The 115,343-nt window shown below is 70.7% G+C and carries 91 protein-coding genes, 1 tRNA gene, 1 pseudogene and 1 riboswitch (1 of these 94 running past the window's edge); of the genes and pseudogenes, 39 read left to right on the top strand and 54 right to left on the bottom strand.

All coding sequences use genetic code 11. From position 1 onward, the window contains the following. The 6 genes from AC1DWC_RS08985 to AC1DWC_RS08960 form a co-directional block, all read right to left on the bottom strand. Positions 1-370, bottom strand: partial view of a lipase family protein gene (locus AC1DWC_RS08985; protein ID WP_477907310.1) — the start only. The gene continues 851 nt to the left of window position 1, outside the view; 370 of the gene's 1,221 nt are visible here — the first part of the coding sequence; its start codon is at positions 368-370; its stop codon lies beyond the left edge, outside the window. A gap of 86 nt (positions 371-456) precedes the next feature. Beyond that, positions 457-2,187 carry a thiol reductant ABC exporter subunit CydC gene (gene cydC, locus AC1DWC_RS08980; RefSeq protein WP_477907308.1) on the bottom strand — a complete coding sequence of 577 codons (1,731 nt, stop codon included), beginning with the start codon at positions 2,185-2,187 and terminating at the stop codon, positions 457-459. Continuing rightward, positions 2,184-3,902 (bottom strand): thiol reductant ABC exporter subunit CydD, encoded by a 1,719-nt coding sequence (gene cydD / locus AC1DWC_RS08975; protein ID WP_477907306.1) that lies wholly within the window; start codon positions 3,900-3,902, stop codon positions 2,184-2,186. The genes cydC and cydD overlap by 4 nt, the downstream gene beginning before the upstream one ends. Then, the gene (gene cydB, locus AC1DWC_RS08970) at positions 3,903-4,925 is read right to left on the bottom strand and encodes a cytochrome d ubiquinol oxidase subunit II (protein WP_477907304.1); all 1,023 of its coding nucleotides are present in this window, start codon (positions 4,923-4,925) and stop codon (positions 3,903-3,905) included. A 14-nt stretch (positions 4,926-4,939) separates the two neighbouring features. After that, positions 4,940-6,436, bottom strand: coding sequence for a cytochrome ubiquinol oxidase subunit I (locus AC1DWC_RS08965; protein ID WP_477907303.1), 1,497 nt, complete (start codon positions 6,434-6,436; stop codon positions 4,940-4,942). A gap of 160 nt (positions 6,437-6,596) precedes the next feature. Next, complete coding sequence (locus tag AC1DWC_RS08960; RefSeq protein ID WP_477907300.1) at positions 6,597-7,469, bottom strand: aminodeoxychorismate lyase; 873 nt, start codon at positions 7,467-7,469, stop codon at positions 6,597-6,599. Between the two features lie 66 nt (positions 7,470-7,535). On the opposite strand from AC1DWC_RS08960, the gene ygfZ reads away from it, so the two are divergent. From ygfZ to AC1DWC_RS08940, 4 genes are all read left to right on the top strand, one after another. Beyond that, positions 7,536-8,666: a CAF17-like 4Fe-4S cluster assembly/insertion protein YgfZ gene (gene ygfZ / locus AC1DWC_RS08955; RefSeq protein ID WP_477907298.1), complete on the top strand. Its 1,131-nt coding sequence runs from the start codon at positions 7,536-7,538 to the stop codon at positions 8,664-8,666. Then, positions 8,663-9,343 carry an MOSC domain-containing protein gene (locus AC1DWC_RS08950; RefSeq protein WP_477907296.1) on the top strand — a complete coding sequence of 227 codons (681 nt, stop codon included), beginning with the start codon at positions 8,663-8,665 and terminating at the stop codon, positions 9,341-9,343. Before ygfZ ends, AC1DWC_RS08950 begins: the two co-directional genes overlap by 4 nt. Next, entirely contained in the window at positions 9,340-10,296 is a 957-nt protein-coding gene (locus AC1DWC_RS08945; RefSeq protein ID WP_072843040.1) for an asparaginase, read from the top strand. The genes AC1DWC_RS08950 and AC1DWC_RS08945 overlap by 4 nt, the downstream gene beginning before the upstream one ends. 137 nt (positions 10,297-10,433) lie before the next feature. Beyond that, a complete protein-coding gene (locus tag AC1DWC_RS08940) occupies positions 10,434-10,643 on the top strand; it encodes a DUF3073 domain-containing protein (protein WP_477907294.1) in 210 nt (69 codons plus the stop codon). 153 nt (positions 10,644-10,796) lie between these two features. Here the strand turns inward: AC1DWC_RS08940 and purM are convergent, their stop codons facing one another. From purM to AC1DWC_RS08895, 9 genes are all read right to left on the bottom strand, one after another. Beyond that, positions 10,797-11,885: a phosphoribosylformylglycinamidine cyclo-ligase gene (gene purM / locus AC1DWC_RS08935; RefSeq protein ID WP_072843042.1), complete on the bottom strand. Its 1,089-nt coding sequence runs from the start codon at positions 11,883-11,885 to the stop codon at positions 10,797-10,799. Positions 11,886-12,009: 124 nt separating this feature from the next. After that, positions 12,010-13,614 carry an amidophosphoribosyltransferase gene (gene purF, locus AC1DWC_RS08930; protein WP_072843043.1) on the bottom strand — a complete coding sequence of 535 codons (1,605 nt, stop codon included), beginning with the start codon at positions 13,612-13,614 and terminating at the stop codon, positions 12,010-12,012. A gap of 123 nt (positions 13,615-13,737) precedes the next feature. Beyond that, entirely contained in the window at positions 13,738-14,142 is a 405-nt protein-coding gene (locus AC1DWC_RS08925; protein ID WP_477907292.1) for a sterol carrier family protein, read from the bottom strand. Beyond that, positions 14,139-14,792: a CPBP family glutamic-type intramembrane protease gene (locus AC1DWC_RS08920; RefSeq protein WP_477907290.1), complete on the bottom strand. Its 654-nt coding sequence runs from the start codon at positions 14,790-14,792 to the stop codon at positions 14,139-14,141. Before AC1DWC_RS08920 ends, AC1DWC_RS08925 begins: the two co-directional genes overlap by 4 nt. Positions 14,793-14,822: 30 nt before the next feature. After that, the gene (locus AC1DWC_RS08915) at positions 14,823-16,556 is read right to left on the bottom strand and encodes an alpha/beta hydrolase (protein ID WP_477907288.1); all 1,734 of its coding nucleotides are present in this window, start codon (positions 16,554-16,556) and stop codon (positions 14,823-14,825) included. Between the two features lie 54 nt (positions 16,557-16,610). Continuing rightward, positions 16,611-18,890, bottom strand: a complete 2,280-nt coding sequence (gene purL / locus AC1DWC_RS08910) for a phosphoribosylformylglycinamidine synthase subunit PurL (RefSeq protein WP_072843047.1) — start codon at positions 18,888-18,890, stop codon at positions 16,611-16,613. A gap of 162 nt (positions 18,891-19,052) precedes the next feature. Next, positions 19,053-20,390 (bottom strand): DUF4185 domain-containing protein, encoded by a 1,338-nt coding sequence (locus AC1DWC_RS08905; RefSeq protein WP_477907286.1) that lies wholly within the window; start codon positions 20,388-20,390, stop codon positions 19,053-19,055. A gap of 190 nt (positions 20,391-20,580) precedes the next feature. Beyond that, positions 20,581-21,867: a M18 family aminopeptidase gene (locus AC1DWC_RS08900; RefSeq protein WP_477907284.1), complete on the bottom strand. Its 1,287-nt coding sequence runs from the start codon at positions 21,865-21,867 to the stop codon at positions 20,581-20,583. A 54-nt stretch (positions 21,868-21,921) separates the two neighbouring features. Next, positions 21,922-22,275 carry a VOC family protein gene (locus AC1DWC_RS08895; RefSeq protein WP_477907282.1) on the bottom strand — a complete coding sequence of 118 codons (354 nt, stop codon included), beginning with the start codon at positions 22,273-22,275 and terminating at the stop codon, positions 21,922-21,924. A gap of 132 nt (positions 22,276-22,407) precedes the next feature. Here AC1DWC_RS08895 and AC1DWC_RS08890 point away from each other — a divergent pair, with 132 nt between their 5' ends. Next, complete coding sequence (locus AC1DWC_RS08890) at positions 22,408-23,343, top strand: Dyp-type peroxidase (RefSeq protein WP_477907280.1); 936 nt, start codon at positions 22,408-22,410, stop codon at positions 23,341-23,343. A 23-nt stretch (positions 23,344-23,366) separates the two neighbouring features. Here the strand turns inward: AC1DWC_RS08890 and AC1DWC_RS08885 are convergent, their stop codons facing one another. From AC1DWC_RS08885 to purS, 4 genes are all read right to left on the bottom strand, one after another. Further along, the gene (locus AC1DWC_RS08885) at positions 23,367-23,846 is read right to left on the bottom strand and encodes a carboxymuconolactone decarboxylase family protein (protein WP_072843052.1); all 480 of its coding nucleotides are present in this window, start codon (positions 23,844-23,846) and stop codon (positions 23,367-23,369) included. Further along, entirely contained in the window at positions 23,843-24,937 is a 1,095-nt protein-coding gene (locus AC1DWC_RS08880; RefSeq protein ID WP_477907278.1) for an NAD(P)H-dependent amine dehydrogenase family protein, read from the bottom strand. The genes AC1DWC_RS08885 and AC1DWC_RS08880 overlap by 4 nt, the downstream gene beginning before the upstream one ends. A 126-nt stretch (positions 24,938-25,063) precedes the next feature. Further along, a complete protein-coding gene (gene purQ, locus AC1DWC_RS08875; protein WP_477837241.1) occupies positions 25,064-25,741 on the bottom strand; it encodes a phosphoribosylformylglycinamidine synthase subunit PurQ in 678 nt (225 codons plus the stop codon). Beyond that, the gene (purS, locus tag AC1DWC_RS08870; protein ID WP_072843055.1) at positions 25,738-25,974 is read right to left on the bottom strand and encodes a phosphoribosylformylglycinamidine synthase subunit PurS; all 237 of its coding nucleotides are present in this window, start codon (positions 25,972-25,974) and stop codon (positions 25,738-25,740) included. Before purS ends, purQ begins: the two co-directional genes overlap by 4 nt. A gap of 167 nt (positions 25,975-26,141) precedes the next feature. Between purS and AC1DWC_RS08865 the strand changes: the two genes are divergently transcribed. After that, positions 26,142-26,789 carry an MBL fold metallo-hydrolase gene (locus tag AC1DWC_RS08865; protein ID WP_477907275.1) on the top strand — a complete coding sequence of 216 codons (648 nt, stop codon included), beginning with the start codon at positions 26,142-26,144 and terminating at the stop codon, positions 26,787-26,789. Between the two features lie 2 nt (positions 26,790-26,791). Here AC1DWC_RS08865 and AC1DWC_RS08860 read toward each other — a convergent pair whose 3' ends face one another. From AC1DWC_RS08860 to AC1DWC_RS08850, 3 genes are all read right to left on the bottom strand, one after another. Then, positions 26,792-27,493, bottom strand: coding sequence for a DUF2334 domain-containing protein (locus AC1DWC_RS08860; protein ID WP_477907273.1), 702 nt, complete (start codon positions 27,491-27,493; stop codon positions 26,792-26,794). Between the two features lie 122 nt (positions 27,494-27,615). Then, on the bottom strand, positions 27,616-28,110 hold the full coding sequence (locus AC1DWC_RS08855; protein ID WP_477907271.1) for a glutathione peroxidase: 495 nt from the start codon (positions 28,108-28,110) through the stop codon (positions 27,616-27,618). Positions 28,111-28,159: 49 nt separating this feature from the next. Then, complete coding sequence (locus AC1DWC_RS08850; protein ID WP_477907269.1) at positions 28,160-29,563, bottom strand: cation:dicarboxylate symporter family transporter; 1,404 nt, start codon at positions 29,561-29,563, stop codon at positions 28,160-28,162. 147 nt (positions 29,564-29,710) lie between these two features. On the opposite strand from AC1DWC_RS08850, the gene AC1DWC_RS08845 reads away from it, so the two are divergent. After that, positions 29,711-31,264 carry a sensor histidine kinase gene (locus tag AC1DWC_RS08845; RefSeq protein WP_477907591.1) on the top strand — a complete coding sequence of 518 codons (1,554 nt, stop codon included), beginning with the start codon at positions 29,711-29,713 and terminating at the stop codon, positions 31,262-31,264. Further along, positions 31,261-31,950, top strand: a complete 690-nt coding sequence (locus AC1DWC_RS08840; RefSeq protein ID WP_477907267.1) for a response regulator — start codon at positions 31,261-31,263, stop codon at positions 31,948-31,950. The genes AC1DWC_RS08845 and AC1DWC_RS08840 overlap by 4 nt, the downstream gene beginning before the upstream one ends. 11 nt (positions 31,951-31,961) lie before the next feature. Here AC1DWC_RS08840 and AC1DWC_RS08835 read toward each other — a convergent pair whose 3' ends face one another. Beyond that, entirely contained in the window at positions 31,962-33,029 is a 1,068-nt protein-coding gene (locus tag AC1DWC_RS08835; protein ID WP_477907265.1) for an NAD(P)H-dependent amine dehydrogenase family protein, read from the bottom strand. 47 nt (positions 33,030-33,076) lie between these two features. Continuing rightward, a complete protein-coding gene (locus AC1DWC_RS08830) occupies positions 33,077-33,859 on the bottom strand; it encodes an SDR family oxidoreductase (protein WP_072843063.1) in 783 nt (260 codons plus the stop codon). A gap of 87 nt (positions 33,860-33,946) precedes the next feature. On the opposite strand from AC1DWC_RS08830, the gene AC1DWC_RS08825 reads away from it, so the two are divergent. Beyond that, positions 33,947-34,630 carry a TetR/AcrR family transcriptional regulator gene (locus AC1DWC_RS08825; protein WP_477907263.1) on the top strand — a complete coding sequence of 228 codons (684 nt, stop codon included), beginning with the start codon at positions 33,947-33,949 and terminating at the stop codon, positions 34,628-34,630. 28 nt (positions 34,631-34,658) lie between these two features. On the opposite strand, the gene AC1DWC_RS08820 is transcribed toward AC1DWC_RS08825, so the two are convergent. Beyond that, positions 34,659-36,827 (bottom strand): S9 family peptidase, encoded by a 2,169-nt coding sequence (locus tag AC1DWC_RS08820; RefSeq protein WP_477907261.1) that lies wholly within the window; start codon positions 36,825-36,827, stop codon positions 34,659-34,661. A 36-nt stretch (positions 36,828-36,863) separates the two neighbouring features. Beyond that, positions 36,864-37,745, bottom strand: coding sequence for a phosphoribosylaminoimidazolesuccinocarboxamide synthase (locus tag AC1DWC_RS08815; RefSeq protein WP_477907259.1), 882 nt, complete (start codon positions 37,743-37,745; stop codon positions 36,864-36,866). A gap of 170 nt (positions 37,746-37,915) precedes the next feature. Between AC1DWC_RS08815 and AC1DWC_RS08810 the strand changes: the two genes are divergently transcribed. From AC1DWC_RS08810 to AC1DWC_RS08790, 5 genes are all read left to right on the top strand, one after another. After that, positions 37,916-39,337 (top strand): MDR family MFS transporter, encoded by a 1,422-nt coding sequence (locus AC1DWC_RS08810; protein WP_477907257.1) that lies wholly within the window; start codon positions 37,916-37,918, stop codon positions 39,335-39,337. Between the two features lie 49 nt (positions 39,338-39,386). Beyond that, positions 39,387-39,668 carry an Rdx family protein gene (locus AC1DWC_RS08805; protein WP_072843067.1) on the top strand — a complete coding sequence of 94 codons (282 nt, stop codon included), beginning with the start codon at positions 39,387-39,389 and terminating at the stop codon, positions 39,666-39,668. A gap of 183 nt (positions 39,669-39,851) precedes the next feature. Continuing rightward, complete coding sequence (locus AC1DWC_RS08800) at positions 39,852-41,261, top strand: aldehyde dehydrogenase family protein (protein ID WP_477907255.1); 1,410 nt, start codon at positions 39,852-39,854, stop codon at positions 41,259-41,261. A gap of 273 nt (positions 41,262-41,534) precedes the next feature. Further along, entirely contained in the window at positions 41,535-42,950 is a 1,416-nt protein-coding gene (locus AC1DWC_RS08795; protein ID WP_477907253.1) for an aldehyde dehydrogenase family protein, read from the top strand. A 31-nt stretch (positions 42,951-42,981) separates the two neighbouring features. Continuing rightward, positions 42,982-44,763, top strand: coding sequence for an AMP-dependent synthetase/ligase (locus AC1DWC_RS08790; RefSeq protein ID WP_477907252.1), 1,782 nt, complete (start codon positions 42,982-42,984; stop codon positions 44,761-44,763). A 16-nt stretch (positions 44,764-44,779) separates the two neighbouring features. Here the strand turns inward: AC1DWC_RS08790 and AC1DWC_RS08785 are convergent, their stop codons facing one another. Both AC1DWC_RS08785 and AC1DWC_RS08780 read right to left on the bottom strand, forming a co-directional pair. Further along, the gene (locus tag AC1DWC_RS08785) at positions 44,780-45,790 is read right to left on the bottom strand and encodes a 1-aminocyclopropane-1-carboxylate deaminase/D-cysteine desulfhydrase (RefSeq protein ID WP_477907250.1); all 1,011 of its coding nucleotides are present in this window, start codon (positions 45,788-45,790) and stop codon (positions 44,780-44,782) included. A gap of 8 nt (positions 45,791-45,798) precedes the next feature. After that, the gene (locus AC1DWC_RS08780) at positions 45,799-46,251 is read right to left on the bottom strand and encodes an HIT family protein (protein ID WP_477907248.1); all 453 of its coding nucleotides are present in this window, start codon (positions 46,249-46,251) and stop codon (positions 45,799-45,801) included. A 109-nt stretch (positions 46,252-46,360) separates the two neighbouring features. On the opposite strand from AC1DWC_RS08780, the gene AC1DWC_RS08775 reads away from it, so the two are divergent. Further along, the gene (locus tag AC1DWC_RS08775; RefSeq protein ID WP_477907246.1) at positions 46,361-47,833 is read left to right on the top strand and encodes an FAD-dependent oxidoreductase; all 1,473 of its coding nucleotides are present in this window, start codon (positions 46,361-46,363) and stop codon (positions 47,831-47,833) included. Positions 47,834-47,844: 11 nt separating this feature from the next. Here AC1DWC_RS08775 and AC1DWC_RS08770 read toward each other — a convergent pair whose 3' ends face one another. Beyond that, on the bottom strand, positions 47,845-49,695 hold the full coding sequence (locus AC1DWC_RS08770) for an ABC transporter ATP-binding protein (RefSeq protein ID WP_477907244.1): 1,851 nt from the start codon (positions 49,693-49,695) through the stop codon (positions 47,845-47,847). An 88-nt stretch (positions 49,696-49,783) separates the two neighbouring features. On the opposite strand from AC1DWC_RS08770, the gene AC1DWC_RS08765 reads away from it, so the two are divergent. Next, positions 49,784-50,203, top strand: coding sequence for a MarR family winged helix-turn-helix transcriptional regulator (locus tag AC1DWC_RS08765; protein ID WP_477907242.1), 420 nt, complete (start codon positions 49,784-49,786; stop codon positions 50,201-50,203). 61 nt (positions 50,204-50,264) lie between these two features. Here the strand turns inward: AC1DWC_RS08765 and purB are convergent, their stop codons facing one another. The 7 genes and pseudogenes from purB to AC1DWC_RS08730 all read right to left on the bottom strand — a co-directional run bounded on the left by purB (position 50,265) and on the right by AC1DWC_RS08730 (position 60,060). Further along, the gene (gene purB, locus AC1DWC_RS08760; RefSeq protein ID WP_477907240.1) at positions 50,265-51,686 is read right to left on the bottom strand and encodes an adenylosuccinate lyase; all 1,422 of its coding nucleotides are present in this window, start codon (positions 51,684-51,686) and stop codon (positions 50,265-50,267) included. A 17-nt stretch (positions 51,687-51,703) separates the two neighbouring features. After that, the gene (locus AC1DWC_RS08755) at positions 51,704-52,315 is read right to left on the bottom strand and encodes a TetR/AcrR family transcriptional regulator (RefSeq protein WP_477907238.1); all 612 of its coding nucleotides are present in this window, start codon (positions 52,313-52,315) and stop codon (positions 51,704-51,706) included. 48 nt (positions 52,316-52,363) lie between these two features. Next, positions 52,364-53,533 (bottom strand): pyridoxal phosphate-dependent aminotransferase, encoded by a 1,170-nt coding sequence (locus AC1DWC_RS08750; protein ID WP_477907236.1) that lies wholly within the window; start codon positions 53,531-53,533, stop codon positions 52,364-52,366. Positions 53,534-53,611: 78 nt separating this feature from the next. Then, positions 53,612-55,195 carry a GMC oxidoreductase gene (locus tag AC1DWC_RS08745; RefSeq protein ID WP_477907233.1) on the bottom strand — a complete coding sequence of 528 codons (1,584 nt, stop codon included), beginning with the start codon at positions 55,193-55,195 and terminating at the stop codon, positions 53,612-53,614. Between the two features lie 340 nt (positions 55,196-55,535). After that, positions 55,536-56,789 carry a phosphoribosylamine--glycine ligase gene (gene purD, locus AC1DWC_RS08740; RefSeq protein ID WP_477907231.1) on the bottom strand — a complete coding sequence of 418 codons (1,254 nt, stop codon included), beginning with the start codon at positions 56,787-56,789 and terminating at the stop codon, positions 55,536-55,538. A 10-nt stretch (positions 56,790-56,799) separates the two neighbouring features. Beyond that, a pseudogene (locus AC1DWC_RS08735) lies at positions 56,800-58,795 on the bottom strand (glycosyltransferase family 39 protein). Between the two features lie 29 nt (positions 58,796-58,824). Beyond that, positions 58,825-60,060, bottom strand: coding sequence for a bifunctional glycosyltransferase family 2/GtrA family protein (locus AC1DWC_RS08730; protein ID WP_477907229.1), 1,236 nt, complete (start codon positions 60,058-60,060; stop codon positions 58,825-58,827). Positions 60,061-60,238: 178 nt separating this feature from the next. On the opposite strand from AC1DWC_RS08730, the gene AC1DWC_RS08725 reads away from it, so the two are divergent. From AC1DWC_RS08725 to AC1DWC_RS08715, 3 genes are read left to right on the top strand one after another with little or no spacing between them, the layout of a single operon-like run. Further along, complete coding sequence (locus tag AC1DWC_RS08725; protein ID WP_477907228.1) at positions 60,239-61,075, top strand: alpha/beta fold hydrolase; 837 nt, start codon at positions 60,239-60,241, stop codon at positions 61,073-61,075. 37 nt (positions 61,076-61,112) lie between these two features. Next, positions 61,113-61,736 (top strand): dihydrofolate reductase family protein, encoded by a 624-nt coding sequence (locus AC1DWC_RS08720; RefSeq protein WP_477907226.1) that lies wholly within the window; start codon positions 61,113-61,115, stop codon positions 61,734-61,736. Between the two features lie 7 nt (positions 61,737-61,743). Next, positions 61,744-62,169 carry an HIT family protein gene (locus AC1DWC_RS08715; protein WP_477907224.1) on the top strand — a complete coding sequence of 142 codons (426 nt, stop codon included), beginning with the start codon at positions 61,744-61,746 and terminating at the stop codon, positions 62,167-62,169. 84 nt (positions 62,170-62,253) lie between these two features. Here the strand turns inward: AC1DWC_RS08715 and AC1DWC_RS08710 are convergent, their stop codons facing one another. From AC1DWC_RS08710 to AC1DWC_RS08695, 4 genes are read right to left on the bottom strand one after another with little or no spacing between them, the layout of a single operon-like run. Beyond that, entirely contained in the window at positions 62,254-62,994 is a 741-nt protein-coding gene (locus AC1DWC_RS08710; protein WP_477837291.1) for an ABC transporter ATP-binding protein, read from the bottom strand. Then, positions 62,994-64,796 (bottom strand): branched-chain amino acid ABC transporter ATP-binding protein/permease, encoded by a 1,803-nt coding sequence (locus tag AC1DWC_RS08705; RefSeq protein ID WP_477907589.1) that lies wholly within the window; start codon positions 64,794-64,796, stop codon positions 62,994-62,996. Before AC1DWC_RS08705 ends, AC1DWC_RS08710 begins: the two co-directional genes overlap by 1 nt. A 2-nt stretch (positions 64,797-64,798) precedes the next feature. Further along, positions 64,799-65,656, bottom strand: a complete 858-nt coding sequence (locus AC1DWC_RS08700) for a branched-chain amino acid ABC transporter permease (protein WP_477837292.1) — start codon at positions 65,654-65,656, stop codon at positions 64,799-64,801. Positions 65,657-65,662: 6 nt separating this feature from the next. Continuing rightward, the gene (locus AC1DWC_RS08695) at positions 65,663-66,877 is read right to left on the bottom strand and encodes an ABC transporter substrate-binding protein (protein ID WP_477907222.1); all 1,215 of its coding nucleotides are present in this window, start codon (positions 66,875-66,877) and stop codon (positions 65,663-65,665) included. A 230-nt stretch (positions 66,878-67,107) separates the two neighbouring features. On the opposite strand from AC1DWC_RS08695, the gene AC1DWC_RS08690 reads away from it, so the two are divergent. Both AC1DWC_RS08690 and AC1DWC_RS08685 read left to right on the top strand, forming a co-directional pair. After that, positions 67,108-67,629 carry a nuclear transport factor 2 family protein gene (locus tag AC1DWC_RS08690; protein WP_477907221.1) on the top strand — a complete coding sequence of 174 codons (522 nt, stop codon included), beginning with the start codon at positions 67,108-67,110 and terminating at the stop codon, positions 67,627-67,629. Positions 67,630-67,752: 123 nt separating this feature from the next. Next, positions 67,753-68,886, top strand: a complete 1,134-nt coding sequence (locus tag AC1DWC_RS08685) for an oxidoreductase (protein WP_477907219.1) — start codon at positions 67,753-67,755, stop codon at positions 68,884-68,886. On the opposite strand, the gene AC1DWC_RS08680 is transcribed toward AC1DWC_RS08685, so the two are convergent. Further along, a complete protein-coding gene (locus AC1DWC_RS08680; protein ID WP_477907217.1) occupies positions 68,813-70,219 on the bottom strand; it encodes a sensor histidine kinase in 1,407 nt (468 codons plus the stop codon). The two genes, AC1DWC_RS08685 and AC1DWC_RS08680, sit on opposite strands and share 74 nt — an antisense overlap. A gap of 8 nt (positions 70,220-70,227) precedes the next feature. Beyond that, positions 70,228-70,944 (bottom strand): response regulator transcription factor, encoded by a 717-nt coding sequence (locus tag AC1DWC_RS08675; RefSeq protein WP_477837302.1) that lies wholly within the window; start codon positions 70,942-70,944, stop codon positions 70,228-70,230. A 118-nt stretch (positions 70,945-71,062) separates the two neighbouring features. Continuing rightward, a riboswitch (guanidine-III (ykkC-III) riboswitch) is annotated at positions 71,063-71,127 on the top strand. Between the two features lie 16 nt (positions 71,128-71,143). Here AC1DWC_RS08675 and AC1DWC_RS08670 point away from each other — a divergent pair. Both AC1DWC_RS08670 and AC1DWC_RS08665 read left to right on the top strand, forming a co-directional pair. After that, a complete protein-coding gene (locus tag AC1DWC_RS08670; RefSeq protein ID WP_477837303.1) occupies positions 71,144-71,458 on the top strand; it encodes a DMT family transporter in 315 nt (104 codons plus the stop codon). A 64-nt stretch (positions 71,459-71,522) separates the two neighbouring features. Further along, positions 71,523-72,314: an ABC transporter gene (locus AC1DWC_RS08665; RefSeq protein ID WP_477907215.1), complete on the top strand. Its 792-nt coding sequence runs from the start codon at positions 71,523-71,525 to the stop codon at positions 72,312-72,314. On the opposite strand, the gene AC1DWC_RS08660 is transcribed toward AC1DWC_RS08665, so the two are convergent. The 5 genes from AC1DWC_RS08660 to AC1DWC_RS08640 form a co-directional block, all read right to left on the bottom strand. Further along, the gene (locus AC1DWC_RS08660) at positions 72,311-73,033 is read right to left on the bottom strand and encodes a dienelactone hydrolase family protein (protein ID WP_477907213.1); all 723 of its coding nucleotides are present in this window, start codon (positions 73,031-73,033) and stop codon (positions 72,311-72,313) included. The two genes, AC1DWC_RS08665 and AC1DWC_RS08660, sit on opposite strands and share 4 nt — an antisense overlap. Before the next feature lie 79 nt (positions 73,034-73,112). Beyond that, positions 73,113-73,532 (bottom strand): tail fiber domain-containing protein, encoded by a 420-nt coding sequence (locus AC1DWC_RS08655; protein ID WP_477907211.1) that lies wholly within the window; start codon positions 73,530-73,532, stop codon positions 73,113-73,115. An 11-nt stretch (positions 73,533-73,543) separates the two neighbouring features. Continuing rightward, complete coding sequence (locus tag AC1DWC_RS08650; RefSeq protein ID WP_169888124.1) at positions 73,544-73,705, bottom strand: hypothetical protein; 162 nt, start codon at positions 73,703-73,705, stop codon at positions 73,544-73,546. A 496-nt stretch (positions 73,706-74,201) separates the two neighbouring features. Then, positions 74,202-74,276, bottom strand: a tRNA-Thr gene (locus AC1DWC_RS08645). An 83-nt stretch (positions 74,277-74,359) separates the two neighbouring features. Beyond that, positions 74,360-75,556 (bottom strand): serine hydrolase domain-containing protein, encoded by a 1,197-nt coding sequence (locus AC1DWC_RS08640; protein ID WP_477907587.1) that lies wholly within the window; start codon positions 75,554-75,556, stop codon positions 74,360-74,362. Between the two features lie 248 nt (positions 75,557-75,804). Between AC1DWC_RS08640 and AC1DWC_RS08635 the strand changes: the two genes are divergently transcribed. From AC1DWC_RS08635 to AC1DWC_RS08590, 10 genes are all read left to right on the top strand, one after another. Then, positions 75,805-76,998: a sensor histidine kinase gene (locus AC1DWC_RS08635; protein ID WP_477907208.1), complete on the top strand. Its 1,194-nt coding sequence runs from the start codon at positions 75,805-75,807 to the stop codon at positions 76,996-76,998. Continuing rightward, a complete protein-coding gene (locus AC1DWC_RS08630) occupies positions 76,995-77,660 on the top strand; it encodes a response regulator (RefSeq protein ID WP_477907206.1) in 666 nt (221 codons plus the stop codon). Before AC1DWC_RS08635 ends, AC1DWC_RS08630 begins: the two co-directional genes overlap by 4 nt. A 155-nt stretch (positions 77,661-77,815) precedes the next feature. After that, positions 77,816-78,625 carry an FAD binding domain-containing protein gene (locus AC1DWC_RS08625; protein WP_477907204.1) on the top strand — a complete coding sequence of 270 codons (810 nt, stop codon included), beginning with the start codon at positions 77,816-77,818 and terminating at the stop codon, positions 78,623-78,625. Positions 78,626-78,639: 14 nt separating this feature from the next. Beyond that, positions 78,640-81,366, top strand: a complete 2,727-nt coding sequence (locus AC1DWC_RS08620) for a molybdopterin-dependent oxidoreductase (protein WP_477907203.1) — start codon at positions 78,640-78,642, stop codon at positions 81,364-81,366. A 9-nt stretch (positions 81,367-81,375) separates the two neighbouring features. Continuing rightward, positions 81,376-82,347 carry an antibiotic biosynthesis monooxygenase gene (locus tag AC1DWC_RS08615; RefSeq protein WP_477907201.1) on the top strand — a complete coding sequence of 324 codons (972 nt, stop codon included), beginning with the start codon at positions 81,376-81,378 and terminating at the stop codon, positions 82,345-82,347. Then, positions 82,344-83,456, top strand: a complete 1,113-nt coding sequence (locus AC1DWC_RS08610; protein WP_477907199.1) for an XdhC family protein — start codon at positions 82,344-82,346, stop codon at positions 83,454-83,456. The genes AC1DWC_RS08615 and AC1DWC_RS08610 overlap by 4 nt, the downstream gene beginning before the upstream one ends. After that, positions 83,453-84,004 (top strand): nucleotidyltransferase family protein, encoded by a 552-nt coding sequence (locus AC1DWC_RS08605; RefSeq protein WP_477907197.1) that lies wholly within the window; start codon positions 83,453-83,455, stop codon positions 84,002-84,004. Before AC1DWC_RS08610 ends, AC1DWC_RS08605 begins: the two co-directional genes overlap by 4 nt. Before the next feature lie 175 nt (positions 84,005-84,179). After that, positions 84,180-84,770, top strand: coding sequence for a PepSY domain-containing protein (locus AC1DWC_RS08600; RefSeq protein ID WP_477907195.1), 591 nt, complete (start codon positions 84,180-84,182; stop codon positions 84,768-84,770). A 34-nt stretch (positions 84,771-84,804) separates the two neighbouring features. After that, positions 84,805-85,212, top strand: a complete 408-nt coding sequence (locus AC1DWC_RS08595; protein ID WP_477907193.1) for a nuclear transport factor 2 family protein — start codon at positions 84,805-84,807, stop codon at positions 85,210-85,212. 42 nt (positions 85,213-85,254) lie between these two features. Further along, the gene (locus AC1DWC_RS08590) at positions 85,255-85,791 is read left to right on the top strand and encodes a hypothetical protein (protein ID WP_477907191.1); all 537 of its coding nucleotides are present in this window, start codon (positions 85,255-85,257) and stop codon (positions 85,789-85,791) included. 19 nt (positions 85,792-85,810) lie between these two features. Here AC1DWC_RS08590 and AC1DWC_RS08585 read toward each other — a convergent pair whose 3' ends face one another. Then, positions 85,811-86,224: a VOC family protein gene (locus tag AC1DWC_RS08585; RefSeq protein WP_477907189.1), complete on the bottom strand. Its 414-nt coding sequence runs from the start codon at positions 86,222-86,224 to the stop codon at positions 85,811-85,813. Positions 86,225-86,318: 94 nt separating this feature from the next. Between AC1DWC_RS08585 and AC1DWC_RS08580 the strand changes: the two genes are divergently transcribed. After that, positions 86,319-87,269 (top strand): helix-turn-helix transcriptional regulator, encoded by a 951-nt coding sequence (locus AC1DWC_RS08580; RefSeq protein ID WP_477907188.1) that lies wholly within the window; start codon positions 86,319-86,321, stop codon positions 87,267-87,269. Positions 87,270-87,335: 66 nt separating this feature from the next. Here the strand turns inward: AC1DWC_RS08580 and AC1DWC_RS08575 are convergent, their stop codons facing one another. Next, positions 87,336-90,524, bottom strand: a complete 3,189-nt coding sequence (locus AC1DWC_RS08575; RefSeq protein WP_477907186.1) for a multicopper oxidase family protein — start codon at positions 90,522-90,524, stop codon at positions 87,336-87,338. A gap of 168 nt (positions 90,525-90,692) precedes the next feature. Between AC1DWC_RS08575 and AC1DWC_RS08570 the strand changes: the two genes are divergently transcribed. Then, positions 90,693-91,067 carry a nuclear transport factor 2 family protein gene (locus tag AC1DWC_RS08570; RefSeq protein WP_477907184.1) on the top strand — a complete coding sequence of 125 codons (375 nt, stop codon included), beginning with the start codon at positions 90,693-90,695 and terminating at the stop codon, positions 91,065-91,067. Between the two features lies 1 nt (position 91,068). After that, the gene (locus tag AC1DWC_RS08565) at positions 91,069-92,514 is read left to right on the top strand and encodes a threonine/serine exporter family protein (RefSeq protein WP_477907182.1); all 1,446 of its coding nucleotides are present in this window, start codon (positions 91,069-91,071) and stop codon (positions 92,512-92,514) included. On the opposite strand, the gene AC1DWC_RS08560 is transcribed toward AC1DWC_RS08565, so the two are convergent. The 4 genes from AC1DWC_RS08560 to AC1DWC_RS08545 form a co-directional block, all read right to left on the bottom strand. Beyond that, entirely contained in the window at positions 92,515-92,748 is a 234-nt protein-coding gene (locus tag AC1DWC_RS08560) for an MbtH family protein (protein WP_072843117.1), read from the bottom strand. Continuing rightward, positions 92,745-94,109, bottom strand: coding sequence for a lysine N(6)-hydroxylase/L-ornithine N(5)-oxygenase family protein (locus AC1DWC_RS08555; RefSeq protein WP_477907180.1), 1,365 nt, complete (start codon positions 94,107-94,109; stop codon positions 92,745-92,747). The genes AC1DWC_RS08560 and AC1DWC_RS08555 overlap by 4 nt, the downstream gene beginning before the upstream one ends. A 102-nt stretch (positions 94,110-94,211) precedes the next feature. Beyond that, the gene (locus AC1DWC_RS08550) at positions 94,212-111,059 is read right to left on the bottom strand and encodes an amino acid adenylation domain-containing protein (RefSeq protein WP_477907178.1); all 16,848 of its coding nucleotides are present in this window, start codon (positions 111,057-111,059) and stop codon (positions 94,212-94,214) included. An 87-nt stretch (positions 111,060-111,146) separates the two neighbouring features. Beyond that, positions 111,147-111,947, bottom strand: coding sequence for an alpha/beta fold hydrolase (locus tag AC1DWC_RS08545; RefSeq protein WP_477907176.1), 801 nt, complete (start codon positions 111,945-111,947; stop codon positions 111,147-111,149). 123 nt (positions 111,948-112,070) lie between these two features. Here AC1DWC_RS08545 and AC1DWC_RS08540 point away from each other — a divergent pair, with 123 nt between their 5' ends. The 3 genes from AC1DWC_RS08540 (at position 112,071) to AC1DWC_RS08530 (ending at position 115,048) form a co-directional block, all read left to right on the top strand. Beyond that, positions 112,071-113,009: a methionyl-tRNA formyltransferase gene (locus AC1DWC_RS08540; protein WP_477837335.1), complete on the top strand. Its 939-nt coding sequence runs from the start codon at positions 112,071-112,073 to the stop codon at positions 113,007-113,009. 134 nt (positions 113,010-113,143) lie between these two features. Beyond that, complete coding sequence (locus AC1DWC_RS08535) at positions 113,144-114,034, top strand: bile acid:sodium symporter family protein (RefSeq protein WP_477907174.1); 891 nt, start codon at positions 113,144-113,146, stop codon at positions 114,032-114,034. Between the two features lie 102 nt (positions 114,035-114,136). Beyond that, positions 114,137-115,048, top strand: coding sequence for a tyrosine-protein phosphatase (locus AC1DWC_RS08530; protein WP_477907172.1), 912 nt, complete (start codon positions 114,137-114,139; stop codon positions 115,046-115,048). 72 nt (positions 115,049-115,120) lie between these two features. Here AC1DWC_RS08530 and AC1DWC_RS08525 read toward each other — a convergent pair. Continuing rightward, on the bottom strand, positions 115,121-115,343 hold a 223-nt coding region (locus AC1DWC_RS08525), incomplete at its 5' end, for an HNH endonuclease signature motif containing protein (protein ID WP_477907170.1).

Genomic DNA, 115,343 nt, shown 5'->3' with positions numbered 1-115,343 from the left:
TGCACTTGTTCCCGAGCGCGTTGATGATGTGCTGGTACGACACCAGCGGACCGTCCGGGACGCGGTTCGGCGGCAGCAGGAAGGTGGTGTTCGCCGCCATCGGATGCCCCTGGGAGTCCTTCGTGCTGAAGAGCACCTCCCACACCTGGCTCCCGGGAAAGTAGAGGTTGGGCGGCATCTGCCGGAGCTTGAGCACCTCGCCGGGAGCATGCGCGGCCAGGTCCGGCGGCGCACTGAAGAAGGGATCCGGGTCGGCCACCGGGTAGACCGGGAGCGCGGCCGCACCGCCGGCCCCCGCCGTCGCCGCTACCAGGACCGACGCCAATCCGACCACGACGCCGCCTACCAGACTTCGAATCAACGCTCCCATGGACCACTCCCCAGTCGTCAGGACGTTCGATCGAGCATTCCGTCGTGACTATGCCAGGGGTCTCCGACGGCCCATCGGGTTTCGTGTCACTGCTTGGTCTCGACAGCGGGCCGTTCGGTCACGATTCGATCACTTCGACCGCTCTCCTCATCACGGTCGGCTCTCACCTCGAGCACCCGATCCACGGCACTGCGGCTCGGCAGTTGATGCGTCACCACGACCACCGTTCGGCCCGGGTCCACCAGGTTGCCGGAGCGGTCGAGGAGCGCGCGGAGCAGCGCCGCGCCCTCCTCGGCGTCGAGGTGTTCTGTCGGCTCGTCGAGCAGCAGCACCTGCGCGGGCGAGACCAGCGCCCGCGCGAGCAGGAGCCTGCGGCGCTGACCCCCGGACAGCGACCGGCCCCCCGACGCGAGAGAGGTGTGCACGCCGTCCGGCAGTCCGGCGAGCCACTCGCCCAGACCCACCGATTCCAACGTCGCCGACGCCTCGGCCTGGTCGAGGTCGCCGCGGGCCACCCGCAGGTTCTCCAGCAGTGACGTCTCGAACAGGTGCGCATCCTCGGCGAAGAACCCGACCTCGCGACGCACCTGGGCCGGGTCCAGGTCCCCGACCGCCGACCCGTTCACGGTGACGCCGCCGTCAGCCGGGCCGAGCAGACCCGCGAGGGTCATCAGCAGCGCCGTCTTGCCGGCGCCGCTCGGTCCCACCACCGCGGTCCTCGAACCGGGCGGCAGGTCCAGGTCCATCGGGTCGGTGTCGGTGCCGCCGGGCCAGCCGCACCGCAACTGTCGGGCCCGCACGTGCACCGGCTCCATCACCGGAGCGGTGCTCGGCGTGGGCGCCTCCCCCGCCCGGTCCAGCAGTTCCATGATGCGGGCGGACGCGATCCGGGCCCGGGTCAGCGCGACCGCGGCGGCCGGCAGCACGGCCGTCGCCTCGAACGAGGCGAGCGGGAGCAGCACCAGGATCGCCAGCGACATCGGGGTCATCGCGCCGGGTGTGCCCCCGTCGACGCCGTACGCCGCGATGCCGATCAGCAGGGCACCGAACACGCTCGCGCCGACGGCGAGCGGGGTCGCGGCCGCGGCGAACCCGGCGGGTACCGCCGCCCGATCCGTCGCCCGGATCTCCTGACGCTCCCAGGCCTGCGCCTGGCGGCGCATCTCGTCCAGGCGGCCGGCCACCCGCAGTTCCGCGGCATGGTCGAGGGCCAGGACCGCGGACTCGCTGAACCGCGCGGCCGCGAGCGCACCGTCCGCCTCTGCCATTCGAGCGGCCCGCGCCGAGAGCATCGGCGCGGCGATCCCCGAAACCGCCAGTGCGACGGCCAGTACCAGCGCACCGGCGGGCGAGATCAACGCCAGACCACCGACCGCGACGAGGGCGAGAACCACCGCGACCGCGATCGGGACCAGCGCCCGTACCACCACGTCGCCGAGCGCGTCGACGTCCGCCCCGGTGCGGGCCAGCAGGTCACCGCGCCGCAGGCCGGCGGGCGCGGCCGGATCGCCCTCCGACAGCCGCCGGTAGATCCGCTCCCGCGCCGACACCGTGCCCCGCAGGGCGGCGTCGTGGGTGGCCAACCGCTCGAGGTAGCGGAAGATGCCGCGGGAGATGCCCAGCGCCCGCACCGCCACCACGGCGACTGTCAGGTCGAGCACCGGCGGCATCTGCCAGGCCCGGGTGATCAGCCACGCGGACAGCGCGGCCAGCGCCAGCGCGCTGCCGAGCGTCGCCACCCCGGCGACCACCGCGTAGGCCACCCGTCGCGGGCTCAAGTCGAGCAGGCGCAGTGCACGGAGCAACGGATCGCTCATGCCGCCGCCTCCCCGGTTCCGGAGGGCACTGCCTCGGACTGCGCGGTCACCACGGTGTCGCCGGCGGCCAGCACCGACGGACGGTGTCCCACCAGCAGCACGGTCCGACCGGCCGCGGCCAGTCGGCGCAGCGAGTCGAGCACCGTCGCCTCCGTGTCGGCGTCCAGGTGTGCGGTCGGCTCGTCGAGCAACAGGACCGGCGCGGGCGAGAGCAGCACCCGGGTCAGCGCGAGGCGTTGCCGCTGCCCCACCGAGAGCCCCAGGCCCCCGACGCCGACCGTGGTGTCCCAGCGGTCCGGCAGTTCGGCGAGAACCGTATCGAAGCCGGTTGCCGCACAAGCTTTCTCGATATCCAACTCGTCGGCGTCCACCGGACCGGTGAGCTCGAGGTTCTCGCGCAGCGTGCCCGGGACCAGCACCGGATGCTGCGGCAGCCAGGCCACCTCGTGCCACCACCGAGTGGCGTCCAGCCGGTGCACCGGCGTCCCGCCTACCAGCACCTCCCCCTCGTCAGGGTTCGCGAGACCCAGGATCAGTTGCAGCGCAGTGGACTTGCCGGAGCCGTTGGCGCCGGCGAGCACGGTGACCCGTCCCGGCTCCGCGGTCACGTCCAGGCGCCGCGGCGCCCAGCCCCCGCGCGAACGCACACCGACCCCGCGCAACGTCACCGTGGCCGAGTCCGCTACCTCGCCATCCCCGAGCGGGCCGGACCCGTGACCGTCGAGAATGTCGAAGGCCTTGTCCGCGGCGGCCTTTCCGTCCTCTGCGGCATGGAACTGGGCCCCGACCATCCGCAGCGGCAGGTACACCTCCGGAGCCAGGATCAGCGCGACCACCCCGTCCCGAAGGCCCATGTTGCCGAACACCAGGCGGAGCCCGATGCTCACCGCGATAAGGGCGACGCTGAGCGTGGCCAGCAACTCGAGCACCATCGAGGACAGGAACGCCACCCGAAGCGAGGCCATGGTGGTGCGCCGGTGCGCATCACCGAGCTCGCGAACCCGGTCCGCCGGTCCGCGCTCGCGGCCGAGTGCCCGCAGCGTCGGCAGGCCGGCCAGCAGGTCCAGCAGCTGCCCGGACAGGCTGGTCATGGTGGCCAGCGAAGCCTCGGCCTTGCCCCGCGTGAGCAGCCCGATCAGGATCATGAACACCGGGATCAGGGGCAGCGTCACCACCACGATCACGGCGGACGTGACGTCGGTGAGCGCGATGACCAGCAGCGCCAGCGGGGTGACGGTGACCGCGAGCAGCAGGGCGGGCAGGTACCCGGTGAGATACGCCCGCAGGCCCTCGATCCCGCGGGTCAGGACCGTCGCCACCTCGTCGCGGCGGGGGTCGAGCTCGCGCGGCGACAGCTCGGTGGCCGCGGTGAGCAACTCGCCCCGCAGCTCGCCGATCACCCGCGACGCCGACCGGTGCGCGAAACGCGCGTGCGCCCAGGTGGACACGGTGCGCACCAGGATCGCGCCGGCCAGGACGGCCAGTTCGGTGCGCCAGGCGCCGACGCTGCGGGTCGCGGGGTCGGTGATCACCCCGGCCAGCACGGTTCCGATCATCACCGCGGAGACGATGACCGTCACCGCGGTGACCAGCGCGAGCGCCACCGTCAGGAGCAGGTAGCCGCGGGCGGACCGCGAGTAGCGCCACAGGCGCGGGTCCACCGGGCCGCGCCCGCGGGTGCGTGACTGGGGCGCGGCCTCGGTCTCGGTCGGCATCTAACGTGACTTCGCGGGAAGACCGATCGACGGCGGGATCTGAGCGGTCGAGATCCGCTGGCGGAACACCCAGTACGTCCAGGCCTGGTATCCGATGACCACCGGCGTCATGAAGACGGCCGCCCACGTCATCACCTTGAGCGTGTACGGGCTCGACGAGGCGTTGTAGATGGTGAGGTTGTACGCCTCGTCGATGGTGGACACCATCAGGTTCGGGTAGAGCGAGCCGAAGAGCAGGACCACCGTCGCGACGACCGCGACCGTGGTGAGCACGAAGGCCCAGCCCTCCCGTGCGACGGCTGTCAGCGCGACCACCCCCACCAGGGCGGCGGCGGCCACCGCGACCAGGATCCACGTCCAGCCCTTGCCGTAGGCCAGCTGCGTCCAGAGCACGAACGCCCCCGCCACCACCACCGTCGGGATCGACAGTCGGGCAGCGAGTTTCACCGCGTCCTCGCGGACCTCACCGGAGGTCTTGAGTGCGATGAACACCGCACCGTGCAGCGCGAACACGATGGCCGTCGTCGCACCGCCCAGCAGCGCGTACGGGTTGAGCAGGTCGAAGAACCCGGAGACGACCTTCTTGTTCTCGTCGATGGCCACGCCGCGCACGATGTTCGCGAAGGCGACGCCCCAGAGAACCGCGGGCACCCACGAGCCGATCATGATGCCGGCGTCGCACCGCGCGCGCCAGGCCGGATCGTCGATCTTGCCGCGCCACTCGATCGCACAGATGCGCAGGATGAGCGCGACCAGGATCAACAGCAGCGGCAGGTAGAAGCCCGAGAACAGGGTGGCGTACCAGTCCGGGAACGCCGCGAACAACGCTCCGCCCGCGGTGATCAGCCAGACCTCGTTGCCGTCCCACACCGGGCCGATGGTGTTGAGCAGCACCCGACGCCGGGTGTCGGTACGGCCGAGCGCCGGGAACAGCATGCCGACACCGAAGTCGAAGCCCTCGAGCACGAAGTACCCGACGAAGAGCACCGCGATGAGGATGAACCAGAATTCTTGAAGTCCCATGGTCTTCTCCCGCCTCAGTACGCGAACGACAGTTGTCTGGGTTCACCCGAGTCGTCGGGTGGCAATTCGTCGCCCGGCGGACGCATGTCGTGGTCCGACGGCCCGGCGATCGCATACCGGCGGATCAACATGAACCAGACGACACCGAGCGCGGCGTAGACCAGCGTGAAGGTGATCAGCGAGGCGACCACGAGGGCGGTCGGATGGTCGGACACACCCTGATCGACCAGCAGCCGGATCTGGTCCACCCCGGTCGGATTCGGATGTACCACCCAGGGCTGGCGGCCCATCTCGGTGAACACCCAGCCGGCGCTGTTGCCGAGGAACGGCGTGGGGATGGCGAGGAGGGACAGCCAGCCGAACCACTTCTGGTCCGGCACCCGGCCGCCGCGGGTCATCCACAGCCCGACCACGGCGAGGATGGCCGAGCCGGCCGCCCACCCGATCATCGCGCGGAAGGTCCAGTAGGTGACGAACAGGTTGGGCCGGTAGTTACCGGGGCCGAACTGCTCCTCGTATTGCAACTGCAGGTCCTCGACGCCCTGGAGGGTGACACCGGTGAAGCTGCCCTCGGCGAGGTAGGGCAACACGCCGGGAACCTCGAGCACGCGGGTGATGCTGTCGCAGTTGTTCTGGGTGCCGATCGTGAGAATCGAGAAGTTGGGGTCGGTCTCGGTGTGGCACAACGATTCCGCGGAGGCCATCTTCATCGGCTGCTGCTCGAACATCAGCTTGGCCTGGATGTCACCGGTGATCGCGAGGCCGACACCCGAGGCCACCATCACCCACAGGGCGAGGATCGTGACCGGGCGGAACATGGTCCTGGCCTGGTTCTCGTTGGCGGCCGCCACCACGGGGTCAGTGGCCGCCTTGGCCCGCTTCATGTTGCGCACCATCCACCAGCCGCCGATACCCGCGACGAAGGTGCCCGCGGTGAGGAACGCACCCGCCACCACGTGCGGGAAAGCCGCCAGCGCAGTGTTGTTCGTCAGCAGCTCCCAGATACTGGTGAGCTCGGCCCGACCGCGTTCCTCGTTGTACACCGCACCGACCGGGTGCTGCATGAACGAGTTTGCGGCGATGATGAAGAAGGCGGACGCGTTGACACCGATCGCGACCAGCCAAATCGTGGCCAGGTGAACGAGTTTCGGCAGCCGACCCCAGCCGAAGATCCACAGTCCGAGGAACGTCGACTCGAGGAAGAAGGCCACCAGGCCCTCGAGCGCCAGCGGTGCGCCGAACACGTCGCCGACGAAGCGGCTGTACTCGCTCCAGTTCATGCCGAACTGGAACTCCTGCACGATGCCGGTGGCGACGCCGAGCGCAAAGTTGATGAGGAAGAACTTGCCGAAGAACTTGGTGAGCCGGTACCAGTGATCCTTCTTGGTGATCACCCACATCGTCTGCATCACGGCGATCAGCGGGGCGAGCCCGATCGTCAGGGGGACGAGAATGAAGTGGTAGACGGTTGTGATTCCGAACTGCCAGCGCGAAACATCCAGTGCGTCCATTGACAACTCCCAGACAGGGCCCGTTGGACAGGCATGCCGGAACAGAGGTCGTGGGCTGACGCCTCAGTCCCGCATCAAAAGGTATCTTCCGCGGCGGTATGCCGCAGGTCTTTATCTACTACTAGTCGTAGTATCGATGTCAAGACGACCTGTCCGGGCATCAGGCCGCGTCGAGCTCGGCTCCTACCGTCTCCGCGGCCAGGCCCACCAGCGACGACACCTCGTCCGCGATCTCCGGAGCCGGCAGGCTCAGCCCGTCCAGGGTGTGCACCCGTGCGGCGAGAGTCACACTCGACAGCAGCCAGAGTCCGTCCGCCAGAATGAGATCCGCGGGCCTCAAAGCGTCGACCTCGCACCGGAACCGGTGCGCTCCGGCCACCTCGAACAAGGCCTGCTGGGTGGTCCCGGGCAGGATCCCGTGTTCGATCGGCGGGGTGATCAGGGTCCGCCCGCGCGAGATCAGCACCGTCGACCTCGGCCCCTCCAGCACCATGCCCTCGCTGCTCGTGAAGATCACGTCGTCGGCGCCGCGCGCGTGCGCGTGCCGCAGCGCCGCCATGTTGGTCGCATAGGACAGGGTCTTGGCCCCCAACAGCTGCCACGGCGCCGTCGCGGCCGTGTCGACCGAGTACCCGCGAGCGAGTGTGAGCACCGACACCCCGTCCCGGCGGGCGGCCTCGACCCGGTCCGCGACCGGGCCGACCGTGAGGTACCCGGTGGGCCCGCCGCCGGACTCACGCCCGCGGCTGAGCACCAGGCGCATGATGCCTTCGCGGTCGGCGCCCCACTCGTCGAGCGCCAGCCCGACCGCGATCCGCCAGTCGTCGAGGTCCGGCTCCGGCAGGTCCAACGCCGCCGCGGACCTCCGCAGCCGCGCCAGGTGCAGCTCGATGGTGCACGGCACCCCGTCGCGCACCAGCACCGTCTCGAAGACGCCGTCGCCGCGCACCGCACCCAGGTCGTCCGCATGCAGGAGGGGGGCGTCGGGATCGTGCACGACGCCGTCCAGGGTCACCAACACCTGATCAGCCATGCCCCAAGCCTATCGGCGCGCCGTTCGGCGCGGCACCGCCGTGCACGGCGCTCCTAGAATGGAGGTGTGTCCGAGTCACCGAGCATCACCACGAGTCCCCTGCTCACCCTCCCCGGCGCCGTGCCGGCCCCCGACGATTCCCTCGACGCGGGTGTCGCCTGGCACTACGGGGATCCGTTGCGCGAGCAACGATCGGCCGAGACCACCGCCGCGATCGTCGACCGGTCGAACCGGTACGTCCTCTCCATTGCCGGCGCCGAACGCCTCAGCTGGCTGCACACGATCTCCAGCCAGCACGTCGCGAACCTGCCCGACGGCGCGTCGGCGGAGAACCTCAGCCTCGACCTCAACGGTCGCGTCGAACACCACTTCGTGCTCACCGATCTCGACGAGGTGACGTGGATCGACACCGAACCGAAGTACGGCCCCGACCTGCTCGGGTTCCTGCAGAAGATGGTGTTCTGGGCGAAGGCCGAGCCCAAGCCGGCGCCCGACATGGCGGTGCTCACCCTGATCGGCCCCGACATCCGACGGCCCCGGATCCTCGAGGCGCTCGGCGTCGGCGAGCTGCCCGGTGTCTACGGCGCCGTCGCCGTGGCCGGCGGCGGCTTCCTCCGCACCATGCCGTGGCCCGGCGAGCACGCCTGGGACCTCGTGGTCCCCCGCGACCGGCTCGGCCACTGGTGGGCGGCCCTGACCGAGGCCGGCGCCGCTCCCGCGGGCAGCTGGGCGTTCGAGGCGCTGCGGGTGGCCGCACTGCGCCCCCGGATCGGCCTCGACACCGACGAACGCACCATCCCGCACGAGGTCCGCTGGATCGGCGGAGTCACCGAGCACGGCGCGGTCCACCTCGACAAGGGCTGCTACCGCGGCCAGGAGACGGTGGCTCGGGTGCACAACCTGGGCAAGCCGCCGCGGCACCTGGTGCTGCTCCACCTCGACGGCTCGGCGGACACCCTGCCGCAGCCGGGCGACGCCGTCACCGCGGACGGTCGCGCCGTGGGCACGGTCGGCACCGTCGTGGACCACCACGAGCTCGGCCCCATCGCGCTGGCCCTGGTCAAGCGGACCGTGCCGGCCGAGACCCCGCTCGTCGTCGGCGGCGGCACCGCCGCGGCCATCGACGCGGACTCCGTCCCCAGCTACGACGCCGTCCAGGCGGGCCGTGCCGCCGTCGACCGGCTCCGCGGACGGTGACCGGGCCCGCCCCGGCAGCCGGCCGCGTCGAAGCGGTCTGCGTGCTGTTCGCCGAGCGCGACAGCGGCACCCGGCGGGTGCCGCGCACCGCGATCGACAAGCGCCCTGTGACCGGCCCGGTGGGCGTCCACGCGGCCGGGCTCGACGGCGACCGGGTGTGCGACACCGAGCACCACGGCGGCGCCTTCAAGGCGGTCTACGCCTACCAGGAGGACGAGGCCCGGCGGTGGGCGGCGGAACTGGGCCGCGACCTGCCCGCCGGCTGGTTCGGGGAGAACCTGCGCGTGAGCGGGCTCCCCACCAGCGACGCGGTCATCGGCGAGCGCTGGCGGCTCGGCGACCGCGACGACGCGCCGGAACTCGAGGTGACGGGCCCACGAACCCCGTGCGGCACCTTCGGCGTCTGGGCCGCGGAGCCCGGCTGGGTCAAGCGGTTCGCCGAGCGCGCCGACACCGGCGCCTACCTTCGGGTGGTCCGCGGCGGACGGGTCGTGGCCGGCGACGCGATCGAACGCGTGCACGTCCCGGCGCACGGCGTCACGGTCCGCGACCTGTTCACCGGCCGCGACCCGGAACGGCTGGCGCTGTTGCTCGCGCAACAACCCGACCTGTCGCCTAGTGTCGAGGACAAGGCACGCCGACGGATCACCGGGCTGAAGGTGCAGGTGGAGTATTGAGCGTCGAACTTGTCGAGGTGGTCCGGTCCGGTCTCCGCGAGTGCGTGCACCGGGGTTCCGCAGTGCTGCTGGACCCGCACGGCGAGGTCCTGCTCGCCATCGGTGAGGTGCACACCCCGACCTACCCCCGTTCGTCCAGCAAGCCCATGCAGGCGGTCGGAATGCTGCGCAGCGGGTTCGTCCCCGCCGACAGCCGCGAACTGGCCCTGGCCACCGCCTCGCACCACGGCGAACCGGAGCACGTCGCGGTGGTCCACGGGCTGCTGCAGCGCACCGAAGTCGACGAGAACCGCTTGCAGTGCCCGCCGGACCTGCCGTCCGACGAGGTGGCCCGGGCCCGGGTGCTCGCCTCAGGCGGTCTGCGTCGACGAATCTTCATGAACTGCTCCGGCAAGCATGCGGCGATGCTCGCGGTGTGCGTGGCCCGCGGCTGGCCCCTCGACAGCTACCTCGACCCGGCCCATCCGCTGCAGCAGGCCGTACTCGACACCGTCTCCGACCTGGCCGGCGAGATCGAGTCCGACCACGGCATCGACGGCTGTGGGCTGCCGACCATCCCGCTGGCGTTGACGGCCCTCGCCCACGCCTTCTCCCGCCTCGTCACCGCGCCGCCGGGGAGCCCGGAACGGGCGGTCGCGGACGCGATCCGCGACCATCCCTGGCTGATCTCGGGCACCGGCGCGGACGATGCGCAGCTGATGGCCGCGGTGCCTGGCCTGGTCTGCAAGGCCGGGGCCGACGGTGTGCACGCGGGCGCGCTGCCCGACGGCACCGCCTTCGCCCTCAAGATCGACGACGGCCACGAGCGGGCCCGGCTGCCCCTCGCCGCGGCGCTGCTGCACCGCCTCGGCGTCGAGTGGACCGAGGACCTCGCGGGGCTGGCGTCGCCGCCAGTCCTCGGCGGAGGCGTGCGAGTCGGCACCATTCGGGCTGTTCCGGGCGCGTTGAGATAATTCAGACACCCCGGACTGCCAGGGGAAGGAGCGGCAAATCCTTTCTCAGGCTAGAGTGTGGGTCAGGAAGAAACACACACTCAAACGGGGCCGCCAAATTCCCCAGGCCGCCCCGCGAAAGCGCGAGGGGGTTAGCCATGGGCCGCGGCCGGGCTAAGGCAAAGCAGACCAAGGTTGCGCGTGAGCTCAAGTACAGCTCGCCGTCCACGGACTTCTCTAGCCTTCAGCAAGAACTGTCGGGAAGCTCGTCCAGCTCGCATCGGACCGGGGTCGGCACCGACCAGCGGTCCGAATCGGATGGTCGTTCGCGCTGGGACGACGACGACTCCGACGACTGGCGCCGCTGACCAACGCAGCTGACAAGTGAGGGGAGCCCACAGGCTCCCCTCATTTCCGCATCTGCGGCAGCGCGCGCTCAGCGGCGCCCAATTATCCCCGGATACGACAACGGTCCGGACACCCCGATGGGAATACGGGGTGTCCGGACCGTTTGTCTTTGCCTAGAAGCGCGGGTGGTCTCCCACCAGGTGCGCCTGGCCGGAGCCGTCCTGCTTGTCCGACGCCTTCGAGACGGTACCCATGGTCCAGCAGTCGATGTGCCGGGCGGTGAGCACGGCCAGCGCGCGGTCCACGTCCTCCGGCGCCACGATCGCGACCATGCCGACGCCCATGTTGAACGTCTGCTCCATCTCGGCGCGCTCGACGCGGCCGCGCTGGGCGATCATCGCGAACACCGGTGCCGGGCTCCAGCTACCGCGGTCCAGCTCGGCGACCAGGCCCTTGGGCATGACCCGGGCCAGGTTGTTCGCCAGTCCGCCGCCGGTGACGTGGCAGAACGTGCGCACGTCGGTCTCGGCGGCCAGTGCCAGGCAGTCCTTGGCGTAGATCTTGGTCGGCTCGAGCAGTTCCTCGCCGAGCGTGCGGCCGAACTCCTCGACGTGGCCGGTAAGCGGCATCCGGTCGATCTCGAGCAGCACCTTGCGGGCCAGCGAGTAGCCGTTGGAGTGCAGACCCGAGGAGCCCATGCCGATCACCACGTCGCCCGGACGGACCCGGTCGGGGCCGAGCACGGAATCCGCCTCGACGACACCGACGCCGGTGGCCGAGAGGTCGTAGTCACCGTCTGCCATCAGGCCGGGGTGCTCCGCGGTCTCGCCGCCGAGCAGCGCGCAGCCGGCGATGATGCAGCCGTCTGCGATGCCCTTGACCAGTTCCGCGACCCGCTCGGGCACGACCCGGCCGACCGCGATGTAGTCCTGCAGGAACAGCGGCTCGGCGCCGCACACCACGAGGTCGTCGACGACCATCGCCACCAGGTCCAGGCCCAGCGTGTCGTGCTTGTCCATCGCCTGCGCGACCGCGATCTTGGTCCCGACCCCGTCGGTGGAGGCCGCCAACAGCGGCTCCCGGTAGCCGCCCTTGAGGGCGAACAGACCGGCGAAGCCGCCGAGGCCGCCGAGCACCTCCGGGCGACTGGCCTTCTTCGCGAGCGGCGCAAAAAGCTCGACGGCCCGGTCGCCGGCGGCGATGTCGACACCCGCCGCCGCGTAGGAGGCGCCGGTGGGGCGGGGGTTCTGGTCCTCGGTCATCGCGTTCTGACTCCAGCTGTGTTCTCGACAGTGCCGTCAGAGCACTGTGGTTGGTCCCAGGACGTGGACGACCCGGGTGGTGTGCGTGCCGGTACGACTCGCATTATGCGGTCTCGGCGCGGGTCTAGGGCCGACTCAGCGCACTCGCGTTGTCGTTGTCCGGCTTCGTCGGGGCGCCCGCGGTGACATCGAGCATCCCTTCGAGCACGTTCTTGCCCATCGAGGTCTCCTTGGGCAACGCGATCGGGTAGTGACCGTCGAAGCACGCGGAGCACAGCCGGGAGGCCGGCTGTTCCGTCGCGGCGATCATGCCCTCGATCGAGACGTACCCCAGGGTGTCGGCGCCGATCGACCGGCGCACACCCTCGAGCATCTCGTCCATGCTGGTGGCGCTGCCGTCGGCCTCGCTCACGCCCGCACCGTTGGCGATCAGCTCCGCCGGGGAGGCGAAGTCGATGCCGTAGAAGCACGGCCACTTCACCGGCGGCGACGCGATCCGCACGTGGATCTCCAGCGCACCGGCCTCGCGGAGCATCCGGATCAGTGCCCGCTGGGTGTTGCCGCGGACGATGGAGTCGTCCACCACGATCAGCCGCTTGCCGCGGATGACCTCCTTGAGCGGGTTCAGCTTGAGCCGGATACCGAGCTGACGAATCGTCTGCGACGGCTGGATGAAGGTACGGCCCACGTAGGCGTTCTTCATCAGACCCTGGCCGTACGGAATTCCCGAGCCCTGCGCGTAGCCGACCGCGGCGGGCGTACCCGACTCGGGGACCGGGATGACCAGGTCGCCGTCGATCGGGTGTTCCTTGGCCAGCCGACGGCCGATCTCGACTCGGGTCGAGTGCACCGATCGTCCGCCGATGACGCTGTCCGGACGGGCGAGGTAGACGTACTCGAAGACACAGCCCTTGGGCGTGGGGTTCGCGAAACGCGACGAGCGGACGCCGTCGGCGTCGATCGCGAGCAGCTCGCCGGGCTCGATGTCGCGCACGAAGGACGCGCCGACGATGTCGAGAGCGGCGGTCTCGCTGGCGACCACCCAGCCACGGTCGAGCCGACCGAGGCAGAGCGGGCGGACACCGTGCGGGTCACGCGCCGCGTACAGGGTGTGCTCGTCCATGAAGGTCAGGCAGAACGCGCCACGCAGGGTGGGCAGCAGTTCCATCGCGGCCTGCTCGACGGTCCGGTCCGCGGCCGCGTGCGCGAGCAGCGCGCCGACGATGTCGGAGTCCGAGGTGGCGCCGCCGGGACGCTTGTCGTTGACCAGTCCGGCCTCGCGGGCCCGGGCAGCGAGCTCGGCGGTGTTGACCAGGTTGCCGTTGTGACCGAGAGCGATGCCAGTGCCCGCCGCGGTGGTCCGGAAGATCGGCTGCGCGTTCTCCCACGTGGTCGAGCCGGTTGTGGAGTACCGACAGTGCCCGACGGCGACATGGCCCGACATCGCACCGAGCGTCTGCTCGTCGAACACCTGACTGACCAGGCCGAGGTCCTTGAACACCAGCACCTGCGCGCCGTCGGCGACGGCGATGCCGGCCGCCTCCTGGCCGCGGTGCTGCAGTGCATACAGCCCGTAGTAAGTGAGCTTCGCCACATCCTCGCCGGGAGCCCAGACGCCGAAGACGCCACACTCCTCGCGGGGTGGTTGCTCGTCCTGATCGGACATGCCCGGAGGGGGCACGGCGGCGAGGAGATTCGGACTGTTGACCGACAATTCGGCTGGAGTCACCGGGGTTGCTCCCTAGGGGATGGGTGTGGGGGGCAACTTCAGTCTACGGCCCTCGCAGGGGTGCTCCTACCACCGGCATCTCTACAGTGCCGGGCTGTAGCGTCGGTCACAGGCGAGCGTCGGTCACACGCGCAGCAGTGGGAGCCAGTGTGCGATCTCCCCCGCTCGGGTGCCCGACGCGGTGAGCGCGCCCGCGGCCGCGGCCGCCTCGAAGGTCAGCCCCCCGGTGACCAGCTTCAGCCAGGTGCGCGGGTCGGTCTCCACGACATTGGGCGGCGTGCCGCGGGTGTGCCGCGGGCCCGCGATGCACTGCACCGCCACGAACGGCGGGACGCGGACCTCCACCGACGAACCCGGCGCGACGTTCTCCAGGGTCCGGGCGCTGAGGCGAACCGCGGCGGCCAGCTCGGCGCGGGCGGGGGCGGCAACCGCCGTGGCGTCGTCCGTGTCGGGGGCGACGACCCAGTCCCGGACGGTCAGCAGTGCGTCCCGCAGCTGCGCGGGGTCGATCTTGCGGCGTGCGGTCACCGCGCCAACCTACCGGCAGCCCAACGGGCGGCGAGCGCGCCGCCGACGTTCACCGACAGGTGCAGCAAGATGGGCGCCAGTACGCCGCCGTCGCGTCGGAGCCGGTCGAAGAGCAGGCCGGACGCGGCGGTGACGGCGACGGTCGCGGCAACCGGATCACCCGCCACCCGTGCCGGCCGCACGTGCCAGAGCCCGAACGCGAGCGCTCCGACCGCTCCCCCGGCGCGCGGCCAGGCCCGCCGCACCTGCGCGTGCAGCACGGAACGGAACAGCAGTTCCTCGGCGAGCACTGTTCCGAACGGGATCTGCACGCCCACCCAGCGGGCGAACTCGCCCCGCCCGCGGATCGGGAGCTCGCCGACGCGCGGCGCCAGCAGCGGCGCCGTCAACGACGGGACGGCCAGCGCCGCAGCGTACGCCAGGGCGGGCACCGCGGCGACCGCGGCGGCGCGCGGCAACCCGCGCCGCAGCTCGAGCCCGAGTTCGGCCACGCTCGCCCCGGATCCCAGCGCCAGGCCGGTGAACCCGACCGCCAGGGCCGTGTTCGCGGCCGCGCGACCGTCCGGCCCCAGACGCAGCGCGGGCAGCAGCCAGTTGCTCCAACCGACCAGGGCGAGCGCGTACCCGGCCGCGCGGGCGGGCACGTTCACCGAGTCCGGCCTGTCACTCGTCGGGACCGGTCACTTCTCCGGGCCCTGGGTGCCCACGACGGATTCCAGCACGCCCCGCACCCGGTCGGTGTCGGCCTGCGTCCAGCCGTCGGGCGCGGCGATCGCCAGCCAGCCGTCGAGCACGGTCGTGCCGTAGTTGTGCCCGTGCCCGTCCGGAACCCCCGCGGCGTTGGCCAGGTCCGCCGACACCTGCCAGAACGTCACCACCGGGAACCACCGCATCTGCGGGAGCCGGTCGTATCCGGGCGGCTCCGAGAGCCAGTCCGGTCGCTGGAACAGCAGGTCCGGCGACCACCACACCACGGGGTCGGACGGGTGCTGGATGTAGAGCACCCGCGGGTAGAGCCACGGCGACGGTGGCTGCGAGATGTCGGCGGCGCTGTCGGCGAACCGGACCACCAGGCCGTCGGCGTACACCGGGGCCACCTCCGGGGTGCCGGGGTCTCGGCGGGTGACCAGCTGGTGCCACAGCACGTTGGCATTGGGCGGACCGACCCACAACACCCCGTCGACGGTTTCGCGGATGGCCCCGAGGCTGTCGAACGCACCCTCGCCGGCCTGCGTGCCGAGGCTCTCGCCGTACACGTACAGCTTGGGCCGGGTCTCCGGCGGCTTGGTCAGCCAGCGCTCGTGCACCTTGTCCACCAACGCCTTCCCCGCGTCGGCGGCCTTCTGCCGGTCCGCGATGAAGGAGATCCAGCTGGGCAGGTACGAGTACTGGGCGGCGACCAGGGCGGTGTCCCCGTTGTGCACCAGCTCGATGGCCTCGGCGGCGGTCGGGTTCACCCAGCCGGTGCCGGTGGTGGGAATGACCACCAGGACCTTGCGGTCGAAGGCGCCGGTCCGTTCCAGCTCGTCGACCACCACGTCCATCCGCGCCTCGGTGGTCGGGGCGGTCTCGAGGCCGGCGTAGACCCGGATCGGCTCCCTGGCCGGGGCGCCGTTGGCGGCGGACAGCTGCGCGGCGTCCAACCCCCGGGAGACGAAGTTGCGCCCCTCGAAGCCGAGGGTGTCCCAGGGCGCCAACGACTCCGGGCTGCCCGACTGCTCCGGGTTGAGGGGCTCGGTGACGCCGTCGCGGGTGCTGTTGTTCTGCAGGCTGAACGCGGAGTTGGCGATGGAGTACAGCCCGTTCAGCAGCACGCCGGTGACCAGGGTGTAGGTCAGGAACGCCACCAGCACGACGCCGAGCGGGAACGCGGCCTGCCGCGGCACCTTCAGCCAGCGGTTGAGATAGCGGGCCACCAGCCGGACCAGGTCGCGCAGCACCCGCCACAGCGAAATCGCCGCGGCGGCCACGAGCAGGCTCAGCCCGCCGGTACGGATGTAACCGGAGGTGGTGGTGCCCTCGGCGTCCATCAGCGCCGCCAGCTCCCGTTGCCAGCCCGCGGAGTACACCAGCATCACCACGGCCGCGACGATCGAGCCGGCGACGACCACGATCTCGAGCACCTGCACGACCCGGGGCGGCAGCGGCCACCAGGACCGCCCCGCCAGCAGATAGCGGTACACCGTCCAGCCGACGGCGGCGCCCACCCCGTAGCCGATCGCGGCGTTGATTCCACCGATCAGACCCTGGAAGAGCCAGTCGCGTGGCAGCAGCGACGGGGTAAGCGACCAGCAGAAGAACAGTGCCGCGAACGCGATGCCGGTGAAGTCGAGGCGGAGCAGTCCCCATGCCCAGACCACGAACGGGTGGCGGGCGACGAGCTCGTCGGTACGTGACCAGACCCCGGGCTGCACAGCGTCAGGCTGCGCGGTCCCGGGGTCCTGGGTCTCGTCGACGTCGGTCAATAGCTACCCGAACAGTGCCGGCAGGGTGCCCTCGTGCGCCGCGCGCAGCTCCTCGAGGGTGACGGAGAACTGGCCCTGCACCTCGACGGAGTCGGAGCCCTCGTCGACGACGCCGATCCGCACCCACGGCAGGCCGCGGGCGGTGCACATGCCGGTGAAGCGGGTCTCCTCGGTGCGCGGCACCGCGACCAGCACCCGGCCGGCGGACTCGGAGAACAGCGTCACGAACGGGTCCGCACCCTCGGGCAGCAGGATCCGGCAGCCGGTCTCGCCGGCCAGCGCCGCCTCGACGACGGCCTGCGCGAGGCCACCCTCGGACAGGTCGTGCGCGGCGGAGACGAGTCCGTCGCGGGAGCTGGCCAGCAGGATGTCCGCGAGCAGCTGCTCACGGGCCAGGTCGACCTTCGGCGGCACGCCGCCGAGATGGTCGTGTTCGACCTGGGCCCAGATCGAGCCGTCCAGCTCGTCGTGGGTCTCGCCGAGCAGGATCAGCGTCTCGCCGGGCTCGAGGCCCAGACCGGTCGGGATGCGACGCTGCACGTCGTCGATGACGCCGAGCACAGCCACCACCGGGGTCGGCAGGATCGCCGTGGAACCGGTCTGGTTGTAGAAGCTGACGTTGCCGCCGGTGACCGGGATGCCGAGGGTGGCGCAGCCGTCCGCCAGGCCGCGCACGGCCTGCTGGAACTGCCACATCACGCCCGGATCCTCCGGGGAGCCGAAGTTGAGGCAGTTGCTCACGGCCTGCGGGGTGGCACCGGTGACCGCGACGTTGCGGAACGCCTCGGCCAGGGCCAGCTGGGCGCCGGCGTACGGGTCCAGCGCCGTGTAACGGCCGGAGGCGTCGGTGGCCAGGGCGATGCCACGGCCGGTCTTCTCGTCGACCCGGATCACGCCGGCGTCGGCCTGCTCGGCGAGCACCGTGTTGCCGCGGACGTACCGGTCGTACTGCTCGGTGATCCACTTGCGGCTGCACAGCTGCGGCGAGGAGATCATCTTGAGCAGGGTGGCCTGCAGCTCGGCCGCGGTCTCCGGGCGCTCGAGTCCGGCAGTGGTGTTCGCGATCAACGCGTCCTGCGCCTCGGGGCGCTGCACGGGACGCTCGTAGACCGGGCCCTCGTGCGCGACGGTGCGCGGCGGCACGTCGACGACGGTCTCGCCGTGCCAGTCGATGACCAGCCGGTCGCCGTCGGTGACCTCACCGATGACGGTGGCGAGCACGTCCCACTTGCGGCAGACCTCCATGAACGCGTCCACGTTCTCGGGGGTCACCACGGCGCACATGCGCTCCTGCGACTCGCTGGAGAGCACCTCCGCCGCGGTCATGCCGGTGGCGCGCATCGGCACCGCGTCCAGGTTGATGTGCATGCCGCCGTCGCCGGCCGCGGCCAGCTCCGAGGTCGCGCAGGACAGCCCGGCGCCGCCGAGGTCCTGGATGCCGACCACCAGTCCGGCGGCGTACAGGTCGAGGCAGCACTCGATGAGCACCTTCTCGGTGAACGGGTCGCCGACCTGCACGGCGGGCAGCTTCTTGGGACGGCCGCCCGACGACTCGTCGAAGGTCTCCGATGCCAGCACCGAGACGCCGCCGATGCCGTCGAGGCCGGTGCGGGCGCCGAACAGGATGATCTTGTTGCCGGCACCGGACGCGAACGCCAGGTGCAGGTCCTCGACCCGCATCACGCCGGCGCACAGCGCGTTGACCAGCGGGTTGCCCGCGTAGGACGCGTCGAAGACGGTCTCGCCGCCGACGTTGGGCAGGCCGAGGGAGTTGCCGTAGCCGCCGACGCCGCGGACGACGCCGTCGACGACGCGCCGGGTGTCGGGAGCGTCCGCCGCGCCGAAGCGCAGCTGGTCCATGACCGCGATCGGGCGGGCGCCCATGGCCATGATGTCGCGGACGATGCCGCCGACGCCGGTGGCCGCACCCTGGTAGGGCTCGATGTAGGACGGGTGGTTGTGCGACTCGACCTTGAAGGTGACCGCCCAGCCGTCGCCGATGTCGACGACGCCGGCGTTCTCGCCGATGCCTGCCAGCATGGAGGAGCGCATCTCGTCGGTGGTGGTCTCACCGAAGTACTTCAGGTGCACCTTGGAGGACTTGTAGGAGCAGTGCTCGCTCCACATCACCGAGTACATCGCGAGCTCGGCGTCCGTGGGGCGACGACCGAGGATTTCCCGAATGCGGGTGTACTCGTCGTCCTTGAGGCCCAGTTCCCGGTGGGGCTGGGCGACATCCGGGGTCGCTGCGGCGTTGGTGACGGTATCGACCTGCGAAGACACTGGAAGTGGGGTCCCTTCCCTGAAGGAGTCAGATCGGCAGACCGGCGGGGCGCTGCCTGGGCAAAGTCTAGCCGGGCGCACCGACGTCCGACGCACTGGCAGAGCCGACCACGGCCCGCCCCTCGGTCGGGGCGGGCCGCGCGCGTCAGCTCGGCCGGTGTGTCACTTGTCCGCCGGGGTCTCCGCGGGGGCCTCCTCGGGGTACTCGGTGCCGATCCGCTGCGCCTCACCGGTGGTCGCCGGGTCCGGCCGGTCGACTGGGTCGGTGGCGGCCATCTGCAGACCCTGCAGGTCGGTGCGCATGTAGATGACGTTGTACCGGTCCCAGGTGGTGACCACGGATTCGAGGTACCGCCCGCTGGCCCACGGGTGCATGAAGCCGCCGTAGACCGAGGGCAACAGCAGGCCGCTGATGATGGTCTGGGTGCCGCTCCAGGGGCCCTGCGGGTTGTCGGCCTGCCGGATGACCAGGCCGTTCAGGTCGGTGTACATGGCGACGTACTTGCCCAGGTAGTCGTTCCACTGCACCGACAGCTCGCTGACCGGCGCGGGCATCACGGCCTTGGCCGCCGCCTGGTCCGGTACCCAGCCGGTGCCGTTCCAGTACTCGTAGGCCGTCGGATCGAGCAGCTGCGCGCCGTGCACCCGGGCCAGCAGGGCGTCGCCGAACCGGCCCGACGGCGTCCCGTACTCGTAGATGTAGCCGTCGCCGCGGCCGGTCAGGAACGCGCTCTGCTGCCAGTCCTTGTTGGTCGGCGCGATGGCGGGGATGCCCTCGATGCCGATCCCGGCGGTGTTGGCCCGGACCGTGCCGGGTTGATTGACCCAGTTCTCGCCGTTGTCGGTCGAGGTGGCGATGGCCGAGTAGTTGGTGGTCCAGTTGCCCGGGGTGTCCCAGGACCGCACCGACATGAAGCGGACGTACTGGACACCGCCGAAGGCCACCGCACCGGTCGGAATGGTCGTGAACTCGCCGGGAATCGCGAAGCCGGGGATGATCTCCTTCGAGTGGTTCGGCGCGTCCAGCGGCGAGCTGTCGATCCGCATGCCGTCGGCCAGGTTCGTGTCGGCGCTGCGGAAGAGCACGTTGCTGCGCCAGTCGTCACCCTCGGAGCCGCACTCGCCGACTGTGTCGCCGAACGCGACCAGTGTGTCGTGGTCCGCGCCAGGCAAGCCGTTGTCCCACATGATGCCGAGATCCGTGCCGGAGACGTTGAACCTGTTGATGGTGTCGTTCGGGCTGCCGGGGCCGGTGACCATCTCGATCGCCTTGGTGCGGCCGGTCAACTGCGGCAGCGCCCCGTCCGGCGAACCGGTGATCCACGGCAGGACCTTGCCCAACGAACCGGTGGCGCTACCGGAACTGCCGGAGCTGTTCCCACCCTGCCCGCAGGGTCCACCTTCCGCGGCGGTGGCCGGCGGGGCCATCACCACGGACAGCGACACCGTCACCGCGGCGGCCGACACGACTGCTGACCATGATCGTCTCACTGAGCGCACAGGCAATTTCCCTTCCGGCGTATGCAAGTCCGGCACGGGACAAATGGCCCGATTCCGACGATTCGACGCCACAGCAGACCACGAACAGCTCACAGTTGCTGGGCGACAGCCGTGCGTTATGGGAATTGTTATCGAAGAGATTGCTCGTGCTTGGTCCGCCGAACCGCCGCCGGCCGCCCTCCCGGCGGGGTCAGTCGACCGGCGTCAGGAAGGCCGCGAGCGCGTCCGCGTAGTACGCCACGTCGGCGGCGCCCATCAGCTCCCGAGCCGAGTGCATCGCCAGTTGCGGGGCACCGACATCCACGGTGGACAGGCCCGTCCGCGAGGCCGTGATGGGCCCGATCGTCGAGCCGCACGGCAGGTCCGCACGGTGCACGTACCGCTGCAACGGCACCCCCGCCTGGTCGCAGGCCAGCGCGAACGCACCCGCGCCGGCAGCGTCGGTGGCGTACCGCAGGTTCTGGTTCACCTTGAGAACCGGTCCCCCGTTGACCTCGATGCGGTGCGCCGGCTCGTGCCGGTCCGGGTAGTTCGGGTGGGTGGCGTGGGCCATGTCGCCGGACGCGCACACCGAGCCGGCCAGCGCCCGCAGGAAGTCCTCCCGGCCGCCGCCGCGGGCCAGCACGATCCGCTCGAGGACCGAGTTCAGCAGGTCCGAGAAGGCGCCGCGATCGGACATGCTGCCGACCTCCTCGTGGTCGAACAGCGCCAGCACTGGGATGGCCTCGCCCGGCTCCTCGACCGCCGCGAGCAATGCCCTGGTTCCCGCGTAGCAGGTGCCCTGGTTGTCCAGTCGCGGCGCGCTGACCAACTCGTCGTGCAGCCCGACCACCGCGCTCGGCGCCAGGTCGTGGGTCATCAGCTCCCAGCCGAGCACCGCGTCCTCGGCGACCCCCGCCTGCCCGGCCAGGTAGCCGAGGAACGAGGTCGGCGAGTTGCCGACACCCCAGATCGCGTTGACATGCCGCTGCGGGTCGAGCTGAACGCCCTTGCGTTCCTCGGACAGGTGGATCGCCAGCTGCGGCACCCGCAGGATCGGCCGGTCCACCCGGATCAGCTTCTGCTGCAGCGTGTTTCCCACCCGCACACTGATCCGACCGGAGATCCCGAGGTCGCGGTCGAGCCACGAGTTCAGCCAGGCGCCGCCGTACGGTTCCAGGCCCACCAACTGCCATCCGGCGGACCGCAGGTCGGGGTGCTGCTTGACCCGCAGGTTCGGGCTGTCGGTGTGGCCGCCGACGATCCGGAACGGCGACTCGCCGTGGCCGGACTCCTCGGTGCTCCACGCCACCAGCGAGCCGCCCCGCACCAGGTAGTACCGGCCGGGCGCGGTCGGCCAGCCGTCCGTCTCGCGCAACTCGACGAAGCCGGCCTCCGTCAGCTCGGCCGCGACCGTCTCGCACACGTGGAACGGGGACGGGGAGGCGTCGACGAAGGCACAGAGTCCGGAGGCGGTGGCGTCGGTCATCGTGGGCATGCCCACGATCCTAGGACCGCCGACACCGGCCCGGGCCCGGCGCTCGGTGTTCGCTCAGTGCTCGCCGCCGGAGACGCAGAAGCGGTTGCCGTCCGGATCGGTCAGCGTCACCCAGCGGAAGCCGTCCATGTCGTGCCGCTCGTACTCGGTGGCGCCGGCCGCGGTCAGCCGCGCGACCTCCGCGTCCAGGTCCGGCGCGGACAGGTCCAGGTGCACCCGGTTCTTGCCCGGCGTCGGGTCCTCCACCTTCTGGAAGGCCAGCTTGTACGGCGCTCCCGGCACCCCGACCAGGAAGAACCAGCCCTCGTTCTCCTGCTCGATCCGGCCGCCGACCTGCTCCGCCCACCAGATGGCGAGCGGTCCGGGGTCGGCGCTGTCGACTGTGATCATGCCCAGGGTCAGTGTCATGTCGGCACGCTACCGCCGGGCACCGACATCCCGCGGCCGAGGCGGCGTCGGTGGCCCCAACTAGGGTGAACCGGACATCGGCGGACAACCGCCGATGTCGATGCACCGCCCCATGATTGGAGTTTCGAAAAGATGCCCGAGTCCCAGACGGTGGCGACGCCGCTGACCCCCGCGGCACTGTTCCTGGTCGTGACGATCGACGTGGGCGGCGAGGCCACCACCCGCGGGCTGCTCGCCGACACCGCGGGTCTGCGCCGCGCGACCGGGCTGCGGATGCCCGGCTCGGGCCTGGAACTGGTCACCGGCGTCGGTTCGTCGGCGTGGGACCGGCTGTTCGGTGGACCTCGGCCCGCCGAACTGCACGAGTTCACCGAACTGCGGGGCGAGACCCACCGCGCGCCGTCCACCCCGGGCGACCTGCTCTTCCACATTCGCGCGATGAGCATGGACGCGTGCTTCGAACTGGCCCACCAGATCACCAAGCGGCTGGCGGGCGCGGCCACCGTCGTCGAGGAGGTGCACGGTTTCCAGTACTTCGAGAACCGGGACCTGATCGGGTTCGTCGACGGCACCGAGAACCCGGTGGGCGCCCAGGCCGTCGCCGCCGTCACGGTCGGCGACGAGGACCGCGGCTTCGCGGGCGGGTCCTACGTGCACGTACAGCGGTACGTGCACGACATGACGTCGTGGGAGGCGCTGGAAGTCCCCGAGCAGGAGCGGGTCATCGGGCGCAGCAAGCCCGACGACGTCGAGATGACAGCCGACGTCAAGCCGGCGAACTCGCACGTCGCGCTGAACGCGATCAAGGACGAGGAAGGCCGGTCGCTCGAGATCCTGCGCGCCAACATGCCGTACGGCCAGGCCGGCGGCGAGATGGGCACCTACTTCATCGGGTACTGCCGCACGCCCGCGATCACCGAGCGGATGCTCGAGAACATGTTCCTCGGCAGCCCGCGCGGCAACCACGACCGGCTGCTGGACTTCTCGACCGCCGTCACCGGTTCGCTGTTCTTCGCGCCGAGCGCGGACTTCCTCGACGCGCTGCCGGCCGCCCCGGCCGCCGTCTGACGCGCGGCGGGGCGGCCCTTCACTCAGTTCCCGGGGAGTACGCAGACGGTGTCGAGGCCGAGGACGTGGTTGAGCCTGCCGAAGGCCAGCCAGGCGCCGATGCTCATGCTCAGTTCCACGATCTCGGTCTGGCTGTAGTGCGCGCCCATCCGCTCCCAGAACTCGTCGTCGAGGCCGTGGTGGTCGAGGGCGTAACGGTCGGCGTACTCGGCGGCCAGCCGGGTGCGGTCGTCGAAGACGTCGGTGGTGCGCCACTGCTCGACGGCCTCGTCGAAGCCGGCCTCGACCTTCTGTCCGTCACGTTCGGTCCGCCAGTCCTGGCAGAAGATGCACCCGTTGATCTGTGCGATCCGCAGCCGCGCCGCCTCGAAGGCACGCAGGTCGATGGTCGAGTGCTCGTAGACCGACAGGGAGAACTTCGAGGCCGCGATCCCGATGCCGGGGACCATCTCGCCCCACACGTAGCCGATCGGATCCTTGCCCTCTGGAATGTCGATGTTCATGCGCGTCCTTTCGAGTTCACTGTCTTGACGAGTTTGCCGACGGCAGGGCGCAACGGGACGTCGAGCGCGTCGTAGAGTCCGGGTTCGGCGTCCACCAGCCAGTCGATGGCGCTCACCAGTCGACCGACCGCCGTGGCGTTTCCGCCGGCGGACCGGCTGCCGTCCTCGTCGGTGCACTCGACGGACACCTCGATGCGCGGGCGGCCCTCGATGATCACCCGGTGGGCGCCGTCGCCGTCCGGCGGCATCGGCCAGTCGGTGGCACAGGTCGGGTGGATGCGGGTGACGTGCTCGACGACGATCCGGGGCTCGCCGTCGACGATGCCCTGTACCTCGAACCGCACCGCGCCCTGCGTGCCGGCCTCGAAGTCGCCCATCGTGGTGGTGCTGACGGTCTCGTCGAGCGCGCGCCGGTCCAGGGTCTCGCGGATCTCGTCCAGTTCGACGCCCAGCGCCCGCGCCATCATCCGGACCTGTCCGCCCCACACCATGGTCGGGATCGTCGGCGCGATCATCGGCGGCAGGTAGTCCATCGGTTGACCCATGCCGACCAGGTAGCGCACCGAGTCCGGCTGGTCGTAGGTGGAGTAGTCGAAGATCTCCTGGCAGCGGATCACGTCGACGGTGCTGCCGAGCCCGCTGAGCAGCAGTGGCAGCACGTCGTTGCCCCAGCCGGGGTCCACGCCGGACGCGAACAGCGAGCCCCCGCCCTCCGCGATCGCGGCGAGCACCGGATCCCGCAGTTCGGGCGGGGCGTTGGTCGGGTCGTAGAGCGGGTACAGCGCCGGGCTGACGACGACGGCGCCGGCGCGGATCGCACGGCAGATGTCGGCCAAGGCGTCGTCGGGCCGGATGTCCCCGGACGCCGCGTACACCACGGCCGCGGGGCCGGCGGCCAGCACCGCTTCGATGTCGTCGGTCGCGGCGACCCCCAGGTTGCAGCCGAGCCCGGACAGGTCACCGGCGTCGCGGCCGACCTTGTCGGGGTTGTTCACTAGCACGTTCGTGAGCTCGAGCAGCGGGTGTGCCTCGACGGCGCGGATGGCCGCGCGTCCGACATTTCCGGTACCCCAGACAACCGTTGAGATCATGGGCGGGACGGTACCGAGTTGGAATACGTTCTCGTGGCGGTTCCGGCCACGCAGACCCCTGCGAGGCAAAGAAAAAGGACGGACCGGGGGTGACCGGTCCGTCCTTTCTGTCTTGCGCTGCTGGACTCAGGCGGTGAGCACCGCGTCCAGAGCCGAGTAGAACAGGCCGAGGCCGTCGTCACTGGGACCGGTGAGGGCCTCGGTGGCGTGTTCGGGGTGCGGCATCAGTCCGACGACGCGACCGTTCTCGGAGGCGATGCCGGCGATGCCACGCTTGGAGCCGTTCGGGTTGTCGCCCGCGTAGCGGAAGACCACGCGGCCCTCACCCTCGAGCTCGTCGAGGACCCGCTCAGACGCCTGGTAGCGGCCCTCGCCGGACTTGAGCGGCACCAGGATCTCGGCGCCGGACTCGTACCGCGAGGACCACGCGGTCGAGGTGGACTCCACCTTGAGCCACTGGTCGCGGCAGATGAAGTGCAGTCCCTCGTTGCGGGTGAGCGCGCCGGGGAGCAGTCCCGCCTCGCACAGCACCTGGAAGCCGTTGCAGATGCCCAGGACCGGCATGCCACCCTGCGCGGCCTTGACGACCTCGCCCATCACCGGGGCGAACCGGGCGATGGCGCCGCAGCGCAGGTAGTCGCCGTAGGAGAAGCCGCCGGGCACGACCACCGCGTCGACACCCTTGAGGTCGGCGTCGCCGTGCCAGAGGTTGACGGCCTCGCCACCGGCGAGGTTGACCGCGCGCACCGCGTCGACGTCGTCGAGGGTGCCGGGGAAGGTGATGACTCCGATGCGGGTGCTCACTGGACTCGGGTGACCTTCCAGTCCTCGATCACCGTGTTCGCCAGCAGCGACTCGGCGATCTCCGAGAGCTCGGCGTCGGTGACGCTGTCGTCGACCTCGAGTTCGAAACGCTTGCCCTGTCGCACGTCGGCGACGCCGGCGTGCCCAAGGCGGCCGAGAGCGCCGACAATGGCCTGGCCTTGCGGATCGAGAATCTCGGTCTTGGGCATGACATCGACAACGACACGGGCCACGTGCTGCTCCTCGCTAGGTGCTCCGGTACCGCCCGGCACAGACCACCGGGCAACAGGCAGTTTACCGGTCCGCCCCGCTGCTCTCTGCACCGACTAAGCTGTCCGTTCGTTCGGTCGCGACAATCGGTGTGATGCGCGCACATTCGCCGCCGCGCATACTCGTCTGCATGCGACTGACCCACTTCGGACACTCCTGCGTGCTCGTCGAGTTGGGCGGCGCGACCGTCCTGTTCGACCCCGGCAACTTCTCGCACGGCTTCGAGGGCATCACCGGCCTGGACGCCATCCTGATCACCCACCAGCACCCCGACCACGTCGACGTGAACCGGCTGCCCGCTCTGCTCGAGGCGAACCCCGGTGCGGCGCTGTACTCGGACCCGCAGACCGCGGCGCAGCTCGGCGGGTCCTGGACCGGCGTGCACGCGGGCGACACCTTCAACGTCCGCGACGTGCTGGTGACCGGGGCCGGCGGGCGGCACGCGGTGATCCACCCCGACCTCCCGGTGATCGACAACACCGCGTTCCTGCTGGGCAGCGCGGACCGGCCGGCCCAGCTGATGCACCCCGGCGACTCTCTGTTCGTGCCCGAGCAGCCGGTGGACGTGCTCGCCGTCCCGGCGGTCGCGCCGTGGATGAAGATCTCCGAGACCGTCGACTACCTGCGGGCCGTCGCGCCGCGGGTGGCCGTGCCGATCCACCAGGGCATCCTCAACGACCCGGGGACCGGCATCTACTACGGCCGGCTCACCGAGATGGCACCCGACGGCACCGAGTTCCGGGTGCTCCCGGCGGAGGACGCCACCGAGGTCGCCTGAACTCAGGCCACCCGGATACCCGGCCCGGCCTCCCAGCGGTAGGCGGCCGGGCGGGCCTCGTGGTGCAGCGCGAGGTCGACGGCGTCGAGCACGGCCTGCCGTGGGCCGGGCGAGGCCAGTTGCCTCGCGGAGATCGCCAGCCGCACCAGCGCACCGCGTCGGGCGGTCCGGCCGGCCCCGAGCACCAGGGCCCGGCACCACCACGGCTCCGCCCGGAACCCCTCGCCGATGCCGAACACCCGACCGCGTTCCACGGTGCCGCGGCCGAGGTCGTGCACGGCTGTCAGGCCGGCCAGCAGGCGGAAACCGGTGGGCACCAACGCGGACACCGCACCGGGCGAGGCGATCCACCGCGGTGGCGCGAACGCCCGGGTCCGCAGGCCGGTCTGTTCCATCACCCGGTCCGCGGCCGTCAGCCGCAGCGTCGCCTCGTGCTCACGCAGCGCGGCGAACTCGGCGCGGCGCTTCTTGGTGGCGGCCTGGTCGTAGCCGTGCAGCACGATGGCGTCGCCGTGCTCCTGCCGCTCCCGCAGCCACTGCTGGGTCGGCTCGTCCTTGGCCAGCCGGTACTTGTCCTTGAGCCGCGGCGCGACGAGCAGCGACAGCGGCACCCCGCGACTGTCCATCTCCAACGCGAACCCGGCCACCAGTTCGGTGGTCTCGTCGCGGATTCCGGATACCGACACGATCAGTTGCCCGGTCATGCCCTCAGCATGAACCCCGAAGGTGAACGGACGCTGAAACCCGCCGAAACGATCGAACGGGAGTTCCGGGTCGGATTCGACCTCGAACCCGACCCGGAACTCCGTTCAGCCTGTGGCAGCGACTAGCGCGGCAGGACGGCCTCGATGGCCGCGACGACCTCCGGCGCGTCCGGCTCGGTGCGCGGACGGAACCGGTTCACCACGGTGCCGTCGGGCGCGATCAGGAACTTCTCGAAGTTCCACTGGATGTCGCCTGCCGCGCCGTCCGCGTCGGCCGCCGTGGTCAGCTCCGCGTACAGCGGGTGCCGGCCCTCGCCGTTGACCTCGACCTTCTCCAGCAGCGGGAAGGTGACGCCGTAGGTGGCCGAGCAGAACTCGGCGATCTCGTCTGCGGTGCCCGGCTCCTGGCCCATGAACTGGTTGCACGGCACGCCGACGACGGTGAGGCCGCGGTCCGCGTACTCGGTGGCCAGCTTCTCCAGCGCCGTGTACTGCGGGGTCAGGCCGCACTTGGAGGCGACGTTCACCACGAGGACCGCGCGGCCGTCGTAGTCGCCGAGCGAGGTGGGAACGCCGCCGAGCGTGTTGATACCGATGTTCTGTACGGGAGTTGTCATGGGCACCAACGTAGCCACGGCGATCCCCCCGCGCAGCACCGAGCCGGAGTCAGCTGTGGACGAGCGGCCGCGCGGGCTCGGCGGCCCGTGCCGGCTCCTGATCCCGGTCCTGATCCTCGGCCCGGTCCTCGTCGAGCATGGTGGCCTCGTCGAAGGGCAGCTTGCCGGCCAGCACCGCGTTGACCCGGTCCCGGTCGACGGTCTTGGTCCAGGCGCCGATCAGCAGCGTCGCGACGGCATTGCCGGAGAAGTTCGTGACCGCGCGGGCCTCGGACATGAACCGGTCGATGCCGACGATCACGCCGACGCCGTCGAGCAGTTCGGGGCGGTGGCTCTGCAGGCCGCCCGCCAGGGTGGCCAGCCCGGCTCCGGTGACGCCGGCCGCGCCCTTGGAGGCGATGATCATGAACACCAGCAGCGAGAGCTGCTCGGTCAGCGAGAGCGGCTGCCCCATCGCGTCGGCGATGAAGATCGACGCCATGGTCAGGTAGATTGCGGTGCCGTCGAGGTTGAACGAGTATCCGGTCGGGACGACCACGCCGACGGTGCTGCGCTCGACGCCGACGTGCTCCATCTTCGCGATCAGGCGCGGCAGCGCCGACTCGGACGACGAGGTCGCGAAGATCAGCAGGTACTCGCGGGCCAGGTACTTCACCAGCTTGAAGATCGAGAATCCGGTGGCCAGGCGCAGCAGGCTGCCGAGCACGCCGAAGACGAAGATCAGGCAGGTCAGGTAGAAACCGACCATCAGGGTGCCCAGCTGCACGACCGCGCCGAGGCCGGTCTGCCCGACCACGTTGGCCATCGCGCCGAAGGCGCCGATCGGCGCGAGCCACAGGATCATCGACAGGATCTTGAAGACCAGCTTCTGGAGGTGTCCGACGCCCTTGAGGATCGGCTCGCCCTGCTTGCCCAGGGCCTGCACGCCGAAGCCGACCAGCAGCGCCACGAACAGCGTCTGCAGGACACTGCCGGCGGTCAGCGCCGACAGCAGCGACGTCGGGATGATCGAGGCGATGAAGTCCATCGTCCCGCCCGCGCCGTGTGCCTTGTCGGCCAGTGCCGCACCCTGACCGGCGGTCGCCGCGGAGATGTCGAGGCCGCTGCCCGGTTCCAGCAGGTTGCCGACGACCAGACCGATGCCGAGGGCCACGGTAGACATGCCGATGAAGTAGACCAACGCGAGCCCGCCGACCCGGCCGACCTTGGCCGCGGCCTTCACCGACCCGATGCCCAGCACGATGGTGCAGAAGATGACGGGGCTGATCATCATCTTGATCAACGAGACGAACAGCGTCCCGAGCACGCCGAGGGACTTGCCGACCTCCGGCGCCAGCCAGCCGACGAGGATGCCGCCGATCACGGCGATCACGACACCGATGTACAGCCAGTGGGTGCGGTCACGCTTGCTGACCGTCGCCTCTGGGGCCTGGTCCTGGATGGTCGCACTCATCGGTGCTCCTCTGATCGAATGGCAACGAAGTGACGGCAATCACGTCGAGTCAGGGAGAATTCTGCGGGCGCGCCCGAAACCGATGAAGATTGTGTTCATTACGTTCACGAGAGGAGCGCGGTGGCCCGCCGATCGCCCCGACGGCCGATGAGCCTCGCCCGCCAACTCCTGCTGCTGCAGGTCGCGGTGCTGGCGCTGGTCATCGCCGCGGGCACGGCGCTGGGCATCGTCGACCAGCTCCGCGACAGCGACGACGCCAACCGGCGCGAGGTGACGGCGGTCGCCGAGACCTTGGCGTTGACGGACTCGACCGCCGCGGCGCTGCGCTCCCCCGACCCGACGGCGCTGCTGCAGCCGGAGACCGAAGGCATCCGGCAGGCCACCGGTGTCGACTTCATCGTGGTGATGGCGCCCGATCGCACCCGGTACACCCACACCAACCCGGCCCTGATCGGGCAGCCGTTCGGGGGGAACATCGACCGCGCCCTCGCCGGCGAGACGTTCACCGAGACCTACGCCGGCTCGCTGGGCCCGTCCGTTCGGGCCGTGACGCCGGTCTACGACGACGGCACCCTGGTCGGGCTGGTCGCGGTCGGCGTCACCCGCGCCCGCGTGGGCGCGGAGTTCGCGGCCAGCCTGCCGCTGCTCTTCACGCTCGCCGGTGCGGGCCTGGTGGCGTCGACCCTCGGCGCCCTGCTGCTCAGCCGCCGGCTGCGCCGCCAGACGCTGGGACTGGCCCCGGACGAGCTGCGCCGGCTCTACGAGCACCACGACGCCGTGCTGCACTCCATCGGCGAGGGCCTGGTGGTGTTCGGCCGCGGCGAGGAGGTGGCGGACCTGGTCAACGACGAGGCCCGACGACTGCTCGAGCTGCCCGACGGTCCGGTGCGGCTGGCCTCGCTGCCGGCGTCGTTGCGCCGCCTCGACCTCGCCGACGCCACCGATGCGGGCGACGAGGTGCACCTGACCACGAACCGGGTGCTCGTGGTCAACCGGCATCCGGTCAACTGGGAGGGCCGCCGGATCGGCACGGTGCTGACCATCCGGGACCACACCGAGCTCCAGGACGTGCTCGGTGAGCTCGACTCGGTGCGCGGGTTCGCCGAGACCCTGCGATCGCAGGCCCACGAGTCCGCGAACCGGCTGCACACGATCGTCACCATGGTCGAGCTCGGCCGCTACGACGAGGCCGTCGCCTTCGCCACCGACGAGCTGCGGCTCTCCCAGCAGCTCATCGACCGGCTGATGGCCACGGTCGAGGAGCCGGCCCTGGCGGCGCTGCTGCTGGGCAAGGTCGGAGAGGCGGCCGAGCGGGGCGTGACGCTGACCGTCACCGAGGACACCGCGCTCGGTCCGGTGCCGACGCTGCGGGCCCGGGAGCTGGTGACGCTGGTCGGCAACCTCGTCGACAACGCCGTCGACGCCGCCCGCGACACCGACGACCCGTGGGTGGAGGTCTCGGTCCGGCAAGAGCACTCGATGCTGGTGATCCGGGTCGCCGACAGCGGACCCGGCCTGTCCCCGGACTCGTTGGCGAACGCGACCACCCGCGGGTACTCGACCAAGTCGGGTTCCCGGGGGCTGGGGCTGGCGTTGGTCTCCCAGGTGGTCGGCCGGCACCGCGGCGTCCTGCGTGCCGAGCCGTCGCTGGGTTCGATGCTCGTCGTCGAGATCCCGCTGCCACCCGGGGGCGGGTCGTGATCCGGGTCCTGATCGTCGAGGACGAGCCGCTGATCGCGCAGGCGCACTGCTCGTATGTCGAACGGGTGCCGGGGTTCTCGGTGCACGGCGTGGTGCACACCGGCAATGCCGCCGTGCGCGCCGTGGTCGCGGCGGGCGACACCGACGACCCGGTGGACCTCGTCCTGCTCGACTTCGGCCTGCCTGACGCCGGCGGCCTCGACGTCGCCGCCGCGCTGTCCGGCCTGCGCCCGCGACCGGACGTCATCGCAGTCACCTCCGCGCGCGACCTCGAGGTGGTGCGCACCGCGGTCGCCCGGGGCATCGCCGTGTACCTGCTCAAGCCGTTCACCTTCGCCGCATTCCGCGACAAGCTCGAGCGGTACCTCGAATTCCGCAACGCCCTGCCCGCAGGCCGGTCCGCCGCCGGACAGCACGAGATCGACCGGGCCATGGCCGCGTTGCGCGGCTCCAGCGAACGCCCCGTGACCCCGAAAGGCGTTGCGCGGCAGACCCTCGACCACGTCGCCTCCTGCGTCCGCGACGCCGACCGGGCGTTGACCGCCGCCGAGGTGGCGGCGGCCGTCGGGGTGTCCCGGGTGACCGCGTGGCGCTACCTGGAGCGGATGGCCGAGGACGGGCTGGTCGACCGGCGCACCGAGTACGGGCGCGCCGSCCGGCCCCAGGTGCGGTACGCCTGGCGCTGAGGGTCGTCCGTCTACGACCGGATGGTGCCCCGGCCCGGGATCACCGGCAGGTCGAGCGCGGACAGCAGTCCGGGCTTGGCGTCGCCGAGGTACGGGATCGCGTTGATCGCGCGCATCCCGGTGGCCAGGCACCCGCCGGTGATCGGGTTGTCGTCGAGTTCACCGCGGAAGACGGTCTCCTGGGTGATGTTCGGGCTGCCCTTGATGATCACCCGGTACACGTCGTTGTCCACCGAGGTGGCCCGCGGCCAGTGCGTGGCCGCGTCGTTGGTGATCCGGTTGACGTGCTCGATGACGATCTTCGCCTCGTCGCCCACCCAGCCGCGGATCTCGAATCGCACCGCGGCGCACTGGCCGGGTTCGATGACGCCGAACTTGTACTCGATCGGCTCGGTGGCCGCCCACTTCTCGTAGACGGTGTCGATCCGGTCCAGCTTCACCCCCACCGCATCGGCGATCATCGGAATGGTGTGACCCCACGCGAAGATCAGCACCTCCGGGATCTCGAGCACCGCCGCCTGCTCGATCGGCGCGCCGATTCCCATGGTCGGGCCGTAGTCGCCCTCGTAGGTGGCGTAGTCCAGCAGTTCCTGCACCCGCACGCTGTCCACCCGCCCGCACACGCCCATCAGGGTCATCGGGAACAGGTCGTTGGCGAACCCGGGGTCGATCCCGGTGGTGAAGCAGGACTTTCCGCTCTCCTCGCAGGCCTGCTCGAGCGCGACCTTCATCTCCGGCGGGCACGGCTCGGGGTAGACCAGCGGCGTCATCGAGGTGGACACCACATGCTTGCCGGACCGCAGCGCGGCGGTCATGTTGTCGATGTTCTGCACCGCGTACTCGGCGGTCGGGCCGTAGTACGCGACCGCGTCCGCGTCCAGCCGAAGGACCGCCTCCCAGTCCGTGGTGGCGGCGAGCCCGGCCGGCTCGGCGCCGATCAGGGTGCCGACGTCGACGCCGTCCTTCTCCTGGTCGTGCACGATGACGCCCACGAGCTCGAACTCCGGGTGGTCGAGGAGCTCACGGATGACGAGCTTGCCGACGACGCCGGTGCCCCAGACGATGACCTTGTGCTTCATGCCTTACTGCCTTTCAAGAATTGTTGTGCGTCAACAGGTTCCGAACGTCAGCGGAAGTACTCGCCCGCGTTCACGAAGAGCGTCTGACCGGTGAGCATCCGGGCCCGGTCGGAGGCGAAGAAGACCACCGAGTTGGCCACGTCGTCGTCGGCGGGGATCTCGCCGAGCGGCATGTTCTTGGTGATCTCGCCGATCACGGTCTCCTCGGGGACGTCACGCTGCTTGGCGGACAGCGCGACGTACAGCTCGATCGGCGGGCCCCACATCCACGTCGGGACGACGGTGTTCACCCGGATCTTGTGCGGTCCGAGCTCCTTTGCCAGTGACCACATCGCCGCGTGCAGTGCCCCCTTCGACGTGGCGTAGGCGGACTGCGGCAGCTGCGGGTGGAACATCGCCTGCGAGCCGATCAGCACCACCGACCCGCCCCGCTTCTTCAGCTCCGGCAGCGCGGCCTGCGTCAGGGTGAGCGTGCCGATCACGTTGGCGTCGAGCATCGCCTTCCATGCGTCGAGGTCGGCTCCCTCGAGCCCACCGAAGACGTCCTCCTTCGCGGCCACGTTCACCAGGGCGTCCACCGACCCGAAGCGGTCGGCAGCCGTGCCGATCAGCCCCGCGCAGGCCTGTTTGTCGAGGATGTCGGTGACCGCGTACGCGACCCGCTCCCCGGTGGGGTCGATCTCATCGGCCACCGACTTCAGGTTCGCCTCGGTCCGCGCGCCGAGCACGACGTTCGCGCCGTCCCGGTACGCGGCCAGCGCGATCTCCCGCCCGAGTCCGTTGCCGACCCCCGAGACAACGACCGTCTTGCCATCCAACAGTTCCGCCATGTCCAGCTTCCTCCGGTGTGATGCAGGCCATTACGTAACGTCGAGTTACGAATTTTTGCAACGTAACACCGCGTTACGCTATTGACAATGACTTCCGGCGAAGAGACGACAGGGACGGCCGCCGAGCGCAGGCGCGGGCGCCCGCGGAGCGCGGCGATCGACGACGCCGCGCTGGCCGCTGCGCGCGAGCTGCTGGCCGAGGTCGGCTGGGACCACACCACCATGGTGGCGATCGCCGAACGCGCCGGAGTCGGCAAGCCCGCCCTCTACCGGCGCTGGCCGTCCAAGACGCACCTGGTGTTCGAGGCGGTCTTCGGATGGGTCGACGAGGCCACCCCCGTCGCCGACGCGACGGACGCGGCGGACTGGATCCGACGCTCCTGCGCGTACTCCCTCGAACTCTTCGGCCGCCCCGAGGTGAAGGCCGCCCTCCCCGGGCTGCTGGCGGCGTTCCGGGACCGCGCGGACCTGCTGACCACGCTGTGGACCGACTTCGGCGGCCCGGGCGTCGGGATGCTGGCCGACGTCCTCCGCGCGGACGAGAAGCGAGGCGAGGGCGAGGGCGAGAGCGAGGGCGACGGTGCGGCCCTGGACGCGCAGGCCACCATGCTGTTCATCGTCGGGGGCGCCATGGTGCTGCGCCTGATGATGGCCGACGAGGACGCCGCCGGCGTCGTCGCCCGGATGCCGGACATCCTGCTCGGTGGCGTGGAACGGGCACAGCCCTCAGGCGGCGTGGAACGGGCACGGCCCTCACCCGACGAGGGGTGAGGGCCGTGACGGAGGCCGAAGCCGAGGGCTACGCGGCGCCGCAGGTGTCGAGCACCCAGGCGTACTCGAACGCGACCTCTTTCCACTTCTCGTAGCGGCCGCTGACGCCGCCGTGACCGGCGCTCATCTCGGTCTTCAGCAGCAGGGGCGCGTCGCCGGTCTTGGTGGCCCGCAGCGCCGCAACCCACTTGGCGGGCTCGACGTAGAGCACCCGGGTGTCGTTGATGCTGGTGATCGCGAGGATCGCCGGGTAGTCCTGCGCGGTGACGTTCTCGTACGGCGTGTACGAGCGCATGTACTCGTACACTTCCTTGTCCGCCAACGGATTTCCCCACTCGTCCCATTCGATCACCGTCAGCGGCAGGGACGGGTCGAGGATCGAGGTGAGCGGGTCCACGAACGGCACGTTCGCGAGGATCCCGGCGAACAGTTCCGGAGCCAGGTTCGCCACCGCGCCCATCAGCAGCCCGCCCGCGCTGCCGCCGTCCGCCACCAGCTGCGAGGGAGTGGTGCGGCCGGTGTCGATCAGGTGCCGCGCGCAGTCGACGAAGTCGGTGAAGGTGTTCTTCTTCGTCAGCATCTTGCCGTTCTCGTACCAGTGCCGGCCCATCTCGCCGCCGCCGCGCACGTGCGCGACCACGAACACCACGCCGCGGTCGAGCAGCGAGAGCCGCGCCACCGAGAAGCCGGGGTCCATGCTGGCCTCGTAGGAGCCGTAGCCGTAGAGCAGCAGCGGCGCGGGCCCGGTGGCGTCCCGATCCCCCGTCGCTGCGCTCGCCCCGTCCGCCTCGCCGCGCTTGCGCTGCACGATCGAGATCGGGATCTGGGTGCCGTCGGCCGCCTCCGCCCAGTCCCGGCGCTGTTCGTAGTCGGCGGGGTCGTACCCACCCAGGACCGGCTGCGACTTGCGCAGCATCAGCTCACCGGTGGCCACGTCGTAGTCGTAGACGCGGCTGGGGGTGAGGAAGGAGGTGTAGCCGAGCCGCAGCAGGGGTCCGGTCCACTCCGGGTTGGAGCCCGCGCCCACGGAGTAGAGCTCCTCGTCGAACTCCAGCTCGTGCCGATCGCCGTAGCCGTCGGCCGCGAGCGGCCACACCGCCAGCCGGGTCAGGGCCTCGCGCCGGTAGCTGAGCACCAGGTGCCCGGCGAACGCCTCGACCTCCTCGAGCCGGACGTCCTCGTCGTGCGGGAGCAACGTCCGCTGGTCCGTGGGATCGGTCACCGGCGCGTCGACCAGGATGAAGTTCTCCGCCTTCACCCCGTCCACGACGCCGTTGTGCAGGATCAGGAAGCGGTCCTCGCCGGCCACGACGGCATGCTCGACGCTGTACTCGACGCCGTCCTCGCGGGGCAGCACCACCCGGAACTCGCCCTCGGGCGTCGCCGACTCCAGGCACAGGATCTCGGAGGTGATCTTGGAGCCGACCCAGATCATCAGGTACTTCTCGCTGCGGGTGGAGCCGCAGCCCACCCAGAACCGCTCGTCCGGCTCGTGGAAGACCTTGACGTCGTCGGCGGGCGCGGTGCCGAGCCGGTGCCGCCACACGGTGTCGGGGCGCCACGCGTCGTCGACGGTGAGGTAGAAGACGTGCTGGTCGTCCACCGACCAGGTCACTCCCGGCGCGGTCCCGGGGATCTCGTCGGCCAGCAGCTCGCCGGTGCGCAGGTCCTTGAACCGCAGCGTGTACCGCTCGTCGCCCGCGGTGTCGACGGAGTAGGCGAGCAGGTTGCCGTCGAGGGTGACGGAGAAGGCGCCCAGGGAGAAGAACGCGTGACCCTCGGCCAGCACGTTGCCGTCGAGCAGGACCTGCTCGCCCGGGATGTCGGTGTCCGCGGACAGCACCGGCGGGGTCCAGTCGTCCGGGCCGGTGATCGGGCACCGGCACTGCACGCCGTACTGCTTGCCCTCGAAGCTGCGCGAGTAGTACCACCACTGCCCCATCCGGGACGGCACCGACAGGTCGGTCTCCTGGGTGCGGGACTTGATCTCCTGGAAGATCGTGTCCCGCAGCGGCGCCAGGTGCTCGGTGTGCGCGTCGGTGTAGGCGTTCTCCGCCTCCAGGTACGCGAGGACCTCCGGGGACTCCTTGTCCCGCAGCCACTCGTAGTTGTCGACGAAGGTCTCGCCGTGGTGGGTGCGTTCGAGGGGAACCTTCTTGGCCACCGGAGCAGTGACCGGGGGGACGGACGAAGTCATGGCGCCCACCCTATGCGGTGGGCGCCGCGCCGTGAGTCAGACCCAGTCGTCGAAGGACAGCCCGGAGATCCGCTCGTAGGCCTCGATGTAGCGCGCCCGGGTGGCCTCGACGATCTCGTCCGGCAGCGGGGGCGGCGGGGTGTCGCCCGCCCGGTCCCATCCGGACTCGGCACTGGTCAGCCAGTTGCGGACGAATTGCTTGTCGAAGCTCGGCTGCACCCGGCCCGGCTCGTAGCCCTCGGCGGGCCAGTACCGCGACGAGTCCGGGGTGAGCACCTCGTCGGCGAGCACCAGGTTTCCGTCGTTGTCGAGACCGAACTCGAACTTGGTGTCGGCCAAGATGATTCCGCGGTCGGCGGCGAAGCTGGCGGCCCGGAAGTAGATCTCGAGGGTGTCCTCGCGCAGCTTGACGGCGAGGTCCTGCCCGAGCTGCTCGACGACGGTGGCGAAGTCCACGTTCTCGTCGTGCTCACCCATCACGGCCTTGGTGGCCGGGGTGAAGATCGGCTCGGGCAACTGGCTCGCCTCGACCAGGCCCTCGGGCAGCTGCACGCCGCACACGGCGCCGGTGCGCTGGTAGTCGGCCAGTCCGGAGCCGGTGAGGTAGCCACGGGCCACGCACTCGACGGGCACCATGTTCAGCTTCCGCACCACCAGCGCGCGGCCGAGCACCTCCGCCGGGATCCGCTCGTCGTCAGGGGGGCCGGCCAGGTGGTTGTAGCCGCCGAGCTCGTTGAAGAAGAACACGCTCATCGCGGTGAGCACGCGCCCCTTGTCCGGGATCGGCGTGTCCAGCACGTGGTCGTAGGCCGAGATCCGGTCGCTCGCGACGAGCAGCAGGTGCTCGTCGTCGATCGTGTACAGGTCACGGACCTTGCCGCCGGCCAGGTGGGCGTAGTCGGAAAGTGAAGGGCGCACGTCGAGTAACCCTATCGGGTGTGGCACCCACCCGACAGTGCCGCCGCACCGCGACCCGGCAGCAGGTCGCCGAGAGTGACCCACGCCACGCCACGCCGACGCGGAGGCCGGACAGGCGCCGACACGTAGCGTGATACACAATCGAGTCCTTCCGAGGACAGGGGCGCGCAATGACAACCGAGGTGGTGGACAGGCGCAGCATCGGACTGCGCTCGGAACGCGGGCCGGTCCTGATCTCGCTGATGCTCACCACGGCCCTGGTCGCACTGGACTCCACCATCATCGCGACGGCGGTGCTCACCATCGTCGACGACCTCGGCGGCTTCACCTCGTTCCCGTGGCTGTTCTCGGTCTACCTGCTCGCGCAGGCCGTCTCGACGCCGATCTACGGCAAGCTCGCCGACCTGTTCGGCCGCAAGCCGGTCATGCTGTGGGGCATCGGAGTCTTCTGCGTCGGCTCGGTGCTGTGCGCGAGCGCATGGTCGATGCCGGCGCTGATCGCGTTCCGCGCCGTCCAGGGCCTCGGCGCGGGAGCGGTGCAGCCGATGGGCCTGACCATTGCCGGCGACATCTACACGCTCGCCGAGCGGGCCAAGGCGCAGGCGTACCTGGCCAGCGTCTGGGGAATGTCCGCGGTGGTCGGCCCGACCCTCGGCGGCCTGTTCTCGGAGTACCTCTCCTGGCGCTGGATCTTCTGGGTCAACGTGCCGCTGTGCGCACTGGCCGCGGTGATGCTGATCCGCAACTTCGTCGAACCGCCGCGGACCCGCAACCGGCCCCGCATCGACTACCTGGGCGCCACCTTCCTCAGCGTCGGCGCCGCGCTGCTGATCCTGGGCCTGCTCGAGGGCGGGCAGGCCTGGGCGTGGGGATCCCCGGTCGGATTCGGGGTGTTCGCCGTCGCCGCCGTCGCGCTGGGACTGTTCGTCCTGGTCGAGTCCCGCGCCAAGGATCCGGTCCTGCCGCTGTGGGTGCTGACCAGCCGGGTGCTGGTGGCGAGCAGCCTGGTCGCGGTGAGCATCGGCGCCATCGTGATGGGACTGGCCTCCTACGTGCCGACGTTCGCGCAGGGCGTGCTCGGCACCGGCGCCCTCGTCGGGGGGTTCGCACTGGCTGCCCTCACCGTCGGCTGGCCGGTCTCCGCGGCGCTGGCCGGCCGGCTGTACCTGCGGCTGGGCTTCCGCTCCACCGCGCTCGTGGGCGGCGCCCTGACCCTGATCGGCACGGCGGCCACCACGCAGCTCGGGACCGGGTCGCAGGTGTGGCACGTGGCCGCCGCATGCTTCGTGACCGGCGCCGGTCTGGGGCTGGCCGCAACCCCCACCCTGATCGCCTCGCAGACGAGCGTGGACTGGGAGGAGCGGGGCGTGGTGACGGCCACCAACATGTTCGCGCGCTCGCTGGGCAGCGCCGTGGGGGTCGCGATCTTCGGCGCCCTCGCCAACGGCCGCCTCGGCGGGGCCCAGGATCCGTCGGCCGCGGAGCTGTCCTCGGCCCTGGACCCCGTGTTCCTGGCGGTGACGGTGGCCGCGGCGGCGGTGCTGGTCGCGGCGGCGTTCATGCCGGGCCGCACCACAGCCGACGGTCGCTGAGCCAGACACTCGCCGAGCCTGGCCGGGCCGGGTTTGGCAGGCTGAGGCGATGAGCTCCCCTCGCGTCACCATCACCTACTGCACCCAGTGCAACTGGCTGCTCCGCGCCGGCTGGATGGCCCAGGAGCTGCTGCAGACGTTCGCGGCCGAGCTCGGCGAGGTGGCGCTGGTCCCCGGAACCGGCGGCATCTTCCAGATCGAGGCCGACGGGCAGTTGCTGTGGGACCGGGCCCGCGACGGCGGATTCCCGGACATCGTGGCGCTGAAGAGGCTGGTACGCGACGCCGTCGCGCCGGACCGGGACCTCGGGCACGCGGACCGGTCGCGCTGACACCCTGGTCTTCATGCCGGCGCCCGGGCCTTGACTGGACCCGCGGAGGCGACAAGGGTTGACGACTAGGGGGGAACGGCGGCACTGACGCCCGCCGAACGGCTCACCGCCACTTCACGGTCGGCCCCGATACACCTCTCATGCGATGACTCGAGCCGTGCCACCACACGATCGAGGTGCGCCATGACCGCCAATCCGAGCACCGTCACCGTCGACACCGATGCCGCCATCCCCGGAATCGTCGGGTCGCTGCGCACGACGTACGCCTCGGGTCGCACCAGACCGGCGACGTGGCGGATCGAGCAACTGCGCGGCATCGAGCGGATGCTGGACGAGCGTGAGGACGAGATCGCCGGCGCCCTCGCCGAGGATCACGGGCGCGACGCCTTCGAGGCCTGGATGACCGACATCCTCGCCGCCAAGCTAGAGGCCGCGTACGCACGCAAACGGGTGCGCCGGTGGATGCGCAGCCGGCCGCGGCCGCTGCCGCTGCACCAGATGCCCGCGCTGGGGTGGGTGCAGTACGAGCCGCTCGGGGTGGTGCTCGTCATCGGGGCCTGGAACGGTCCACTGACTGTCACCCTGGGACCGCTGGTCGCCGTCGTGTCGGCGGGAAACTGCGCCGTCGTCAAGCCTTCGGAGCTGGCCCCCGCGACCTCGCGCCTGCTGGCCCGACTGCTCCCCGAGTACCTCGACGCCGAGGCCGTCGCCGTGGTCGAGGGCGACGGGCACACCACCCAGACGCTGCTTGCCCAGGGCTTCGACCACGTGTTCTTCACCGGCGGCACCGAGATCGGCCGGAAGATCCTGGCCGGGGCCGCGCCGCACCTGACGCCGGTGACCCTCGAACTCGGCGGCAAGAGCCCGGCGATCGTCATGCGGGACGCGGACCTCGCCGTCACCGCCCGGCGCATCGCGGGGACGAAGGTGCTCATCTCCGGCCAGGCCTGCGTCGCGGCGGACTACGTGCTGGTCGAGCGCGCCGCCCGCGACGAGCTGGTCGAGCGAATAGTCCACAGCCTCAACGAGTTCCGGTCGGGGGAACCCGTGCGCGGCCTGCGCGTCGTCAACGAGCGCCAGTTCGACAGGTTGGCCGGCTACCTGGCGAACACCGAGGCCACGGTCGCGCTCGGCGGTGGCACCGATCGGGCCACGCTGACCATCGAACCCACCGTGCTGGTGGACCCGAGCCCCGAGGAACCGGTCATGCGGGAGGAGATCTTCGGGCCGATCCTGCCGGTGCTCGCCGTCGACTCGCTCGACGAGGCGATCGCCTTCGTCAACGCGCGGCCGAAACCCCTCGCTGCCTACGTCTTCACGAGGTCGGCGCGGACTCGCCGTCGAGTGTTGTCCGAAGTCAGCTCCGGAGCGGCGGTGGTGAACCACCTGATGGTGCACTACCTGACGCCCCAGTTGCCGTTCGGCGGCGTCGGGGCCAGCGGCATGGGGAGATACAACGGCAGGTGGGGGTTCGAGGAACTCAGCCATCGAAAGGCCGTGCTGCTCAAGCCGTTCAAGCCAGATCCCCGGTTTGCCTACCCGCCCTACACCGACCGGGCGGTCAAGCTGATCCGCCGGATGTACCGGTCCTGAGACGACGCCGACGCCCCCGAGGAGGCTCACGGTGACCACCTGTGCGATGCCTTTCATGCCTTTCAGGCCACGGTCGCCCAACATTCGGACGCGGCGAACCGATTGCACTGACCATCCGGGCCTTGACTGGGCCCGCGGAGACGACAAGTGTTGACGGCTAGGGGGAACGGCGGCACTGACGCCGCCGAACGGCTCACCGCCACTTCACGGTCGGCCCCGATACACCTCACATGCGATGACTCGAGCCGTGCCACCACACGATCGAGGTGAGCCATGACCGCCAATCCGCGCACCGTCACCGGCACCGTCGACACCGATGCCGCCATCCCCGAAATCGTCGAGTCGCTGCGCACGACGTACGCCTCGGGTCGCACCAGAACCGCGCAGTGGCGGATCGACCAACTGCGCGGCATCGAACGAATGCTGGACGAACGCGAGGACGAGATCACGCGCGCCCTCGCCGAGGATCTAGGCCGCGACGCCTTCGAGTCCTGGATGATCGACGTCCTCGACGTCAAGCTCGAGGCCGCGTACGCACGCAAGCGGGTGCGCCGGTGGATGCGCAGCAGGCCGCGGCCGCTGCCGCTGCACCAGATGCCCGCGCTGGGATGGGTGCAGTACGAGCCGCTCGGGGTGGTGCTCGTCATCGGGGCCTGGAACGCTCCGCTGACGGTCACCCTGGGACCGCTGGTCGCCGCCGTGTCGGCGGGGAACTGCGCCGTCGTCAAGCCGTCCGAGCTGACCCCGGCGACATCGCGACTGCTGGCTCGACTGCTCCCCGAGTACCTCGACGCCGACGCCGTGGCAGTCGTCGAGGGCGACGGTCACACCACCCAGACCCTGCTCGCCCAGGGCTTCGATCACGTGTTCTTCACCGGCGGCACCGAGATCGGCCGGAAGATCCTGGCCGGGGCCGCGGCCCAGCTGACACCGGTGACACTCGAACTCGGCGGCAGGAACCCGGCGATCGTCATGCGGGACGCGGACCTCGCCGTCACCGCCCGTCGCATCGCGTGGACGAAGGTGACCAACTCCGGCCAGTCCTGCATCGCGGCGGACTACGTGCTGGTCGAGCGCGCCGCCCGGGACGAGCTGGTCGAGCGAATAATCCACAGCCTCAACGAGTTCCGGTCGGGGGAACCCGTACGGGGCATACGAATGATCAACGAGCGCCAGTTCGACCGGTTGGCCGGGTACCTTGCCAGCACCGAGGCGACGGTTGCGCTCGGCGGCGGTTCCGATCGGGCCACGCTGACCATCGAACCCACCGTGCTGGTGGACCCGAGTCCCGAGGAACCGGTCATGCGGGAGGAGATCTTCGGGCCGATCCTGCCGGTGCTCGCCGTCGACTCGCTCGACGAGGCGATCTCCTTCGTCAACGCGCGGCCGAAACCCCTGGCCGCCTATGTCTTCACGAAGTCCACCCGGACTCGCCGCCGGGTGCTGTCCGAGGTCAGCTCCGGAGGGGCGGTGGTGAACCACCTCACGTACCAACTCGTGGCGCCCCAGCTCCCGTTCGGCGGCGTCGGGGCCAGCGGCATGGGGCGGTACCACGGCAAGTGGGGCTTCGAAACCCTCAGTCACCGAAAGGCCGTGCTGCTCAAGCCGTTCAAGCCAGATCCCCGGTTCGCGTACCCGCCCTACACCGACCGGGCGGTCAAGCTGATCCGCCGGATGTACCGGTCCTGAGACGACGCCGACGACCTCGAGGAGGCTCACGATGACCACGAGCAACGCGTCACCCCGGACCGGGTGCGAGGCCTTTCAGGCCACCGTCGCTCGACATCCAGATGCCGTCGCCCTCCGCACCCCCGGCGACGGCGTCGTGATCACCTGGCGCCAGTACGGCGAACGGGTCCGCCGGATAGCCGCGGGCCTTGCGAGACTCGGTGTCCGCCACGGCGACACCGTCGGGATCATGCTGACCAACCGGCCCGAGTTCCACCTGGTCGACACCGGTGCGCTGCACGCGGGCGCGACGCCGTTCTCGGTGTACAACACGCTCGCCCCGGAGCAGTTGAAATACGTGCTGACCAATGCCGGCAACAAGGTCTTGGTCTGCGAGGAGCAGTTTCTGCCCGTGCTGCGCGAGGCGGTCGAGGGCACCGCGGTCGAGCACATCGTCTGCGTGGGCTCGGACGCGGAGGGCACGACGAGCCTGCGGGATCTCGAGGCGAACGGTGACCCGGACTTCGACTTCGAGGCGTCTTGGAAGGCCGTCGAGCCGGGCGACCTGCTCACCATCGTCTACACCTCGGGCACCACCGGGCCGCCGAAGGGGGTCGAACTGACGCACGCAAACCTGCTCGCTGCCCGGGATGCGGTCATCGAGTTCGTCGAGGACCGACCGGATCACCGGATCGTCTCGTACCTTCCGGATGCGCACGTCGCGAACCGGGCGATCGCGCACTACTTCGCTGTAGTTGTCGCGGCGCAGGTCACCACTCTGGCGGACATCAAGCAAGCGATCACCGTGCTACCGGAGGTCCGCCCGACGATCTTCCTCGCCGTGCCGCAGGTCTGGTACAAGGTCAAGGCCGCAATCGAACTGGCGCTCGCAGAGGAGTCGAGCCCGATCAAGAGGAAGCTCGCGCACTGGGCGATCGACATCGGGAAACGGAAGGCGCGTCTCGAATCCGACGGCACACCCCTGCCGCGGCGGCTGCTGGTCCAGCATTCGCTCGCGGACCGACTGGTCCTCGGCGCGGTCCGGAAGAAGCTGGGGCTCGATCAGGTGCGATTCGCAGTGACGGGCGCGGCCCCGATCTCACCGGACGTGCTGGAGTTCGTCCTGGGTCTCGGCATCCCGTGCTCCGAGGTCTGGAGCATGACCGAGACGAGCGCCGCCGCGACGATCAACCCCCCGGATTCCCGCCGGATCGGCAGCGTCGGGAAGGCTGTCCGCGGCGCGAAGCTCAGGCTGGCCGAGGACGGCGAGCTCCTGTTCTCCGGTCCGATGGTCATGAAGGGCTACCGAGGCGACCCCGCCAAGACGGCCGAGGCCATCGATGCCGACGGCTGGCTGCACACCGGGGACATCGGGTCCATCGACGCCGACGGCTACGTCACGATCATGGACCGCAAGAAGGAACTGATCATCAACGCCGCGGGCAAGAACATGTCGCCGTCGAACATCGAAGGCGCCATCCGCGCGGCCAGCCCGCTGATCGGCGGCGCGGCGGTGATCGGGAACGACCGCCCCTACGTCGTCGCCCTGCTGACGCTGGACCCCGACGCCGCGGCCGCCTTCGCGACCCGGGGCGGCATCGGAAACGGCTCGCCCGGGGACCTCGCGTCGAACCCCCTGGTGCGCGCGGAGATCGACCGCGCCGTCGCCGCGGCCAATGCGAAACTCTCCCGCGTCGAGCAGGTCAAGAAGTTCAACCTGCTGCCGGCGATCTGGGAGCCGGGCGGCGACGAGTTCACTCCGACGATGAAGCTGCGGCGCAAGCCCATCGACGCCAAGTACGCCCGCGAGATCGAGGCGTTGTACGCGGGCTGACGACGACGGCCGGGCGTCAGTCCGGCCGCGGGCCGTAGGTGTCAAGCATGACGACGGGCCCGTCGCCGAACCGCTGGTCGGCGTCCATCTCCAGCACCGCGGCGAAGGTCTTCGCCGTGTAGACGGGGTCGAGGGTGAGCCCGTGGTCGGCCCCGATCCGCTGCGCGGCGGTGCCCTCGGGGGTCGCGTACCCGTACCCGGGCCCGAGCCACTCCCCCGTCACCACCAGTGCGCCCGGTTCGAACTCGACCGGCCCGATCGCGGCGCCGCGGTCGCGCAGCAGCCGATGCGTCCGGCGGGCGAGCCCGACCAGGTCCCGCTCGGCCAGCGGCAACGTGTCGTTCACGACGACGCCGACCACCCGGGTGCGCAGACCCGCGAGCCGCAGCCCCAGCAGCAGTCCCGCCGCGGTGCCGCCGGAGCCCACCGCCGTCACCACATGCGTCGGCTCCGGCATCACGCCGGCCTCGACCTGGGCGGCGAGTTCGAGGGCGACCTCGACGCACCCGAGGGTCCCGAGCGGCGAGGACCCGCCCGCCGGCAGGTAGTAGGGCAGGTGCCGGCCGCGCACGTGCCGCGCGAACAGCCAGGGCGCCGCCGCGATCGTCCGCGCCTTGGTCCGGGTGAAGTGCAACGTCGCGCCGGCGCGCCGCAGGCGGTCCACCTGGGCGTGCACGTGCTCGTCCATCGGCTGGTCGATCAGCGCCAGCGCGGTGTCGATGCCCTGCTCGCGCGCGTAGAGGGCGGTGGCCAGGCCCCAGTTGGTGCCCTGGCCACCGACGCTGAGGATCTGCCGGGAACCTCTCGCGAGGACATCGGGGAGGATCCACTCCAGCTTGCGGACCTTGTTGCCGCCCCAGCCGCCCGAGCCGTAGTCACCCTCGTCCTTGCACCACAGCCGGTTTCCGGTGCCCAGCCCGTCGAGGTGGACGATCGGGGTCGGGGCGGAGCCGAGCCTGCGGTACGGCGTGGTCGCCCCGAGTTCGGGGAACATCCGGTGCAGTGTGGGGGCGGTCGTCTGGTCCATCCGGTCGCCTAGACCGAGCCGAGCCGACGGCGGAGCGCACCGGCCAGGTAGTCGAGGTCGGGCCGACGCGCGGAGACGGGACGGCCGCGGAGACCGAAACCGTCGCCGGGGGTGCGCGGGACGACGTGCAGGTGCACGTGGAAGACCTCCTGGCCGGCGACGGCGCCGTCCGCGAGGTAGAGGTTCACCCCGTCGGCGCGCGGACCGTCGGCGGGCAGGCCCGCCCCGTCTGCGCTGTTGTCCCGCAACGCGGCCGCCAGCTTCTGACCGACCGCGAAGATCCGACCGCCGTCCTCGGGATCGAGCTGTGCCAGCCCCGAGGCGTGCCGCTTCGGGACCACCAGCAGGTGCCCCGGTGTGAACGGGCGGATGTCCATGAACGCCACGGTGTGCTCGTCCTCGTGTACGAGGCTCGCCTCCGCCTCGCGCGCGATGATGGCACAGAAGATGCAGTGGCTCATGGGGATTGATGATAGGCCCACAGGCCTTCCCGGTGGACGGACATTGCCCTTACCAGCGGCGGCGGGGCGGTCCTACAGTGTGCCCACCGACAGTGGATGGGAGTTGCGAATGAGTGCACACAGTCCGGTGGCGCCCCTCGATGCGGGCGACGTCGAACACTTCGACCACGAGACCGACGTCCTCGTCGTCGGTTACGGCTGTGCCGGCGCGGCCGCGACCCTGGAGGCAACGGCCGCGGGCGCCGAGGTCATCGTCCTGGAGAAGGCGAGCGGAGGCGGCGGGTCGTCGGCGCTGTCCGGCGGCGAGATGTACCTGGGCGGCGGCACCGAGATCCAGCGGGCCTGCGGATTCGAGGACACCGCGGCGGACATGGAGGCGTTCCTGCTGGCCGCCCTCGGCCCCGACGCCGACAAGGAGAAGGTCGGCCTCTACAGCCGCGAGAGTGTCGCGCACTACCAGTGGCTGGTCGATCACGGGGTGCCGTTCAAGCCCTCGCTGTGGAACTCCCCCACCTGGGTGCCGCCGACCGACGACGGACTGATGTGGATGGGCGAGAACTCCTACCCCTTCACGGAACTCGCGAAGCCGGCGCCCCGCGGGCACCGCGTCACCTCGGACGGGTTCGGCGGCAAGGTGCTGATGCAGAAGCTGTCCGAGGCGGTCGCGGCCACCGACGTCGCGGTGCACACCGACACCTACGCGACCCGGCTGATCGTGGAGGCCGGCGCGGTGGTGGGCGTCGTCGCCCGCCAGTACGGCAAGACGTACACCTACCGGGCGCGCCGCGGCGTGGTGCTCACCACCGGCGGGTTCGCCGACAACGCGGAGATGGTCGCGCAGCACGCCCCGCAGCTGGTGGGCCTCGGCGTCAACAGCGACGGTGGGGACGACGGCCGCGGCATCGTGATCGCCCAGGCCGTCGGCGCCGCCGTCAAGCACATGTCCGCCGGGCAGGTCGGCATCTCGCTGGTCCCGGGGATGATGGTGCGCGGCATGATCGTCAACAGCGTCGGCCAGCGCTTCATCAACGAGGACGTCTACCCCGGCCTGGTCGGGCAGGCAGCCCTGTACAAGCACGGACTGAAGGTGTGGGTGATCCTCGACGAGCAGGCCTACGAGGAGGTCCCGGTCGACGAACGCTGGGGCGTGCAGCCGCATTTCGTGGCGGAGACGCTCGAGGAACTCGAACAGCAGATCGGCATGCCGCCCGGCGCGCTGGTCACCACCGTCGGCGAGTACAACCGGCACGCCGCCGAGGGCGAGGACCCGTACTTCCACAAGTCCGCGACGTGGCTGCGACCGCTGACGTCACCGTTCGCCGCGATCGATGTCCAGCGCGGCATCGCCCCGCCGGAGTACGGCGAGGCGGGCCGCGGCGGCGCGGAGGTGTTCACCATCGGCGGCCTGTGCACCACCGTCGACGGGCAGGTCCTCGACCTCGACGGCAACCCGATCGACGGACTGTTCGCGGCGGGACGGGCCACCTCGGGCCTGCACTCGTGGGGCTACATCAGCGGCACGTCGCTCGGCGACGGCACCTTCTTCGGCCGCCGGGCCGGGGTGTCCGCCGCCGAGCGCTGACGCGGGCGCGCTCAGCCGGCGAGGACCAGCGCGTCGGGCGCGGCGGTGCCCGCCTTCGCCAGCAGCCGCGCGTAGCGGACGCCGAGCGCGCGCAGTTCCCCGTGGGTGCCGCGCTCGGCGGCGTGGCCGTGGTCGAGGACCACGATCTGGTCGGCGTCGCGGATGGTGGAGAGCCGGTGCGCGACGGTGATGGTGGTGCGGCCCCGGCTGACCTGGTCGAGCGCGTCCTGCACGGCCCGCTCGGTCTCGTTGTCGAGTGCGCTGGTGGCCTCGTCGAGCACGAGAATTCTCGGGTTGCGCAACAGGGTTCGGGCGATCGCGATCCGCTGCTTCTCGCCGCCGGAGAACCGGTGACCGCGGGCACCGACCATGGTGTCGTAGCCCTCGGGGAGCGACTCGATCAGCTCGTGCACCTGCGCCGCCCGCGCCGCGGCCTCGATGTCGGCGTCGCTCGCCGCGGGGCGGGCGTGCCGCAGGTTCTCCCGGATCGTCGCGTGCAGCAGGTAGGTCTCCTGCGAGACCACACCGACCAGCTCGGACAGCTCCGCGAGCGAGATGTCGCGCAGGTCGACCCCGTCGATGGTGACCCGACCGGACGTCGGGTCGTGCAGTCGCGCCACCAGCGAGGCGAGAGTGGTCTTGCCCGAACCGGTCTCGCCGACGAGTGCCAACGAGGATCCGGCGGGCACGTCTATCGACACCGCGGCGAGCGCGTCCCGGTCGGCACCCTCGTACCGGAAGGTGACGTCCTCGAAGGCGACAGCACCGAGCGCATGGTCCATCGCCACGGGCCGCTCGGGGTCGTCGATGTCCACCGGCAGGTCCAGGTACTCGAAGATTCGGCTGAACAGCGCCAGTGAACTCGTCACGGACACACCGACGTCCAGCAGCTGCATCAGCGGCCGGAACAGCGCGCCCTGCAGTCCGGTGAACGCGACCAGGGTGCCGATGGTCATGCCGCCGGAGGTCGCGGGCAGGCCGGCAGCCAGGTAGAGCAGGGCCGGGATCGCCGCGAAGACGATGCTCATGGTGGCCATCCGCCACCGGCCGGACAGGTCCGATCGGACCTCGAGATCCGTCAGGACCTCCGACGTGTCCGAAAAGCGTTGCGACATGGCCGGTCCCGCACCGAGCGTCTTGCCCAGCTGAATGCCGCTGATGGACAGCGACTCCTCGATCTGGGTCTGCATGTCGGCGAGGGTGCGCTGGCGGAGGCTGGTGATCTCGCGGCGCATCCGGGCAACCTTGCGGGTCAGCCAGATCGCCGGCGGCAGGACGATCAGCGAGAGCAGGGACAGTCGCCAGCTCAGCACCGCCATCGCGACCGCGGTCCCCACCACGGTGGTGAGGTTGGACGCGATCGAGGTGGCGGTCGACGTGACGACTGTCTGCATGCCGCCGATGTCGTTGGTCAGCCGGGACTGGATCTCGCCGCCCCGGGTGCGCGTGAAGAAGCCCAGCGACTGCCGGTGCAGGTGCGCGAAGACGTCGGTACGCAGGCCGTGCATGATGCGCTGCCCGACCGTGGTGGAGATCCAGGTCTGCACCACCGCGATGACGGAGCTGGCGACGGTCACGGCGAGCATGCCGAGCACCGCCCACACCAGCAACGGGACGTCCTGGTCGGGGATGGCGCGGTCGATCACCTCGCGGACCAGGAACGGATTGGCCAGGGTGATCACCGACGAGGCGACGATCAGCGCCGTGACCACGGCGATCTGCCAGCGGTAGGGCGCGAACAGCGCGCCGATCCGGCGCAGGCTGACGGGTTGTTCGGAAAGTTGGGCGCGGTCCGCCGGGTCGACCTTCGCGCCGCGGGGGCCGCGGCCGGGACCGGGTCCGCCGAAATGGGGGCTTGTCATGCAACCACCCCTCTCGTATGTCGGGGTAAGACATACTGAGGTTCCCTCACAATGAGGTGAATGTCAATGCCCGGGTACGCTCCGTCACATGACCGAGGGCCCGCCCGACCCGCTCCGCGATCTCGTGATGTCGACCGCCCGCGCCCTGCGCCGGCGCTGGTTCGTCGCGCTCGAGCCGTGGCAGCTGTCCCCGCACGAGTACCGCGCGCTGTGGGTGATCGGCCGGGACGAACCGGAGGTCCCGCGGCTGGGTGACGTCGCAAAGGCGCTGCGCATCGCGCCGCGGTCGGCGACCGAGGTGGTCGACCGGCTGGAGCAACGCGGCCTCGCCGAACGGGTGCCCGACGCGGCCGACCGGCGCGCGACCTGCGTCCGGCTGACCGCCGCGGGCCGCCGCGTCATCGGCGAACTGGAGACCGCGCGGGCCGCCGACGCGGAGGACTTCTTCGCGCCGCTCGACGAGCACGACCGCACCGAGCTGCGCCGCATCCTCGACAAACTGCGCTGACGCGCCTGTGCGCCGTTTCGGTAGCTCCCGCTACAGAAACGGCGCACAGGCGGCGGAGCCGCTAGAGGATCGGGGACGGGGTGTACGCCGCCGCGTCCGGGTACTGCTCGACGAGCAGCTCGACCCGGCGGACCACCGAGGCCACCTGCGCCTCGGCGGCACCGACGAAGACCGACTTGTCGGCGAGCGCGGCGTCGAGGCCGGCCCGGTCCAGAGGCAGCCGGTCGTCGGCGGCCAACCGGTCCAGCAGGTCCGGCTCCTTGCCCTCCTCGCGCATCGCCAGCGCGACGGCCACCGCGTGCTCCTTGATGGCCTCGTGCGCGGTCTCGCGTCCGACGCCGGCGCGCACCGCCGCCATCAGCACCTTGGTGGTGGCCAGGAACGGCAGGTAGCGGGTCAGTTCCTTCTCGATGACGGCCGGGTAGGCCCCGAACTCGTCGAGCACGGTCAGGAAGGTCTCGATCTGTCCGTCGATCGCGAAGAACGCGTCCGGCAGCGCGACGCGGCGCACCACCGAGCAGAACACGTCGCCCTCGTTCCACTGGGCGCCGGCCAGCTCGGCCGCCATCGAGGCGTAGCCGCGCAGGATCACCTGCAGGCCGTTGACACGCTCGCAGGAACGGGTGTTCATCTTGTGCGGCATCGCCGAGCTGCCGACCTGGCCGGGCTGGAAGCCCTCGGTGACCAGCTCGTGGCCGGCCATCAGGCGGATGGTGTGCGCGAACGACGACGGGCCCGCGCCCAGCTGCACCAGCGCGGAGAGCACGTCGTGGTCGAGCGAGCGCGGGTACACCTGGCCGACGCTGGTCAGCACGTGCGCGAAGCCGAGGTGCTCGGCGACCTTGGCCTCGAGGAACTCGAGCTTCTCGGTGTCGCCGTCGAGCAGGTCCAGCATGTCCTGCGCGGTGCCCATCGGGCCCTTGATGCCGCGCAGCGGGTAGCGGTCGATCAGCTCACGCAGCCGGGTCAGGGCGACCAGCAGCTCGTCGGCGGCGGACGCGAACCGCTTGCCGAGGGTGGTGGCCTGCGCGGCGACGTTGTGGCTGCGGCCGGCCATCACCAGCGACGAGTACTCGGCGGCCCGCGCGGCGAGCCGGGCCGCGACCGCGACGCCGTGCCCGTGGATGTACTCGAGCGACCGCAGGACCTGCAGCTGCTCGACGTTCTCGGTGAGGTCGCGGCTGGTCAGGCCCTTGTGCACGTGCTCGTGCCCGGCGAGGTCGTTGAACTCCTCGATACGGGCCTTGACGTCGTGCCGGGTCACCCGCTCGCGGTCGGCGATCGAGGCCAGGTCCACCTGGTCGAGGACCCGCTCGTAGTCGTCGAGCGCGGCCGCGGGGACGTCGATGCCGAGCTCGGCCTGCGCCCGCAGGACCGCCAGCCACAGCTGACGTTCCAGCACGATCTTGTGCTCCGGCGACCACAGTTCGGTCAGGTCGGGGCTGGCGTAGCGGGTGGCGAGGACATTGGGGATGCGGGTCACGAGGTGCCAGTTTACGGCTACCTCGGGGCGATCGGCGCCAGGATGTCGATGACCTGCACCAGCATCTCCCTGGCGAAGCCCATCGGGTCCGGATCCGCCGCGCTCAGCGCCCCCACCGCCGCGCCGTCGACCACGCACACCAGCCGCCGCAGGCCCTCCGGTCCGATCACCCGGCCGGACCTCCGCAGCACCTCCACGATCAGGTCCTCGAGCTGCGACCGCAGCCGCAGCTGGGTCTCGCGCAGTTCCGGGTGCCGCGCGAACGCGACGAACCGCTCGCACCGGCTGACGAGCTGTTCGCGGCGACCGTCGGCGGATTCGAAGACGCCGATCAACATGTCCACGAGCAGCTCGACGGTGGCCTCGACGCCCCGGTTGCGCTGCGACACCTCCGCGACCCGGGCCCGCATCATGTCCAGTTCCCGGTTCCCGCAGGCCTCGACGGCCGCGGCGACCAGGTCGTCGAGGGACTCGAAGTAGTAGGTGGTCGAGGCGAGCGGAAGCTCCGCGCGCGAGGCCACCGCACGGTGCCGGACGGCGTCGAGGCCACCCTCCAGCAACAGGTCCGCGGCGGCCTCGACCAGCGCGACCTTTCGTCGCTCGCCCTTCGGCGTCACCGCTGCAGTCACCGTGCCATCCTGCCAGCGGTCCCCTCGTTGGGACCGCAGAACCGCGAACTACCCACCCAGCAGCGCACTTCGGGCCATCCTCGCCAGTGCTTCCTCGACGTCCGCCGTCGCCCCCGCGAACGAGAGCCGCATGGTCCGGTCGCCGTGGACGGTGTCGAAGTCGATGCCCGGCGCCACCGCCACCCCGGTCTCCCGGAGCAGGTCCGCGCACCACGCCGTGGAGTCGCCGGTGAGATGGCCGATGTCCGCGTAGACGTAGAAGGCGCCGTCGGCCGGCGCCAGGTCGGTGATGCCGAGCCGCGGCAGGCCGGCCAGCAGTACGTCCCGGTTGACCGCGTACCGGCGCACGTGGCCGTCGAGTTCGGCGACGGACTCGTCGGTGAACGCCGCGACCGCCGCGTACTGGGAGATCGCGGGCGGGCACACCGTCATGTTCGACGCCAGCCGCTGCAGCGGGCGTCGCAGCGCGGCCGGCACCAGCATCCAGCCCATCCGCCAGCCGGTCATCGAGAAGTACTTGGACACCGAGCCGACCACCACGGCCTCGGTCGAGGTCTCCCAGGCACACGCGGTCGCCGACTGGCCGGAGCCGAACTCGATGCCGTGGTAGATCTCGTCGGAGATCAGCAGGGTGTCGTGCGCCTCGCACCAGCGGGCCAGCGCCGCGAGCTCCGCGGGGTCGATGACGGTGCCGGTGGGGTTGGCGGGGCTCGCCACCACCAGCCCGGCCGGCGGCTCGTCGAGCGCCTCGAGCATCGCCACGGTCGGCTGGTACCGGGTGTCCGGCCCACAGTCGAGTTCGACCACTCGGCAGCCGAGGGCGGTGAGGGTGTTGCGGTAGGCGGGGTAACCGGGCCGGGCCACCACCACGGTGTCGCCGGGGTCGAACGCGGCCAGGAACAGCAGCGTGAACGCCCCGGACGAGCCGGTGGTCACCACCACGTCGTCGGGGTCGACGGCGATGCCGGAGCGTGCCGAGTGGTACCCGGCGATCGCCTCGCGTAGCGACAGGATCCCGAAAGTCTCTGTGTAGCCCAGCAACTGCGTGTCGATGGCCTCCCGGGTGGCCCGCAGTACCGGCGCCGGCGCCGGTGTCGACGGCTGCCCGGCCGCCAGCGTCAGGACGTCGCCGTGGGTCCGGGCCCGCTCGGTCGCGGCCTTCCAGACGTCCATGACATGGAAGGCGGGGATCTGGGATCGCTGGGACTCTGCTCGCACCTGTCCAGGCTATCGCTCCCGGCTGAGCGGGAGTTCACGGCTCGAATGCGTGCCGCGAACCCCCGCTCGGTCGAAGGTCTAGTGCAGGTCGTTCGCGACGATGTTCGCGATGTTGCGCTCGGCCAGGGCGGTGATGGTGACGAACGGGTTCACGCCCAGGTTGCCCGGCACCAGCGCGCCGTCCATCACGTACAGGCCGGGGTGCCCGTGCAGTCGGCCGTGGTTGTCGGTGGCCTTGTTCAGGATGGCGCCGCCGAGGGGGTGGTACGTGAGGTTGTCGCCCCACGTCTTGTACCCGCCGAACATGTCGGTGCGGTAGATCGTGCCTTCCTTCTGGTTGATCTTGTCGAAGATCCGCTTCGCCATGTTGATGGCGGGCTGGTTCTGCGAGGTCTGCCAGGACAGCCCGACCTTGCCGGTCGACGCGTTGTACTGGAACTGCGCGCGTTCCGGGTTCTTGGTGATCGACAGGTACAGGCTGATGAACAGGTCGGCGCCCGCGGGGAAGGGAGCGATCTCCGCGAACGCCGGTCCCCCGGCGTCGTCCCAGTTGTCGATGCCCATGGTGGGGATCGATGCCTGCTTGGTGCCCGTTGCGTCCCACAGGTGGTTGGCCCGGCCGACCATGACGTTGCCGTTGTTGCCCCAGCCCTGGCCGACCTCGCCGGACAGGTTCGGCAGGTGGCCCTGCGCCTTCATCGCCACGAGCAGCTTGCTGGTGCCGACGCTGCCCGCCGCGAAGAACACCTTGTCCGCGGTGACGGTCTTGGTCGCGATCACGTTGCCCTGCTCGTCGATCTGCTCCATCTCGACGGCGTAGCCGGGTCCGCTGGGTGCCACCTTGGTGACCCGGTGCAGCGTGGTGATGGTGACCTTGCCGGTGGCAGCGGCCTCCGCGAGGTAGGTCTTGGGCAGCGACTTCTTACCCGCGTGGTTGCCGAAGATGACCTCGCCGTCGAGGGAGGACTTGGTGACCTGCCCCGCGGCCTCCTGCTTCATGTAATTCATGTCGTACACGTTGGGGACGAACACGGTCTTGAAGCCCGAGCGTTCCGCCGTCTTGCGTCCGGTGCGTGCGAACTTGTACCACTCGGTGGACTCGAACCAGGACGTGTCGATGTTGTTGACGCCGAGGCCGGCGTTCGCCCTGGGGAAGAACGTCCCGTACATCTCGTTGGAGTCGATCGAGGGCAGGATTTCCTCGAAGTAGCCGCGCCTGGGCGTGACGGCCATGCCGCCGTTGACCAGCGAGCCTCCGCCGACGCCGCGCCCCTGGTAGACGTTGATCCCGCCCATGTTCTCGCAGTCGAGGATGCCGACGTACTTCTCGATGTCCTTGTCGATCGAGACACCCATGAAGTGTGAGACCGGCTGCGCCGTACGGTTTCTCAGCCAGAATCCGCGCTTGTCCGGCGAGACGGTGTTGGTGAAGATCCTGCCGTCGGGCCCGGGCGTGGTCCAGTCCTTGCCCATCTCCACAATGTGTGCGTCGACGCCCGCCTGCGCCAGCCGCAGCGCGGTCACGGCGCCACCGTAACCACTGCCGATGATCAGGGCGGGAACCCGGTCACCGGTGTTGATGGCGCGTCGCGGCGACGCCGCCGCCGCGMCGCCGGCCGACGACAGGGCGATGGCACCGGCCGCCAAACCGGTTGCCGCCATAAACCTTCGACGGGAGAGCGGGGGATTGATCGATGCTGACCTGACTCGTGACTGCCGGTATTCGTTCAACGGAACCTCTCTGTTCACGGCCGTGCTGACGCGCTCGTTATACCGTCGTGACCCGACGTCGCGGCCGAATACCGGCGAGTAATTCCATTGAATGATTAATCTGAATTGAATCCGTCGAATTCTGTCCGGTTCGTCACCTGCGCCAGTAATGTCTGGCGACCCAAATGCGAACGGGCGCAGCGGTCTGCACCGAAAGGAACCGACTGCCCGACATGACAACGCCCCCTCCGGCGATGGCCGGAGGGGGCGTTGGAAGGCGTGGGATTCCCCGTCAGATGCCGATTCGTCCCTCGACGGCGCCGAGTCCGATGTCGGTGCGGAAGTGACCGCCCGGCAACCGGACGTCCGCGAGCCGGGCGTACGCGTCCGCGCGGGCCGCGGACAGGTCTGCGCCGGTGCCGACCACGCTGAGCACCCGTCCGCCCGCGGAGACCACCGCGCCGTCCTCGCGCAGCGCGGTGCCCGCGTGCAGCACCCCCGCAGCGTCGGCGCCGGAGATCGCGTCCCCGGTGCGCGGGGTGCCGGGGTAGTTCTCGGCCGCCAGCACCACGGTGACGGCGGCGCCCTCGGTCCAGCGCAGCGGCGCGGCCTCCGCGAGGGTGCCGGTGGCGGTGGCGTTGAGGACCTCGCCGAGCGGCGACTCCAGCAGCGCCAGCACAGCCTGGGTCTCGGGGTCACCGAAGCGGCAGTTGAACTCGACCACCGCGGGACCCTGGGCCCCCATCGCGAGGCCGGCGTACAGCAGTCCGTTGAACGGGCAACCGCGACGGGCCATCTCGGCGGCCACCGGCGCGACCACCTCGTCGACGATCTGCTGCACGGCGCCGTCGGGCAGCCAGGGCAGCGGGGTGTAGGCACCCATGCCGCCGGTGTTCGGGCCCGTGTCGCCGTCGCCGACGCGCTTGTGGTCCTGCGCGGGCAGCAGCGGAACCACGGTCTCGCCGTCGACCAGGCAGAACAGCGAGACCTCGGGGCCGTCAAGGAACGACTCCAGCAGCACCGGGTGACCGCACTCGAGCAACTCGGCGGCGTGGGCCCGAGCCGCGTCACGGTCGGTGGTGACCACGACGCCCTTGCCCGCGGCGAGTCCGTCGTCCTTGACCACCCAGTTGGGGCCGAAGCGGTCCAGCGCCTCGTCCAGGTGCGCCGGGCTGTCGACGATCTCGCTGTGCGCGGTCCGCACACCGGCGGCCGCCATCACGTCCTTGGCGAAGGCCTTGGAGCCCTCGATCCGGGCGGCGTCGGCGGACGGGCCGAAGCAGGCGATGCCGGCCGCCCGCACGGCGTCGGCGACGCCGAGCACCAGCGGCACCTCGGGGCCGATCACCACCAGGTCGGCGTCGACCTGCCGGGCGAGGGCCACCACGGCCTCGCCGGAGGCGACGTCGACGGGATGCTGCTCCGCGATCTTCGCGGTCCCGGCGTTGCCGGGCGCACAGATCAGCGCCGTCACGGACGGGTCGCGACCGAGGGCGAGGAGCAGGGCATGTTCACGGGCACCAGAGCCGATAACGAGTACGCGCACGGACCTCAGACTACGGCCCTGCCTGCACCTGGGGCGCGGTCAGGTCGTACAACGTGACCCCGTCGACGGTGCTGGGCGTGAAGTTCTGCGTCACCCACTCGGCGATCGCCGAGCCGGCGCCCTCCCCTCGGCCGCCCGTCGTGCCGCCACCGCCGATGAAGTAGTGGATCCGTCCCGCCGCCACATCCTGCTGGAACTGGGCGGGTGTCGGCGACGGGTCGCTGCCGTTGAACCCGCCGATCGGCATCACCGGCAGCTGCGCCGCCAACTGGTAGCCGGAGGCGCTGTTGGACCCGACGGTCGCCGCCACCCAGGTGTAGCCGTCCCCGCCGGACTCGAGCAGCGCGGTCAGTTCCGGTCCCGGCTCGCTGCCCCGCAGCAGGTTGCCCGCCGCGCCGCCGGCACCGCCGCCTCCCCGACCGTGAGTGCCCGCCCCGGGAGGCCCGCCCGCGAACATCTCGCCCGGCCGCGCACCGCCCCCGGGGGGCATGCCGCCGGGGAACTCTCCCGGCCCGCCGTGTCCGCCGAACCCACTCATGCCGCCGGCCACCGCCGGTCCCGCGGTGTTCAACGCCCCGGCGTGCGGGGTCCCGACCGTGTCGACCGCGTAGGCCGTCGGGCCGGCCAGCGCCGCCACCACCACCGCCAGGACCGACGCCGCCGCCAGCCGACCGGTCAACCGGGGCACCAGCAGCGCGACCGCCGCGACCACGCCGACCACCAGCACCGCCCAGCGCAGCCACGGCAGGAACGACGGGCTGCGCCCCAGCAGCTCCCACGACCACCACGCCGTCGCCAGCATGGTCAGCGCCGAGACCACGCGCACCCAGGCGGCGCCGCGGCTGCGCCACGCGAGCACCGCGCCGCCGCCGACGAGCGCGCCGATCTGCGGGGCCAGCGCCACCGTGTAGTAGGAGTGGAAGATCCCGGCCATGAAGCTGAACACCAGGCCCGCGGTGAGCAGCCAGGAACCGAACAGCACCAGCGCCGCCCGTGGCACGTCCACCCGGGCCAGCTTGCCCCGCAGGACGATTCCGAGGACCCCGAGGATAAGGGCCGCCGGGATCAGCCAGGCGATCTGCCCGCCCTGCGCGGGTTCGAACATCCGGGCCGGTGCTCCCCCACATTCCGCCGCCGCCCCCGGGCGGGCCCGCCGCGGCGCCGGTGATGCTGCCGCGTTCGTCGCCGTTGAGCCGCCCCAGGCCGTTGTAGCCCAGGGTCAGTTCCAGGATCGAATTGTTCTGCGAGCCACCGATCCACGGGCGCGACGAGGCCGGCCACAGCTCCACGGCCAGCAGCCACCAGCCGGCGGCGGCCACCGTCGCCGCCAGCGCGGCGAACAGCTGCGCGATCCGCCGCCGGAGCCGCGGCGGCCCGAACAGCAGATAGGTCAGCGCGAGCGGCGGCACCACCAACATCACCTGCAGCTGCTTGGTCAGGAACCCGAGGCCGACGAACACGCCGGCGAGCACCAGCCAGCGGGTGCGCCCGTCCTCGACGCCGCGCAGCAGCGCCCAGGCCGCGGCCAGGGTCAGCAGCACCAGCAGGGCGTCCGGGTTGTTGAACCGGAACATCAGCACCGCGACCGGGGTCAGCGCCAGCACCAGGCCGGCGAGCAGGCCCGCCGCCGCGCCGAAGTGCCGCCGCACGGTGGCCCACAGCAGCGCGACGGAGGCGACGCCCATCAGCGCCTGCGGGACCAGGATGCTCCACGAGCTGAGCCCGAACGCCCGCACCGAGAGCGCCATGACCCACAGCGAGGCGGGCGGCTTGTCGACGGTGATCGAGTTGGCCGCGTCGGACGAGCCGAAGAAGAACGCCTTCCAGGACACCGACCCGGCCTGCGCCGCGGCGGAGTAGAAGGAGTTCGCCCAGCCGGAGGCGCCCAGCCCCCACAGGTAGGCGAGGGCGGTACCGAGCAGCAGCAGCGCCAGCGCCCACGACTCCCAGCTCCGCCGCGGCGTGGGGTCTCCGGCAGCGGGCGACCCGCCGGTCCGGTCGGGCACGGTGGTGTCGGGGTCGATCTCGGTCGTGGTCACAGCGCGGCTTCCTGGTCGTGGCTCCGGAACACCCGACGAAGGGCGACGAAACGGGTCAGCGTGGCAACGAGATTGGCGACGACGAGCACCGCGAGTTCGAGGTGCCGGGAGGCGTCGGGCAGGGCGCGGTGCAGGACCAGCAGCGAGCCGCTGGTGAGCAGCAGGCCGAACGCGAACACCGCCAGGCCCTGCAGCTGGTGCCGGGCCACCCCCTCCCGGCCGCGGATCCCGAAGGTGAAGGCCCGGTTTGCCGCGGTGTTGAACACGGCGGTGACGAGCAGCGCGAGGAAGTTCGCGGCCTGCGGGCCGACGATCGGGTGCGCCAGCAGGTAGAGCAGCGCGTACGCCAGCGTGGACACCACGCCGATCACGCCGAACCGGACCAGCTGGCCGACCATCCCGGGCGGCACCCCCGGCACCAGCGGCTCGCGGCCCAGGCTGGTGCGCAGCGCCGCGACCGGCAGCGACCCGGCGGCCAGCGCCCGCCCGACGCGGACCACGCCCTTGAGGTCGGCGGTCGCGGTGGCGACGACGTCCACGGTGGAGTCCGGGTCCTCGACCCAGTCCACCGGCACCTCGTGAATCCGCAGGCCCACCCGCTCGGCGAGCACCAGCAGTTCGGTGTCGAAGAACCAGCCGGTGTCCTGCACCAGCGGCAGCAGCTGCCGGGCCACGTCGGTGCGGATCGCCTTGAACCCGCACTGCGCGTCGGAGAACTTCGCCCGCAGCGCGCCCCGCAGGATCAGGTTGTAGCAGCGGGAGATCACCTCCCGCCTGGGCCCGCGGACCACCCGCGACGACCGCGCCAGCCGGGATCCGATCGCCAGGTCGGAGTGCCCGGAGACCAACGGCGCCACCAGTGGCAGCAGCGCGTTGAGGTCGGTGGACAGGTCCACGTCCATGTAGGCGACGACGGCGGCGTCCGAGGCGCCCCAGACGGTGCGCAACGCGCGACCGCGGCCCTTCTCGTCGAGGTGCACCACCCGCACCGCGTCGATCTCGACCGCCAGCAGGTGCGCGATGGCCAGCGTCGCGTCGGTGCTCGCGTTGTCAGCGACGGTGATCCGGCTGGGGAAGGGGACGTGCGCGCCGAGGTGCTCGTGCAGCCTGCGCACGCAGCGTTCGAGGTCGCGTTCCTCGTTGTAGACCGGCACCACCACGTCGAGTGCCACGGTCCGGGTGTCCGGTGGCGGTTCCGGTGCCGCCTCGCCCCGGACCAGTGAGTTCGTCATGCGGCCCACCCTCACGGCCGAACCTGTGGTGTCCCTGGACCGCGCCTGGCAACTTCCTGCGGACGCATGATGTGAGCTACGTCACATGGCGGTGGCGATGAGTACCGGAGCCGACCGCCGTCTCCATTGCTGAACCCACCGCACGGTGACAGCAGAGTTCGACGAAAGGACTCAGACCATGGAATCCATCACCACACCCGCCGGAATCACCATCGCCTTCGACCGCTACGTCGGTGGCGATGCCGGAACAGTCATTCTCGTCGGTGGTGCATTCAGCTACCGCACATTCCCGAAAATGGTGGAGCTGGCCCAGAAGCTGGCCGATGAATACCGTCTCACCGTCATCAATTACGACCGTCGTGGCCGGGGCGACAGCAGCGATTCGCCGGGCGTGTACGACGTCGAGAACGAGATCGACGACATCGCCGCACTGGTCGAGGCGACCGGTGGATCCGCCGCACTGTTCGGCTGGTCCTCCGGCGCAGGACTCGCGCTGCTGGCCGCCGCCTCGGGCCGGGTGCCCGGCATCACCAAGGTGATCGCCTTCGAGCCGCCATTCGTCGTCAACCACGAGAACTTCGTTCCCGCCGCGAATCTCCATGTGACGCTGCACAAGCTGATCGCCGAGGACCGCCGCGGCGAGGTCGTGAAGTTCTACATGACCCATGCCATGGGCATGCCCCGCCCCTTCGTCGCCGTCATGCGGTTCACGCCGTTCTGGAAGAGCCTGAAGGCCACCGCCCCTACGACGGCCCATGATTGGGCCGTCATGGGCGACTACATGCGCGGTGAACCGCTGCGCGCGGCGGACTGGTCCGACATCACCGTGCCGACCCTGGTCATCTCCGGCGGAAAGAGCGGCGATCTGCTGCGCACCGCCGCTCGCGCGATCACCGCGGTCCTGCCCGACGCCCAGCACGTGGAGCTGGCCAAGCTGAGCCACAACCCGAACATCGCGCTCCTCACCCCACCCGCCGGCGAATTCCTCACCGGTACAGCAAAATACGCCGTCTGATCCACGCGTACCCGACAACACCGCCAGGAGCCCTCCCATGCGCAGAATCACCGCAGGCCTGTTCATTTCGCTCGACGGCGTCGTCGGCGAACCTCAGGACTGGCACTTCCCATACTTCAACGACGAGATGGGCGCGGCCGTCGGCGCACAGCTCGCGTCGGCCGACACCCTGCTGCTCGGCCGCGAGACCTACGACAGTTTCGCCGGAGCCTGGCCGGGGCGGGAAGCCGCGGGCGGCGAGGACGCCGGCATGGCCAAGGCCCTCGGTGATGCCCGCAAGATCGTCGTCTCCCGTCGGGATCTCGAATTCACCTGGCGCAACTCCGAACAGCTGGTGGGCGATCTCGTCGACGCCGTCACCGAGCTCAAGCAGCAGCCGGGCGCGACGGATATCGCCATGAGCGGTTCCCCGTCGATCGTCCAGCAGTTGCTGGCAGCAGGGCTGATCGACGAGCTGCATCTGCTCGTCCACCCCATCGCACTGCGCAGCGGTAAGCGGCTGTTCGAGAAGGGCGCGCCGATCCCGCTGCGCCTCATCTCCGCCCAGACGTTCACCACCGGGGTGCTGCACCTGATCTACACCTCCGCCGAAGCCGCGGGCTCCGCCGGCTACGGCGATGCCAGAGTGCATCTCGCCGCCGAAACGGCTCACCCGGCATAATCGCGGCATGGCATCCGTGTTCAGCATGATCATCGCCGGCGACCTCCCGGGCCGGTTCGTCTGGGAGGACGACGAGGTCGTCGCGTTCCTCACCATCAACCCGATCACCCAGGGGCACACGCTCGTCGTCCCCCGCGCGGAGATCGACCAGTGGCAGGACCTCGACGGCGAGCTCCTCGCCAAGTGCACCCGGGTCGCGCAGGTGATCGGCCAGGCGGTGCGCGCCGGCTTCGACGCACCGCGCGCCGGCCTGCTGATCGCCGGGATGGAGGTGCCGCACCTGCATCTGCACGTGTTCCCCGCGTTCACCCTCCACGACTTCAACATCTCGGGGGCGGACCCGTCGCCGTCCCCGGAGTCCCTCGACGAGGCGCAGGCGAAGATCAAGGCCGCGCTGCGCGAGGCCGGCCACGGCGCGCGCGTCCCCGCCTGACCGAATTCCCCTCCCCACCCACACACACCGCGACCCCGCACGGCTGCTGCCGGGSGGGGGSGCGTGCGTGGTGGGGCCGGTCGCTCAGGTCACCGACGACATGTCCGCGCGGCCGAGGTAGGCCTCGCGCAGGCTGTCCCGGTTCGTGATCGCCGCCACGGGCTTGTCCATCACGACCTTGCCCATGTCGATCACCGTCACGTGGTCGGCCACCGACAGCGCGGTGTCCACCTCCTGCTCGACCAGGAGCACCGCCAGCCCGCGGGCCTTGAGCGCCTCGACCTGGCGCAACACGTCCTTGACGATGACCGGGGCCAGGCCGCCGGACGGCTCGTCGAGCAGCAGCACCTTCGGCTGCGACATCAGCGCCTGCCCGATCGCCAGCATCTGCTGCTGACCGCCGGACATGGCACCTGCCAACAGGTTCTTCCGCTCGGCGAGCATCGGGAACATGTCGTAGACGTCGTCGAGCGAGTCCGCCAGCTTGCGCCGGCCCAGCCCGCGGGAGAAGCCCCCGAGTACGAGGTTCTGGTCCACCGTCTGCTCCCGGAAGACCTTCTTGCCCTCCTGCACGTAGGCCAGTCCGGCGCCGACCCGCTTGTGCGCGGGCATCGAGGTGATGTCCTTCCCCTCGAGCCGGACCGTGCCGGCGCTCGCCTTGTTCAGCCCCGTGATCGCTCGCAACGTGGTCGTCTTGCCTGCGCCGTTGCGGCCCAGCAGCGCGGTGATCTTCCCCGGGAGCACCGTCAGGCTCACGTCGGTGACCACCCGGATGTCCCCGTAGCCGGTGGCCAGCCGCTCGACCGTCAATCCCTGTTCCGACATCAGGACGACACCTCCTCCACGCTGATCCCGAGGTACTCGGTGAGCACCCGGGGGTTGGTCTCGATCTCTTCCGGGGGACCCTGCGCGATGACCTCGCCCCGGGCCAGCACGTAGATGACGTCCGCGAGCTTGAGCACGAGGTCGAAGTTGTGCTCGACCAGCACGACCGTGCCGCCGGACGCCCGGATCTGGCGCACCAGCTCGGCCAGGCGAAGGATCTCGTCCTCGTCGAGTCCCGATGCGATCTCGTCGAGCAGCAACAACGCGGGCCGCGCCACCACCGCGCGGGCGAGTTCGAGCAGACGGCGGTTGCCCAGCGGCAGGTCCGACGCCTTCTCGTTGGCCTGGTCGGCCAGACCCACGAGGTCGAGCACTCGCATGGCCTCGGCTCGGTCGTCGCGAACGACCCTGCGGTACTTGGGTAGTCGCAGGATCGCGCTGACCATGGAGACCCGGTCGGTGCTGTACCGCCCGGTCTGCACGGACTCGAGGACGGTGATGTCCTCGGGGATGTTCGGGGTCTGGAAGGTGCGGGCCACGCCGCGACGCGCGACGGCGTCGGAGGTCAGGGTCTGCGGCTCGCCGTCGCCGAGCCGGATGACGCCGGCGTCGGAGCGGTAGAAGCCGCCGATCATGTTCATCAGCGTGGTCTTACCGGATCCGTTGGGCCCGATCAGCGCGGTCACCTCGCCGGGGCGGGCCGTCAGGTTCACCCCGTTCAGTGCCTTGTTGCCGCCGAAGGCCTTCTCCAGCCCGTCGACCACCAGCAGCTGACCGTCGATCCGCCCGCCGCCGGCGCCCGCCGCGGCCGGGTCGACCGACGGTGTCGCCGGCACGTACCCCGCGCGACGGTCGAGCTTCTCGATGGCCAGCTTGCCGAACTTCGCCAGGCCGCCGCTGAGCAGTACCCCGCCGATGATCAGGAAGATGCCGTAGAAGATCAGCGCGTAGTCCTGGAACTCGGTGGACTGGTTGGGGCCGAACTGCATGATCAGCGCGCCGGCCAGCGCGCCGTAGATGCTGGCAGAGCCGCCGAGGATGCTCGCCGCCAGCACGGTCATCGCAAAGGTGAAGCCGAAGGACATCGGCGAGATGTAGAGGTCGGTGTTGGCGAACAGCGCACCGGCCAGGCCGGCCGGGATGGCACCGATGGCGTAGCCGGTCAGCTTCATCCGGTAGACCGAGATGCCCTGCGCCGAAGCGAGAACCGGACTCTGCTTGAGCGTCCGGAATGCCACACCGTGCCGCGAGAGGACCAGGTTCCGCAGCACCGCGAACCACGCGATCATCACCACGACCACGACCGCGTAGAAGTTGTCGGAGTCGATCACGGAACCGAAGAGGGTGGCCTGCTCCATCCCGCTGAGGCCGTTCTTGCCGCCCGTGGTCTCGCTGAAGATCGACAGGATGTCGGGGATCAGCAGCACCAGGAAGAACGACGTCATCGCCAACGACCAGCTGCCCAGCCGCAGGCCCGGGATGCCGGTGAGCAGGCCGACGAGCAGCGCGACCGCGCCGGCCGCGACGATCTGGACGATCAGGTCGGTGTGGCCGTTCACGGAGAGCAGTCCGGCGGTGTAGGCACCCGCCGCGTACATCGCGGCCTGGCCGAGGGCCAGCTCACCCGCATAGCCGAGGCTGAGGTTCAGGCCGCTGACCACCAGCGCCAGGATGCAGGCCAGCTGCATGTTCCGGGTGGTGCTGTACCCGAGCCCGAAGGCCGGTAGGAAGATCAGCAGTACGCCGATCGCGAGCGGGAAGACCCAGCTGGGAATTCGCCGAATGGCCAGCCACGCGGACATGGTCACACCACCCTTTCCTTGACTTTGCCGAACAGGCCGGCGGGCCGGATCATCAGGATCACGATGAGCACCATGAAGACCGTGAGGTTGCTGTACTGCGCGCCGAGCTGATAGGTCGCGACGGCCTCGATGACGCCGACCGACAGTCCGCCGATCAGCGCTCCGTAGAGCGAGCCGAAGCCGCCGATGGCCAGGGCCACGAAGCCCTTGAGCGCCAACGACGTTCCGAGCGTCGCGACCGCGAAGGTCTTCGGCCCGACGAAGACGCCGAGCAGACCGGCGATGGCACCGGAGAGCAGGAACGCGGCAAAGATGAAGCCGCGCACGTTGATGCCCTTGAGCTTGGCGGCCTCCTCGTCCTCGGAGATGCCGATCAGCGCGAGGCCGTAACGGCTCATCTTGGTGAAGCGGCTGAGCACCACCACCAGCACGACGGCGACCACGAGCAGAGCGATCTCCGCGGGATAGGTACGGCCGCCGAGGATCTCGACGACGTTGTTACCCCCGGCGAACGGGACGGAGAGCGGGTCCCGGCCCCAGATCAGCTGGGTGATCCCGTCGAGCAGGATCGAGACGCCGAGCGTCGTCACCAGCAGGGTGCGGTGATCGGAGACCGGCCGGATGGCCAACACCTCCTCGAGCCCGGCCACCACCGTGACCACGAGCATGGCCATGATCACCACGACCACCACCGGCAGGTCCAGCGTGACCAGACCCGTGTAGGCGACGAACGTGCCGAGCATCATCAACTGCGCGTGCGCGAAGTTGAAGGCCTTCGAGGAGATGTAGACGATGTTGTAGCCGATGGCCACCAACGCATAGACCGCGCCGAGCGCGAGTCCTGACCACAGAAGTGTCATCGGCGGTCAGGCCCCGCCGGCGGCCGGGTTCGCGAACTGCCCGTTGAGCAGCGGCGTGGGTGCGATGTAGGTGAAGGTCGAGGCGTCGGGGTTCGAGCTGTGGCTCTCGGCGCTGTAGTTCGGGACCGGGATCATCGCGGTCTTCGCCTGCTTCTGCACCTCGACGTCCTCGATGGCGTCGACCAGCTTTTCGAGGTCGGTGCCGCCCGCGCTCTCGGCGGCGGCGGCCACCAGAGGGATGGCGTCGTAGGAGGTCGCGACGATCAGCGTCGAGGCGATGGTCCCCATGCCCGCCATCGTGTTGACCGCGTTGTTGACCAGCTCGTCCGCCGGGTCGTACGCGGTGCTGTGGAACATCTGCATGACCATGTCCTTGGCCTGCGGGACGCCGAGGAAGCCGCCGGGGGGCGGGGTCGCGATCGACGACGTGCCGGCGACGGAGTTGTCGCCGATCAGCGGGACGTCCCAGCCGAGCCGTTCGAGGCTCTGGATCAGGTAGCCGAGGGGCGCGCCGTACGCGTCGACGATCAGGGCCTTGGTGCCGGCGTTCTTGAGCGACTGCAGCTGCGCGGTCATGTCCAGCGCCGCGGTGTCGTACTCCTTGCTCTCGGTGACCTTGACGCCGACGAAGCCGAGCGCCGCGACCATCGCGTTGCCGAAGTTCTCGCCGTAGGTGCTGTTGCCGTGGATGATCCCGACGTCCTGGTACTGCTTGCCGGCGACGAAGTCGGCGATGCCCTTGGCGTACACCTCGGCGCTGGGCGAGATGTCGAAGTTGTACGGCGCGGTCTTGGGGTCGGAACCCGACGCCGTGGGGCTGAGGGTGAACGACAGGATCCGGTTCTGCGTCAGGATCGGGACGGTCGCGGTGCCGACGGTCGAGGACCCGGTGTTGATGTAGAGGTCGGGCTTGGTCTTGCCCGAGGCGATCTCCCGCAGCTTGGAGACCGCGATGGTCGGGTCGCCGCCGTCGTCGAGGACGGTCACCTTGATCTGCCTGCCGCCGATGCCGCCGGACTCGTTGGCGATCTTGGCGCTGGCCTCGACCCCCAGCGCGGCGGTCTTGGCGTTCTTCGCCAGCTGGTCCGGACCGCTGATGGCGGCCGCCACGTAGACATTGAACTCACCGTTCGAGCCCGCGTCGGCGCCGCTCGAACAGCCGGCCAGGGTCAGCGCACCGGCCCCGATCAGGGCGAGCGTCGAGACTCTCAACTTCTTCACTTCGGACTCCTACCTGGTATCCGGGGCCGCGGTACGGCCGACTCCGGAGGGCAACTGGACGTGGCACGCCTGGCGACCACTCGGCCGATTCGCGCACCCCAAGCAAATGATTGGCAGACCACCAATCAAGCGCTTGATAGATCTAAGCGTATGATCTACGTCATATCAACCGGTTGCCCGGAGTGAGAGCCGCCGGCAACCAGAAATACCGCGACTGACCAGGAGAAACAGTGACCGGAACCGGATCCGATCCCACCGAATTGGCCGGCCAACTCGCCGATGTCGAGGCCATCAAGCGGCTCTTCGCGGCCAGACTGCGGTGCATGGACACCAAGCAGTGGGACCGCTACGCGTCGTTCCACACCGACGACATCGTCAGCCAGTCGTGGGGCGGGCTGCCGGCGGACAAGCAGCCCGGGACCGACGGCGAGGCCAACCGGGTCGTCGGCGGCGAGGCGCTCACCCGCGCCATCAGCCGGCTCCTCGACGGCCCGGTCTTCGTGACCACCGTCCACCACGCCCACTGCCCGGAGATCACCCTCACCTCGCCGACCACCGCGACCGGGATCTGGTCCATGGAGGACAAGCTCTGGTGGTCCGACGAGACCACCGAGCACCACCTGCACGGGTACGGCCACTACCACGAGACCTACCGCAAGGTCGACGGCGAATGGCTGATCAGCTACCGCAAGCTGACCCGCCTGCGCGTCGACGAAACGCCCGGGTTCTGGTCGTTCGTGGAGGAGTTGTGAGCACCCCGGGGCGGACCTCCCGAGGGCTGACGCGTGGGTCACGCGTCGACGTCCGACCGGCCCCGGGTCCCGCTAACCGGGATTCGGGATGCAATCGGAGCGCCCGAGCGATTGGTTGTTAGCGTGACCACCACTGCATCCCCGCTCCACCAGCCCCTGCGCATCCGTGGGCTCGAGCTGCCCAACCGCATCGCCATGTCCCCGATGACCCGCACCTTCTCCCCCGGTGGGGTGCCGACCGAGGACGTCGCGCAGTACTACCGCCGCCGGGCTGAGGGCGGCACCGGGCTGATCGTCACCGAGGGCGTCGGCATCGACCACCCCAGCGCGATCGACCACCCGGACGTGCCGAACATGCACACCCCCGCGGCCCGCGACGGCTGGCGGCGCGTCGTCGACCAGGTGCACGAGGCCGGCGGGCGGATCGTCCCGCAGCTCTGGCACGTCGGGCCCCTCTTCGGCGCGATGACCGACATGCCGCACATCGCACCGATGCGCCCGTCCGGCGTGTGGGGCACGCCCGGCGTCACCTCGTACCCGCAGGAGTACGTCGACCGGGCCGTGCCGGAGACCGCCGCGATGACCGAGGACGACATCGCCGCCGTCATCGCCGCCTACGCCAGCGCCGCCCGCACCTCCGTCGAGCTGGGCTTCGACGGCATCGCGATCCACGGCGGCCACGGCTACCTGCTGGACTCGTTCCTGTGGTCCTCGACCAACCTTCGCGACGACGCCTGGGGCGGAGACCTGCAGCGCCGCACCGCGTTCCCCGTCGCCGTGGTCCGCGCGATCCGGGAGGCCATCGGCGATGACCTGCCGATCGTGTACCGGTTCTCGCAGCACAAGCAGCAGGACTTCACGGCCCGGATCGCGGAGACCCCCGAGGAGCTCGGCCTGATCCTGGGCGCCCTCGTCGACGCCGGCGCGGACGTCCTCGACGCCAGCTCGCGCCGGTTCGACGCGCCCGCGTTCGAGGGCAGCGACCTGTCGCTGGCGGGCTGGGCGAAGAAGACCACCGGGGCGATCACCATGAGCGTCGGCTGCGTCGGCCTCGGCAAGTCGCTGCGTGACGGGCGACTGGCCGGCGGCAGCGTGGAGAGCGTCGACAACATCGCCGAGCTCGAACGCCGCATCGGGACAGGCGAGTTGACGGGTCTGTGGACCCGTCAACCGCACGAGCGCGTCAGCGCCTGGCGTCGGCGCGCGGCAACAGCACCCGGAACACCGCGCCGCCCGCCGCGGGCGATTCGACAGTGACGGTGCCGCCGTGGGCGGCGACGAGGGCCGCCACGATCGACAGGCCCAGACCACTGCCCCCGGACTGCCGGGTGCGTGAGGTGTCCGCGCGGTAGAACCTCTCGAAGACCCGCTCGCGGGCCTGCTCGTCCAGGCCCGGACCGGTGTCGGCGACCTCGAGCAGCGCGTGCGACCCGACGGTGCCGACGCGCACGGTGACCGAGGCCGAGTCCGGGGTGTGCCCGAGCGCGTTGCTCACCAGGTTGGTCAGCACCTGCCGTAGCCGCGCGTCGTCACCGAGCACCTGCGGGCAGCCCGGCCCGTCCACCACCTCCAGCGCGATCTCCCGGTCCGGGGCGATCGCGCGGGCGTCGTGGACGGCGTCGGAGGCCACCGCCAGCAGGTCGACGTGCTCCTGCGCGAGCGGTCGCTGCGCGTCCAACCGGGCGAGCATCAGCAGGTCCTCGACGAGCAGACCCATCCGCGACGCCTCCCCCTCGATCCGCGCCATCAGCATGTCCGTGTCGGTGGTCGCGCCCTGCCGGTACAACTCGGCGAAGCCGCGGATGGTGGTCAGCGGGGTGCGCAGTTCGTGGCTGGCGTCGGCGACGAACCGGCGCATCCGGCCCTCGGAGCGCCGGGCGGACTCCTCGGACGCCTCGGTCGCGGCGAACGCGGTCTGGATCTGCGCGAGCATCCCGTTGAGCGCCACCGACAGCCTGCCGACCTCGGTCCGCTCGTCGCGCTCGGGGACCCGGCGGTGCAGGTCCCCCGCCGCGATCGCCGCCGCCGTGTGCTCCACCTCCACCAGCGGACGCAGGCTGCGGCGCACCACCAGGTAGCCCGCGACGCCGAGCACGCTGAGCACCACGACGCCGATCCCCACCTGCAGTCCGACCAGCCGTTCCACGGTCTGGTCGACGTCGGCGAGCCGGATCGCGACCGTGACGGCGCCCTCGGGGGTGACGGCGGTCAGGGCCCGCCAGTGCTGGTCGGGGTGCCCGATCGAGCCGACCGTCACCGGGTCCGGGCCGGGGTCCACCGGCAGGTCCGGGTCGAGCTTGCCGTCGTTGATCGGCGGGTTCACCGTCCCGTCGTTCGTCACCGTGCGCACGTAGAACTGGGTGGGCGGCCGGGCGGGTCCGGCCTCGCCCGGCGGCGGCAGGGGCCGGTCCCCCCGCGGCTTCGCCCAGCCATGCGCGGCGTCGCGCAGCGTCGCGTCGGTGCGGGCGATCAGGGAGTTCTCCAGGGCCGAGGTCACCGCGACCCCCGACGCCAGCAGGCCGAGACCGGCGAGCACCAGCAGCGCGGCGACCAGGGTGAACCGCAACGGCATCCGGCGCAGCGGGCGCATCACGCCCCCTACCGGGGCTCGCGCATGACGTACCCGACGCCGCGCAGCGTGTGGATCAGCCGGGTGTCCCCGGTGTCCACCTTGCGCCGCAGGTACGACACGTAGGACTCGACCACACCGACCTCGCCGCCGAAGTCGTAGTGCCACACGTGATCCAGGATCCGCGGCTTGCTGAGCACCACGCCCGCGTTGACCATGAAGTACCGCAGCAGGGTGAACTCGGTCGGCGAGAGCGCCACCGGCTCGCCGGCCTTCCACACCTCGTGGGTGTCGTCGTCGAGTTCGATGTCGGCGAACCGGATTCGGGACGGCGGGGCGACGTCGCCGTCCCGGGAGGCGCGGCGCAGGATCACCCGCAGCCGCGCGACCACCTCTTCGAGGCTGAACGGTTTGGTCACGTAGTCGTCCGCGCCGAGGGTCAGCCCAGTGACCTTGTCGTCGACGGCATCCCGCGCGGTGAGGAACAGCACCGGCGCCTCGACGCCGTCCGCGCGCAGCCGGCGCAGCAGGCCGAAGCCGTCCATGCCGGGCATCATCACGTCGAGGATCAGGGCGTCGGGCCGGAACGCCCGCGCCCGGTCCAGTCCCTCCGCGCCGTTGGACGCGGTCGCCACCTCGAATCCCTGGAAGCGCAGGCTCACGGACAGCAGTTCGACGATGTTCGGCTCGTCGTCGACGACCAGCACCCGGGCTTCGGTTCGGTTGGCACTCACGTTCCCCATCATCACCGCGGGCCCTGTCCGCCGGCTGATGGTTCGCTGGGAACTTCCTGTGAGCCGCGCGGCGGCCGCCGGGACAGATTGCTCACAGTGGCTTCGGTTCGACCGTGAGCTGTTGCTACGGTGGTGGCGTCACTCTGACACCCCGGACGAGCGCACCGTACCCGGACAGCGACAAGACGGTGCCTTGGGAGAATCAGTCACCATGGCATGGATCATTCTCGTCATTTCCGGTGTCCTCGAAGCCGTCTGGGCCACCGCCCTCGGCAAGTCCGACGGCTTCAGCCGTCTCGCACCCACCGCGGTGTTCGGCGTCGCGCTCGCCGCCAGCATGGTCGGCCTGGCCTACGCCATGCGCACCCTGCCGATCGGCACCGCGTACGCGGTCTGGGTCGGCATCGGCGCCAGCCTGACCGTGGCCTACGCCATGGTCACGGGCAGCGAGTCCGCGTCGGTGGTGAAGGTCCTGCTGATCCTCGGCATCGTCGGCTGCGTGGTCGGGCTCAAGGTCCTGCACTGACAGGCCCTGCGTCGGCGCCGCTCGGGGCCCGAATTGTCCATCGGCACCGGGCTACAGTTACCGCATGAACCTGGTGGCGCTCGTCACACTGCCGGCCCGAGTGAGTCTCTCGCTCGCCGACTCGGCGCTCGGCGTTGCCGAGACCGCGCTCAGCGCCGCACGGCTGATGTTGTCGGCGTCATCGGGCGGCGGGGCGTCCTCGGCCAACCCGTCGGGCCCGTTGAAGCTGCTGCAGCAGGTCGCCGAACTGGCCTCCGACCAGCGACCGCTGGGCCAGGCGATGCGGCCCGGCGGTCCGCTGGACCGGCTGCTCGAACCGGGCGGCGTGGTCGACCGGCTGACCGCCCCCGGCGGCACCCTCGAGCGGATCATCGAGCCCGGCGGGCCGCTCGAGCGGGTGCTCGCCACCGGCGGGCCGGTCGACCGACTGCTCGACGAGGACGGCCCGGTCGAGCGCCTGCTCGCCCCCGGAGGCCTGCTCGACCGGCTCACCGCGGAGGACGGCCCGCTCGAACGGCTCACCGCCAGCGCCGGACCGCTCGAAACCCTCACCAAGGAGGGCGGCCTCATCGACCGTGCGCTCGAGGAGGGCGGCATCCTCGAGACACTGCTCGCCGAGGACGGCGCCGTCGAACGCATCATCGCCGAGGGCGGCCCACTGGACCAGATCGTGTCGCTGTCGGAGACGCTGGCGGCCCTGGCCCCGAACCTGGAGAAGATGGGCGACAGCATCGAACTGCTCCGCGAGACGGTCGGGGTGCTCAGCTCAGCGGTCGGGCCGCTCGGCGACCTCGCCGGCCGGCTGCCCGGGCGGTGGCTCAAGGGCGGCCGCGCCAACGGGACCGAGCTGACCTAGCTGCCGGGTTCCGCCGGCGGCGACGGCAGGTGCGCGTCGAGGAAGGCGAAGACCCGGCGCCAGGCGTCCTCGGACTGCTCGGCGCCGTAGCCCATCCCGACGACCCGCAGCAGCGGCGCCGCGGGCCCGACCGGGAACTGGTTCGCGAAACTGTGGCCGACGCCGGGGTAGGTCGCCACGTCGTGCGGCACGTCCAGGCGCTCGAGCGCGGCGGTCAGCTTCGGCCCGGCGCCGCGCAGGACCGGGTCGCGGGCACCGAAGCTCGCGACGATCGGGCAGGCCCCGCCGAGCGCCTCGTCGAGATGCCGGGGCAGCGGCCCGTAGAACGGTGCCGCGGCGTCGAAACCCTTGGGCGCCATGACCAGCGCGAAACCTCCGCCCATGCAGAAGCCCACCACGGCGACCGCCCCGTCGCAGTCCGGTCGGGCGAGCAGCATCTCGCGGGCGGCGTTCAGGTCGTCGATCGACCGGCCGTGACGCCGGATCAGCTCCCGGAAGGTCCGCGTCACGCAGCGGACCATGCCGCCACGCGAGTAGAGGTCGGGCGCGACGGTCAGGTAGCCGCGGTCGGCAATCCGGCGGGCGATGCCCCGGATGTCGCGGCTCAGCCCCAGCGCGTCGTGCACCACCACCACGCCGGGCCACGGACCGGCCCCCGCCGGAACCTCGAGCACCGCGCCGATCGGCCCGCCGGGTGCGTCGATCGTTGTCTCAGGCATCACGGGTCTCGGGCATCTCGCTCCTTCACCGAAAGGCGGTGTCCGACAGAGGATAGTGCCCGAATCCGCTTTCCGCGGCTCAAGGCTCCCGGTCGACGGCCCCGGGCGGCTCGGCACGCAACTCGGCCAGTTCGGTCTCGACCGCGACGAGACGTCGGTAGAGCGCCTGGACGCTGGCCAGGCAGACGCCGTTCGCGTCGACGACCGCGATGGTGCGATCGCTCGACCCCAGCCCGAAGGTGTCGGCGAAGTCCTGCGCCATCGGACCGAGGTGCCGCACCGAGTCGTGGTCGAAGCGGTAGGTCCACACGCTGACGGGCAGGGTCGCCAACCGCTCGAGGACCTCGTTCGCGCCGACGGGGACGGGCCGGGCACCCGTGACCCCACGCCTGTGGGTCAGGTGCGAGTGCAGCCAGGCCAGCGGGTGCCGTGCGAGGGCGGCACCCGAATCTCGGTCGGCGTCCTCACCACGATCGGGGAGGATCGCCGCATCGGTCACCACGTACCCGGTCAGGGTTCGAGCGGGCGAATGTGATGCTTGGCCTTCACGTCACTGAGCAGGATTCCGACGCCGGCACCGAGCAGTCCGATTCCGACACCAACCGCCGCGCCGGCAAGCCCGAGTCCGATGCCGACCGCGGCACCGCCGAGTCCGATCACGAGTCCCAGCATGATTCCTCCAGAGATACCGTCGGGACAGATGCGGAACGACCTCGACGGGTTGCTCCGCAAGAGTGGAGCACTGTCCACGCTCGTCCTCCCACCTGCCGAATGCAACAGACCGGGGCCGGGAAATGCCCGACGGCCGATTCTCGGCAGATGTGCACGACTCGGAGAGTGTCGAACACCGACCGGCGACGGCGCCCACCGAACCCGCCGCCCGGGCACCCCCGGATAGTTGGACGTCCGTATAGTGGCTGGTCAAAGCGATTTACGCTATCGTCACCGACTGCACCGCCCGCCTCCTGCACGGGCGGTGCAGCCCCGGCTGGTCCAGCCCTCTCTGCGGCCCGCCGGGGCCTCAGACTAACTCCGCCGCCCCGCCCGTGCGAGGCCAAGAATTGACCGCTCGGCGTCCCGCTCCCGGCCGCGTTCGACCGCCGAGTGGCCACCGGAAACGACGAAAACGGGCGCCCCAGCATTTCTACTGGCAGACGCCCGTTTCCGGTGGAGCCTCCTGTCGGGATTGAACCGACGACCTTTCGCTTACAAGGCGAGTGCTCTACCACTGAGCTAAGGAGGCGGACAAAGCGCGCCCATCATATCTGGCCGCCTCCGAGGCCCCGAAACCGACAGCGCGAATGCGCGCCTGGCCGGCTACCGGACCTATCCGCTCAACGTGTAGAGGTGATCGGGACTGATCACCTCGGTGATCGCGGTGGCGAGGACACCGCTCGACCCGGTGTCCAGCGTGTCGACGTCCGAGTTGATCAGAATGACCATGGTCAGATCCTTCTCCGGCAGGTACACGACGACGCTCTTGTAGCCGGGCAGGCTCCCGTTGTGCCCGATCCATCCCTGCACATCGAAGACCCCGAGGCCATACCCGACGCCATCAATCTCCTGAGCCGGCAGCATCTGCAATCGCTGCCGCTGGGTATCCGCGTCGAGCAGGTCGCCCTTGAACAGCGCGTGCGCCCAGGTCCGCAGATCGTCGAGCGTCGAGATCATCGAACCGGCCGCCCACCCCCACGACGGATTCCAATCGGTCGCGACCCCGAGCGTCTCGTCCTTCGTCTGCGTCGTGTAACCCTGAGCGTGCGGCTCCGGAAAAGCGTTCGACGTGGGAAAGTTGGTGTCCTTCATCCCCAGCGGCTCAAGGATCTTCCCCTTGATGACGTTCGTCAGCGAGTCCCCCGATACCTTCTCGACGACCATCCCCAGCAGGATGAAGTTGGTGTTGGAGTATTCAAGCCGGTCACCCGGCTCGAAATGCAGCGGGTCGCCCTTGACGTATCCCACCAGCTGCCCCGGGCTGAAATCCCCCTTGGGGTCGGCAAGGAAATCGGTGACGAACTGTTCGGCGTACGTGTAGTCGGCCAGCCCGCTTCGCATGCCCGCCAGGTGGCGCAGGGTGATTCTGTCGCCCTCGGTCACACCGTCGACGTACTTCGAGATCGGATCATCGAGTCCGACCTTGCCCTCATCGACCAGCTGCAGCAGAGCCGTCGCGGTGAAAGTCTTGGTCACGCTACCTATCCGGCTGTAGAAGTCGGTCTTCATGGGAGCACCGGTCGCGGTGTCCGCCGTCCCCGTCGCTCTGACATAGCTGCCGTTCGGTCCCCACACGCCCACGATCGCGCCCGGTACCCCGGTCTTACTGACCGCCTCCGCTATTGCCGAGTCCAGCTTCGCGGTCGTCGCCTGATCCATCTGCACGCCGGCGGGCGCCGAGGACTCCGAGACAACCGATGCGGAGCCCTCACCCGTGCCACCACATCCGGTGGCCCCGACCGCCACCACGAGCGCCCCCACGACGGCGCACAGGGCCCTCCTCGAACGCAATTCACAATTGATCGACATCGACCTGCCCTCCCGATCCAGCGCATCCACCCTGGACGCCGACCCAGTAGAGCAGTTGAATTCACTAAAACCGATACAGGACTACGTATTTCAGAAAGATCGCGACCTGCGGCGTACATGCGCATAGGCCTTGGGGCATACCCGACAGGCCCCGATTGTGTCCGCTCGGACGATGCAAAGACGGGCATAGTGGTTCTAGCGTCGATCGAGTCGGAGTCACCGAGGCGATAGAGGGGGCACACGCGACAATGACCACCATGCGTTGCCTCCGCCCGGCGGAACATCTCGATGACCGCTCGTCGGCCCGCTGGGCCTTTGATGCGATCGTCGCGGCGCTGGCGGTGGCGGTGGCGATGCCCGACCTGTTCCACGACGGCGAGGGCCCGCCCTGGGTCGCGATCGCGGTCTTGGTCGTCGTGCTTGCCCCGCTGACGATCCGGCGCATCTTTCCGATCCCGGTATTCACCTGGGTCCTGATCAGCGCGGTCGCCGTCGGGCTCTGGAACGACAATCTCGCCGCCGACCTGGGCCTGCTCATCGCGCTCTACACCGTCGCCGCGGCGCAATCGCGACTGGAGGCGCTTGCGGCGGCGGCCGTCCTCGAATTCGCCATGATCGTCGCCACCGTCCGCAGCACTGACGGCAGTTGGTGGCACGCCTCGATCCTCGTGTCGGGCCTGGTCGGTACCGCACTCGGGCTCGGACTGTACGCATCGACGCGGCGCGCATACCTCGCCGAACTCCGCGATCGCGCGGTGCGTTTGGAACACGAGCGCGACCAGCAGGGCGAGCTGGCCGCGGCCGCTGAACGCGCGCGGATCAGCCGCGAGATGCACGACATCGTCGCGCACCACCTGACCGTCATGGTTGCCCTCAGCGAGGGTGCGGTCGCCGCGAGCGCAACCTCGCCCGAACGCGGGATCGAGGTGATGCGCACTGTGTCCGCCACCGGCCGACAGGCACTGGCCGACACCAGGAGGCTGCTCGGAGTCCTGCGCGAGAACGAGACCGGGAACCCCGGGGATGACGCGCTCACGCCCGTCCCGGACCTGGCCGAACTCGACGTGCTCATCGCCCGGGTGCGTGACGCAGGACTGCCGACCTCACTCGAGGTGCACGGGAACGCCACCGACCTACCCGCCACCATCCAGCTGACGGTCTATCGGCTGGTGCAAGAGGCGCTCACCAACACCCTCAAACACGGCGGCCAGGGCACCCGCGCCTCGGTGCGCCTGCGGTACCTGCCCGGCGAGATCCGGGTGGACGTCGAGGACGACGGTGCCGGGGCGGCCGCGACGACGCCGTCCGGCGGGGGCGGCGGCCTGATCGGCATGCGGGAGCGAGTCCACACATATGGCGGCATATTGCGGTCCGGTCCGAGGGGGCCCCGCGGTTGGCGGGTCTCCGCGCGGCTTCGCTTGGACGAAGGAGAGAGCACGTGATTCGTGTGCTGTTGGTCGACGATCAATCCCTGCTGCGAATGGGATTTCGGCTGATCCTGGAGGCCGAGTCCGATATCGAGGTGGTCGGCGAGGCCGGGGACGGCGCGGCCGGGGTCCGGATGGCGGCGGCCCTCGAACCGGACGTCGTGATGATGGACGTCCGGATGCCTGCCATGGACGGCATCGCGGCCACCGCCGCCATTCTCGACGCCCAGCCCGCCTCCAAGATCCTGATCCTCACCACCTTCGATGTCGACCAGTACCTCTATGCCGGCCTGAAGGCCGGTGCCAGCGGGTTTCTGCTCAAGGACGCGCCCCCAACGGCTCTACTCGCCGCGATTCGCACGGTGGCCGACGGGGAGGCCGTGCTCGCTCCGACCGCGACCCGACGCCTGATCGACCAGTTCATGCCGCTTCTGCCCGAACCGGACCGGCAGGCCCGGCGCGACACGGTGCTCAACGCGCTCACCGACCGGGAGCGGACGGTGTTCGCCGGGCTCGCGGCAGGCCGGTCGAATCGCGAGATCGCGGGCGACCTGCAGGTGTCCGAGGGCACCGTGAAAATCCATGTGGGACGAATTCTGTCGAAGCTGGACCTGCGTGACCGGGTGCAGGCCGTGGTGCTCGCATACGAATCGGGCCTGATCACCCCGGGAAACTGAGCACCGCCACGCCAGGCGCGCCATACGGAGACCCACCCGGCCGGACCAGCCATACGAGGCCGCACGAATATGCCTCCCGGCGCCCCAAACGCCGACCCGCGCGGACCCGGTCGGCGTATGTTTGGCACGACACATTCCCTGACGGGAGCGGTCCCATGGATCTCAACACCATCAGCGATGTCGTGCGGCGACCACCCGACCGCCCCGGCGCGGACTGGCGCGACGGCGATGCCTGGCTGGCCGGGGGAACCTGGCTGTTCTCCGTTCCGCAGCCCGAACTGCGCAGGCTGGTGGACCTCACCGCACTCGGCTGGGACGCCCTCGTGCCGAGCGAGTCCGGCTTGGAGATCGGCGCGACGTGCACGGTACGTGATCTGTACGACCTTGCGCCGCAGAGTGATTGGCGGGCCGGCCCGCTGCTGAGGACGAGCTGCGAGGCGTTCCTGGCCTCGTTCAAGGTGTGGAACTCGGCGACCGTGGGCGGTAACATCTGCATGTCGCTGCCCGCGGGCCCGATGATCACGATGACCGTGGCACTCGAGGCGACCTACACGCTGTGGGCGCCCGACGGATCGCAGCGCATCGTCGACGCGGCCGACTTCGTCACCGGCGACCACCGGAATGTGCTGGCGCCCGGCGAGGTTCTGCGCCGCATCGACATCCCGGCCACCGCGCTGCGCAAACGCCACACCCACCGCCGCTTCACCCTCACCCGGCTGGGGCGCTCCACCCTGTTCATGATCGCCACCCAGACCCCCGGCACCGCCGACCTCGCCCTCACCATCACGGCGGGCACCACGCGCCCGGTGCGCCTGCAGTTCGAGACCGTGCCGGACACCGAGACGATGCGGCGCAGCATCGACTCCCTCCCCGACGACCTGTGGTTCGACGACCCGAACGGCACCCCCGAGCACCGCCACCACCTCGCGCGGCACTTCGCCGAGGAGATCCGCATCGAGCTCTAGTCGGGAGACCGGTCATGACGTACACCGTCAACGGCAAGACCTTCGACGAGGAGCCGCGCCCCGGCCAGTGCCTGCGGACGCACTTGCGGGAACTCGGCCACCACGGGGTCAAGAAGGGTTGCGACGCAGGCGATTGCGGCGCCTGCACGGTGTGGCTCGACGGCGATCCGGTACACAGCTGCATCACCCCCGCGTTCCGCGCGGMCGGCCGCGCGGTGACGACGATCGAGGGCCTGGGCACTCCCGAGAATCTGCATCCGATGCAACGACAGTTCCGCGATGCCCCTGGCTTCCAGTGCGGCTTCTGCACCGCCGGCATGGTCATGACCTGCGCGAGCCTCACCGACGAGCAGAAGGCGGACCTGCCGCGCGCACTCAAGGGAAACCTCTGCCGCTGCACCGGCTACCGGTCGATCGAGGACGCCGTGCACGGGGTCGCCGCGATCGAGGTCGCGGAGCCCGGCCGTGCCGTCGGCACCAGCGTCGGCGCCCCGGCCGCCACCGACGTGGTGACCGGCCGCGCCGAGTTCACCATGGACACCCAGATCGAGGGCCTGCTGCACCTGAAGGTGCTGCACTCGCCGCACGCGCACGCCCGCATCGTCTCGATCGACAAGTCCGCGGCGCTCGCGGTGCCCGGCGTGCACCGCGTCTACACCTGGGAGGACGTGCCGCGGAAGCGCTTCACCACCGCGATCCACACCGACCACCTCGTCGACCCGGACGACACCTACATCCTCGACGACACGGTGCGCTTCGTCGGGCAGCGGGTGGTCGCGGTGCTGGCCGACACCGTCGCGGCCGCGGAGGAGGGCTGCCGCCGGGTGGTCGTCGAGTACCACGTGCTGCCCGCGGTGTTCGACCCCGAGCAGGCGATGGCCCACGGCGCGCCCGCGCTGCACGGCTCGCACGACCCGTTCGTGCGGGACCCCGTGCACAACGTCCTGCTCGAACTGCACGGGCACGTCGGCGACGTCGAAGCCGGGTTTGCCGAGGCCGACGTCGTCCACGAGGGCACCTACTCCTCCCCGCGCGTGCAGCACGCGCACCTGGAGACGCACGGGTCCATCGCGTGGATGGAGGAGGGCCGCCTGCACGTGCGGACCAGCTCCCAGTCGCCCTCGATCGCGAAGGTCAAGCTGGCCCACCTGTTCGCCCTGCGCCCCGACCAGCTGCGGGTGTTCTGCATGCGGGTCGGCGGCGGGTTCGGCGGCAAGCAGGAGGTGATCTCCGAGGACCTGGTGGCCCTCGCCGCGCTGGACACCGGGCGCCCGGTCTGCCTGGAGTTCACCAGGGAGGAGGAGTTCACGACGGCCTCGCCCCGGCACCCGATGAAGCTGACGGTCACCCTCGGCGCGAAGGCCGACGGCACCCTCACCGCGATGAAGATCCGCTGCGTCTCCAACACCGGCGCCTACGGAAACCACGGCGGCGAGACGCTGTTCGCGGGCGGGGCGGCGGTCTCCATCTACCGCTGCGCCAACAAGAAGTACGACGCGTACTCCGTGTACACGAACACCGTGCCGAGCGGCGCACTGCGCGGGTACGGCATGACCCAGCCCGCGTTCGCGGTGGAGTCCGCGATGCACGAGCTGGCGGTCGCGCTCGGCATGGACCCGCTCGAGCTGCGACGCCGCAACATCGTGCGCCCCGGCGACTCGCTCGTCGCGTTCGAGGACGGGCCCGACGACGTCGTGTTCGCGGAGGACGGGCTCGGGAAGTGCATCGACCTGGTCGACGAGGCGCTGCGGGCCGGCGGTCCCGAGCCACCGGCCGGCGACGACTGGCTCGTCGGGACCGGCGCCGCGAGCTCGCTGCACGAGACCGCTCCCCCGACCGAGCATGTCTCCGAGGCCTGGGTGACCCTCGGCGACGACGGTGTCTACGAGCTCGCCGTCGGCACCGTCGAGTTCGGCGAGGGCACCTCCACCGCACACGTGCAGATCGCGGCGAACCAACTGGGGACCACGCCGTCGCGGGTGCGTCTGGTCCAGTCCGACACCGACCGAACGGGTTTCGACACCGGCGCGTTCGCCAGCGCGGGCCTGTTCGTCGCGGGCACCGCGGTGCTGCGGGCGGCGGACGCCCTGCGCGACCGGATCCTCGCCTTCGCGGCCGCGCGGGCCGGCGTCGCCGCCGCCTCCTGCGCGATGGACGACGACGGCGTCGTCTGCGGCGGCACCCGCCTGTCGCTGGCCGAACTGGTGGAGGCGGGCCGCAGGCGCGGCATCCGGTTCGCGGCGGCGCGCAAGGCGTACGGGTCGCCGCGCAGCGTCGTGTCCAACACGCACGGATTCCGCATCGCCGTGCACCGGGTGACGGGCGAGGTCCGGATCCTGCGCAGCGTCCACGCCACCGACGCCGGGGTGGCGATCAACCCGGCGCAGGTGCGGGGCCAGGTGGAGGGCGGCGTCGCGCAGGGCATCGGGTTCGCGCTGACGGAGAACTTCCACGTCGACGGCGGCGGCAACATGGTCAACCCGAACCTGCGCAACTACCGCATCCCCACCTACGCCGACGTGCCCCGCACCGAGGTGCTGCTGGTCGAGTCGGCGGACTCCGTCGGGCCGATGCGCGCGAAGGGCATGGCTGAGTGCTGCATCAACCCGGTCGCGCCGGCGCTCGCCAACGCCCTCGAGAACGCGACCGGGGTGCGCTACCGGGCGCTGCCGCTCACCCCCGAGCGCATCTACGGCCGACTGGCCGGGGCGCCGGCCCACCGCCCGCCGGCGCAACCGTAGGAGAGTGCGATGACGGCCGAGGAACGCGTCCGCGACACCGCAACGGTGATCATCGGGCAGCGGGTGCGACCGGGCTTCGAGTCGGAGTTCAAGGCCTGGCAGGAGGAGATCAACGTCGCCGCGTCGCACTACGCCGGCTTCCTCGGCGCCCAGATCGCCGCGCCCACCGCCGTGCAACCCGACTGGGTGGTGGTCTACCGCTTCGACTCCGTCGCCAACGTGCAGGCCTGGATCAACAGCGCCACCCGCCAGGCCTGGCTCGACCGGGGGCAGCAGTACCTCGACGGCCCCGCGACGCAGCAGGTGATCACCGGCGGATCCCGGCCGACGGACCAACTGGTGACGGTCGTCGTGACCCACCGCGTGGCGCCCGACAACATCGACGCCTTCCTCGAGTGGCAGAACCGGATGCGGCTGGCGGAGTGCAAGTTCGAGGGCTTTCGTGGCAGCGAACTGTTCCGCCCCATCGAGGGGATCCAGGACGAGTGGACCGCGCTCTACCGCTACGACAACGCCGCGAACCTCTTCACGTGGCTCACCTCCGACAAGCGGCAGCAGCTCCTGGCCGAGGGCGAGCGGTTCCACGAGTTCGCCTCCCGCACCGTCGACAACTCCTTCGGCAGCTGGTTCGCGTTCGACGAGAAGGGAAACGAGGCACCGCCGCCGTCGGACACCAAGACGTCCGTCGCCGTCTGGGTGGGCCTCTACCCCAGTGTCGTTCTGCTCACCCTCGCGCTGTCGCCGCTGAAGATGCCGCTCTGGCTCGGGCTGCTCGTCGGAAACCTGTTGTCCAGCTTTGCGATGACCTTCGTGACGATGCCGTACTACGTGAACCGACTGCTGAGGCGCTGGCTGCGACCGCCCCCGGACGTGCCGGAGGCGAGGACGAACCTCCGCGGGGCCGCGATCGTCGCGGCGGCCACCACGTTCTGGGTGGTCGTCTTCTACCTGGTGACCAGGCAGTTCTGGACGCTGCCGTGACGACGCGCGAGGTCCTGCAGCAGGTCGCCGCCTGGCAGGCGGCCGGAACCGACTGCGCCCTCGCGACAATCGCCTGCACGTCGGGGTCTACCCCCCGCCCGGTCGGCACCGTCATGGCGGTCGCGCGGGACGGTGTGGTGGCCGGGAGCATCTCCGTCGGCTGCGTCGAGAGCGACCTGTTCCACACCGCCGTCGAGGTGATGGACACCGGGCGGCCCGTCGTCCGCCGGTACGCCGTCGGCGACGACGAGTTCGGCGGGGCGGACCTGATGTGCGGCGGATCGATGGCGGTGCTGGTGCAGCCGGCCGGGCCCGGCGCACTCCCGGGTCTCGCGCTGGCGGCCGACGCGGTCGCGGCAGGGCGGCCGGTCGCATGCGGGACGGTCGTCTCCCGCGGCCCCCGTCTGGGCGGGACGGTGGTCGTCACCGCCGAGTCCTGCGCCGGGTCCTGCGGCGATCCGCTCCTGGACGCCGCGGTCGTGGCCCGGGCCAGGACCCACCTCGACGCCGGTACCGCCACCACCGTGCGGCTGGGCGAGAACGGCGAGTGTACGGAAAACTGCCTGGCCGTGCTGATCTCGTCGGTCACCCCGCCGCCGCGGATGCTGGTGTTCGGGGCCATGGAGTTCGCACACGCGCTCACCCGGGCCGCGAAGACGCTCGGGTACTCGGTGACCCTGTGCGACGCCCGCCCGGTGTTCGCGACCAGGGAGCGGTTCCCGGAGGCCGACGAGGTGGTGGTCATGTGGCCACACCAGTACCTCGGGCAGGCGCCGGTCAGCCCTTCGACGGCGATCTGCGTCCTCACCCACGACCCGAGGTTCGACGTGCCGGTTCTGACGGTCGCGCTGCGGTCCGGTGCCGGCTACGTGGGCGCGATGGGCAGCCGCCGCAGCCATCTCGACCGGGTGGACCGACTCCGCGCGGCCGGTGTCACCGACGCCGAACTTGCCCGCCTGTCCGCACCGATCGGCCTCGACCTGGGCGCCCAGACCCCGGAGGAGACCGCCGTCTCCATCCTCGCGGAGATCATCGCACTGCGCCGGGGCGGCTCCGGGCGCCGGCTCGGCGGGCTGACCGGCCCGATCCACGGCCGGGGCGCGTCGTGAGCGAGGTGCTGGGCCTGCTCCTCGCCGCGGGCGCGGGCAGGCGGTACGGGTCACCCAAAGTCCTGGCACACCAGGGACGCTGGCTTCAGCTTGCCGTCGACGCGCTTCGCGGCGGCGGCTGTGGGCGGGTCCTGGTGGCGCTCGGCGCCGCCGATGTGCCGCTGCCCGAGGGCGCCGAGGCCGTGTACGCGAGGCGCTGGGCCGACGGGATGGGCGAGTCACTGCGCGCCGGGCTGACCGCGGCCGCCGGGGACCCCGACGCGCGGTACCTGGCCGTGCACCTGGTCGACCTGCCGGACGTCGACGGTCGCGTCGTGGCACGGGTGATCCGGGCCGCGGATCGGGCGCCGAGCGGGCTCGCCCGAGCATTCTTCGGCGAGCGCCCCGGCCATCCCGTCGTCGCGGCCCGGACACACTGGGGGCCGTTGCGCGACAGCGCCGCCGGCGACGACGGCGGCCGGGAGTACCTCAGACGCCAGGGCGAACTGCTCGTCCGGGTGCGGTGCGATGACCTCGCCTCGGGGAGGGACCAGGACACTCCCCGCTGAGAAGCCGCCCACCGCTTCGACCCGTCGCCAACGCCCCGGGTCGCGGCGGCGACAGCCCCTGCACGGAACTCGTTTGCTGCCGAATACTAATGGTGGACAACGACACTCGGATCCACGAGCCGCTGCGTATCGTGTTGAGCAGGTTCACGCCGTCGATGGAATCGAGGACCCCGCAATGACCACGAGAATTGTGAAAGGTGCGAGCCTGATCCCCATTGCCGCGGCTTCGCTACTGCTGTTGGCGGGATGCGGCTCGAATGACGACGAGGCTCCCCCGGCCTCGACAAGCACCGCCATGGCGTCAATGTCCATGCCCCCGGGCACCGGCACGGCGGCGATGCCCACGATCAGCAAGGAACAGGCCGAACAGACCGCCCTCACGACCGTCCCCGGCGGCACCGTCGCCTCGTCCAATCTCGAGCAGGACAACGGAAGAACGGTGTGGCACGTCCACATCCGCGACGCCGGCGGCCGGGACTACGACGTGGACGTCGACGCCGCCAGCGGCGCGGTGGTACCCGAGAGCGACGACCGGGACGACGAGAGCTCCACGCCGCCCGTCGTGCCGCCCGCCGGTGTGACGGTCCCCAAGGAACAGGCCGAGCAGACCGCCGTCGCCACCGTTCCCGGTGGCACGGTCATCGCGTCCGAGATCGAGCAGGACAACGGAAAGACGGTGTGGCACGTCCACATCCGCAACACCCAGGGCTGGGACTACGACGTGAACGTCGACGCCGCCAGCGGCGCCGTGGTGCCCGACAACTGAGTGGCACTGCCCGACGCGAGGGAGGGAGCACTCCATGGACGACGACCTGATCGCGGGTGCCGGGGCGGAACTCGTCGCGATCTGCGACGACTGGTACGAGGCGATCGTCTCCAACGATGCCGAACGAATTGCCGCCTTCATGGCGGACGACTGGGTGATCGTCTCCGAGTCGGGGATCTCACCGAAGTCGCAGTTCCTGGGCTTCGTCAGATCGGGCGAGTTGACCCATTCCGCCATGGACCGGGCCGGCGGGGCGAGGGTCCGGGTCTACGGTGACACCGCGGTGTTCACGGCGCGGGTGACGAACACCGCGCACTACGGGGGCCAACGCTTCGAGGCCGACGAATGGACGTCGGACATGTTCGTCCGACGCGACGACCGTTGGCTGTGCGTGCTGACCCACATCACGGCGGCTCGCGTGCCGGCGGAGGGTGAGCAGTGACGCCGCCTCACGCGAGCTCGACATCTACCGGAGGCTGACGCCATGCGCCGCACAGCAATTCGTCGTTCGGCCGTCGCCCGCATCGCGGCATCCGTGGCCGCGCTCGCCCTCCCGCTCTGCGCGTCCGCCGCGGCGACGGCCAACCCGCCTCCGGTACCGGCGACGACCACGGTGTTCCAGGTCCCGGTGCGGTTCCTCGTGGGATGCGTGGGCAGTACGTTCCCGTGCTGGAACCTGCCGCCGCTGACGACCGTGACGCCGTCGGCGACGACGGGTGTATCCGGTGAGGTGACCTTCGCGACGGAGCGGGCTCCGGACTGGACCTACTGCTTCGACATGGCGGTGAACTGGCGGAACCTGACCACCGGCGCCGCCGGCACCACCACGCTCCGGATCGTGGAGCGGGACTACACCCGGGACCCCGCACCGGAGGATTGGTGCCGATACGCCCCCGCAACGGCGGTCACCGGCAGCGGCACGGTCGCCGCGATCGCCGCCGTCGACACGGTCGTCCCGTACGGCATGTGGGGGTACAAGATTCTGGTCAACCCGGGGCTCGGGACCTTTCAGGTCCCCTAGTGCCTCGGTGGCGTTCGCCTCACGACTCCTTCGCACCGAGGACGTCGAGGTAGTGCTGGTTGTACATCACCCCGAGGATGTTGCCGAACGGGTCGACGACGGAGGCGGTGACGAATCCTGGTCCGCGTTCGACCGGCTTGTCGTGCACGGTGGCGCCGAGCGACAGCAGCCGCTCGAAGCTCGCGTCGACGTCGTCCACGTGCCAGTAGGTCACCTGGCCGGCGGCCTGCTCCGATCGGGCGTGCGGCGCGAACCGGGCGTCGACGATGCCGAGCTCGTGCTGGAAGTCGCCGATGCGAAACTCGACGTACGCGGTGTGCCCGTCGATCTCGCGGGCGAAGTACGGCTCGATGCCGAGCACCTCGGTGTACCAGTCCTTGGCGGCCGCGACATCGTCGGCGAAGAAGCTGACGGTGGTGAGTCCTCGCAACATCGGTGGTTCCTTCCCTCGTTCGGTTGGTGACAGGACCCATCTTTCCGACCAAAGTGCTCACCAACTGAGCACTTTTACGGGGAAACTGAAAAACATGCGCGCAGACCGACTCGTCGCCAGCCTCCTGCTCATGCAGGCCCGCGGCCGGGTGACGGCCGCCGAGCTCGCCGACGAGCTCGAGGTGTCCGTGGCCACCGCGCGCCGCGACCTGGAGGCGCTGTCGAGCGCCGGCATCCCGGTGTACCCGCAGGCCGGACGCGGCGGCGGCTGGTCACTCGTCGGCGGCGCCCGCACCGACCTGTCCGGCCTGTCCGCCACCGAGGCGCAGGCCCTGTTCCTGCTCGTCGGCCCGGCCGCGGCGGTGTCGGGCGAGGCCAAGGCAGCACTGCGCAAACTGGTGCGCGCGTTGCCACAGACGTTCCGGGCCGAGGCCGAGGCGGCGGCGGAGGCCGTCATGATCGACCCGACCCGCTGGGGCGAGCGCAACCGTGACCGCCCGGAGGTGGTGGAGCTGTTGCAGAACGCCGTGGTCCGCCGGCGAAAGGTCCGTCTGGTCTACGTCAGCGGTGCCCGGGAACGCAGCGAACGCCTCGTCGAGCCGTGGGGTCTGGTCGACAAGGACGACACCTGGTACCTGATCGCCGGGACCGATCGCGGTCGGCGCACCTTCCGGGTGGACCGGATCGCGGAGGCCGAGACCACCGACCAGCCCGCCGACCGGCCCGACGACTTCGAACTGGCCGCCGCCTGGGAGGAGGTCACCGGGAAGATGGAGGAGCGGCGCTCGGCCACCTGGGCGACCGTGCTGATCGAACCGAGGAACGCATCGATCCTGCGCGACCACTTCGGCCGCCACTGCCACCGCGACGGCGAGGACGACGACGGCCGCGCCCGGATCCGCCTGGCCGCGCCCACGGCCCTGGACATCGCCCGCAACCTCGCGGGCTGGGGAGACGCGGTCGAGGTGCTCGAGCCGCAGTCGGTGCGCGCCGAGCTGGCGCGGATCGGCGCGGAGCTGGCCGGTCGGTACGCCGGCGGACCCTGACGCGTCGGCCAGCGGCGAGTCACGCCGCCGCGCCGAGGACTGCCGCCAGGTCCCTTGTTGTCGAAACTACCGGCCGCCCAACGGAACCGACCCCGCTGCTCCCGGCAGCGCAGCCAGCGCACCGACGACAGTCGGCACCACCGTCGTCGCCTGCGGGTCCGCCCGGCCGAGCGCGATCTTGCGCACCTCGGCGCCGGCCGCACCCATGCCGCTGACCAGCAGGTCCGCGCCGGTGGTGGTGCTGGTGACGGCCACCCGCACCCCGCCGCCCGCGAACGGCTCGAACGAGGCGATCTGCCGGAAATCCACTGCGCCCGAGTGGTGGTCCGGGCTCTCGGTGTACATCCCCGGCTCGCCGTCGAGGCGCGACCCGCTCGACCAGGCCCGCACCGTGCCCGACCCGCCGACCATGCCGGTGACGATGCTCTTCGCGCCGCCCTCGGCGCCGGCCACCCAGCCCGTCGCGAGCGAGACACCCCCGGTGTACCCCTCGTCGAAGGCCAGGAACTCCGACGTCATCGTCGGCTCGCCCGGGCCGACGCCGGCAGCGCCGTGCCCGCCGTGTGAGCCGTGCCCGCCCCTCGCCGACGCGGCGGCGGTCGGCTGGAACAGGTCGTAGCGGAACGTCTTCACCCACGGCGCCTCCCCCGGCCCCGGCGCGGTGACGATGCTGGCCCGTCCCGAGGCGGTGTCGACCAGACCGGTGGCGACCGTGAACCCGGCCTCGGATCCCGGGTAGGGCGCGAAGCTCGCGAACACCTCCGGCGCCGTTCCCCGCTCCGCCGGCAGCGTCGATGAGAACACCTTCACCAGCGACGGGGCGCCCGGGCCGGTACCCACGATGACATTGTCGGCCAAGGCGTTCGCGTCGATGTCCGCACCGGCCACGGTCACCCCGCCACGGAAGTCGGCGTCGAACGGCGCGAACCGCGCCAGCTCGGCGGTGAACGGTCCGACGGCGCGGTCGGCGCGGTCGGCGCCGTCGTAGACCACCACCTCCGGGGCCACGCCCGCACCGGTCCCGGCCACGAGGTCGAGCACCATGTCGCCGTTGACGTCGGCCATCGCCACCGTCGGGGTTCCCTCGAAGGACGGGAACGGCGTCACGGCGGCAATCACGTTGTCGCCGTTGCCGTCGTGCACCCGCACCGTCGCGGGGGTGCCCGGCGACCCCGGCACCGCGACCGCGTACGTGGACACCTCCGGGATCACGCTGACGAGGGCCATCAGCCCGTTGTCCTCGTGGTTGAGGCGGTGGCAGTGGATCACGAAGGTGCCGGTGTACTCGGTGAACTTGGTGCGCAGCGTCACCGAGGCCGGCTCGAGCGCGGCCTCGTTCTCGTCGGTCACCGGCGCGGGCACGTTCACGTTGTCCATGCCCCACGGCTGCACCCCGGTCCTCGTGCCCGCCACCGGGTCCACGACCTCCATCACCTGAAAGTCGTTGACGTGGATGTGCATCGGGTGTTCGTCGTTGTTGAGGTTGGTGATCGTCCACTCCTCCACCGAGTTCAGCCGGGGCTGGATCAGCGGGATGTTCGGGAAGGTGTTGTCGTCGAACTCGTAGGTGAATGCCTTCGGGTCGCTCGTGCTGGCCTTCTCGTTGCCGAAGCCGCCCGAGACCGTGAGCGTGCGCTTCACGTCCGGCGTCATCACCGAGGTGTCCACGAAAGACGTGTAGGCGTCGAGGTTCTGGCCGGGCTCGAACGCCGTCGTCCGTCCCTGGCCGCTGCCTGGGGTCGCGTGCAGCAGCGTCTGGGTGGGAAAGGTGAAGAAGCCGTCGGCGTAGCTGATCACCGACGGGTCCACGGTCACCGTGCCCAGCACCGCGGGCGGGTCGTCGGTGCCGTTGTTGGTGTAGAGCACGCCCGGGTTGGTGACGGGCTCGGCCCCTTCCAGTGGCGGTATGTCGAGGACGAGGTCGCCAACCTTCGGCATCGTCACCGCGATCGCGAACCGCGACCCGGGCGGGACGACGAGCCGGGTGCCGTCGCCGCCGACCGGCGGCTCCACCCGGGTGAAGGGATTGCCGTCCTGCCCGACGACCGCGAACGTCGGGTGGTTGCCGGTGGCCGTCTCGGTGAGACGCAGTGGCATGTAGGCGAAGTCGCTGATGTTCGCCAGCACCCAGATCTCCGTCTGGCCGGGATCGAGTTTCAGCTCCGGCTGGAACTGTCCGTTCACCGTATACTGCACGTCGCGCTCGGTCTCGGGCAGCGACGGGTCCGCCGGGACGGTCGTCGAATCGCTCGTGAAGGTCTGCAGGTTGCCCGGCACGAACTGGTTCTGCCCACGGTGGTTGGCCGGCGAGAGTGGTCCGCTGTACCAGTTGGTGACGTACCGGGAGCCCTCCGTCGCCTCCGCGAAGTTCACCGGGGCCAGGCTCGGCCGGTAGCTGCCGTCGGCGAGCTGCGAGTCCGTCGGCGGTGTCAGCGTGCTCACGTACTGCGGCCAGTTCGGGTCGTTGAGTTGGTGGCTGCCGCCCTTGCGGTCGAAGACGAAGTTGTACTGCAACGCCATGTCGCGGATCGGGATGTCGTGCTGTGTGACCAGCGGCAGGTTGCCGTCGGGCCGCCCGATCTCGAGGAGGCCGGCGAGCCCCAGGTAGGTCTGCTGGGCGGTGAGCGTGTGGCGGTGACTGTGGTACCAGTACATGCCGTTCGGCATGTCCGTCGGCACCGCGTAGTCGTAGACGTTGCCCATCCCGGCCGGGATGTCGAGCAGGACGTTGTCGGCGTTGCCGTCGGGGCTCACGTGCAGCCCGTGGGTGTGCAGGTTCAGCGGCGCGGACGCCAGCGTGGGCGGGTAGATCGGCACCTCGCCGCCGGCGGGGGTGAAGGCCGGGTCGTAGAAGTCCTCGATCGTCAGGTCCTGCAGGTCGTTGTCGTAGTGGATGATCAGGCGCTCGCCCGGGTCGACCCGCAACGTCGGCGCGGGGTAGATGTCGTCCCCCCTCGTCGAGCCGTCCGACGCCGTGCCCCTGATCACCTCGTACCCGAAGAGCAGGAAGTTCGAGACCGGCGCCGCGGCGGTGTCGAGCGCGACCGTGCCCTGGTGGGCCGACAGTCGCACCTCGAGGACGCCGTCGCTGCTCGACAGCCGGACCGGCTCCCGGTACGCGACCGGGGCGCCGCCGGCGCCGGCGTTGCCGCCCGACCGGGGCGCCGGGCCCGAGGTGCACCCCGCGAGGACCAGCAGTAACGCCGCGAACAGGCATGCGAGGACGGTGACCGGTCTCCCACGATTCGCGACCATCGCCGCTACTCCGTTCGACGAACACCGCACACGGCGGCGCACGGGCGTCGTCGCCTTCGCAGCATAGATCCCCGACCGACGGGAGGTCATCCGATCTCGGCCGGAGCCCGACGCGCGAGGGCGGTCCACAGCCACCCTCAACCGACGGAAACGGCTAGCGTTGCAGGCATGAGCACCTCCGAGATCGCCACGGTCCTTGCGTGGCACGATGCGCTGAACGACTCCGACCTCGACACCCTCCTCGCGCTGTCCAGTGACGACGTGGAGATCGGCGATCCGACGGGCGCCCGCCAGGGGCTGTCCGCGCTGCGCGACTGGGCTTCGACCGCGGGACTCACCCTGAACCCGGGGCGGATGTTCGTCTACGAGGGCGTGGTGGTCGTCGAGGAAGAGGCAACCCTCGCCTCCAATCCCGGCGAGACATCGACCTCGGCGGCCGCCTTCCGCGTGGTTCACGACCAGGTGACGTCGATGTTCCACCACGTAGACCTCGAATCCGCTTTCGCAGCAACCGATCTCAGCGAGCAGGACGCGGTGTCCTGACGTGCGGGCGTTGCGCCCGAGGGACGTGTTCGCCTGGCTGAACCGGCTGATCGGCGAGGAACGGTCGGTGGTCGACGCGCCCACCGCCGCACCCGCGCCGCTGCAGCCGGTCGACCTCACCGACGACGCCCAGGTGGCCGAGGTGCTCGACATCGCGGTGCGCTCGGGCGAGGTGCTGCTGGCGTCGGGCACCTCGGCGATCGACACCACTGCGCAGGTGCAGTTCGTGGCGTCCACCTACGGCCTGGCCCGCTGCGACGTCGACGTCACCTACAACTCGATCCGCATCAGCGCCTATCGCGGCCCGACCATGCCGCCCGCCACCAGCATGCGCATCGTGCACTACCGCTCCCTCGACTTCACCCGCCTGGCCGCGGTCGACGCGCTCACCCGCCGGCTGCGCACCGAGGCGGTGAGCCCCAGCGAGGCGCACGACGCGCTCACCACGATCAACGACGCCCCGCACCCCTACAACCGCTGGACGGCGACCTTCGCCTGGGCCTCGATGGCGGCATCGGCGTCCGTCCTCCTCGGCGGCGGGGTCCTGGTCGCGATCGTCAGCTTCCTCACCACGATGGTCATCGACCGGGTCAACCGGATGCTCAACGGGATCGGGCTGCCGTTCTTCTACCAGCACGTGGTCGGCGGGCTGATCGCCGCCGCGCCGGCCAGCCTGCTCTACACCTTCCGAGAGCAACTGGGCATCAGCATCCGTCCGTCGCTGGTCATCGCCGCCGGGGTGATCGTGCTGCTGTCGGGGTTGTCCCTGGTGGGGTCGGTCCAGGACGCCATCACCGGCGCCCCGATCACCGCGGTCGCCCGCTTCTTCGAGGTGTTGATGATGACCGGCGGCATCATCGCCGGTGTCGCGCTGTCGCTGCGGATGGCGGCCGCGCTGGGCTCGACGCTGCCGCTGACCACCGCGCCGGAGACGCCGGCCTTCGCGCAGGCCTCGATCCGGGTGGTCGCCGGCGCCTTCACGTCGCTGTTCTTCGCGGTGGCCTGCTACGCGGAGCGGCGGGCGCTGACGGCGGCCGGTCTCGGCGGCGCCGCGGGGATCCTGGTGTACTCGCTGAGCCAGACCATCGACATCGGGACGGTGGTCGGATCGGCGATCGCGGCGACGGTCGTCGGCTTCGTCGGTGGCCTGATGGCGCGGCGGGCGTTGACACCGCCGCAGGTGATCGCGGTCGCGGGGATCACCCCGCTGCTTCCCGGTCTCTCGCTCTACCGGGGTCTGTACTCGTTGCTGAACAACCAGCTGCTGCTGGGGCTGAGCGCTTTGCTCTCCGCCTTCGGAATCGGCGTCGCGCTGGCCGCGGGCGTCACGCTCGGCGAATGGGGAGCCCGGACGCTGCGGCGGCCGCGGATACTCGGCCGGACAGGCTCGCTCCGGCGCCCGACGCTGCGTCCCCGCAGGCCGGGCGGCCAGGAGCGAACTGCCTGACTAGTTGTTGCCGGCAGCCTTGTCCTTCTCCATGGCCTCACGCAGGCTCTTGGGCCGCATGTCGGTCCAGTTCTTCTCGACGTACTCGACGCATGCCTGACGGCTGTCCTCGCCGAACACCACACGCCACCCCTGCGGCACGTCAGAGAAGGTCGGCCACAGCGAATGCTGGTCCTCGTCGTTCACGAGGACGTAGAAACGGCCGTCTTCGTCGTCAAAGGGATTGGTGCTCATCTGGCCTCGCTTGTCGCAAACTCGTTCTTCGAATGATCCACCAGCGTGGAAACCCCGACACTATCAAGATCGAGGCCAGCGGTTCGATTTTGCAGCAGGGAAGTAAGAATTTCTCCCGAACGGACTGCCACATTGGACAGCAGCGACGCCGTCAGCCCGTGTGTCTTCTCGGTCCCGCCCTGCAAGTAGATGCCGCCGCGCACGTCCGGGGAGGTCACCAGCCGGTAGTCCCGCTCCACCTCGGCCACGACGCCGTCGGCCGGGGCCAGGTCGCCGATCACGCTGCTCAGCGGGGTCGGCGTGAAGCCGGTCGCCAGCACCACCGCGTCGCACATCAGGGTGTCGGTGAGGTCGTCGAGGCGGCTGCGGACGCTGACCTCGATGCCGTCGGGTCCGTCCACCACGCGTGAGATCTCCGAGGCCCGTCGCATGAACAGGCGCCGCTTTCCGCGCACCAGTTCCTGGTACTCGGTGGTGTACAGCTCGTTGATCAGCTCGATGTCGACCACCGAGTAGTTGGTGCTCCGGTGCAGCTCGAGCACCCGCTCGCGTTCCTGGCGCTCGGCGCCGTGCAGCTCGTCGACGGTGGACGGGTCGAAGATCCGGTTCGCGTACGGGCTGTCGTCCGCCGGGCTGTAGCCGTAACGGGAGAACACGCTGTGGACCTCGGCCTGCGGGTAGTGCCGGTGCAGGTACTGCACCACCTCCGCGGCGCTCTGGCCGGCGCCGAGCACCACGAAGCGCTGGTGCACCAGCTCCGGCAGCTCCTCGATCCGGAACAGGAACTGGTGGTTGTGGAAGCACCGAGGCGACGGGGTGGCCCAGTCCGGGATCTGCTCCTGGAGCCCGGCGCCGACCGCGAGGTTGCGGGTGCGCACCGTCCGGCCGTCCGCGGTCTCCACCTCGAACTCGTCGACGGCCCCGTCGGCGCCCCGTACGCCGCCCACCCGGGTCACCGTGGCGCCGTAGTGCACGTCTGCGTCCACCCGCTCCGCCGCCCACCGGAGGTAGTCGTTGAACTCGTGCCGGGTCGGGAAGAAGGTCTGGTGGTTGACGAAGTCCACCAGCCGGCCCTTGTCGAACAGGTAGGAGAAGAAGCTGAAGGTGCTCGCCGGGTTCCGGAACGTCACCAGGTCCTTGGGGAAGGCGATCTGCATGGTGGCGCCGTCGAGCAACATGCCGGGGTGCCAGCGGAAGGTGTCCTGCCGCTCCAGGAAGCGGGCCTCCACCCGCTCGCCGGGGGCGCACGTCGCGTTGTGCTCCTCGATGGCGATGGCCAGGGCCAGATTGGACGGGCCGAACCCGACGCCGACCAGGTCGAGCGGCCGGGACGGGCCGTCCGCGGCGTGTGTCGGTTCCATGGCTGCCATCCATCCTCGCCGGTACGGCCGGCGGCTTCGGTACGTGCGGAAGTGCATGCGGTCCAAGCGATCGAACCGAGGTGAATAGTAGCGCAGCCTACCCTAAATCTGCATGCCCACACCCTGCGGCCGCCCGATCTGCCCGAGTTGGTGCCCCTCGTCCGCGCACACCGCCCGGAGCAGTGCCGACAGCCTGTCGGCGAGGGCCGCCACCACGTCGGCGTCGAGCACGTCGGTCCGGTACCCCAGGTAGGCGTGCACCGGCCCCGGCCCCACCGGCTCGTAGAAGCTCAGTGTCAGGTCCGCGACCGGCGCACCCACCGGGACCGGCAGCAGCGGGCCGAAGACACCGTCGACGGCGTCCAGGCTGGCCTGCTCGTGGTGCACGATCATCACCTGCGGTCGCATCACCTCGCCGCCGAGAGCCGTTGCCACGTCCTCGAATCCGATGTCCTGGTGATCCAGCGCGGCCAGGTTCGACGCCCGCACCCGGCCCAGCAGTACCGCGAAGGTCGGGTCCCCGGAGGTGTCGGTGCGCAGCACGACGGTGTTGAAGAAGCATCCGATCAGCCCGGACAGCGCCTCCTCCGGCCGTCCCGCGACCAGCGATCCGATCGGAAGGTCCTCGCCCACACCGAATTCGGTGAGCACCGAGGCCAGCGCCGCCTGCAGGACCATGAACATCGACGTCCCGGTCCGGCGGGCCAGCGCGTCGATGTCGGCGTGCAGGGCCTCGTCGATCGGCAGGCCCACCAGGTCGCCGCCCGCCGGTCGCGCCGGCCGCTCCCCCGGCAGGCTCAGCCGCTCGGGGAGGCCGGCCAGTCGCTCTCGCCAGTAGCCGAGCTGGGTTGTGTACCTGCTGGACTCGTCGTCCGCGTCGCCCAGTACGGAGTCCGTCCACGCGACGTAGTCCGAGTAGCCGACCGGCAACGCGGGCAGCTCCGGCTCGGACCCGGCGACCAGCGAGACGTAGCCCGCCAGCAGTTCCCCGAGGAGCGGCACGACCGACCACTCGTCGACGGCCAGGTAGTGCATCACCAGCAGCAGCGCCTGGCGACCGTCCGCCGTCTCGGCCAGCGTGACCCGCAGCGGGGCGTGCTCGGTCAGGTCCGTCGGCCGCTGGGCGAGCTGGAAGACCAGGGCGGCCAGGTCGCCGTCCCCCGCGTCGAGGACCTCCAGTCGTGGCCCCGCCACCGTCACCCCGCGGACCTCGACGCCGTCGGCGGCGAACGCCGTCCGCAGCGGCTGGTGCCGCGACACCACCAGCTCGAGGGCGCGTGCCAGCGCGTCCGCGTCGAGGCGGTGGTGCGGGTACAGCGAGAGGGCGTGACTGGCCGTGCCCGTGTCCCGGTACACCGACCACTGCCGACGCTGCACCGGTGCCAGCGCGTCCGTGGCCGATGCGGCGGGCGTCAGCGCCGGACGACCGCCGGCATCGACGACCGTCAGCTCGGCCAGCTCGGCCACGGTCGGCGCGTCGAACACCTCACGGATGCTCAGCTGCGCACCGAGTTCGGTGCGGACCCGGCCGACCAGCTGCATGGAGGCCATCGAGTGTCCGCCGAGGTCGAAGAAGTTGTCGTGCACGCCCACCGACGGCAGGTGCAGGATCTCCGCGAACAGGCCGGCGATCACCCGCTCCCGCTCGGTGCGCGGCGCGACGTCGCCGGTCAGCTCCGCCCAGTCCGGCGCGGGCAGCGCCTTGCGGTCCAGCTTGCCGTTCGGGGTGAGCGGCAGCGGGCCGTCCAGCACGATGACCACGCTGGGCACCATGTAGTCCGGCAGCGACGACGCCACGTGGGCGCGCACCGCGGCCGGGTCGACGACCGCACCCTCCAGCGGCACCACGTACCCGATCAACCGGGCGATCGACCCGTCCCGGTCGGCGACGACGGCCGACTGGTTGACGCCCGGGCTGTCCGCGAGCGCGGCGATGATCTCGCCCAGCTCGATGCGGAAGCCCCGGATCTTCACCTGGTCGTCGACGCGGCCGAGGAAGTCGATGTTGCCCTCCGGGCGCCAGCGCGCCAGGTCACCCGTGCGGTACATCCGGCCGGGGCCGAACGGGTTGGCGACGAAGCGGCCCGCCGTCAGCGCCGGCTTGCCGAGGTATCCGCGGGCCAGACCGCGGCCGGCGATGTACAGCTCGCCCGCGACCCCGACCGGAACCGGCCGCAGCCGCGCGTCGAGGACGAACGCCTGCTCGTTGGGGTCCGGGATGCCGATCGGCACCGCCTGGTTCCAGCCCGGCTGCGCCTGCCACAGCGTGTTGTTCACCGTCGCCTCGGTGAGGCCGTAGGCGGCCAGCAGGTTCAGCCGCTCCGCCCACCGTCCGATCAGGTCCGGCGGCACCGTCTCGGTGCCGACCAGCACCGTGCAGCCCGCGGGCACCAGGGCGCCCGGCGGCAACGCGGCCATCAGCGACGGCGGGATGATCGCGTGCGTCACCTCGTGCTCGTGCATGAAGTCGGTGAGCTCCGGGCCCGCGACCCGGGAGCGGTCCGGCACGATCACCAGCCGCGAACCGGTGCACAGCGCCATCGACAGCTCGAACACCGCGACGTCGAATCCGACCGAGGCGAACTGCAGCACAGTCGAACCCGGGACCAGTCTCATTCGGTCCTCGGCGGTGGCGACCAGGCTGGAGATGCCCTCGTGCGAGACCACCACGCCCTTGGGCCTGCCGGTGGACCCGGAGGTGTAGATGACGTAGGCGGCGTGGTCGATGCCGTCGGGCACTGTGGTCGCAGGCTTGACTGCCGCGGCGAGTGCCGCGACTGTCCCCGGCTCGTCGAGCAGCACCCGGCCCAGGCCCGGCGCCTCCTCGATCCGCGCCGACTCCCGGGCGGTGCTCAGCAGCACCCCGGCGTTCGAGTCGGCCAGCATGTAGGAGATCCGGTCGGCGGGGTGGCTCAGGTCCAGCGGCAGGTACGCGGCCCCGAGCTTGAGGACCGCCAGCACCGAGGCGACCATGTCCACCGAACGCGGGACGGCAAGGCCCACCACCGATTCCGCGCCGACGCCGCGGCCGGCGAGCACCGCGGCGATCCGGTCGGACCCCTCGTCGAGCTCGGCGTACGTCATGCTGCCGTGCTCGTCCAGCGCGGCCGTCGCGGCCGGCGTGGCCGCCACCCAGCGCGCGAACGAGGCGTCGAGGGTCTCCTCCGGCACCTCCCGCCGGGTGTCGTTGAACTCCACCAGCACCAGGTCACGCTCGCCGGGCAGGAACACGTCGACCGCGCCGATCGGGGTCGACGGGTCCTGCGCGACGGCGTCGAGCAGCGCCAACTGGCGGCGGGCGATCGCGTCGGCCGTCGGCTCGTCGAACAGGTCCGCGCCGAACTCGAGGCGCAGCGCGATCCGATTCTCGTCCAGAAACTCGGTGAAGTTGAACACCAGGTCGAACTTCGCGGTCCGCTCCTGCAGGGGCACGGGTTCGAGCGTCAGCCCGCCCAGCTCCGTGATGTCCGCAGCCCGGCTGTGGTAGCCGACCATCACCTGGAACAGCGGGTTCCGGGCCAGCGTCCGCGCCGGGTTCAGGCGCTCGACAACGGATTCGAACGGGACGTCGGCGTGGGTGAACGCCGCGAGGTCGAGCTCGCGGACCCGGCCCAGCAGCTCGCCGAACGTCGGGTTGCCGCTCACGTCGGTGCGCAGCACCAGCGTGTTGACGAAGAACCCGACCAGCTCGTCGAGACCCTGCTCGGTGCGGCCCGCGATGGGCGCGCCGAGCGGCAGGTCGTCGCCCGCGCCGATCCGGTGCAGCAGCGCCGCGGCGGCGGCGTGCAGCACCATGAACATGCTCGCCCCGCTCTCGGCGGCCAGCGCCCGCAGCGCCGCGGTGGTGCGCGGATCAAGGTCCAGCTCGATCGCGCCGCCCGCGAAGCTCGGCCGCGCGGGCCGGGCCCGGTCGGTGGGCAGCGTGAGTTCCTCCGGCGCACCGGAGAGCGTCCGCTCCCAGTACGAGAGCTGCTCGCTCAGCACCGATTCCGGGTCCGCGGCGTCGCCGAGCAGCTCGCGCTGCCAGAGCGTGTAGTCCGCGTACTGCACGGCCAGCGGCTCCCACTGCGGGGCCTGGCCGTGCGCTCGGGAGGCGTAGGCGAGCATCAGGTCGCGCAGGAACGGCCGGTCGGACCACTCGTCGGTGGCGATGTGGTGCAGCACCAGCGCGAGGACGTGATCGTTCGCAGCAAGCCGGATCACGGTGCCGCGCACCGGGATCTCACGGGTCAGGTCGAAGGGCCGCAGCACGGCGCCGCGGACCAGGCCGGTGATCTCGGCCTCGGTCCCGTCCACCACCGTCAGCTCCGGGGTCGCCTCGTCGAGGACCCGCTGCACGGGCAGGCCGTCGACCTCGCCGAACACCGTGCGCAGTGACTCGTGCCTGCCGACCACGTCCGCAAGCGCGGTCGCGAACAGCCCGGCGTCGAGTTCGCCCTTCAGGCGCAGCACGATCGGGAAGTTGTAGGCGGCCGCGGCGGGCACGCCGTCCGGCGACACCGAGCCCCCCTCGATCTGCTGCATCAGCCAGAGTCGCTGCTGCGCAGAGGACATCGGCAGGTGCTCGGGCCGGACCGCGGGCGCCAGCACCGGGCGGATCGCATCACCTCGGTCGCGGACCCGCGCCGCGAGCTCGGCCACGGTGGGGGCCTCGAACAGGTCCCGCATCGTGAGCTCCGTCGACAGCGCCGACCGGGCCCGGCTGATCAGCCGGGTCGCCAGCAGCGAGTGCCCACCGAGGTCGAAGAAGCTGTCCTCGACGCCGAGTTCCGCGACGTCGAGCACCTCGCCGAACAGCTCGCACAGCGCCTGCTCGATGTGATCGGCCGGCGCGCGTGAGCCCGAACCGACCGCATCCGGCACCGGCGGCAGGGCCCGCACGTCGAGCTTGCCGTTGACCGTCATCGGCAAGGTGTCGGTCGGCACGAAGGCCGCCGGAACCATGTAGTCCGGCAGGCAGGCGCGCAGCGCCCGTGCGTGATCGGTACCCCAGTTGGGGTGAAGATCACTCACGGGCCCGGAGGGCACCACGTAGGCGACGAGGCGCTTGACGCCGCCGGGGCCGGGCGCCGCGACGACGGCGCACTGCCGGACACCGTCGAGGCCCGCGAGGACCGACTCGATCTCGCCCAGTTCGACGCGGTGACCGCGGATCTTGACCTGGTCGTCGGTGCGACCGAGGAAGTCGATATTGCCGTCTCCGCCGCGCCGCACCAGGTCGCCGGTGCGGTACATCCGGCCGCCCGCCGTGAACGGGTCGGCCACGAAGCGCTCGGCGGTGAGGCCGAAGCGGTCCAGGTAGCCGCGGGCGAGGCCGATGCCCGCGATGTACAGCTCGCCGGCCACCCCGTCCGCGACGGGACGCAGCCACGAGTCGAGGATGTGGGCCCGGGTGTTCCAGATCGGCCTGCCGACCGTGGGGGTCACGGAGTCCGACGTGCCGCCGCCGAGGGTGTTGATCGTGTACTCGGTGGGGCCGTACAGGTTGTAGCCGAACGTGCCGTCCGTATCCCGCAGCCGGCTCCACACCGAATCGGGCACCGCCTCGCCGCCGAGCAGCACCAGCGGCGGCCGGTGCTCGCCCGGACCGTCGTCGAGCAGTCCCTCCTCGAAGAGGTGCTGGGCGTAGGTGGGCGTCACGTTGACGACGTCGATGCGGTGGGTGTTGCAGTACGCCACCAGCGATTCCGCGTCGCGGCGCAGGTTCTCGTCGCAGATGTGCACCTCGTGTCCCTCGACGAGCCAGAGCAGCTCCTCCCAGGACATGTCGAAGGCGAACGACACGGTGTGCGCGATCCGGAGGCGTCGGCCGCCGGTCATCTCGCCCGAAGACCTGCTTGCAGGGTCGAGCATCTGCATCGTCGGGTCGAAGATCTCGGCGCGGTGGTTGAACTGCATGTTGGTCAGACCGCGGTACCCGGTGACCACGCCCTTGGGCTTGCCGGTCGAGCCGGAGGTGTAGATGACGTACGCCGGGTGGTCCAGCCGCCCCGGGGTGCCGGGGGCGAAGCCGCCCAGCTCGGCATCCGTCAACGGTTCGGTGCCGTGGTCCGGTTCCTCGTCGCCGTCGAGCGCGATCGCCGCGCCCTCGAAACCGGCGAGGGTCTCGCCGACCGCGACGGTGGTCACCAAGACCACCGGCCGGGCGTCGTCGAGCATCCCGACCAGGCGCTCCGCCGGGTGGTCCAGCTCGAGCGGCAGGTACGCGGACCCGGTGCGCAGCACCGCGAACAGCGCGACGACCATCTCCACCGACCGCGGCAGGCCAAGCGCGACAATCCGTTCCGGACCGGCGCCGTGCGCCAGCAGCAGCCGGGCCATGGCGTTGATCCGGCCGTCGAGGTCCCGGTAGGTCACCGACTGCGAACCGAAGACCAGCGCGACCTCGTCCGGGGTGCGCGCGGCCGCCTCCGCGAACAGGTCCGCGATGGTGGACTCGGGCAGCTCCCGCTCGGTCGAGCGGGCCGCCAGCGCCGCGCGCTCGCCGGGCAGCGAGAGGTCCAGCGACCCAACCGGTGTGGACACGTCGTCGGCGAACAGTTCGAGCAGCCCGACGAACCGGGCGAGCATCGACTCGACCCTCGACTCGGCCACCGCCTCGGGACGGAACTCGAACTTGACCTTCACCCGGTTGCCGGGTGTCACCACCACGGTCAGCGGGTAGTGGGTGTGGTCGACGCTGTCGCCGCCGCTGATGTCGTGCGCGCTGTTGAGCGCGGACACCTGGTTCTCGTCGACGAAGTTCTGCAGCACGTAGAGCACGTCGAAGAGCTGGCGGTGATCGGACTCGCGTCCGATCGTGGCCAGTCCGAGGTAGTCGTGCGGCATCAGGCCGAGGCGCTCGGACTGGCTGCGCCGCAACAGGTCCTCCACCCGCTCCGCCGGGCGCAGCGTGGTGCGGACCGGGACCGTGTTGAGGAACAGGCCGGCCACCGTGTCGAGGCCCTCGACCTCCGGGGGCCGGCCGGCGACGGTGATGCCGAACACGACGTCGTCGCGACCGGTCTCCGCGCCGAGCACCAGCGCCAGCGCGCCGCTGAGGACGGCGTTGAAGGTGACCCCGCTCGCCGACGCCCTGGCCCGCAGGCGCTCGCTCAGCTCGGCCGTGAGCACGGTGTCGCGTCGGCCGGGCAGCGCGGGCGCCCCGGCCACGGTCGACCCGAGCAGCGTCGGCTCCTCGAGACCGGCCAGCGCGCGACGCCACTCCGCCCGCCCGGCCTCGCTGTCGCGGTCGCGCAGCCAGCCCAGGTAGTCGTCGAAACCGCCCGTCGCGGTGGGGAACCCGCTGTCGTCGCCGGCGGACTCGTAGAGCGCCAGCAGCTGGCTGACCACGATGCCGTTCGACCAGCCGTCCCAGAGCAGGAACTGCCGGTTGACCACCAGGCGGTCGCGGTCGTCGTCGAGGCGGATCACCATCGCCCGCCACAACGGCGGCGCCGTCAGGTCGAACGGAGTGAGCCGGTCGGTGGCCATCAGCTCGGCGGCATGGGCCTCGCGCTCGGCCGGCACCAGCTCACGCAGGTCGAACTCGACGATCGGGACGTCGAGGTCGGCGGTGACGAACTGCACCGGCGCGGTGAGGCCGTCGCTGAGGAATGCCGCACGCAGCGTCGGGTTCCGGCGCTGCAGGGTGCGCAGCGCCGCGGCCAGCCGCTCGATGTCGAGGCGATGCTCGAAGTCCAGCGAGAACTGCGCGGTGTAGATGTCGGCGCCCTCGTCGAAGGTCGCCTGGAAGTACAGGCCCTCCTGCAGCGGGGACAGCGGCCACACCGCGTCGACCCCGGCAGGGCTGCGCTCGGCGATCAGGTCCAGCTCATTCTGGGTCAGCGCCACCAGCGGCACGTCGGACGGCGTCAGGACGCCGGGTCCGTCGTGGCGCGCCGCGGTCTCGACGAGCTCGCGCAGCGCCTGCGCCCAGCCCTGGCTCAGCGCCTCACCATCGGCCTCGGTCAGCCCCAGCTCGGAGCGGCCGAAGCTTGCGTGGAGCACCGGGCCGTCGGCCGTGTCCTCGCAGATCGCGTTGACGATCAGCAGGTAGGGACCGCCCATGTCGGCATCGGGATCGGTTGACAGTGCATCGGTCTCGGGCGCGGGTGCCCACGGGATCTCGATGCCCAGATCGGCCGACGGCATCCTGCCGAGGTAGTTGAACAGGACCTGCGACTCCGCGCGGGCGGCGAGCAGGCCCGCGGTGCGGGCGTTCGCGTACCGCAGCATGCCAAAGCCGATACCGCCGTCGGGCGCGTCCCTCAGCCGCTCCTTCACGTCCTTGAGCACGCCCAGCGGTCGCTCGCCCGCCCGCAGCCGGACCGGGCTGATGCTGGTGAACCAGCCGACGGTGCGGGACAGGTCCACGCCCGGCGCCAGCTCCTCGCGGCCGTGCCGCTCCAGGTCGACCAGGAGGTCCGACGCGGCGCGGCCGGTGTCGCGGTGCCAGCGGCTGACGGCGATCCGCAGCGCGCTGAGCAGCACGTCGGTCACGTCGGCGTTCGCCAGCGCGGGCACGGTCGTCAGCGCGGCGGCGGTGTCGTCCACGGACAGCGAAACCCGGTGCTGGGACCCGGTTCCGATGGTCGCGTGACCGCTGACCTCCGGCACCAGCGCCGCTCCGGGCGCCGTGACGGCGGTCCAGTGCGCCAGCTCGGCGAGGCGCTCGGCGCCCTGGGCCTGCTCGACGACGATCCGGCCGAACCCGCGTAGCGAGGTGCCGACGGGATCGAGCGCCGCATCCTGACCGGACGCCGACGCCACGTTCGCCATCGCGAGGTCCTCGAGCAGGATCCGCCAGGACACCCCGTCCACCACGAGGTGGTGCGCGACGATCAGCAGGCGGCCGGTGGCCTCCGGTCCGGCGTCGAACCACACCGCCTGCAGCATCACGCCGGACTCGGGGTCGAGGCGGTCGGTCGCCGCCTCGGAGTGCGCGGTGACGATGCCGCGCAACGACTCCGGGTCCCGGGCGTCGACGGCGGTGAAGATCGAGGCAGCGCTCACCGAACCGGGTTCGGTGGTCACCGTCGACCACACGCCGGGTGCGTGCCGGGTCAGTCGGACGCGCAGGCCGTCGTGGTGGTCGAGCAGGGCCTGCAGCGCGCCACGGAGCACGCGCTCGTCGGCGCCGGCCGGGGTGTGCAGCAACACGGCCTGGTTGAATCGGTCGGTGCCGCCGGACCATTCGGAGAGCCGGTGCACGACCGGCAGCGGGATGACCTCGCCGATGCCGTCGGCGACGGGTGCGTCGGGCGTGGCCGCCTGGGCGACCGGGTCCGCCTCGCCGACCAACCGCGCGATCGCGGCCGGGGTGCGCTGCTCGAAGATCTGGCGGGGGGTGAGGGTGACGCCGTCTCGGCGGGCCAGGTTCACCAGCCGGATCGCCAGGATGCTGTCGCCACCGAGGGTGAAGAAGTCGTCGCCCGTGCCCACCCGGTCCAGGCCTAGCACCTCGGCGAACTGGGCGGCGATGCGTCCCTCCGTCCCCGTGCTGGGGGCGGACTCCGACACCGCGACCGAGAAGTCCGGCGCGGGCAGGGCCTTGCGGTCCAGCTTGCCGCTCGGGCTCAGCGGCAACGAGTCGAGCTCCACGAAGGCACTGGGCACCATGTACTCCGGTAGCGAGGCGGCCAGCGCCTGTGCGTACTTCTGGTCGCCGCGGGCACCGGAAGTGCTCACGGGCCCGGCGGGCACCACGTAGGCGACCAGCCGCTGCTGGCCGGGGCGGTCCTCGCGCACCAGGACGGCGGCGTGGGCCACCGACGGATCGGCCAGTAGCGCGGCCTCGATCTCGCCGAGCTCGATCCGGAAGCCGCGCAGCTTCACCTGGTCGTCGGCGCGGCCGACATAGTCCAGTTCGCCGTCGACTGACCGCACCAGGTCGCCGGTCCGGTACATCCGGGCCCCGGCCACGAACGGGTCGGCGACGAACCGGTCCGCGGTCAACGCCGCGCGGCCCAGGTAGCCGCGGGCCAGCTGCGGCCCAGACAGGTACAGCTCCCCCTCGGCTCCCGGCGGCACCAGGTTCAGGTACTGGTCGAGCACGTACAGCCGGGTGTTCGCGACCGGCGCGCCGATCGGCACGCTGTGCGCCGTCGACGAAACCTCCTGCGCCCCGAAGAAATAGCTCACCTCGACCGCGGCCTCGGTGGGCCCGTAGAGGTTGTCCAGCCGCACCCCGGGCAGCACCTCGGCGAATCGCCGGGCCGCCGCGGCGGACAGCGCCTCGCCCGAGCAGGCGACGACCCGGAGCGCGGTGCAGGCCGCGGCGCCCGGCTCCGCCAGGAAGAGGTCCAGCATGGACGGAACGAAATGCGCACGGCTGATGCCTCGTTCGGCGATCAGCCCCGCGAGGTAGCCCGGATCCCGGTGTCCGCCCGGACGGGCCAACACGACCGTGGCGCCGGCGATCAACGGCCCGAAGAACTCCGGCACCGAGACGTCGAAGCTCGACGGCGTCTTCTGCAGCACCCGGTCCCCCACCGTCAGCGGGTTCTCGTTCTGCATCCAGAGAAGCCGGTTGACGATGGCCTCGTGTGCCACCAGCACGCCCTTCGGCCTGCCGGTCGAACCCGAGGTGTAGATGACGTATGCGGGATGGCCTGCCACGGCGCGGGCACCGGACGGCGACCCACCCGAATCCCCCAGGGAATCGGCCAGATCCACCGTCAGCACCGGCAGTCCGGTGTCGAAGGGCTCGCCGTCGGTGAGCACGCACACCGGCGCGGCGTCGGCCAGCATGTACGCCAACCGGTCGGCCGGGTAGTCGAGGTCGAGCGGCAGGTACGCGCCACCCGCCTTCCCGACCGCCAGCAGCGCGACCATCAACTCGAGTGAACGCCCGATCGCGACGGCGACGAGCGACTCCGGTCCCACCCCGCGGTCGACGAGCTCGTGCGCCAGGCGGTTCGCCCGCGCGTGCAGCTCGGCATAGGTCAGCGCCTCGCCCTCGAACTCGACGGCGATTGCGTCCGGGGTGCGCGCGGCCTGCTCGTCGAGCAGGTCGGTGAGGGTGCGGGCCTCAGCGGTGGCGTCGGATGCGGCCCAGCTCGCCTCCAGCTCGTTCCGCTCAGCCTCGGTCACCAGCGCGAGCGCGGAGACCGGCCGGTCGCCGTCGCTGACCAACTCGCTCAGGAACGACACCATGCCGTCGGCCAACCGGCCGGCGGTGGCCGAGTCGATCACCGCGGCCTGGTACTTGACCTCCAGCCGCAGCTCGTCACCGGGCGCGACGATCAGCGTCACCGGGTACGGCGGGTTCTCCTCGAAGGTGATGCCGGTGATCTCGAGACTGCCGGTGGGGTCGGCGACGGCACCCTCTCCGATCGGGTAGTTCTCGAACACGACCAGGGTGTCGAAGAGCTCCTGCAGTCCGGTGAGCCGGCGCAGCTCGCTCAGGCCGATGTACTGGTGCTCGAGCAGCACCGACTGCTCGTCCTGCCAACGGGTCAGCGCCGCAGCGACGGATTCCTCGGCGCGGTAGCGCAATCGGGCCGGCACGGTGTTGATGAACAGCCCGACCATGGTCTCGATGCCGCGCAGGTCTCCGCCGCGGCCGGACACCGTCGAGCCGAACAGCACGTCGCGGCGCTTGGTGAGCCGGCCCAGCAGCAGACCCCAGGCGCCGTGCACGAGGGTGCTCAGCGTCAGCCCACGAGCGCGGCCGAACGCGATGAGGTCTGCGGTCTGCGCCGCGGACAGGTTGACCTTGACCTCGCGGATACCGAACTCGGTGCCGCGCTCGGCCCTGCCGAGGGCGGTCGGCTCGTCGACCCCGTCGAGCGCGGCACGCCACACCTCGATCGACGCATCCCGGTCACGGGATCCCAACCAGCCCAGGTAGTTCCGGTACGGCTCCGGCGCGGGCAGTGCCGCCGGAGTGGAGCCCGCGGGGGCGTACAGCGCCATCAGCTCGCGCAGCATCACCGGCACCGACCAGCCGTCGGCGACGATGTGGTGGATCGACTGCAGCAGCAGGTGCTCGTCCGGCCCTGCCTGCACCAGCACGTACCGCAGCAGCGGCGCCTGCTCGAGGTCGAACCCGCGCACCCGCTCGTCGGCGAGGATCTGCCGGACCTGTGACGCGACCTCGTCGGCGCCCAGTCCGCGCAGGTCCACCGCGTCCATCGGGGCACGGGCCCCGCCGGAGACCACCTGCACCACCCGGCCGTCGGAGACCGCCCGCAGCCCGGTGCGCAGGGCCGCGTGCCGATCCACGACCGTCTGCAGTGCGGCGTGCAGCGCCTGCGGGTCCACCGGACCGGTCAGCTCGATGACCTGTTGCACCACATAGGGATCGGAGCGCTCGGTCTCGAACGCGCTGTGGAAGTAGATGCCCTCCTGCAGCGGGGTCATCGGCAGCACGTCGACCAGGTCGGCGACCGCGTCCTCGAGCTGGTCGACGTCGGCCTGGCGCAGCCGCGTGTGCGGGAAGTCCGCGGGGGTATGTCCGCCGAACGGGGCACTCGCCGCGAGCGTGCCCAGCACCGCGGTCCAGGCCTCGGACAGGGCGGTGATCCGCGCCGCGGGGAACAACCCCGGCGCCCAGGTGATGGTGGTGCGCAGGGTCGGCCCGTCGGGTCCGTCCTCCGCGATCGCGTTGAACTCGATGGCATGCCCCATCGGCGCGTCGGGGTCGTTGGCGCCGTCCATCGCGACCGGCAGCCAGTCGGCGTCCGCGCCGGCGGCGACCCGACCGAGGTAGTTGAACAGCACCTGCGGCTCGGCGCCGGCGGCCAGCTCGGCGCTGGCGGCGCTGAGGTATCGCAGTGCCCCGTAGCCGATCCCGTTGCCGGGCACCGCCCGCAGCTGCTCCTTGACGGCCTTGAGAGCCCCGGCCAGCGCCGCCGGGTCGCTCAGGTCCGCGAGCGGTCCCGCGTCCAGTCGCACCGGGTACAGGCTGGTGAACCAGCCGACGGTGCGCCCGAGGTCCACCCGGCGCCCGGCGGCGTCCTCCTCGCGGCCGTGACCCTCGAGGTCGACCAGTACCTCGCGCGGCGAATCCGCCTGCGCGCCGGACGAATCACCGGCACGCCAGGATGCGAGCGCGGCCGCCAGCGCGGTCAGCAGCACGTCGTTGACCTGGCCGCCGAACGCCGCGGGCACGGCGCCGAGCAGCGGCGCGGTCAGTTCCGGCCTCAGCTCGACGGTCAGCGACTCGGCCGCACCGCAGGTGTCGAGGGCCGGGTCACGGTGCCGGGCCCCCAGCATCGGGTCCGCGGTCGCGGTGACCGTCCGCCAGAAGTCGAGTTCGTCGTCGAAGGCTCCGCCGCCGGCCCGCTCCGCGAGCAGTTGCGCCCAGCGCCGCAGCGAGGTGCGGGACACCGGGTCCAGGGGCGCGCCGAGCGCGGCGCGGGCCAGGTCCTCGAGCAGGATCCGCCACGAGACACCGTCGACCACAAGGTGATTGACCACCAGCAGCAGCCGGCCCGGCCGGTCGCCGCCGTCGAACCAGACCGCCTGCAGCATCACGCCCGCGTCCGGGTCCAGCCGCCCGCGCGCCGCGGCCGCCTCCTGTGCGACGGCGTCGCCGAGTTCGGCGTCGCCGAGCGCGGCGGCGGGGACCGTCCGCACCAGCTCCGCGGCGTCGGGCACTCCCGGTTCGGGCACCGTCAGCACCCAGTGCTCGCCGCGGTCCAGGCGTGCGCGCAGCGCGGGATGCCGGTCCAGGACCGCCTGCAACGCGGCACGCACCGTGTCCTGGGTGAGCCCGGCCGGGGTGCGCACCTGTACCGCCTGGTGGAAGCGCGCGACGGCCTCGCCCTGCTCCTGGGTGCGGGCGACGATCGGGGTCGCGGGGACCTCGCCCGTCGGCACGTCCAGGACGTCCACCTCGGCCGCGGCCCGGCCCTCGACCTCGCGGGCCAGCGCCTCCACCGTCCGCAGCGCGAACACCTCACGGGCGCTGAAGTGCAGCCCGGCGGCGCGGGCCTGGTTGACCAGCTGGATCGCGACGATGCTGTCGCCGCCGAGCGCGAAGAAGTCGTCGGTGACGCCCACCGTCTCCTGCCCGAGGACACGCGCCACCACGGTGGCCAGCTGCCGCTCGAGCTCGGTGCGCGGAGCGAGACCCGAAAGGCCCGCGCGCAGATCGGGTTCCGGCAGCGCTCGCCGGTCCAGCTTGCCGTTGGCGGTGAGCGGGAACCGGTCCATCACGACCACCGCGGTCGGCACCATGTATTCGGGCAGTTTGGCCGCGGCCCAGGCTCGCAGCGCGTCCGGGTCGACGGCGCCGTCCGCCACCACGTAGCCGGCGAGGTACTTGGCGCCGGCCTGTTCGCGCACCAGCACCGCGCACTGCCGGACCGCGGGGTGGGTGGCCAGCGCGGCCTCGACGTCCTCGAGTTCGAGGCGCATGCCGCGAATCTTGACCTGGTTGTCGGCGCGGCCGATGAAGTCGAGGGTGCCGTCCTCCGCCCAGCGGGCGAGATCGCCGGTGCGATAGAGGCGGGCCCCGTTGTCGGAGAACGGGTTGGCGACAAATCGGGAGGAGGTGAGCGCGGGGGCCCCGACGTATCCGCGGCCGAGCAGGTACCCGGCCGCGTACAGCTCGCCGCCGACGCCGGGCGGCACGGGCCGCAGCCGGGCGTCGAGCACGTACAGCTCGGTGTTGGGGTTGGGCCGGCCGATCGACGACGCGATCCGTTCGGCACTGTCCCGATAGATCACATGGGAGACACCGATGGTCGCCTCGGCGGGCCCGTACCCGTGGTAGAGCGTGGTGGTGAGCTGCCGGCGGAACCGGTCGAACAGTTCCGGGGTGAGCACCTCGCCGCCGCACCAGACGTGCCGTAGCCCGTCCAGTGCGGGCGTGCCCTCGGCCAGGTCGAGCAGCACGCTGAGCATCGAGGACACCAGGTACACGAAGGTGACGCGCTCGCGTTCGATCAGGTCCAGCAGGTACTGGGCGTCGCGTTCGCCGCCCGACTCGGCGACCACCAGCCGGCCCCCGGAGACCAGCGGCAGCAGCACCTCGTTGACCGAGATGTCGAAGGACAGAGGAGCTTTGAACAGGGAGGCGTCGTCGACGCCGAAGCCGAGCACCTCCGTCACCTGCCAGCCCAGCCGCGCGCAGATCGCCTCGTGCCGGATCATCGCGCCCTTGGGCCGCCCCGTGGAGCCGGAGGTGAAGATGACGTAGGCGAGCGACCGCCCGTCGATCGCGACGTCCAGCGGCCCGGACGCGAGGCCCTTGTGGGCCCAGTCGGTCAGGTCCACCGGCACACCGGCGTCCGCCGACGCGTCCACCCCACCCGGGCCCGTGAGCACCAGCCGCGCGCCGGCGTCGTCCAGCACCTGGGTCCGACGGTCCAGCGGCCAGGCCGGGTCCAGCGGGACGAAGGCGCCGCCCGCGGTCATGACCGCCAGCAGGCCCACGACCATCTCGGCCGAGCGCGGAACGCCGACCGCGACAACCTCTTCCGGGCGCAGGCCGCGCTCCAGGAGGTGCCGTGCCAGCTGGTTGACTCGGGCACCGAGCTGCCGGTACGTCAGCCGGGTCGCCCCCGCGACCAGCGCCTCCGCGTCGGGAGTCGCGGCCACCTGCGCGGCGAAGAGTTCGGGGACGGTGCGCGAGTCCTGCGGCTGGGCGGTGTCGTTGAAGTCGACCAGCACCCGGCGCCGCTGCTCGTCCGACATCACGTCGAACCGCGAGAAGGGAGCCTGGGGCTCGGCGACGAGCTGGCCCAGGAACTCGGCGAGCTGTGCGCGGTGCCGCTCGAGGTCCTCCTCGAGGCCCGCACCCACCCGCAGGTCGATCCGGATCGACTCGCCCCCCTGACCGCGCTGGACGGTGAAGTCGAGTTCACCGATCGCGCCGGTGACCATGTTCTGCGGGAACGCGGGGCTGCCGCCGAAGGTCATCGAGTGCTCGAACAACACGATGTTGATTCCGGGACCGAACAGTCGCCTGGACGGATCCAGCGCGCGCATCTCCCTGGCGAGGTCCTCGCCCCGGTACCGGCCGTGCCGGAGCAGGCCGATCAGCGCCTGGTCGAGGTGGGCCGTCAGCGCGGCCAGCGTGCTGTCCCCGTCGACCTGCAGCCGCATCGGCAGGATGGTCGAGGCCATCGACGGCAGGTTCCGCAACGCCCGCCCGGTGCGACCGGTCAACGGCACCGACAGCATCAGGTCGGACTGGCCGCTGACCCGGTGCAGGTAGGCGGCGATCATCGCGAACGGGACCCGGGTGCGCCGGATGCCCTGGGCGTCGGCGAACCGGTACAGGCCCGCCACGGTCTCGGCGTCGAGTTCGACGCTGGCCTTGATCGGCGGCGCAACGGGGTCCGGGGCGGGCGGAAGCAACACCGGGGGCTCGGGGGCGTCGGCCAGCCACTGCAGCCAGTGCTCGCGATCCGCCTGGAACCGGCCGGACGCGCGGTACTCGACGTCCGCGTCGATCGCCGTCTGCAGGGACCAGTCCCGCTCGTCGAACAGCAGGTCCGGGTGCTCCTGCCTGCCGACGACCTCGTCGACCAGCAGCACGATGCCGTAGCCGTCGACGATGCTGTGGTGGTACCGCTGGTACCACCACGTCACCTCGTCGTCGATCCGCAGGATCGCCTGGGTGAACAGCGCCTCGTCACTCTCCAGCTCCGCGACGGTCTGCATGTCGCGTTCGACCCAGTCGCGGGCCGCGTCCGCCGCGTCCGGCAGCGCCCGCAGGTCGACGACCTTCAGCGTCCAGGCCTCCGGGTCGAGGCGCTGCTGCCGGAGCACGTCGTCCGGGCCGACCGCGAAACGCACGTGCAGCGCCTCGGCGCGGCGGATGGTCAGGTACAGGGACTCGACCGCGCGGGCGATGTCGAGCGGACCGTTCACCTCGACGGTGAGCGCGATGTTGTAGGCAGCGCTCTGGGGCGCCAACTGCTGCGCGACCCACACCTCCGACTGGGCTGCCGTGACCGGCAGCCAACCGCCGGTTGCCTGTGCGGGTGCCGTCGAGCCGTGGAGGGATGCCATGGATGTCCGATCATCGTCGCGCGACGCCGTGAAGCTGCGTCAGATATCGGAGATTAGGATAGGCTATCCCCCCTAGGTGCAGGCGGCCTACCTCTTCAGGAAGTCCAGGATTGCCGCGTTGACCGCCTCCGGCCGTTCGAGGTAGCCGTAGTGACCGCAGTCCGGCAGCTCCAGGTACTCGGCGCCGGGGATCGCCTTGCCCACCTCCGCGGCCAGGTTCGCCGGCACCAGACGGTCGTCCGCGAACCCGACCGACAGGCACGGGACGGTGATCCGGCCGTACGCCGCGAGCCGGTCCCCGAAGTCGTCGAGGTTGCGCTGCGCCCGCACGCCCGGCGTGGTGTCCGCCTTGGAGAACGCGAAGATGTCCAGCCAGTCCTGCGCAGCCATCTGGTCGACCATCGACGCCGGGGACAGGTTCAGCACCGCGGTGATCGCGGCCCGGTACTCGGTGGGCAGCGTGATGCCCTTGCGGTCCAGCTCCCGCTCACCCTCCGACAGCGTCTTCTGCAGCGTGTCGCGGCGACCGTGGGCGGCCAGGAACACGGCCTTGCGAACCAGGTCGGGGCGGGCCAGCGCGAGCTCCTGCGCCACCCGGGCACCCAGCGAGGTGCCGACCACGTGGGCGGGTCCGCCGAGGTGGGCGATCAGGGCTGCGGTGTCCGCGACCAGGTCCTCGATCGTGATGCCGTCCGCGCACTCGTCCGTCGGCGCGATGCCGCGGTTGTCGAAGGTGCAGACGCGGTAGCCGGCCGCGACGAGCGCGGGCACCTGGTGCAGGTCCCAGACCCGGCCCGGGCTGCCCGTGCCCATGATCAGGACGACGAGATCGCCTGAGCCTTTGACCTGGTAATTCAGCTGAATCCCATTGATCGTGGCGAGCGGCATGAACGAGCCTTTCTAGCAGGGAACGAGGGATCGGCCCGTCACCGACGCATATGGTTAGCCTAAGCTGGCCATGCGTCGATCCGCATCGGCGGCAAGCACTCGCGCTCGTCCAGGAGGAACCCGTTGAGAGTCGCCACGCTCGGATACCAGACCTGGGGTCACCGTACCCTGCAGGCTCTGCTCGCTTCCAGACACGAGGTCGTCCTCGCGGTCACACACCCCAAGAGTGAGCACGCGTACGAACGGATGTGGGCCGATTCCGTCGCCGACCTGGCAGCCGAGCACCAGGTGCCCGTGCACATCGCGAACAAGCCCGACGCGGAGTTCAAGGCGGCGCTGGCGGATGCGGACCCGGACATCATCGTCGCGAACAACTGGCGCACCTGGCTGCCGAAGGACGTCTTCGACCGGCCCCGGTACGGCACCCTCAACATCCACGACTCGCTGCTGCCGAAGTACACCGGCTTCTCGCCGCTGATCTGGGCGCTCATCAACGGCGAGTCCGAGGTCGGGCTGACCGCGCACCTGATGGACGAGGAGCTCGACGCCGGCGCCATCGTGCTGCAGCGCGCGACCGCCGTCGGCCCCAAGGACACCGTCACCGACCTGTTCCACCGCACCGTCGACATGATCGGCCCGATCACCGTCGACGCCCTCGACCTGATCGAGTCCGGCCGTGCCGAGTTGACCCCGCAGGACCGGTCCCAGGCCACCTTCTTCCACAAGCGGGCCGCCGAGGACAGCCGGATCGACTGGACCTGGCCGGCCGAGGTGCTCGAGCGCCTGGTGCGCGCGCAGTCCGACCCGTACCCCAACGCGTTCACCACCTTCAAGGGCCAGCGCGTGCGCGTGCTGGAGTCCTCGGTGTCCAAGGGCTGCTACGGCGGCACCCCCGGCCGGGTGTTCATCCACGAGGGCGACGGCATGGTGATCGTCGCCGGGCCGGACGCCTGGAGCGGCCGCAACCACGGGCTGTCCATCGAGCGGGTGCGCCTCGACGACGGCACCGAGATGACGGGCAAGGAGTTCTTCCCACACGGCGGCGGGTACCTGGGCGTCTAGGTGTGCGGGTGGTGTGCGGATTCGACCCCCGCACACCACCGGGGCGGTCCTGACCGAAACGACCCCGACATATCGGGCTGCACTGTAGCTTCGGGCGGACATCCCACCGCCGAGCCCGGAAGCAGCCGCCCACCATGGATTCCGCACTCACCTCGGTCGCACTGCCAGCCGCGCTGGCGATCATCATGTTCGGCCTGGGCCTGTCCCTGACCGTCGACGACTTCGCCCGGGTGGCACGGCATCCCAAGGCGGTGGCGATCGCCCTCGTCTGCCAGCTCGTGCTGCTGCCCGCGATCGCGTTCGGCCTGGTGACGGCGTTCGACCTCGATCCCCTGCTGGCCGTGGGCATGATGCTGCTGGCGGCCTCGCCCGGAGGCACCACCGCCAACCTGTTCAGCCACCTCTTCCGCGGCGACGTCGCGCTCAATGTCACTCTGACGGCGGTCAATTCGGTGATCGCGGTGGTGACACTGCCACTCATCACCAACTTTGCGCTCGTCTACTTCGACCCTACGGACGGCGGCGGCGACACCCTCGGCCTGCAGTTCACCAAGGTGCTGCAGGTCTTCGCGGTGGTGCTGGTGCCGGTGGCGCTGGGCATCCTGGTCCGACGCCGGTCGCCGGCCTTCGCCGACCGGGCGGACCGCCCCGTGCGGATCGGGTCTGCGGTGGTGCTGGCCCTCGTCATCGTCGGCACCGTGGTCTCCGAGCGGGAGAACATCGCGGACTACGCCGCGGAGGTCGGCCTGATCGCCGTCGCGTTCTGCGTCCTGAGCCTCACCGTCGGATACCTGGTGCCGCGCCGACTGGGCATCACCGACCGCCAGTCCGTCGCCTGCTCGATGGAGATCGGAATCCACAACAGCACCCTCGCCATCACCATCGCGATCAGCCTGCTGGACAGCGTGCGACTGGCGGTGCCGGCCGCGGTGTACGGCGTGGTGATGTTCCCGGTGGCCGCCGCCTTCGGCTGGCTGATCACCCGCACCACCAAGTCCGGCGACCCCGCGGTCGCACGCGTGTGACCCGGTCGCCCGAAAGCCGCCCAGGCTCGGCCGCGGGCTTGTAACCTCGCACGGGTTTGCGGGGGGCTGATCTCCCGACCGGACGTTCAAGGGAGTTCGACGATGACAGCACGCCGATCGGCGCGGCCCCTGGGTCTCGCGTTCGCGACCCTCCTCGCGCTGACACCCGCCCTCGCCGGGCCCGTGACGGCCGCCGCGCAGTCGTCCGACATCTCGACCGGGTCGCTGATGTCCGGGTCGTCGCACTTCGGCTCGAACGGACCGGCGGCGCCGCTGCCCGAGCTGCCGCCGCCGTCCCCGACGGCCGTCCGACTCGACGAGGCCAGGAACTTCCGCGACGTGGGCGGCTACGCCACCGCCGACGGGCGGAAGGTACGCGAGGGACTCGTCTACCGCTCGAACAAGCTGAGCTCGCTCAGCGAGGCCGACCAGGCCAAGCTGACCGCCGCGAACGTCACCCTCGACGTGGACCTGCGCAACACGTCCGAGCGCGCGGAGGCGCCGGACCGGATTCCGCCCGGAGTGCGGTACCAGGTAGCCGATGTCGTCGGCATCGACAGCGGGTTCTGGTTCCACGAGTTCGTGCCGCTGACCCTCGGCCGGGCGATGATCGACGCCGCGGTCAACGGATCCTCGAACATCGGGCAGTCCATCGGATACCCCTTCATGGTCAGCTACCACGGCTCGGACGTGGCCTTCGCAGACCTGTTGAAGGCCATCGCGCAGAACGACACCGGTGCCACCGTCTACCACTGCAGCGCGGGCAAGGACCGAACCGGCTGGAGCACCGCGGTGCTGCTGACCCTGCTCGGCGTTCCCCGCGAGATGGTCAACGCCGACTTCATGGCGTCAAACACCTACCTCGGCCGCGACGACGCGGTCGACTTGTCCTGGCTCAACGCCGCTTTCGACCAGATGAACCGGATCTACGGCAGCTTCGACAGATACGTGCGGGACGGTCTCGGGCTGGACCAGGCGACGATCGACGCGCTGCGCGCCAAGCTGCTGGTCTGACGGAGCAGGTCTCCCCTACCGCCCAGAAACGGCGCAGACCGGTTGTGGGTGAGTTTGTAGTTCTTTGCCTGGTCAGGCTCCGTGGATCGCGCGCCGGTTGTGGGCCGGCCTCGGTCTTCGCAACGGGTCCACCCAGGCCGGCGGGATGAACGACGGGAACCCGTCCGATTCGATCTGCACGGCCCAGTGGTTCCTGTGGATGATCGTGTGGTGCTTCTTGCAGAGCAGCACGAGGTTGGACAGGGCGGTGGGACCGCCGTCGCTCCAGTGCCGAATGTGGTGGGCGTCGGTCCAG

Source organism: Rhodococcus sp. P4_C10 (genome assembly GCF_056402135.1).
Note: the sequence above shows the minus strand (reverse complement) of the source record. Positions and strands in the feature narration are given on the sequence as shown.

Excerpts from the sequence above, each read along its gene's own strand:
- cydC (WP_477907308.1), bottom strand. The coding sequence starts at position 2,187 with ATGAGCGATCCGTTGCTCCGTGCACTGCGCCTGCTCGACTTGAGCCCG.
- cydD (WP_477907306.1), bottom strand. The coding sequence starts at position 3,902 with ATGCCGACCGAGACCGAGGCCGCGCCCCAGTCACGCACCCGCGGGCGC.
- cydB (WP_477907304.1), bottom strand. The coding sequence starts at position 4,925 with ATGGGACTTCAAGAATTCTGGTTCATCCTCATCGCGGTGCTCTTCGTC.
- AC1DWC_RS08965 (WP_477907303.1), bottom strand. The coding sequence starts at position 6,436 with ATGGACGCACTGGATGTTTCGCGCTGGCAGTTCGGAATCACAACCGTC.
- AC1DWC_RS08960 (WP_477907300.1), bottom strand. The coding sequence starts at position 7,469 with ATGGCTGATCAGGTGTTGGTGACCCTGGACGGCGTCGTGCACGATCCC.
- AC1DWC_RS08940 (WP_477907294.1), top strand. The coding sequence starts at position 10,434 with ATGGGCCGCGGCCGGGCTAAGGCAAAGCAGACCAAGGTTGCGCGTGAG.
- purM (WP_072843042.1), bottom strand. The coding sequence starts at position 11,885 with ATGACCGAGGACCAGAACCCCCGCCCCACCGGCGCCTCCTACGCGGCG.
- AC1DWC_RS08900 (WP_477907284.1), bottom strand. The coding sequence starts at position 21,867 with ATGCCCACGATGACCGACGCCACCGCCTCCGGACTCTGTGCCTTCGTC.
- AC1DWC_RS08895 (WP_477907282.1), bottom strand. The coding sequence starts at position 22,275 with ATGACACTGACCCTGGGCATGATCACAGTCGACAGCGCCGACCCCGGA.
- AC1DWC_RS08890 (WP_477907280.1), top strand. The coding sequence starts at position 22,408 with ATGCCCGAGTCCCAGACGGTGGCGACGCCGCTGACCCCCGCGGCACTG.
- AC1DWC_RS08885 (WP_072843052.1), bottom strand. The coding sequence starts at position 23,846 with ATGAACATCGACATTCCAGAGGGCAAGGATCCGATCGGCTACGTGTGG.
- AC1DWC_RS08880 (WP_477907278.1), bottom strand. The coding sequence starts at position 24,937 with ATGATCTCAACGGTTGTCTGGGGTACCGGAAATGTCGGACGCGCGGCC.
- AC1DWC_RS08865 (WP_477907275.1), top strand. The coding sequence starts at position 26,142 with ATGCGACTGACCCACTTCGGACACTCCTGCGTGCTCGTCGAGTTGGGC.
- AC1DWC_RS08860 (WP_477907273.1), bottom strand. The coding sequence starts at position 27,493 with ATGACCGGGCAACTGATCGTGTCGGTATCCGGAATCCGCGACGAGACC.
- AC1DWC_RS08855 (WP_477907271.1), bottom strand. The coding sequence starts at position 28,110 with ATGACAACTCCCGTACAGAACATCGGTATCAACACGCTCGGCGGCGTT.
- AC1DWC_RS08850 (WP_477907269.1), bottom strand. The coding sequence starts at position 29,563 with ATGAGTGCGACCATCCAGGACCAGGCCCCAGAGGCGACGGTCAGCAAG.
- AC1DWC_RS08845 (WP_477907591.1), top strand. The coding sequence starts at position 29,711 with ATGAGCCTCGCCCGCCAACTCCTGCTGCTGCAGGTCGCGGTGCTGGCG.
- AC1DWC_RS08835 (WP_477907265.1), bottom strand. The coding sequence starts at position 33,029 with ATGAAGCACAAGGTCATCGTCTGGGGCACCGGCGTCGTCGGCAAGCTC.
- AC1DWC_RS08830 (WP_072843063.1), bottom strand. The coding sequence starts at position 33,859 with ATGGCGGAACTGTTGGATGGCAAGACGGTCGTTGTCTCGGGGGTCGGC.
- AC1DWC_RS08825 (WP_477907263.1), top strand. The coding sequence starts at position 33,947 with ATGACTTCCGGCGAAGAGACGACAGGGACGGCCGCCGAGCGCAGGCGC.
- AC1DWC_RS08820 (WP_477907261.1), bottom strand. The coding sequence starts at position 36,827 with ATGACTTCGTCCGTCCCCCCGGTCACTGCTCCGGTGGCCAAGAAGGTT.
- AC1DWC_RS08810 (WP_477907257.1), top strand. The coding sequence starts at position 37,916 with ATGACAACCGAGGTGGTGGACAGGCGCAGCATCGGACTGCGCTCGGAA.
- AC1DWC_RS08805 (WP_072843067.1), top strand. The coding sequence starts at position 39,387 with ATGAGCTCCCCTCGCGTCACCATCACCTACTGCACCCAGTGCAACTGG.
- AC1DWC_RS08800 (WP_477907255.1), top strand. The coding sequence starts at position 39,852 with ATGACCGCCAATCCGAGCACCGTCACCGTCGACACCGATGCCGCCATC.
- AC1DWC_RS08795 (WP_477907253.1), top strand. The coding sequence starts at position 41,535 with ATGACCGCCAATCCGCGCACCGTCACCGGCACCGTCGACACCGATGCC.
- AC1DWC_RS08790 (WP_477907252.1), top strand. The coding sequence starts at position 42,982 with ATGACCACGAGCAACGCGTCACCCCGGACCGGGTGCGAGGCCTTTCAG.
- AC1DWC_RS08785 (WP_477907250.1), bottom strand. The coding sequence starts at position 45,790 with ATGGACCAGACGACCGCCCCCACACTGCACCGGATGTTCCCCGAACTC.
- AC1DWC_RS08780 (WP_477907248.1), bottom strand. The coding sequence starts at position 46,251 with ATGAGCCACTGCATCTTCTGTGCCATCATCGCGCGCGAGGCGGAGGCG.
- AC1DWC_RS08775 (WP_477907246.1), top strand. The coding sequence starts at position 46,361 with ATGAGTGCACACAGTCCGGTGGCGCCCCTCGATGCGGGCGACGTCGAA.
- AC1DWC_RS08770 (WP_477907244.1), bottom strand. The coding sequence starts at position 49,695 with ATGACAAGCCCCCATTTCGGCGGACCCGGTCCCGGCCGCGGCCCCCGC.
- AC1DWC_RS08765 (WP_477907242.1), top strand. The coding sequence starts at position 49,784 with ATGACCGAGGGCCCGCCCGACCCGCTCCGCGATCTCGTGATGTCGACC.
- AC1DWC_RS08730 (WP_477907229.1), bottom strand. The coding sequence starts at position 60,060 with ATGACGAACTCACTGGTCCGGGGCGAGGCGGCACCGGAACCGCCACCG.
- AC1DWC_RS08725 (WP_477907228.1), top strand. The coding sequence starts at position 60,239 with ATGGAATCCATCACCACACCCGCCGGAATCACCATCGCCTTCGACCGC.
- AC1DWC_RS08720 (WP_477907226.1), top strand. The coding sequence starts at position 61,113 with ATGCGCAGAATCACCGCAGGCCTGTTCATTTCGCTCGACGGCGTCGTC.
- AC1DWC_RS08715 (WP_477907224.1), top strand. The coding sequence starts at position 61,744 with ATGGCATCCGTGTTCAGCATGATCATCGCCGGCGACCTCCCGGGCCGG.
- AC1DWC_RS08710 (WP_477837291.1), bottom strand. The coding sequence starts at position 62,994 with ATGTCGGAACAGGGATTGACGGTCGAGCGGCTGGCCACCGGCTACGGG.
- AC1DWC_RS08705 (WP_477907589.1), bottom strand. The coding sequence starts at position 64,796 with ATGTCCGCGTGGCTGGCCATTCGGCGAATTCCCAGCTGGGTCTTCCCG.
- AC1DWC_RS08700 (WP_477837292.1), bottom strand. The coding sequence starts at position 65,656 with ATGACACTTCTGTGGTCAGGACTCGCGCTCGGCGCGGTCTATGCGTTG.
- AC1DWC_RS08680 (WP_477907217.1), bottom strand. The coding sequence starts at position 70,219 with ATGCGCCCGCTGCGCCGGATGCCGTTGCGGTTCACCCTGGTCGCCGCG.
- AC1DWC_RS08675 (WP_477837302.1), bottom strand. The coding sequence starts at position 70,944 with ATGATGGGGAACGTGAGTGCCAACCGAACCGAAGCCCGGGTGCTGGTC.
- AC1DWC_RS08670 (WP_477837303.1), top strand. The coding sequence starts at position 71,144 with ATGGCATGGATCATTCTCGTCATTTCCGGTGTCCTCGAAGCCGTCTGG.
- AC1DWC_RS08665 (WP_477907215.1), top strand. The coding sequence starts at position 71,523 with ATGAACCTGGTGGCGCTCGTCACACTGCCGGCCCGAGTGAGTCTCTCG.
- AC1DWC_RS08660 (WP_477907213.1), bottom strand. The coding sequence starts at position 73,033 with ATGCCTGAGACAACGATCGACGCACCCGGCGGGCCGATCGGCGCGGTG.
- AC1DWC_RS08650 (WP_169888124.1), bottom strand. The coding sequence starts at position 73,705 with ATGCTGGGACTCGTGATCGGACTCGGCGGTGCCGCGGTCGGCATCGGA.
- AC1DWC_RS08640 (WP_477907587.1), bottom strand. The coding sequence starts at position 75,556 with ATGTCGATCAATTGTGAATTGCGTTCGAGGAGGGCCCTGTGCGCCGTC.
- AC1DWC_RS08635 (WP_477907208.1), top strand. The coding sequence starts at position 75,805 with ATGACCACCATGCGTTGCCTCCGCCCGGCGGAACATCTCGATGACCGC.
- AC1DWC_RS08625 (WP_477907204.1), top strand. The coding sequence starts at position 77,816 with ATGGATCTCAACACCATCAGCGATGTCGTGCGGCGACCACCCGACCGC.
- AC1DWC_RS08615 (WP_477907201.1), top strand. The coding sequence starts at position 81,376 with ATGACGGCCGAGGAACGCGTCCGCGACACCGCAACGGTGATCATCGGG.
- AC1DWC_RS08600 (WP_477907195.1), top strand. The coding sequence starts at position 84,180 with ATGACCACGAGAATTGTGAAAGGTGCGAGCCTGATCCCCATTGCCGCG.
- AC1DWC_RS08595 (WP_477907193.1), top strand. The coding sequence starts at position 84,805 with ATGGACGACGACCTGATCGCGGGTGCCGGGGCGGAACTCGTCGCGATC.
- AC1DWC_RS08590 (WP_477907191.1), top strand. The coding sequence starts at position 85,255 with ATGCGCCGCACAGCAATTCGTCGTTCGGCCGTCGCCCGCATCGCGGCA.
- AC1DWC_RS08585 (WP_477907189.1), bottom strand. The coding sequence starts at position 86,224 with ATGTTGCGAGGACTCACCACCGTCAGCTTCTTCGCCGACGATGTCGCG.
- AC1DWC_RS08580 (WP_477907188.1), top strand. The coding sequence starts at position 86,319 with ATGCGCGCAGACCGACTCGTCGCCAGCCTCCTGCTCATGCAGGCCCGC.
- AC1DWC_RS08575 (WP_477907186.1), bottom strand. The coding sequence starts at position 90,524 with ATGGTCGCGAATCGTGGGAGACCGGTCACCGTCCTCGCATGCCTGTTC.
- AC1DWC_RS08570 (WP_477907184.1), top strand. The coding sequence starts at position 90,693 with ATGAGCACCTCCGAGATCGCCACGGTCCTTGCGTGGCACGATGCGCTG.
- AC1DWC_RS08560 (WP_072843117.1), bottom strand. The coding sequence starts at position 92,748 with ATGAGCACCAATCCCTTTGACGACGAAGACGGCCGTTTCTACGTCCTC.
- AC1DWC_RS08555 (WP_477907180.1), bottom strand. The coding sequence starts at position 94,109 with ATGGAACCGACACACGCCGCGGACGGCCCGTCCCGGCCGCTCGACCTG.
- AC1DWC_RS08550 (WP_477907178.1), bottom strand. The coding sequence starts at position 111,059 with ATGGCATCCCTCCACGGCTCGACGGCACCCGCACAGGCAACCGGCGGT.
- AC1DWC_RS08545 (WP_477907176.1), bottom strand. The coding sequence starts at position 111,947 with ATGCCGCTCGCCACGATCAATGGGATTCAGCTGAATTACCAGGTCAAA.
- AC1DWC_RS08535 (WP_477907174.1), top strand. The coding sequence starts at position 113,144 with ATGGATTCCGCACTCACCTCGGTCGCACTGCCAGCCGCGCTGGCGATC.
- AC1DWC_RS08530 (WP_477907172.1), top strand. The coding sequence starts at position 114,137 with ATGACAGCACGCCGATCGGCGCGGCCCCTGGGTCTCGCGTTCGCGACC.